The organism is Kitasatospora albolonga (genome assembly GCF_039535905.1).
In the GTDB taxonomy this organism is placed as follows: Bacteria; Actinomycetota; Actinomycetes; order Streptomycetales; family Streptomycetaceae; genus Kitasatospora; species Kitasatospora albolonga.
Genome location: NZ_BAAAYB010000102.1, coordinates 1 through 96,349, shown reverse-complemented (window position 1 = coordinate 96,349; position 96,349 = coordinate 1). Strand labels below are relative to the sequence as shown.

The window sequence follows — 96,349 nt, the reverse complement described above, 5'->3', positions numbered from 1 at the left end:
CCCGGCGGCACCGTGCTCGACCTGCTGCGCGATGCCGCCTCCGAGGGGGCCGGCCGGCCGTGGCCGAACCGCACGCCGGGCCGGCGGCCCGGCTGGACGGCTACTGCTGAAGGCCCGGACGGGAGTTGAGGCGGGCGGCCTGGCGGAAGAGGTGGTCGCGTTCGGCCGGGCTGGCGGCGTGGCGGGCGGCCTCGGCGTAGAGGCGGGCGGCGGTGGCGAGGTCGCCGTCGCGTTCGTGGAGGTGGGCCGAGACGGCGGTGTGACGGGGGACGGAGGGGGCCACCTCCGCGAGGGCCGCCAGGCCGGCGCGCGGGCCGTCGGCCTCGCCGACGGCGACGGCGCGGTTGAGGCGGACCACCGGGCTGTCCGTCAGCCGCGCCAACTCGTCGTACCACTCCACGATCTGGACCCAGTCGGTCTCCGCGGCGGAGGGCGCGTCCGCGTGCAGCGCGGCGATCGCGGCCTGCGCCTGGTACTCACCGAGGCGGTCCCGGGCCAGTGCGGACTGGAGCACCGCCACCCCCTCCGCGATGGCGGCGGTGTCCCAGCGGCCGCGGTCCTGCTCCGCCAGGGGGACCAGGGCGCCGTCCGGATCGGTCCGGGCCGCGCGCCGGGCGTGGTGCAGGAGCATCAGGGCGAGCAGGCCGGCCACCTCGGGGTGGTCGACGGCCGCCGCCAACTGCCGGGTCAGCCGGATGGCTTCGGCCGCCAGGTCGAGGTCGCCGCCGTAGCCCTCGTTGAAGACCAGGTAGAGCACCCGCAGCACGGTGGCCACGTCCCCGGGCCGGTCGAGGCGGACCGTCGAGACGGTGCGCTTGGCCCGGCTGATCCGCTGCGCCATGGTGGCCTCGGGCACCAGGTACGCCTGGGCGATCTGACGCGTGGTCAGCCCGCCGACCGCCCGCAGGGTGAGCGCGACGGCCGAGGAGGGGGTCAACGACGGGTGCGCGCACAGGAAGTAGAGCCGCAGCGTGTCGTCCGCTTCCGGCACCGGACCGGGCTCGGGTTCCTCGTGCACCAGCTCCTCGCGGCGGCGCCGGGCGCTCTCGGCCCGGGCGCCGTCGAGGAACTTCCGCCAGGCGACCGTGACCAGCCACCCCTTGGGGTCACGCGGTGCCCCGGCCTCCGGCCAGGTCCGGAAGGCCTCCACCAGCGCCTCCTGCACCGCGTCCTCGGCGGAGGCGAAGTCGGCACCCCGGCGGACGAGGGCCGCCAGCACGCCCGGGGTCAGGGTGCGCAGCAGCACCTCGTCCACCGGCGGGGTCACCCCGCGACCCGTGGCAGGGCGGCCCGCCTTGGCGTAGGTCTCCTCGACGGTGCGCCGGATCCCGTCCGGGGTGGTGGCGGGGCAGGCACCCGCGACGATCCGGGCGCAGTTCTCGGCGTAGTCGTCGACCGCCTTCCTGAACCCCCGCGCCTGGCTCAGGATCCGCTGCCGCCAGTCGAGGTCGGGGTCGACGGCGCCGTCCAGGACCAAGGCGCGGACCCGGCGCGGGAACTGCTCGGCGTAGAGCGTGCCGAGGTGGGTGCCGTAGGACCAGCCGAGGTAGGTGAGCTTCTCGTCGCCGAGCGCCGCGCGGAGCACGTCCAGGTCCCGGGCGGCGTCCGGGGTGCCGACGTGGGGCAGGATCGCGCCGCTGCGGGCGACGCAGGCGGCGGTGGTGCGCTCGGCGTCGGCGAGCGCGGCCGCGCGTTCGGCGTCGGTGCGCGGGTACAGGGGGACGGCGGTCTCCTCCGTGCCCCGGCCGTCCGGCTCGGTGCAGTCCACGGCGGGCCTGCTGCCGGCCACGCCGCGCGGGTCGAAGCCGACCACGTCGAAGTGCGCCCGGGCCGCCGTGCCGAAGGAGTCCGCGCCGCCCGACCTCATCAGCTGCACGCCGGAGCCGCCGGGGCCGCCCGGGTCCAGGACCAGCGAACCCTTCCGCCGGCCTGGGTCGGTGGCGGCGGCCCGGGCCAGCGGAAGGGTGAAGGTCCGGCCGTCCTGCGGCCGCTCGTAGTCCATCGGGACGGTGAGGGTGGCGCACTGCAGGTCGCCGCAGGCGGTCCAGCCCAACTTCTGCCCGTAGAAGGCCTTCAGGGCCGGCCGCTCGGCCGGTTCGGTACCGGCCCGGCGGACCACCAGCGGCCCGTTCGCCCCGCCGGGCGCCGATCCGTCGCAGCCGGTCAGCGCGGTGGCGGCCGTCGCGGCCAGGGCCAGGGCGGCGGCGCCGAGGCGGACGGCGGTGCGGCGGCGGGCCGCCGCCCGGGGGCGGTGCGGGGGGCGGACGGTGGGGTGCACGGGTCGTTCCGATCGGTCGCGAGGTCCGGGTACGTCACGGAAGCCTGGCCGAGGTGACCTGAGGTTTCGCTGAGGACGGCCAGCGCCGGGCGGTGACGCCCCGTCAGGGCTGTCCGGTCAGGGCTGCCTGCGCACCGGCACGCGCAGGACGAAGCGGGCGCCGCCCCGGGCGCTGGGCACCACGGTGAGCGAGCCGCCGTGGGCGTGCGCGACCCAGGCGGCGATCGACAGCCCGAGTCCGCTCGACCCGGCACCGCTGTGGAAGCGCTCGAACAGCGACCGGGCCCGCTCGGGCGGGATGCCGGGCCCCGCGTCGTCCACGGCCACCGTGCCGTCCGCCCCGACGGTGATCTCGACCTCGGCCGGGCGGCCCGGCGCGTGGCCGTGCAGCAGCGCGTTGCCCAGCAGGTTGGCGACGGCCCGGCGCAGCAGGCCCGCGTCGCCCCGCACCACCACCGGCACGGACCGGACGGTGACCAGGTGCCCGTCCGCCGCCGGGGTGTCGGCGACCACCGCGTCGACCAGCTGGTCGAGCCGCAGCGGCTCCCGCTCCAAGGGGACGGCGCCGGTCGTCAGCCGGGCGCGGACGAGCAGGGCGTCGACCAGCTCGCCCATCCTGGTGGCCTGACGCAGCGTCCGGCGCATCACCTCCGTCCCGTCGGCCTCGCCCCGCAGGCCGGTCTCGGCGAGAAGCCGCACGGAGGCGACCGGGGTGCGCAGGTCGTGGGCGGCGTCCGCGAAGAACGCCTCCTGCTGCTCGATCGCCGTCAGGGCCGGCCGGACGGCCCGCCCCGCCAGCCGGCTCCCGGCCAGGGCCGAGAGGGTCACCAGCACCGCGCAGGCGCCGGCGAGCAGCAGGACCAGGCGGTCCTGGTCGTCCAGCTGGCCGGAGACGTCGACGGCGGCGACCAGCACGCCGTCCAGGTTCTCCTCCTCCGGGCCGACGAACGGCAGGGCACAGAGCCGGAGCCGGTGGCCGTTCGACGCGGTGGCGGTGCCGTGGACCTGCTCCCCCGACCGGCCGGCCTCGGCCGCCACCGCCCGCAGCGCCTCGGCCGGGACGGCCAGGCAGGGCCTGTGCGCGGCGGCCAGCGGCGTCACCTCGCCACCGGTGCCGGTGAACAGCGTCACCGGCGGGCAGTCGTAGGCGCCCTCCTGGGGGTCGGGGTAGGCGAAGGTCCCCTCTTCGACGTAGCGCAGGTCTGCGTAGACCTCGTTGACCCGCAGGGTGAGGTCGGCGTCGACCTGGGCCCGCCAGGAGGAGTCGGCCGCCCGCACCGCGACGACCGCCATGCCGACCAGCCCGAGGGCGCTGACCAGGGCGAAGAGCAGCGCCGTCCGCCGCCGCAGGCGGTGGATCCGGCCGGCCGGGGTCAGGGCGGCCGCGCGGCGGCGTCTCACGCCTCCAGCTCCAGCCGGTAGCCGACCCCGCGCACGGTGTGGATCAGCGGCGGATCGCCGAGCTTGCGGCGCAGCTGGGAGACCAGCACCTCGACCACGTTGGAGTTCGGCTCGGTCAGCTCGTCCCAGCAGCGCTCGATCAGCTCGCTGCGCCGCACCGCCTCGGCCGGGCGGGCGGCGAGGGTCTCCAGGACGGCGAACTCCTTGGTGGTGAGGGAGAGCAGCACGCCGTCGCGGTGCACCGTGCGGCGGGCGGTGTCGATCTCCAGCCCGCCGATCCGCACCACCGGCGGCCGGGGGACGGCGGTGCGGCGGCACAGGTTCCGCACCCGGGCGACCAGTTCGGGCACGGCGAAGGGCTTGACCAGGTAGTCGTCGCCACCGGTCGCGAAGCCCTCGACCCGGTCGGCCACGGTGTCGCGGGCGGTGAGGAAGAGGACGGGGGTGGTCCGGCCGTCCTCCCGCATCCGCCGCACGTACTCCGCCGAGTCGCCCGCGGGCAGCATCCGGTCGAACACCGCGCAGTCGTACGCGGTGACGAAGAGCGCCTGGTCGGCCTCGGGGAGGTCCGCCGCCTCGTCGACGGCCAGGCCGCTGCCGCGCAGCGCGGCGGACACCGCGAACCGCAGGTCCTCGTCGTCCTCGACCACCAGTACGCGCATGCCGGTCACCCTACGGTCTGTCTCCTCGACGGGGTCGGTGGTGGCGCCGCGCGGCGGTGCGCGCGGGCGGGCACCGCCGGAGGCCCCGTCCGGTCCGTCGGGAGGGCGCACCTCGACGGCGTCCGCCAGGTCCCGCCGAGGACGCGCCCCCGATCACCCGGACGGGTGCCCGGGAGGCCGAGGCGGCGCTCTTCCCGGGCAGGGGGGATGCCGGGGAGGCGCCCGCCTCGACGTGGCCGAGGGTGCCAGGGCGAACCTGAGGATTTCGTGAGCCGCCGGGGCGGGAGGCCGCCTGACGCGTGGTCAGGCGGCCTCCGGCCGGGGTGCGGTCACTCGCGGGCCGCCGAGGTGGAGCTCATGTCGGCGTAGCGGTCGCCGGTGACCTGCCCCGAGATCGGCTCCAGCAGGGCGAGTTCGGCCCCGGTCAGCTCCACCGTGGCGGCCGCGGTGTTCTCGGCCAGCCGGGTGCGCTTGCGGGTGCCCGGGATCGGCACCACGGTCAGGCCGTGCACCGCCGCCCGCTGGTGCACCCAGGCCAGCGCGACCTGGGCCGGGGTCAGGCCGCGCTCGGCGGCGATCGCGCGGATCGGCTCCACCAGCGCCGCGTTGGCCGCCGCGTTGGCGCCGCTGAACTGCGGGTGGTAGCGCCGGTAGTCGCCCTCGCTGAGCGTCTCGGCGGCCGCGAAGGAGCCGGTCAGGAAGCCCCGGCCGAGCGGCGAGTACGGCACGAAGGTGACGCCCAGTTCGGCGGCGGCCGGTACGGCGGTGCGCTCCACGTCGCGGGAGAAGACCGACCACTCGGACTGCAGCGCGGCGATCGGGTGGACCGCGTACGCCTCGCGCAGCTCCGCCCCGGTCACCTCGGACAGGCCCAACTCCCGTACCTTGCCCGCCTGGACGAGCTCGGCCATGGCGCCGACCGACTCGGCCAGCGGCACGGCGGGGTCGCGGCGGTGCATGTAGTAGAGGTCGATCTCGTCCACGCCCAGGCGCTTGAGCGAGGCGTCGACGGCGGAGCGGATGTACTCCGGGTCGTTGCGCACGGCCCGGTAGCGCGGGTCCTCGGCGCGGCGCTCGATGGCGAACTTGGTGGCCAGCACGACGCGGTCGCGGTTGGCCCGGACGAAGGGGCCGATCAGCTCCTCGTTGGCGCCGGAGCCGTAGATGTCGGCGGTGTCGAAGAGGGTGACGCCCGCCTCCAGCGCGGCGTCCAGGGTGGCCAGCGCCTCGGCGGTGTCGGTCGGGCCGTAGAACTCGGACATGCCCATGCAGCCGAGGCCCTGGGCGCCGATCAGCCGGCCGCCGCGGCCGAGGGGGACGGTGGGGAGGAGGTGCTGCTGCACTGCTTGCTCCTGGTCTGTTCGTCGTCGAGGGCGCCCGAGTAGAGCTCGATCTTGTGGTCCAGCACCGCCAAGGTGGCATGCAGGTCGCTGAGTTGGCGCCGGATGTCCTCGCGGTGCTCCACCAGCAGCTCCCGGCGGTCGCCGAGGGTGTGGTCGCCCGCGCGGAGCAGCTCCACGTAGCGGAGCATGTCGGCCACCGGCATCCCGGTCAGCCGCAGCCGGTTGAGGAACTCCAGCCGGCGCAGGTCCCGGTCGCTGTACCGGCGCTGCCCGGAGTGCGAGCGGTCGACCCGGTCCAGCAGGCCGATCCGCTCGTACCAGCGCAGCGTGTGCGCGGTCAGGCCGGTGGCCTCGGCGACCTCGCCGATGCCGTGCCGGGGCGTCGGATCCGCCTCGGTGGTCTGCTGCCCGCGGGCCTCGCAGCGCTTCAGGACTGTCTGGATCGTCGTCACGCGGTGCCCCCTGTGGAAGTGACGCTCACGAAGCTACTGACTTGGAGTGCACTCTAGGCAAGCACCGCGCCCCGGCCCGCCGCGGCGAGTCGTTAGAGTTCGGGGCATGGAGAGCTTGCGGATGATCGAGGACTGGCCGGTGCCGAACGCGGCGGCCGCGGTGGTACGGGCCGACGGGACAGTGCTCGGCGCGGCCGGGCCGCAGCAGCACCTCTTCCCGCTGGCCTCCGTCACCAAGCTGCTGACCTCCTACGCGGCGCTGGTCGCGGTCGAGGAGGGCGTCTTCGAGCTGGACGACCCGGCCGGGCCCGAGGGCTCCACCGTCCGCCACCTGCTGGCCCACACCTCCGGCCTGGCCTTCGACGAGCACCGCGTGATGGCCCCGCCCGGGGACCGCCGCCTCTACTCCAACGCGGGCTTCGACGTCCTCGCCGACACCCTGGCCAAGGCCTCCGGCATCGCCTTCGCCGACTACGCCGCCGAGGCCGTCTTCGCCCCGCTCGGCATGACCTCCACCCTGATCAACACCGCCCACCGCGCCCCCGCCGGGGCCGGCGGCCTCTCCACCGCCGCCGACCTCGCCCTCTTCGCCGCCGAGCTCCAGGCCCCCCGCCTGCTCGACCCCTCCACCGTGGCGGCCGCCACCCGCGAGGTCGCCTTCCCCGGCCTGAGCGGCGTCCTCCCCGGCTTCGGCCACCGCCGCCCCAACGACTGGGGCCTCGGCTTCGAGATCCGCTCCGACAAGTCCCCGCACTGGACCGGCACCGCCAACTCCCCCGCCACCTTCGGCCACTTCGGCCAGTCCGGCACCTTCCTCTGGGTCGACCCGACGGCCGGCCTGGCCTGCCTCGCCCTCACCGACCGGGACTTCGGCCCCTGGGCGGCGGAGGTCTGGCCGCAGCTCTCCGACGCGGTCCTGGCCGAGGCCGCGTGAGACGGGTCCGGGCGGCGCTGCTCGCCGCCTGCGGCCTGGCTCTCCTGACCGGCTGCACCCCGGGAGACCTGCCGCTCGTCGGAGTGCAGCTGGACGCCCAGGGTGCCCCCCAGGCCCTGCTGCGCAGCTGCGACGACCACGGCCGGATCCGGTACCCGCAGCTGTTCGCCATGGAGCCGGCCGCGGTCGCGACCGAGCACTACTGGCCGGACGACAGGTGGACGGTGTGGAAGTCCACTGTCGCCCGGCCGAAGGCCGCGGACTTCCCGCTGTTCGCCCCGCCCGCCGACTGGGCCGTCACCACCAGTGGCCCGCAGTCACTGGATCCCGGCCGGGTCTACCGGCTCGGCTTCAGCGACCCGGACAAGTCCTACGACTACAACGCCACGCTCACCTTCGACGCGGCCCGGCTCGCCGCCCTGCAACCCGGGCAGGTGCTGACCGACAAGGGCGTGCTGTCCCGGGAGGACTTCGACAAGGCCGCTCGGAAGGCCTGCTGACGGCACGTCACCCCGGGAGGCCCGGGACGACCAGGCCGGATTCGTAGGCGATCACCACCGCGTGGGTGCGGTTCTGGGCGCCGAGTTTGGTGAGCACGTTGCCGACGTGGGTCTTCACCGTCTCCTGGCTGACCCGGAGGGTCTCGGCGATCTCCGGGTTGGACAGGCCGGTGGCCATCTCCCGGAGCACCTCCTCCTCACGGGCCGTCAGGGCGGCCCGGGGCAGCGCCTCGGCGGAGGAGAGCGGGCGGGGCGCGACCATCCGCCGCAGGGCGGCGGGGAAGAGGATCGCCTCCCCCGCCGCCGCCACCCGGACCGCCTCGGCGATCTCCCGGACCGGGCGCCGCTTGAGCACGAAACCACTGGCCCCGGCGCTGAGCGCGGCGGTCACGTAGCCGTCGTTCTCGAAGGTGGTGATCACCACGACCTTCGGCGGGGCCGGTTCGGCGAGCAGCTCCCTGGTCGCCTCGATGCCGTTGCGGCGCGGCATCCGGACGTCCATCAGGACCACATCCGGCCGCAGCTCCCGGGCCCGTTCGACCGCCTCGACCCCGTCCGCCGCCTCGCCGGCCACGGTGAGGCCGGGCTGCGCGGAGAGCAGGGTGCGCAGCCCGCTCCGGGTCACCGCGTCGTCGTCCGCGATCAGCAGCGAGATCGGCTCGCTCACGCCGGCACCCGCGCGGGCAGACTGACCGTCAGCCGCCAGACCCGCGCCCCGTCCGGACCGGCCGTCAGCCCGCCGTGCAGCAACGCCACCCGCTCGGCCAGGCCGCGCAGGCCGCGCCCGTACGGCGGGAAGGAGGCCGGGCCGGTGCCGGTCGCGTTCACCACGGTCAGCTCCAGCCCCTCCGCCCCGGCCACCACCCGGAGCTCGACCGGGCCGCCCGCGCCGTGCCGCAGCGCGTTGGTCAGCCCCTCCTGGACGATCCGGTAGGCCGCCCGCGAGAGCGCGCCCGGCAGCTGCCCGAAGTCGCCGGACAGCTCCGGCGCCACCTGCACGCCCGCGTGGCGCAGCCGCTCCAGCAGCTCCGGCAGGTCGGCCAGTGTCCGGGTCGGCGTGGTGCCCGCCTCCTCCTCCCGGAGCACCCCGAGCACGTGGTCCAGGTCCTCCAGCGCCGCCCGGGCCGACTCCTCGATGGAGCGCAGCGCGGCCCGCGCCGCCGCCGGGTCGGCATCGAGCACCTCACCCGCCACCGCCGCCTGGATGGTGGCCGCGGTCAGCGTGTGCCCGATCGAGTCGTGCAGCTCCGTCGCCAGCCGGTTCCGTTCGGCCAGCGCCCGCTCCCGCTCGGTCGAGGCCGCCAGCCGCTCCGCAGCCGAGGGGCCCAACAGCCGTGGCGCGGACCACCGCAGAGCGCCCGTCACCAGCGCGCAGAGCGCGGCCGTCAGCAGCAGGCAGAGCACCCCGGCCGGCCAGGTCCACCACCCGTTCACCGGCGGCGTCCAGCCGTAGAGGTCGACCTCCGCCTCCCCGCCGAGCCAGGCCCCGGGCAGCGCCACCCCCATGAGCAGCAGCAGCCCACCGAGCAGGGCCACCACCCAGCCGAGCGCCACGAGCAGCAGCAGCCACAGCGGGGTGCGCCAACGCCCGCTCCCGGCAGCCGACTTGACCGGCACCGGCACCGCCGCCCCCAACACCCGCCGGGCCAGCGAGGCCAGCACCCGCCGCACCCCCGGCAGCAGGCCGCCGACCGCGACCAGCCCCGCCCACAGCACCAGGGTCATCCCCCAGAGCACGGCCTCCGGCGCCGACTTCCAGGCCAGTCCCGGTACCAACGCGAACATCAACGGCAGCACGCTGAACCCGGCCGTGAAGGCCGCCAGCAGAGCACCCGTGTACGTGGAGCCGCGCAGCAGCGGCCCGATTCCCCTGATCATGGACGCCAGTATCCCGAGGCCGTCCGTGGACGACCTCCCCCGATCGGGGGAGCGCCCGGAGCCGGGCCGGAACGGAAACCGCTTGATCCTCGGATCGGAAGCGCTGTAGGAACCGGACCATGACCGGTCCGATCATGCTGAACGAGAACGAGCTCCCCGCCCCCTGGCGCTTCCGGCTCGGGGTGCTGATGACCGTCGCCGGAGTGGCGAGCGGCGCCGTCTGGGGTGCGGTGCTCGAGTTCCTGGTCTACGGGCCGACGTACCCGGTCCTCGGGGCCCTGGCCGGCGCCGTCCTCCTGGTGCCCGTCTTCCTGCTCACCCTCGGGGTGCTCTGCGCGCTGCCGCGGAGGATCGCGCTGGACGGCCGCACCGGGCCGGCGCTGGCCTTCCTGACGACCGTCCTTGGCGAGTACCTGGTGCTCGGTCAACTGCTCCGCGACGCTGGCGCCTTCGAGCATCCGCTGGTGGCCGCGACCGCGCTGTCCGCCGCGGGAGCCGCCGCCGTCGGGGCGCTGATCGCGGTCCGCGGCACCCGCCGCACGCTCGGGACCCTCCCCGGTCAGCCGTAGCGGAGCGGGGAGTGCATCTCCCAGAGCAGCAGCTCCGCGCCGTCCTCCCCCGCCGTGGGGTCGGCGAAGGCGGTGCCGGTGGCGCGGACGCTGTCGCCGGGGGCCATGGTGCGGCCGCCGCCCTGGGGGCCGGGGACGGTGCGGTAGCCGAGGGAACCCTTCGTCAGGTGGGCGTAGCGGTAAGGGGCTTCGGGGAGTTCGGGCAGCGGCTCCCAGGGGCCGGCCGTGACCAGCCAGAGGGCGGCGTCGGAGCGGAGCAGGCGCGGGGCGTCCGTGGCGGCGTCGCGCGCGAGGCCGGAGGCGAGCAGCGTCAACCCTGCGCCGGAGGGGGTCACCCGGGCGAGGCCGTAGGCAGGGGCGGCGTCGAAGGTGTCGGGCTGGAGCCACATCTGGACGAAGCGGACCGGCCCGTCGGCGCCGCCGACGTTGCGTTCGGTGTGGGTGATGCCGGAGCCGGCACTCTGCACCTGGACCATGCCCGGCCGGACCACGCCCGCGTGGCCGTGGCCGTCGCGGTGGGCGAGGGCGCCGTCCAGGACCCAGGTGACGATCTCGGTGTCGCGGTGCTTGTGCTCGGCGTAGCCCGCGCCGGGCGCGATCGACTCCTCGTTGACGGCGAGCAGTGCGCCGAAGGAGGTGTTCTTCGGGTCGTAGTGCCCGGAGAAGGAGAAGGCGTGGAGGGTGGAGATCCCCGGCTCGGGCGCGGAGGCGTAGCGCTCGGCGGCGCGGCGGTGGTCGGCCCGGGGGCGGGAGGAGGCTGCGTCGGTCACCCGGCCCACGGTAGCCGGTGTGACCGGGGCCACCGCGTCGATCCGGCGGGGGCGGGTACGAGCCGCCCCGAAGGTGAGGCAGTCTTGTCCCTGTGCCATCCGCTTCAGCGAATTCCGACAAGAAGTCAGCCCCCACGACCGAACAGCCCGAGCAGCCGAGACCGCGCCGGGGCGGGCGGCTGACCGCTCAGGAGCGCAGGCTCGCCACCGAGCGGGCCGAGCTGCGGGCCGCCACCCTCAAGCGGCTGGAGAAGTCCTCCGGCAAGCTGGCCACCGCCGCCATCGCGCGGATGGACGACCAACTCGGCTGGTACCGGCGGATGCCGCCGGAGCACCGCTCCTGGATCGGCCTGGTGGCCCAGGCCGGCATCGCCGCCTTCACCGAGTGGTACCGGCACCCGGACGCCCCGCAGGCGATCTCCACCGACGTGTTCGGCACCGCCCCGCGCGAGCTGACCAGAGCCATCACGCTCCGTCAGACCGTGGAGCTGATCCGCACCACCATCGAGGTGATGGAGGAGGCGATCGAGGAGGTGGCCGCCCCGGGCGACGAGGCCGGGATGCGCGAGTCGGTGCTGGTCTACGCCCGCGAGATCGCCTTCGCCACCGCCCAGGTGTACGCCCAGGCGGCCGAGGCGCGCGGCGCCTGGGACGCCCGGCTGGAGGCCCTGGTGGTGAACTCGCTGCTCTCCGGCGACGCCGACGAGGGCGTGCTGTCCCGGGCGGCGGCGCTCGGCTGGGGCCAGCCGAGCCAGGTGCGGGTGGTGATGGGCTCCGCCCCGGACGGGGACAGCGAGTTGGTGGTGGAGGCGATCCGACGGGCCGCCAGGTACGCCAAACTCCAGGTGCTGACGGGTGTGTTGGGCAAGCGGCTGGTGGTGGTGGTCGGCGGCGACAAGGAGCCGGTGCACGCCGCCCGGGCGCTGATCGGCCAGTTCGCCCCCGGCCCGGTGGTGGTCGGTCCGACCGTCGGCGACCTGCTCTCGGCGACCCGCTCCGCGCACGCCGCCGCCGCCGGCCTGAAGGCCTGCGCGGCCTGGCCGGACGCTCCGCGCCCGGTGCTGGCCGACGACCTGCTGCCCGAGCGCGCGCTCGCGGGGGACCAGGCGGCCCGGCGCCAACTGGTGGAGGAGATCTACACACCGCTCGACGAGGCGGGCTCGGCACTGCTGGAGACGCTGAGCGTCTACCTGGAGCAGGCCTCCTCGCTGGAGGGCGCCGCCCGGATGCTCTTCGTCCACCCGAACACCGTGCGCTACCGGCTCCGTCGTGTGACCGACGTCACCGGCTATGCTCCCTCGGACGTGCGATCGGCCTTCACCCTGCGGATCGCGCTTGCCCTGGGCCGACTCGGCTCGGCAGCCGAACAGGATTGACGCCGCTGTAGGGACCCCACAATCCGGCGTCCTTTTATTCGTTACCGTCGCCTACCCGTCCCCGGGTGCCTGGCGAGAGAGGGTTGAACCGTGCTCGTAATCGTCGCCCCTGGGCAGGGTGCCCAGACCCCCGGATTCCTCACCCCCTGGCTCGAACTGGACGGCGCCGCCGACCGGTTGCGGGCCTGGTCCGACGTGGCCGGGCTCGACCTGGTCCGCTACGGGACCGAGGGCTCCGAGGAGGAGATCAAGGACACCGCCGTGGCCCAGCCGCTGCTGGTGGCCGCGGGCCTGCTCACCGCCACCGAGCTGTTCGGCGCCGTCACGGGCGGCCCGTACGCGGCCGTGGCCGGACACAGCGTCGGCGAGATCACCGCGGCCGCGCTGGCCGGGGTGCTGAGCGCCGACGAGGCGCTGGTCTTCGTCCGCGAGCGCAGCCTGGCGATGGCCGAGGCCGCCGCCGCGACCCCGACCGGCATGACCGCGCTGCTCGGCGGCGACGCCGAGGTGGTCGCCGCGAAGCTGGCCGAGCACGGCCTGACCGCGGCCAACAACAACGGCGGCGGCCAGCTGGTCGCGGCCGGCACGCTGGCCCAGCTGGAGGCCCTCAAGGCCGACCCGCCGGCCGGTTCGCGGGTGATCCCGCTGAAGGTGGCCGGTGCCTTCCACACCGAGCACATGGCCCCGGGCGTGGAGCGGCTCGCCAAGCTGGCCCCCACCCTGACCACCGCCGACCCGGCGGTCGCGTACCTGTCCAACAAGGACGGCGAGGTCGTGCAGGACGGCACCGAGGTGCTCGCCCGGCTGGTCTCGCAGGTGTCCAACCCGGTCCGCTGGGACCTCTGCATGGAGACCCTGCAGCAGCTCGGTGCCACCGCCGTCATCGAGCTCTCCCCGGCCGGCACCCTCACCAACCTGGTCAAGCGCAACGTCAAGGGTGTCGCGACGCTTGCCCTCAAGACTCCGGCCGACCTCGACAAGGCGCGCGCGCTGGTCGAGGAACACGGCGGGCAGGAGCTGGACGCATGACGACCCCTCAGATCCGCCCCGCCACCGGTGCGGCGCACTCCCGCATCCACGGCGTCGGCGGCTACCGCCCCGTCCGGGTCATCCCGAACGCCGAGGTGCTCAACTGGATCGAGTCCTCGGACGAGTGGATCCGCAGCCGCAGCGGCATCACCGAGCGCCGCTGGGCCGGCCCGGAGGAGACCGTCGCCGAGATGTCGGTGCAGGCGGCCGGCAAGGCGATCGCCCAGGCCGGGATCGCCCCGGAGCAGATCGGCGGCGTGATCGTGGCCACCGTCTCGCACCTCAAGCAGACCCCGGCCATCGCCACCGAGATCGCCGAGCGGCTCGGCTGCGGCACCGCCCCGGCCTTCGACATCTCGGCCGCCTGCGCCGGCTTCGGCTACGGCCTGAGCCTGGCCGACGGCATGGTGCGCGGCGGCAGCGCCGAGTACGTGCTGGTGATCGGCGTGGAGCGGCTCAGCGACCTCACCGACACCTCCGACCGCTCGACCGCCTTCATCTTCGGCGACGGCGCCGGCGCCGCGATCGTCGGCCCGTCCGACACCCCCGGCATCGGCAAGGTGATCTGGGGCTCGGACGGCTCGCAGAAGGACGTCATCTCGCAGACCCAGGCCTGGGACACCGCCTTCGCCAAGGAGGACGCCGTCAACGGCGCCGGCGAGGAGGTCAAGTGGCCGGCCCTGCGGATGGAGGGCCAGACCGTCTTCCGCTGGGCCGTCTGGGAGATGGCCAAGGTGGCCCAGCAGGCGCTGGACGCCGCCGGGGTCACCGCCGACCAGCTCGGCGCGTTCATCCCGCACCAGGCCAACATGCGGATCACCGACGCGATGATCAAGGCCCTGAAGCTCCCCGAGGGCGTCCCGGTGGCCCGCGACATCGCGGAGACCGGCAACACCTCGGCGGCCTCCATCCCGCTGGCGATGGAGCGGATGCTGGAGAGCGGGGAGGCCCGCAGCGGCGACCTCGCCCTGATCATCGGCTTCGGGGCCGGTCTCGTGTACGCCGCCGCAGTCGTTACCCTCCCCTAGGCGCGGTCTTCCGACCCGCCATCAGAAATCGTGCGACGGCCCGCCGGGCGGTCGTGTTCAACACCGAAGAGGAGCAGCCAGAATGGCTACCAAGGACGAGGTTCTGTCCGGTCTCGCCGAGATCGTCAACGAGATCGCGGGCATCCCGGCCGAGGACGTCGAGCTCGACAAGAGCTTCACCGACGACCTGGACGTCGACTCGCTCTCCATGGTCGAGGTCGTCGTGGCCGCCGAGGAGCGCTTCGACGTCAAGATCCCGGACGACGAGGTCAAGAACCTGAAGACCGTCGGCGACGCGGTGGACTACATCCTCGCCAACGCCGCCTGATCTTCCGTCAGCGCCAGCTGACCGCCCGGGCGGCCGGGGTCCCCACCCCGGCCGCCCGGTCACCCCACCCCCCGGCAACGCCGCCACCTGCCACACGTGAGAGAAGAAGAACCAGTGACCGCTGAAAACCGCACCGTGGTCGTCACGGGTATCGGCGCCTTCACGCCGCTGGGCGGCGACGCCGCCTCGTTCTGGGAGGGCCTCACCTCCGGCCGCTCCGGCGTGGCCGCGCTGACCGAGGAGTGGGCCGCCGAGCTGCCGGTCCGGATCGCCGCTCGCACCGCGATCGAGCCGGGCGAGATCCTCCCCCGGCCGCTGGCCCGCAAGCTGGACCGCTCGGCGCAGTTCGCGCTGATCGCGGCCCGCGAGGCCTGGGCCGACGCCGGCTTCACCGCCTCCGCCACCGCCGAGGGCTCGGAGCTCGCTCCCGAGCGCCTGGGCGCGGTGATCGCCTCCGGCATCGGCGGCGTCACCACCCTGCTCGACCAGTACGACGTGCTCAAGGAGCAGGGCGTCCGCAAGGTCTCCCCGCACACCGTGCCGATGCTGATGCCCAACTCCCCGGCCGCCAACGTCGGCCTGGAGGTCGGCGCCCGCGCGGGCGTGCACACCCCCGTCTCCGCCTGCGCCTCCGGCGCCGAGGCGATCGGCTACGCGATCGAGATGATCCGCTCCGGCCGCGCCGACGTCGTGGTGGCCGGCGGCACCGAGGCGGCGATCCACCCGCTGCCGATCGTCGCCTTCTCCAACATGATGGCGATGTCCAAGAACAACGACGCCCCGCAGCACGCCTCCCGCCCGTACGACAAGGGCCGGGACGGCTTCGTGCTCGGCGAGGGCGCCGGCGTGGTCGTGCTGGAGTCGGCCGAGCACGCGGCCCGCCGCGGCGCCCGGGTCTACTGCGAGGCCGTCGGCCAGGGCCTGTCCTCGGACGCCCACCACATCGCCCAGCCCGAGCCGACCGGTGCCGGCGTGGCCCGTGCCATCGCCGACCTGTTCGAGCACAACGAGCTGGACAAGGCCGAGGTCGTGCACGTCAACGCGCACGCCACCTCGACCCCGCAGGGCGACACCGCCGAGATCAAGGCGCTCCGCAAGGAGCTCGGCGAGCACCTCGACCACGTGGCCATCTCCGCCACCAAGTCGATGACCGGCCACCTGCTCGGCGGCGCCGGCGGCATCGAGACCGTCGCCACCGTGCTGGCCCTGCACCACCGTCTGGCCCCGCCGACCGTCAACGTCGACAACCTCGACGACGACATCGATGCCGACATCGTCCGCGGCGAGCCCCGCACCCTCCCCGAGGGCCGGATCGCCGCGCTGAACAACTCCTTCGGCTTCGGCGGCCACAACGTGGTGCTGGCCTTCCGCACCGTCTGAACCCGAGCCTGACGGCCCGTCGCACGAATCCCCTTCGTGCGGCGGGCCTCCGGCGTTCCAGGGTGCACGAATGATCGAGATTCCCGTCGCCGTACCGTCCTGGCTGCACCCGCTGGAGACCGAGTCGGTGGTGACGGACGCCGGGCTGACGCTGCACGGGCTGCTGCTGGAGCGCCAGGACGCCGACCGGGCCTGGCGGCACTTCCTGGACCGGCACCCGGAGACCGGCTGGTACCCGTTCCTCCGCGGCGGCGGGCCCCGGCTGCTCCGCCGGCACCCCGCGCCCGACCGGGTCCGGCAGCACCTGGAGTACGCCGAGCGGGGCGACGCCGGCGCACTGCTGGAGTCGTACGTGGCGCTGGCCGCGGCCGAGCCGATCGAGCTGCCCTGGCCTCCGGTGGAGCGGCCGCCGCACAGCCGGGTGCCGGACCGGCCGCTCTGGCTGCTGCTGGCCCCGGCGGCGGCCGGGCACGAACTCCCGATCCTGCTCGACCCCTTGGTGACCGGCTTCACGGACTTCGACGACTGGTCGATACCGGCGCACGCCCACGCGGCGGTGCTCCGCGACTGGCACCGGCGGTTCGGCGCCGAGGTCCACTACGCGGCCGGCTCCACCCTGGAGCTCGAGGTCGCCCGGCCCCCGGCCGACCGCACCGCCGCACTGCGCGCGGCCCACGAGCTGCAGGCCTACTGCCCGGACGTGGACCAGGAGTGCGAGGGCACGGTCACCGGGCGGCGCTGGGCCCTGTGGTGGGACTGACCCGTCGTCAGACCACCTGGTGGAGCCAGCGGACCGGGGCGCCCTCGCCGGCGTAGCGGAAGGGCTCCAGCTCGTCGTCCCAGGGCTTGCCGAGCAGGCGGGCGAGCTCGGCCTCCAGGTCGGTGCCCTCGGTCTTGGCCCGCAGCAGCACGGCGCGCAGCCGGTCCTCCGGGATCAGGATGTCGCCGTGGATGCCGGTCACGGCGTGGAAGATGCCGAGCGCCGGGGTGGAGCTGTAGCGCTCGCCCTCGGCGGTGGAGCAGGGCTCGCTGGTGACCTCGTAGCGGAGCAACTGCCAACCGCGCAGGGCGGACGCCAGCTTCGAGGCGACGCCGGGCTCCCCCTGCCAGGAGAGCTCGGCCCGCCAGTGGCCGGGCGCGGCGGGCTGGCGGATCCAGTCGAGGCTGATCCGCACTCCGAGCACGCCCGACACCGCCCATTCGACGTGCGGGCACAGCGCGCGGGGCGCGGAGTGGACGTACAGGACTCCACGTGTCGTCACCGGGACCTCCAGGCTGTGGACGAGGGTCGCCTTCCCCAGCTACCTCGTGCCCGTCGCCGGTCTGCGCTGCTCTGGTCTGATGCGTAACTGTCTCGGTCGTACTGCCCCCGCCGTGCGCAACTTATTCGACATATAGGTAATTAAGTTGAGCAAAACGGACAGCTTTCAACCCAATGCTAGCCCGATCCGCACCGAGGTCTACCCTCGGCCCCGATCTCTCCCCCGAACGGCCCCATCCAAGAAGCCTCCACCGTAGCGCCGCTGACGCCGCCACAGTTGACGGCCCGTCGGATCGACGGTGGTGCGCCGAGCCGGACGCGCCCGTAGCCGAACCGCCCCCGACCCTGGTGCGGGTCGGGGGCGGTCCTCAACTGCCGTGTGCCTGTCGGCGCTTGAGTCGCGTCAGTGCTCCAGGCGGACGACCATCTTGCCGGTGTTGTCGCCGCGCAGCAGACCGAGGAAGGCCTCGGTGGTGTTCTCGACGCCGTCCACCACGGTCTCGTCGTACTTCAGCGTGCCGTCCTTGAGCCAGCCGCCCACCTCGGCCAGGAAGCGGGGCTGGAGCGAGTCGTGGTCGCGCACCAGCATGCCCTGCAGCCGCAGCCGCTTGCCGATCGCCAGCGCCAGGTTGCGCGGCCCGGCCGGGGCCGAGGTGTCGTTGTACTGGGCGATGGCGCCGCACAGGGTGACCCGGCCGTGCAGGTTGAGCGCGCCGATCGCGGCCTCCAGGTGGTCGCCACCGACGTTGTCGAAGTACACGTCGATGCCGTCCGGGGCGGCCGCGGCCAGCTGCTCGCGGACCGGGGCGTCCTTGTAGTTGAAGGCGGCGTCGAAGCCGTAGCCGTCCAGCAGGGTGGCCACCTTGGCGGCCGAACCGGCCGAGCCGATGACCCGCTCGGCACCCTTCAGCTTGGCGATCTGACCGACCAGCGAGCCGACCGCGCCGGCCGCGCCGGAGACGAAGACGGTGTCGCCCGGCTTGAACGAGGCCACCTCCAGCAGGCCCGCGTACGCGGTCATGCCCGGCATGCCGAGCGCGCCCAGGTAGTAGGAGAGCGGCGCGAGCTCCGGGTCCACCTTCACCGCGTGCCGGGCGTCGAGGGTCGCGTACTCGCGCCAGCCCAGCCCGTGCAGCACCGCGTCGCCCACCTCGAAGCCCTCGGCGTTGGAGGCGACCACGTGGCCGACCGCACCGCCGTCCAGGGCCCGGCCGAGCTGGAACGGCGGGACGTAGGACTTCACGTCGTTCATCCGGCCGCGCATGTACGGGTCGACCGAGAGGTAGGCGTTGCGGACCAGGATCTCGCCCTCGCCGGGCTGCCGGACCGGCGCCTCGACCAGCGCGAAGTCGGAGGGCACCGGCCAGCCGTCCGGACGGGACGCCAGGTGCCACTCCCGGCCGGTGGCGGGCGCGGTGGTGGACGCGGCCTGCTCTGCCATGCTGCTGCTCCTCGGAGACTGAAAGGTTGAGTAGGTAAAGCAATCGTGGGCATGAAAGGTTCATGTTGTCAAATGTTCAGCTAGACTCATGGGCATGACCGAGCCCACTCACGGCACTCCGCCGCCCGCCGACGCGATCACCCGCGAGGTCGTGGACCTCATGGCCGGGCTGGTCGCGGTCTTCCACCGCGAGTACGAGGAGGCCGCCGCCGCCCGATCGCTGACCGGCGCCCAGGCCAAGGTGCTCGCGCTGCTGCGGCGCGGGCCGATGCCGATGCGCCACATCGCCCAGACCCTCAGCTGCGAGCCGTCCAACATCACCGGCATCGTGGACCGCCTGGAGGGCCGCGGCTTCGTCACCCGCGAGGCCGACCCGCAGGACCGCCGGGTCAAGCTGGTCGCCGCCACCGAGTCCGGTGACGCCGCCACCGAGGAGCTGCGCGAATCCCTCAACTTCGCCCGGGAGCCGCTGGCCGCCCTGGACGAGGAGGAGCGCACCCAGCTGCGCGACCTGCTCCGGCGGATGCTGGCGCACGCCGACGTCAACCCGAGCTGACCCTGGCCTGGCCCGGCCAGGCCGGGCCGGGCCGGGCCGGGCCAGGCAGACCGGGCTTGACCGGACCTGACCAGGTCGGCCCGGTTTCGAGCGAACGGTTCCCGGTTCCGCCCCCGCCCCGACCCCCGTCCCGACCGGGGGACGGGCCTGACCTGCGCGGACACCCCTCCCCACCAGGGGGGGCGATTGCTCCTGCACGAATCATCCTTGTTAGATTGCGCTCTCCGTGTAACCGACCGCCTCGCCAGACCGTCTATCCGGTGAGAGAACACCGACCATCCCGACGGTTCACCCGCCGAGCGGCCGCAGCAGAGAGCTCCTGACCCACCATGACCGACGCCCAGACCCGGCCCTCCTCTGCCCGCGCGCGCCGCGCACCCCGGGCGCCCCGCTCCCGCCGGGCCCGACTGGCCCGGGTCGCCGGAGTCACCGCCGCCGTCATGGTGCTCGGAGTGGTCGGCACCGGCGCGTGGTTCTACCACCGCCTGGACGACAACATCTCCACCTTCGACGCGGCCGGCATCGCCACCAGCCGGCCCCCGGTCGCCACCCCCGCCGAGGTCGGCGGCGGCGTCCCGGTCAACGTCCTGCTGCTCGGCTCCGACACCCGCAACGACGGCAACGGCGACCTCGGCGGCGGCGACGAGGGCGTCGGCCACTCCGACACCGCGATGCTGCTGCACGTCTACGGCGACCGCCGCCACGCCGTCGCGGTCTCGATACCGCGCGACACCCTGGTCACCGTCCCGCCGTGCCTGCTCCCGGACGGCAGGTGGACCACCAAGCGCACCAACCAGATGTTCAACTCGGCCTTCACCGTGGGCGGTTCGGAGAAGGGCAACCCCGCCTGCAGCCAGAACACCGTCGAGGCGCTCACCGGCCTGCGGGTCGACCACACCATCGTGGTGGACTTCAAGGGCTTCGCCGCGATGACCCAGGCCGTGAACGGGGTCGACGTCTGCGTCCCCAACGCGGTCAACTCCTACGGGATAAAGCTGGCCAAGGGCCGTCAGACCGTCTCCGGCCAGCTCGCCCTCGACTACGTCCGGGCCCGGCACGGCTTCGGCGACGGCTCCGACATCGGCCGCATCAAGCGGCAGCAGGCCTTCCTCTCCTCCCTCATCAAGAAGGTGCAGGAGCAGGGCTTCAACCTCACCACCCTGCTCCCGCTGGCCGACGCCGCCAGCCGCTCCCTCACCGTCGACCCCGGCCTCGGCACCCCGATGAAGCTGGTCGACTTCGCGCAGTCGCTGCGGGACATCAAGCTCTCCGACATAGAGTTCGTCACCGTCCCCTGGGAGTACAAGGGCGACCGGGTCGCCCTGGTCCAGCCCGACACCGGGCGGCTCTTCGACCTGCTCCGCCAGGACCACACCCTCGACGGCCACTCCACCGGCACCGGCACCACCCCCACCGCCTCGCCCTCGGCCTCTGCCTCCCCCTCCGCCTCGGCCGTCGCCACCCCGCTGACGATCATCAACGCCAGCCGCTCCCCCGAGGCCGCCACCAAGGCCGAAGCCGAACTCAAGGCCGCCGGCTGGACCGCCCTCACCACCGGCCCCACCCCCACCACCTCGCGGCGCACCACCGTCATCGGCTACCCCGCCACCCCGGTCAGCCTCGCCGAGGCCGAACGGCTCGCCGCCCTCTACCCCGACGCCGAACTCCGCCCCGACCCCTCGCTCACCACCCTCACCCTCACCCTCGGCCGCGACGAGGCCCCCGACCCCTCCACCGCCGCCCCGTCGGCCACCACCTCCGGATCCCCCTCGGCCACCCCGACCGGCATCCCCTCCGGCATCACCGACAACACCCGCACCGCCGACGCCGACCTCTGCTCCAACCTCACCTACGGCGACGGCGGCTGACGGACCATCAGCGCACCCAGCTCTTCAGCGGCTCGGTGTCCAGCACGATCCCGACCGGCGCCGGCAGCTCCACCTCGGTGCCGAACGGGACCACGCTGAGCTGGATGTAACGGCTGCCGACGGGGCGGCTGTGCACGGTGACCTGGCAGGCGTCGCGGTCGATCAGCAGGTAGACCGGGATGCCGGTCTCGGCGTACGCCCGGGGCTTCTCCACCCGGTCGCGCTGGTCGGTGTCCGAGTCGTAGGACGTCACCTCGACGGTCGTCAACACGCCGTCGGCGTCGGCCCACTCACCCTGACCGGCGAACGCGTCCGCTGCGGCGAGCGCGCCGTCGGGCCTGGCACGGCCTGCCCGATAGCCCTGGACCTTCAGGCCTTGGTCGTGCAGCCAGAGCTCCGGCCTGCTCTGCAGGCAGATCCGCATGAGCCACTGGATGATGCGGCCGTGGTCCCCGTCAGGCGCCGGCTTGGCCCTCAGCTTTCCGTCGATCAGCTCCAGCCGCACGCCCTCCGCCGCCCGGGCGACCACGCGGGCCACCTCCTCGAACTCCTCGGGGAGCAGCTGCGGGCGGTCCGAGATCGCGGTCATGCCCTGCCTCCTCCGGGTGGGGCGGGTGGTGCTCTCTCCGACGATAGCCGAGCGTCCACCCCAGGATCCGGTGGACACAGGATGAACAGTGACGTCCGTTCCACGGACGAGGCGGACGGCGTCCCAACTGCCGTGATCTTCCTGGGAGGGTGAAGATCCCACCCAACCGAGACGATTCCGGGGGACGCCTCAGATGAACTCCACAGCCACCGCCCTCACCCTGGCCTCCGGCGCAGCCGTGCTGCACGCGCTCTGGAGCCTGGTCAGCAAGCGGCTGGCCGAGTACGACGCGGTGGCCTTCGTCTGGCTGGCCTCGCTGGGGTCGTTCGTGGCGTACGCGCCGGTCGTGCTCCTGCTGACGGGCGGGGACGGCGGCTGGCGGCTGACGCCCGTTCAACTCGCGGAGTGCCGGCTGCTCGTCCTGGGGGCGGCCACCCTGATACCGCTGCCCTACCTGCTCTTCCTGTTCGCCCTGCGGCTGGCCCCGGCCGCCCTGGTCTCCCCGGTCCGCGAGGCCAGTGTGCTGCTGGTGGTGCTGCTCGGCGGCACCCTGCTGGCCGAGGGCCGCCTGCGCGCCCGCCTGTTGGCGGCCGGGGTGATCGTGACCGGTCTGAGCCTGATCGCGTTCGGCTGACGCTACGCGGGGTCCGGCAGGCCGGTGACGACCATCGTCACCCGGGTACCCGCCACCAACTCGCCCGCCATCAGACGCTGGTGGACGGCACGGAGGGTCTTGGCGACGTAGCGGAGCTCTGGCCTCAGGCCGTGCCGCTGCTCGAACTCGGCGGCGAAGGCGGTGAGTTGTGGTGAGACGCGGCCGTAGCCGCCGCCGTGGTGGGCGTGGTCGATCGACCAGGTGGTGAACTGGCGCCCGTAGGCGGCCTGGTGGAGGCTGCGGACCTCATCCTCCAGGTAGCCCTCGCCGCGCAGGACGGCGACGCCGAGGGCACGGGCGCCACCGGTGAGGCCCGCCGCGACGCCCGCGAGCGTCCCCCCGGTGCCGACCGGGCAGACCAGCAGGTCATTCGGGCCCAGGTCGGGGAGCTCGGCCGGGATCGCGGCGGCGCCGCGTACCGCGAGCGCGTTGGAGCCCCCTTCGGGCAGCACCAACCAGCCCTCCCCCGGGGCCCGACGTTCGGTCAGCAGGCGGCGGTAGTCGGAGCGGGAGACGAAGCGCAGCTCCATCCCGTCCGCCTCCGCCGCCCGCAACGACCAGTTCCGCGGCGCCCGTTCCAGCTCCTCGCCCCGCACCACCCCGATGCTCGCCAGCCCCAGCGCCCCCGCCGCCGCGGCCACCGCCCGCAGATGGGTGGAGTACGCCCCGCCGTACGTCAGCAGTCCGACCGCTCCGGTCTCCACCGCGTGGGCGAGGTTCGGGGCGAGCTTGCGCCACTTGTTGCCGGGCACGGTCGGGTGCGCCAGGTCGTCGCGCTTGAGCCGCAGCTCGACCCCGGCCGCCGCGAAGTCCGGGTCGTCCAGCACCTGGAGCGGAGTCGGCAGATCGGCGGGCAGCAGCATCCGCCCAGCGTACGCGGGCCCCGCCGGGCTCAGCGCCGGAGCAACCAGTGCGGCCCGGCCGACCAGCCGAGGAACCGCCGGGCCCGGCCGCGTTCGGCCGTGCCGTCCTCGGCGAAGCGGCCGCCGGCGGCGGTCAGGACGAGGCCGGCCACGGCCGGGGCGAGGCGGGGCGGGTGGTCGACGGTGATCCGGTCGATCACCGCGTCGCGGGCCTGCGGAGTGCAGAGGGAGAGGTGGAAGACCAGCTGGCGCCAGGCGAAGGCGGCGTTCTTCACGGTGGCCAGCGGGCGCGGCTGGCGCTCGGCCAGGGCGACCAGCTGCCGGGCGGTGTCGTACGCGCGCCAGGCCAGCACGTCCGCAGCCTCGCCGAAGGCCACGCCGAGCGGGCCGGCCAGGGTGGCGAGGTTGTGGGTGGTGAGGATCTGGGCCTGCTCGATCACCGTGCCGTTGGCGGCGACCGAGCCCGTGCCGCGCCAGGCCTGGCCGGCCCGGGCGGTGCAGAGCCGGGAGAAGCCGGAGGAGGCGACGGCGCGGCGGTGTCCGTCCTCCTGCTCGGGCAGGGCGCGCACGGCGGCGTAGTCGATGCCGAAGTACCGCTCGTAGAAGGTGCCTTGCAGCAACTCACCGGCGATCTTGGCGGCCGCCAGGAACTTCGGGGAGAACTTGCCCATGAAGATGTCGGCCGCCAGCTCCTCCACGAGCGGGGTGCCCGGCGCGGCCCGCCGGGCCAGCGCGGCCAGCTCGCTCACCAACGGGTTCGGCAGGATGGTGCCGGGGAAGGTCGTGACCGCCAGGGCGGACAGACGCCGCAGCGTGGCGAGTTCGGCCGCGCCCTCCCCCGCCGTGCGGTACGGCTGGACCGCCCGGACCCAGGGGAGTTCACCGGCCCGCACCTGGTGCTGGAGGTCGAGCAGCAGCAGCGAGCGCCGCCCGGCGAAGGCCCGGTGGTGGGCGGCGGCCAGCGCGCCGAGCGCCTGGTCCGGGTAGGCGGTGGCCTCGGCCGCGGCGGCCAACTGCGGTGCCAGCTCGGCCAGTACCTCCGCCGAGGGCACCAGGCCGCGTTCGACAAGGGTCTCCACGGGGGCACTGAGGGCGGCCAGCACCACCTTGCGCAGCACCTGCGGCACGGCGGTGCCGGCCGGGATCCCGTCCGCCTCGCCGTCCGAGGCCGCGACCAGCAGCGCCTCCGGGTCGGTCAGGCCGTCCTGCTGCGGCAGTGCGAAGAGCCGGCTCACCAACAGCCGGGCGAGCTGGTGGTGGGAGGGCAGCGCGGCCTGGCCGACCTGGATCCGGCGCAGCTCGGTGTGCCGCTCGGAGCCCGGCAGGCCGCGGCGCTCCACCATGGAGCGGACGGCGACCCGCAGAAGCCCGGCCTGACGGGGCGGCAACTCCTCACCGGCGACGGCCAGTTCGAGGGAGATGCGGAGGATGCCGAGGTTCCCGCCCGGCTTGCGGTGCTTGCCGCAGAGCTGGTGGACGGCGGCCAAGGTCCGGTAGCGGAACAGGAGTTCGGCGCCGCGCGCGAGCCACTCCGGTCCCGGGGCGGCATGCAGGACGCCGTCCGGGCCGGTGGCCTCCAGCCAGTGCGAGAGCAGTTCGTCGGAGTACGGCAGCCAGACCGTCAGCGCCTCGCGCTGGGTCTCCACCGCACGGTTGGGGCCGCGGCGCTCCAGTGCCTCGACGGCGTCGGCCACCGTCTGCCGGTGGACGCAGTCCGGCCCGGCGCCCGGGGCGTCGCCGGACGGCGGGGTGAAGCGCAGCCGGCCCGCGAACGGGGCCAGCAGGGCGGTCAGTTCGAGTGCCGTCCGCTGCTCTCCGGCCCGGACCAGCCAGGCCACCGTGAGCAGCGCGGCCTCCTCCGGCACGGTCACCCGGTAGCGGCCGCTGTCGAGCAGCTCCCAGAGCCGGGCCAGCCCGGTCTCGGTGAGCGCGTGCGCGAAGAGTTCGGCGCGGTCCTGCGGGATGCCGGCCGCCCGGCAGGCCTCGGCCTCGTACGGCTGGAGCGGCCCCTCGGCGGCGGCCCGGCCGGTGGCGAAGCCGCCGCGCAGCACCTCGGGCGTGACCCAGGCGGGCAACCCGGCCACCGGGGTGCGGCTGCCGATCCGCAGGCTGCCGTCCTTCATCCCGGCCAGCGTGGCGCGCCAGCGGTCGAGACGGCCCTCGGCCCGTTCGCGGGTCGCGGCGTCCGGGTGCGAGAGCGCGGTGACGAAGGCCCGGGCCAGCTGCCCGTGCGCGTAGCCGGAGTTGACCGTGACGGTGGTGCGCTGCTGATCAGCGTTGTTGTCCATGGCCGACGTGGCGGGTCCCGCCCCCGCCCCCTCCGGATCCCGAGTCCGGTGCTCTGTCTCGCTGAGCTACACGCCGCTGGCCCGCAACGGTACGCAGCGGCTCCGGCACCGACAACGCGTTTTCGGCCCGGCCGGGCTGACGGCCGTTCATGCGGGCCGGGCCGCTACCAATCGGGTGAACTTCGGCCCGGGTGGGGCTCGGAGGCCGTGCGCTGGCCCTAGAGTTCTCGGAGGCTGCCTCGCGCGAGGGTTCCGGTGTGGTCACGGGCCTCGGAGTGCGGAGGAGTGAGAGTGGGGCGGGTGGGACTCGAACCCACGACCAAGGGATTATGAGTCCCCTGCTCTAACCGGCTGAGCTACCGCCCCGGTTCGCCGTGCCGTCGGCCGAGGTGGCGGGGCAGCAGCAGACGGCCCGTCAGGGCCGTCATCCGCAGCATAGCCGGTCATTCCGGCGTGGTGCTCGCCGGGGGTGCATCCGGGTGGGCGGGTGCGCGAGACCCCGTCCGGGTGATCCGGCCTGGCAGGGGGTGCGGTGCCCGCGAAGACTGGAGGCCGGTGGTCGACGGGGCCGAGGTCCGAGGACGGTGGTGGCGGGTGCGCGGCGCACGGGTGGCCGGGTTGGTGGCGCTGGGGCTGGTGGCGGTCGGCTGCGGGAGCGGTTCGGGCGGCGGCGGAGGGCCGAGCCCGACGGGCGGTGGCACCACCGCGAGCGCGAGTGCGAGTCGGAGCCCGCTGACGGGGGCTCAGGCCAGTTCGGCGGCGGCCGGGCACGGCTGGTCCAAGGACCGGATCAAGGCCGCGATCGCCAAGCACGCCGGCACCACCAGGACCGCCAAGGCCACCCCGCTCAACGCCCTGGTCGGCGCGGTCTTCACGCACAACTCCGACGGCGACCACTTCTGCACTGCCAGCGTGGTGGACAGCGCCGGGCTGAACCTGATCGCGACCGCCGCGCACTGCGTCTACGACCCCAAGGTCGGCCAGCGCGGCGACCTGGTCTTCGTGCCGGGCTACCGGGACGGCGACACCCCGAGCGGGGTCTGGCAACTGGCCTCGATCACGGTGGACCAGGCCTGGGCGGACAGTGCCGACCCGGACGTGGACGTGGCCTTCGCCGTGGTGCTGCCGCAGAACGGGCAGCAGGTCCAACAGGTGCTCGGCGCCAACAAGTTGGGGGTCAACCGGGGCTACACCCTGCCGGTCAAGGTGACCGGCTACCCGAGCAGCGGCGAGGTGCCGATCACCTGCGCCAACCAGACCTCCCAGCAGAGCCCCACCCAGCTGCGGATCGACTGCCCGGACTACACCGGCGGCACCAGCGGCAGCCCGTGGGTCACCGACTTCGACCCGCAGACCAGGACGGGCACCGTGGTCGGCGTGATCGGCGGCTACCAGGAGGGCGGGGACACCCCGGACACCTCCTACAGCAGCTACTTCGGCGACCGGGTCCAGGCGCTGTACGCCCGCGCGACCGGCTGACCGCCCCGGAGGCGGCGGCACCGGGGACGGCGGCACCGGGCGGGGCTGGCGCGACGGCGGGCCGGGCTGGTAGACCTGGCTGCAGTCGATCTTCACGACCCGCGTGGATCACCCCGCAGCCGAGGACGGACCCCATGGCGCGCGCATGGCGACCCGCTCCGTCGTCCGCTCCGGCCTCCGCCCCGACGCCCACCACCGGACGCGTGACGCTCCTCACCTCCACGGCCGCCACCGCCCTGCTCCTCGCGCTGGCCACCGCCTGCGTCCCGGACGTCCCCGCCCCGGCCCCCGACGACGGCACCCCGTCCGCCCATGCCGCCCCGGCGGGCGGGCCCGCGGACCGGATCGGCACGCTGTTCGCCGGCGGCCCGGACGGCGCCCGGGGCTGCACCGCCAGCGTGGTGAGCAGCCCGGGCCGGAGCCTGCTGGTCACGGCCGCGCACTGCGTGGCCAGTCCGCTGTTCGGCCGCCAGGACGACCTGGCGTTCGCCCCCGGCTACCGCAACGGGAACCTCCCGCACGGCAGTTGGCCGGTCGAGCGGGTGACGCTGGCCCCGGCCTGGTCGGAGCGGGCCGACCCGGAGTACGACGTGGCGTTCCTCACGGTCGGCGAGGTCGGCGGACGGCGGATCGAGGACGTGCTCGGCGGCTTCCGGCTCGGCACCGACCGCGGCTTCGGGCTCGCGGTCACCGTCACCGGCTACCCGGTGGACGCCGAGGAGCCGATCACCTGCAGCAACCGGACCGGCGAACAGAGCCCTACCCAGGAGAGCTTCGACTGCCACGGCTACACCGACGGCACCAGCGGCAGCCCCTGGCTGACCGAGGGCGGGGAGGTGGTCGGCGTGGTCGGCGGCTACCAGGAGGGCGGCGCCACCGAGCGGACCTCGTACAGCATCACCTTCGACCACCGGGTGACGGAGCTGTACCGGCAGGCCACCGGCACGGCCTGAGCAGACTCCGAGCGGACCCCGAGCAGAGGCTGCGCCCCGGGAAAACACGAAGGCCCCTCGGATGTCCGAAGGGCCCTCGCTCTGCGCATCTCACCTGAACTACCGGTGAAGCTCCCCCAATTGGACTCGAACCAATAACCTGCCGATTAACAGTCGGCTGCTCTGCCAATTGAGCTATGGGGGACTGCTGTTGGGTGCGGAAAGGTCTGACGACCCTTCCGGGCTCCCCCAATTGGACTCGAACCAATAACCTGCCGATTAACAGTCGGCTGCTCTGCCAATTGAGCTATGGGGGACCGAGCTCCCGCCCCGCTCCGGAAGGATCTTCCGGTCCGCGGCGTCGGCTGCGGGTCATACATTAGCGCACTCAGGGGGGTGGTCCGCCAATCGCTTTCCCCGGGGAGGCCCCGGGGCCTCCCCGGGTGCCCGGATCGCCCTCCGTTCGGCGTGCCCGGTGGGCGGCGGCGGGGGCCTGCGGGGATGCTGGTCCCACGGTTCGCCGCGGGGCGGGGCGGGTAGGGCAACGCGGCAGGGTCCGCAAGGAAGGGTGGAGACCGGTCATGTGGAAGCTGACGTTCGTGGTGGGAGTCGGGGTCGGATACGTCCTCGGTTCGAAGGCCGGCCGGGAGCGCTACGAGCAGCTCGCCGGAGCGGCCCGTCAGGTCGCGCAGAACCCCAAGGTGCAGGACGTGGCGGGCAAGGCCCGGCAGCAGGCCGGAGCGGTGGCCGGGAAGGCCGCGGGCGCCGTGGCCGGCCGGGTCGGTGACCACCTGCCGAACGCCATCACCGACCGGGTGCCGTACCTGAGCGGCAGCCGGGCTGCCGGACAGGACGACAGCTGGGGCACCTACCGCCCCTGAGGCACCGGTGCCGGACGCACCGCACGCGTCGCACACGCCGCCTGCACCGCACGCAGCGCGCGCAGCGCAGGTACGGCCGGCCCCGCACGCACCAGGGGCCCCACGCGCACCGCGAGCGGTCGCGGACGCGTCCGCTCCGGGTGCCGAACGGGCAACACTTCGGGCGGGCGGCGGTGCAAGGCAGCCGGGCTGAGGCATGATCTCGACATGGCCATCGTCGCGGGCATCGACAGCTCCACCACTCGCACCCGGATCGTCGCGTGCGACGCCGAGACCGGCGCCGTGCTGCGCGACGGCAAGGCGCCGCACCCGACCCCCGAGGGCACCGATCCCCGAGCCACCGAGGTCGACCCGCAGCTCTGGCTGCACTCGCTCGGCGAGGCGGCCACCGGGGGCCTGCTGGAGGGCGTCCGGGCGATCGGCGTCTCGGCCCAGCAGCACGGCCTGATCGGCCTGGACGCGGGCGGTGTGCTGGTGCGGCCCGCCCTGCTCTGGAACGACCCCCGGTCCGCCGGGGCCGCCGCGCAGCTGATCGACGCGCTCGGCGGCCCCGAGGCCTGGGTGCGGGCGATCGGCTCCGTCCCGGCGCCGACCTACACGGTGGCCAAGCTGCGCTGGCTGGTCGAGCACGAGCCGGCCTCGGCCAAGCGGATCGCCGAGGTGCTGCTCCCGCACGACTGGCTGGTCTGGCAGCTGCTCGGCCACCCCAAGCGCCGCACCACCGACCGGGGTGACGCCTCCGGCACCGGGTACTGGTCCCCCGTCACCGGCGAGTACCGGCAGGACCTGATCGAGCTGGCGCTCGGTCACCAGCTGCGCGTACCGGACGTGTTGGGCCCGGCCGAGCCCGCCGGGCACACCCCCGAGGGCCTGCTGATCTCGGCCGGCACCGGGGACAACATGGCCGCCGCGCTCGGCCTCGGCCTGCAGCCCGGCGACGCGGTGGTCTCGCTCGGCGGCAACGGGACCGTCTTCGCGGTGCACGACCACGCCGTGGTGGACGTCACGGGAGCGGTCTCCTCCTTCGCCGACGCCACCGGCCGCCACCTGCCGATGGTCGGCACCCTGAACGCGGCCCAGGTGCTCCGCTCCACCGCCGGCCTGCTCGGCACCGACCTCACCGGCCTCAGCGAGCTGGCGCTGCGCTCCACGGCCGGCTCCTACGGGCTGGTGCTGCTCCCCTACCTGGACGGCGAGCGCACCCCGAAGCTGCCCGCCGCGGCCGGCACCCTGACCGGCCTGCGGGCCGAGTCGATGGCCCCGCAGCACCTGGCCCGGGCCGCCGTCGAGGGCATGCTCTGCAACGTCGCCGACGCCCTGGACGTGCTGCGCGGGCACGGGGTGGAGCTGCGCCGGATCTTCCTGCTCGGCGCGGTCGGCCGCCTGCCCGCCGTGAAGGAGATCGCGCCCCTGCTCTTCGGCCTGCCCGTGGTGATACCGGCCGCCGGCGACCACGCCGCCCGGGGCGCGGCCCGCCAGGCCGCCTGGGCCCTGGCCGGCACCCCCGAGCCCCCGGAGTGGGAGCTCCCCGACGCCGTCACCCTGGTCGCCGACCACGAACACGACCAGGCCATCGGCAACGCCGTCCGCCAGCAGTACCGCACCGTCCGCGACCAGATCCACCCGGAGCTGGCCGAGGACTGAGCGGCCGTCAGGGCCGCACCGCCCGTCGACCCGCCGTCAGACCTCCACCGGGGCGGAGACCTCGCCGGTGCGCCGGAGCTTCTGCCAGCGCAGGCGGCCGCCGGTCACCGCGGTGATCGCCGACTGCAGCAGGACGATGTACATCAGCTGCCGGTACACCAGCTGCTGGGTCGGCAGGCTGATCAGGTGCCAGGGCTTCTCGCGGTCGAGCTTGAAGGCGTACCAGGAGAGCACGGCCTGGATGCCCAGGAAGCCGGCGAAGCTGGTGATGGTCGTCGCCGCGTCCGCGAACAGCACGCCGTAGATCAGGAAGATGTCGACCAGCGGTGCCAGCAGCGGGGCGACCACGCCGAACAGCACGACCAGCGGCAGGCCCCGGCGGCCGAACCGCCCGCGCGGCCCCTTGGCGGTGACGGCCCGGCGGTGCTTCCACATCGCCTGCATCGAGCCGTAGCTCCAGCGGTACCGCTGGGACCAGAGCTGCTGGAGGCTCGCGGGGGCCTCGGTCCAGGCGCGGGCGCGCTCGGCGTAGACCACCCGCCAGCCCTCGCACAGCACCGCCATGGTGATGTCGGTGTCCTCGGCGAGGGTGTCCTCGCTCATCCCGCCGACCGCGTCCAGGGCCTCCTTGCGGAAGGCGCCGACCGCGCCGGGGATGGTCGGGATGATGCCGAGCATGTCGTACATCCGGCGGTCCAGGTTGTGGCCGAGGACGTACTCGATGTGCTGCCAGGAGCCGATCAGGGTGTCCCGGTTGCCGACCTTGGCGTTGCCCGAGACCGCGCCGATCGAGGGGTCCGCGAAGGGCTGGACCAGCTCGCGCACCGTGGAGGGCTCGAAGACGGTGTCGCCGTCCATCATCACGACGATGTCGTGCGAGGCGGCCGCGATGCCGGCGTTCAGCGCGCTGGGCTTGCCGCCGTTGACCTTGCGGATCAGGCGGACGAACGGCATCGCCATCTCCTCCACGATGTCCGCGGTGCCGTCCGAGGAACCGTCGTCGATGACGATGACCTCGATCGGGTAGTCGCTCGCGGCCAGCGAGTTGAGGGTGTGGGCGATGCACTCGCGCTCGTTGTACGCGGGCACCAGGACGGTGACCGGGCGGGTGACGGGCTCGCCCCAGAGGTCCTGCCGCTTGGAGCGGCGGGCGTGGATCGGGGCCAGCACCAGCATCAGGGCGAACCGGCCGAAGTTCAGGAAGCCGACCACGGCGAGCAGCCCGATCAGCGTCGGCAGGGTGTGCACGGCCAGCTGGGTGGCCCAGACGTAGCCCTTGCCCGCCCACAGCCGGAAGCCGGTCACCGGCGTGGTGGCGCTGGAGGCGCCGAGCGCCTCGGAGATGGTGGTGAAGCGGTAGCCGTCGGCCTTCAGCTTGTCGATCAGGATGCCGAGCGCCTCGACGGTCTGGGAGCGGTCACCGCCGGAGTCGTGCAGCAGGATCAGCTCGCCGGCGCCGGGCGTCGTGGGCATCGCCTCCTTGACGATGGCGTCCACCCCCGGCCGCTTCCAGTCGTCGGTGTCGTGGTCGATGAAGGCGGTGACGTAGCCCCGGGCGCCCAGGTACTTGATCACCGGGTAGGTCCAGTCGTCCAGCGCCGCCGAGTTGGACGAGTACGGCGGGCGGAACAGCGAGCTGTGCACCCCCGCCGCCCCGGCCAGGGCCAGCTGGGTCTGGGCCATCTCCCAGGTGATCCGGGCGTGCGACTGGAAGGCGAAGTCCGGGTGGGTGAAGCTGTGCAGCCCGATCTCGTGCCCCTCGTCCACGATCCGGCGGATCAGCTCCGGATGACGGGCCGTCATGCCGCCGGTCACGAAGAAGTCCGCGCGCACGCCGCGGGACTCCAGCACGTCCAGGACCTTCGGGGTCCACTCCTCGTCCGGGCCGTCGTCGAAGCTCAGCACCACGGTGCGGTCCGGGATGCGGTAGCTCACCGGGTCGTCGTTGTGCTCACCGCGCGCGTCGATGACCGGGCCGCCCTTGAGCAGCGACTCCGGAACGGTCTCCTTGTCGGCCGAGTCGGCGACCCGGGCGTCGTGGAACACCTCGTTGGTGGCCAGGCCGCGCAGCACGAGCAGCGCGAGCAGACATGCCAGCAGGGAGAGCGGCATGAAGAAGCGCAGGGGTGGCGCGGCCAGTCGGCGCGGCCTGCGCGAAGACTGCCGGCGGCGCTGGTGGCGGGACAATGGTGCTCCTGGAGATGGGCGGTGCTGCGGTTCAGGGGTGCTTCGTGGACCGGGCGGACGGTGTGGCGCCGTGCGGTGCACCGGTGGTGCCGGTCATGGTGGTGGTGCCGGTGGTGCCGGTCGTCTTCGCCGTCGGCTTGCCCGCAGGGGTCGCGGAGCGCGAGGGCGCCTTGGAGGTCGACGTCGACGGCTTCGGCGACGGGGTGGGTGACGGCGCGGGGGTGGGCGTCGTCACGGGTTCGGCCGGCCGGGCCGTCGGCTGAGGGGGTATGCCCATCGCCGGGGCGTCGGCCTGGACGCCGACCATGGTCCCGGCCATGACGACCGCGAGGATCGCGCCGACCACCGAGACGGGCCAGCCGAGACCGCGCAGCAGCCGGCCGCGCCGACCCGACTGGGAGACGAACACCGGTGCGGGGTCGACCTCTTCGAGATTCGACGCGGGTACGTCGGACTGTGACGGCCGGACTGATCCGCCTTCGACGGGGGTGACGACTGGGCGCACCTTGCCACGCCTTTCAGTGCAGGGTACGTAGACCACCGGAGCCTAAGGCGAACGCTAGTGCAACCCTCAGAGCGAATTGGCCGCGATGGGTGGATTTGGCCCGTTCCGAGAGAGGGCTGTGACCGGATCGCAATGCCCGCCGACGTGTTCGAGCGGGCCCTTCGTGCCCCGTTAGGATGTGCCTCCCACCCGATCGGCACGCATGTGCGACCGGTACCCCGAGGAGCCCGCGTGAGTCAGCCCCGCCGCCCCCGCCGTCACCGCGGGTGGAGCCTCCTGGCCCTCCCGGTCCTGCTGGGCACGCTCGCCGCCTGCTCCGGCGGCCCGGTCTCCGGCGCCTCCGGCGGCGGCCCCGCCGGGACGGCGAAGGGCGGCTCCCCGGCCGCCGCCACGCCGACGCCGACCGGCCCTCCGGGGACCCTCTTCGACAGCTTCCGCTACACCGGCCCCACCGATCCCGCGCTCACCGCGCACGGCTGGGAGGTCCGCACCGGCGAGGGCGGCCCCGGGATCAAGGACACCTGGTCCGACGCCGGCGCGAGCTTCCCCGCCGACACCACCGCCCAGGGCGGCCGGACCCTCCAGCTGCGGGCCACCACCGACGGCACCGCGAAGGGCACCAAGCAGGTCGAGATCCAGACCACCGGCACCAAGCTCCTCAACGGCACCTTCGCCGCCAGGATCCACCTCAGCGACAAGCCGGTCAGCGGAAAGAACGGCGACCACGTCGTCCAGTCCTACTTCCCGATCTCCACCTCCGACGACTCGCCGAACTACAGCGAGCTCGACTTCGAGTACATGCCGAACGGCGGCTGGGGCAACCCCGGCCCCCAACTGGACACCACCAGCTGGTTCAAGGCGGACCCGGCGGACCGCGTCACCAAGCCGCACAAGCAGCGCCTCGAGGGCTGGCACGTCATGATGGTCACCGCCGTCGACGGGAAGGCCACCTACTCGATGGACGGCAAGGAGCTGTTCACCAGCACCGGGAACTACGTGCCGCGCGAGAAGATGAACGTCCACTTCAGCAACTGGTTCGTCGACCTGCTGCCCTCGCTCGGCGGGCAGCGCGCCTGGGACCTGAAGGTCAACTGGTTCTACTACAAGGACGCCACGGCCGTCTCCTACGCGGACGTCCAGAAGACGGTGGACGGCTTCTACGCCGCCGGCACCGACTTCGTGGACACCCTGCCCAAGTCCTGAGGCCGCCGGGGCAGTCGGAGCGTCATCCCTCGAAGGCGGCGGCCACCGCGAGGCTGTCCTCGTAGACGTGGTGACGGACGATCAGGCCCGCCTCCACGGTGAGGTGGAGGGCGAAACGGGCCCGGTACGGGCGGCCGGTGGGGCGGGCGGTCTGGCGGATCTCGCCGAGGACCACGGCCTCCGGGCCGTCGACCAGGATCCGCTCGACGGTGGTGGCCGCGGCCTCCGGGACGTGGTGGGCGGCCAACTCCCGGAAGTGGTCGGCCGCTTCGGCCCGGGTGGCACGGCTCCGGATCCACGGGGTGGCGGGGCGGCCGTGCTCCGCGGCGGGCCAGGAGAGCTTCCAGTCGCCGTGCTCGGCGTAGAGCTCCGCGATCCGCTCGGGGTCACCCGCGCCGATCCGGCGCAGCAGTTCCTCGACCACGACTCGGGTTCCGGTGAAGGAAGTTGACGACATGGCGGGCCTCCCCTGCCTCGGTGCCGCGACCGGGGGCGGTGCGGCGTTGCCGTCATCATCGCCAACGGCGGACGCCCGGCGCGATTACCTCCGGGGTAAGGCTCAGTCCAGGTAGGCGCGGAGCTGGGCGGTGAAGGCGTGGGCGCGCAGGCGGGAGAGCGTCTTGGCCTCGATCTGGCGGATCCGCTCGCGGGTGACGCCGAAGAGGTGGCCGATCTCCTCCAGGGTGCGGGGGTGCCCGTCGTCCAGGCCGTAGCGGAGCTGGACGACCTGGCGCTCGCGCTCCCCGAGGGTGTCCAGGACGGCGCCGAGGTGCTGGCGCAGCAGCAGGAAGGCGGCGGTCTCGACGGGCGAGGCGGCGTCGGCGTCCTCGATCAGGTCGCCGAGGGCGACCTCGTCCTCGTCACCCACGGGGGTGTGCAGCGAGACCGGCTCCTGGGCCAGCCGCAGGATCTCCAGCACCCGGGCCTCGGTCAGCTCCAGCGCCTCGCCGACCTCGGCCGCGCTGGGCACGGTGCCGCGCTCCTGGAGCATGGTGCGCTGGACCCGGATCACCCGGTTGATCAGCTCGACCACGTGCACCGGCACCCGGATGGTGCGGGCCTGGTCGGCCAGCGCCCGGCTCATCGCCTGCCGGATCCACCAGGTCGCGTAGGTGGAGAACTTGTAGCCGCGCGCGTAGTCGAACTTCTCCACCGCGCGGATCAGCCCGAGGTTCCCCTCCTGGACCAGGTCGAGCAGGGTGAGGCCGCGGCCGACGTAGCGCTTGGCGACGGAGACCACCAGGCGGAGGTTGGCCTCGATCAGGCGGCGCTTGGCCCGGTGGCCGAGCCGGACCAGGACGGCCAGCTCGACCGTCAGCCGTTCGTCCAACCCGCCCTGCTGGAGGGCCTGTTCGGCGAAGAGACCGGCCTCGATCTGCCGGGCCAGCTCGACCTCCTCGACGGCGGTGAGCAACCGGATCCGGCCGATCTCGCGCAGGTACTGACGCAGCAGGTCGGCGGCCGGGCCGGCCGTCTCGTCCGGCGCCGGGGCCTCGTCCGGCTCGCCCGGCGCGACGGCCTCGACCGCCTCGACCACCTCGGCGGGGCCGGTCGCGTCCGGCTCGGACTCCGCCGGTTCGACGGCGGTTTGCACGGCGGAGAGCTCCACGGGCATCCTCCCTCGGCGGTGCACGGCCGTGGGGGAGGCCGCGCCACAAGGGTTGGGATACCCAGCTCGGCGCCCGGGGATTCGGGCGACTGTGACTCAGGTCACTCCGGGGCCCGCGCAGTGCCGTCAGAGCCCGGCGGCGCCCCTGCTGCGGAGGTTCTGGGCGTACTGCTGGAGGGCCCACAGCTCGCCCTGGACGGCGTTCAGCTCCTCGGGGGTGCCGCGCCGGTCGAGCCGCTGCAGGTGGCCGCGGACCTCGGCGATCCGGCGGTCCACCGCCTGGAGGCGGAGCTTGACCAGGAACTCCCCCGCGTAGATGGTGTCGGCGGCCCGCCGGGTGCGGATCGGCTCCACCGTCAACTCGGTGACCAGGGAGCGCACTTGGTCGTCCGGGCAGGCCTCCCGGACGACTGCGGTGAAGTCCGGCAGGGTCGCGCCGTAGGCCGCGCCGCCGGCCGCCCGGATCGCCTGGCGGACGGCGGTGTAGGGCGGGGTGGGGAACTCGTCGTCGCCGTAGTTGTCGAAGGCCGGGCTGACCAGGTCCGGGTGCTGGAGGGCCAGCTTGAGCAGCTCGCGCTCCACGAACTGGGCCGGGTCCCGCGGGTCCAGGCGGTAGGCGGGACGGACGGGCTGGGCGGGAACGGCGGCCGCGGGGCCGCCGGGGCGGCGGAGCTGACGGTTCCCGTTCTGCTGGTTCTCCCGCTGCCAGCGGGCGAGTTGGGAGATCCGCCGGACCACGAACTGCTCGTCCAGGATGCCCAGCATGCCGGCCAGCCGGACGGCGTACTCGTGCTGGATCGAGCGGTCCTTGATCTTGACGATGATCGCCGAGGCCTCCTCCAGCGCCGCGGCCCGCCCCTCGGGGGTGTCCACCCGGTGGCGGTCCACGGCGGAGCGCAGCGCGAACTCGAAGAGCGGCACCGGGTTGTCGATCAGCTCGCGGACCGCCTCGTCGCCCTTGGCCAGCCGGAGCTCGCACGGGTCCATGCCGCCCGGGGTGATGGCGATCGAGGTGCGGGCGGCGAACTTCTGGTCGTCCTCGAACGCGCGCAGTGCGGCCTTCTGCCCGGCGGCGTCGCCGTCGAAGGTGAAGACCGTCTCGCCGCGGTAGGTGGAGGTGTCCATCAGCAGCCGACGGATGATCTTGATGTGGTCCTCGGCGAAGGCGGTGCCGCAGGTGGCCACCGCCGAGGTGACGCCGGCCAGGTGACAGGCCATCACGTCGGTGTAGCCCTCGACCACCACCGCCCGGCCGGACTTGGCGATCTCCTTCTTCGCCAGGTCCAGGCCGTAGAGCACGTGGGACTTCTTGTAGATCGGCGTCTCGGGGGTGTTCAGGTACTTCGGCCCGTTGTCGTCCTCGCGCAGCCGCCGGGCACCGAAGCCGATCACCTCGCCGCCGCTGTCCCGGATCGGCCAGACCAGCCGGCCCCGGAAGCGGTCGATCAGGCCGCCGCGCTGCCCCTGCGAGGCCAGGCCGCCGAGCAGGATCTCCTTGTCGGAGAAGCCCTTGCCGCGCAGGTAGCGGACCAGGTGCTCCCAGCCCGCCGGGGCGTAGCCGACCCCGAAGTGCTTGGCCGCCTCGGCGTCGAAGCCGCGCTCGGCCAGGAAGCGGCGGCCGATCTCGGCCTCCGCGGACTCCAGCTGCTCCTGGTAGAAGGCCGCGGCCACCTTGTGCGCCTCGACCAGCCGGGTGCGCTCGCCCTGCTGCTGGCGGGGCGAGTAGCCGCCCTCCTCGTACCGCAGGGTGATCCCGGCCTGGGCGGCCATCCGCTCGACGGCCTCGGCGAACGAGAAGTGCTCGATCTTCATCAGGAAGGTGATCGTGTCGCCGCTCTCGCCGCAGCCGAAGCAGTGGAACACGCCCTTGCCGGGATGGACGTAGAAGGAGGCGGACTTCTCGTCGTGGAACGGGCAGACGCCCTTGAGCTGGCTGCCGCCCCCGTTGGTCAGCTGGACGTAGTCGTTGACGACCGCGTCGATGGGCAGCGCGTCGCGCACCCGCTGTACGTCTTCATCCTTGATCCGGCCTGCCACCCCGGAAGTCTACGTCGCCTTCGACTCGACCAAGCGGGAATGCAGGGCGAGGGCGGAGGCATCGGTGAGGGTGGCGATCTGGTCGATCACCGCGCGCAGGGCGGCCCGGTCGTCCTCGGCCTCCTCGTACAGGGCGGCGAAGACCGGGTCCAGCCCGTACGGGGCGGTGCGGGCCAGCACGTCGGCCAGCTCGGCGATCACGATCCGCTGGCGGGCGCGGAGCTGTGCCTGCTCGTCGCGCTGCATCACGTACCGGACGGCGACGGCCTTGAGCACCGCGACCTCGACCCGGACCTCCTGCGGCACCACCAGCTCGGCGGCGTAGCGGGTCAGCCGGCCCGGGCCGTAGCGGGCCCGGGTGGCCTGCTCGGCGGCCAGGCAGAAGCGGCCGATCAGCTGGCTGGTCAGGTCCTTGAGCCCGGCCCGGGCTCGGGCCGAACCGTCGTAGCCGCGCGGCCACCACTCCTCGCCCTGCAGCCTGTCCAGCGCGGCGCCGAACTCCTCGGGCTCCGCCGCGGCGTACCGGTCCGCGATCTTGAACAGCTCGGACCGCTCCTCGGCCGAGCGCAGCGCCGCCGGGTCGACGTGCCCGGCCTGGATGCCGTCCTCCACGTCGTGGGTGGAGTACGCCACGTCGTCGGACCAGTCCATCACGGTGGCCTCGAAGCACTTGCGCAGCTCCGGCGCACCGGTGCGCAGCCAGCGGAAGACCGGAAGGTCGTCGGCGTAGACGCCGAACTTGGTGGAGGCCGGGTCGGTGGGGTGGGCGCCGTGCGGCCAGGGGTACTTGGTGGCGGCGTCCAGCGCGGCGCGGGTGAGGTTGAGGCCGACGCCGTGGCCCGGACGCGGGGCCAGCGCGGCGGCGGGCTCGCCGGGCGGCGCGAAGCGCTTGGGCTCCAGGCGGGTCAGGATGCGGAGCGACTGCGCGTTCCCCTCGAAGCCGCCGCAGCTGCGGGCGGCCTGGTCGAGCGCCTCCTCGCCGGTGTGGCCGAACGGCGGGTGGCCGATGTCGTGGGCCAGGCAGCCCGTCTCCACCAGATCCGGGTCGCAGCCCAGGGCCGCTCCCAACTCCCGCCCCACCTGCGCGCATTCGAGCGAGTGCGTGAGCCTGGTCCGCGGGAAGTCACTGCGCATCGGGGCCACCACCTGGGTGGTGCCGGCCAGGCGGCGCAGGGCTGCCGAGTGCAGCACCCGCGCGCGGTCACGCTGGAACGCCGTCCGGCCCGGCCGCTTGTCCGGCTCGGGCACCCATCGGGCTTCGGCTGCGGGGTCGTACGCGGTGTCGTCCATATGGAAGTACCGTACGCCGGACAGCCGACATTCCATCAGCACCACACACGAACGCGCACCGTACGACGGACGAACGCCACCGGAGCCACCCCGGCCGGCCGGCTCCCGCTACGCCGCCACCACCGCCGGGCGGACCGCCGACTGGTACCGCGACAGCACCAGCTCGGCCATGCCCGGATGGGCCCCCAGCGGGGCCGCGGTGATCCACGGCGCCGCGGCGGCCGCCAGCCGGGCGAAGTCCCCCGGGGCGGTGAAGTACGAGGCGACCGCGATCCGGCGGTGGCCTTCCGCCGTGAGGCCGGCGACCGCCTCCGTCACGCTCGGCCCGCCCGCCGCGACGGTGCCGACCCGGACCGGGACGCCGAGGCGCGCGGCCAGCAGGGCCGCCTGGGCCTCGGTGTCGGTGGCGGCGTCCGGATCGCGGGAACCGGCCGAGGCGAGCACCACCGCGTCGCCCTCCGGACCCCAACCCGCCTCCACCAGACGTTCGGTGAGCAGCTCGGCGAGCAGCCGGTCGGGCCCGAGCGGGGCCGTCACCACCCCGGTCACCTGCGGCGCGGCCGCCACCAGCGCGGGCAGGTCCACCTTGACGTGGTACCCCCGGCTGAGCAGCAGCGGCACCAGGACGGCCGGGCCGCGCAGCTCGTCCAGCACCTCGGGCAGCAGCGGTGCGTTCAGCCCCAAGTGGGCGATCCGGACGTCGAGTTCGGGCCGTCGGACGCGCAGCAGCGCGGCCAGCCGGCCGATCTCGACCGCCGTCTCCGGATCCCGAGAGCCGTGCGCCACCAGCACCAGGGCCGGACGGCGGGCCGCGTGCAGCACCCGGACGGGCGGGAGCACCCGGCGCACCGGGCCGGCGGTGGTGGTGGAGGTCGTCGTCATGCCCCCAGCATGCCCGGCCCCTGTTTCACCCCGGGCCCGTCCAGATCAACCCCCCGTTAACCGGAGCTCACAGCGGGACGTGCGCGCCGAACATCGGCTCGTCCTCGTCGACCACCAGGGACTCGCGGTGGTGCTCCACCATCCGGCGGGTCTCCTCGTCGGTCTCGGTCAGCCAGGCCCGTTCGAGGGCCGCCGCGTGGTGCGGCGCTCCGCAGTCGATGGCGTAGAGCAACTCCCAGCCCGCCCGCCGCACCGCCGGCTCGGGGCGCTCCAGCATCGCGTAGTAGACCGGACGCCCCGTCAGCAGCAGGCCCCGGACGCGCTCCAGCATCCCGGTGTTCCCCGCCGCCTCCTCCGAGTCGTCGGGCTCGGCGAAGGCCAGGTCGTAGAGCACGCCGGCGGCCTCGACGGCCGCCTCGGCGGTGGGAGAGGCGCAGAGCGCCGTGAGGAACGGCACCAGGTGCTCGGCCGCCTCGGAGTAGCGGTTGGAGGCGATGTCGTAGCACTCGTGCGCGGCGTCCGCTGCGGCCCCCCAGATGTCGGTGGTGCCCTCCTCCCCCGTCTCCATCGCCCGGAGGGCGACCGGGATGTTCCCGGCGTCGCGGCCGGGCCCCGGCACCCGCATGCCCGCCCACGGGAGGTCGTCCAGTCCGTCCAGCAGTGTCGTCATACCGCGAAGGCTAGGACCGGGGTCCGACGGAGAGCACGATCTTGCCGGAGGTGCGGCCGGTCTGGCTGAGCTCGTGGGCCTCGGCGACGCGCTCCAGCGGGAGTTCGGCGCTCACCTCGGGCCGCAGCAGCCCCTGCTCGGCAAGGGCGGCCAGCTCCCGCAGGCCCGCCTGGTCGGCCTCGACGGCCATGAAGCCGGCCCGCAGGCCGAGCGCGGCGGCCTGCTCGGCGAGGTACTGCTCGGCCGGGGAGGCCAGCGAGACCAGGACGCCGCCCGGCCGCAGCACCCGGAGCGAGCGCGGGCCGTACTCACCGCCGACCGGGTCGACCACCACGTCCACCGGCTCCACCGCCTCCTCGAAATCCACGGCCGTGTAGTCCACCACCTCGTCCGCGCCGAGGGCGCGCAGGAAGTCGTGCTTCGCGGACCGGGCGGTGCCGATCACGTACGCGCCGCGGGCCTTGGCGATCTGCACCGCGAGGTGGCCGACACCTCCTGCCGCCGCGTGCACCAGCACCCGCTGACCGGGCCGCACGTCGGCGGTGTCCACCAGGGCCTGCCAGGCCGTCATGCCGACCAGCGGCACGGCAGCCGCCTGAACGTGCGTCAGCGCGTCCGGCTTGCGCACCAGGTGGCGGGCCGGGACGGTGACGTACTCGGCGTAGGTCCCGGCCGGGGCGGGGTGGCGCGGCATGCCGAAGACCTCGTCGCCGACGGCCAGGGTGGTGACGCCGATGCCGACCGCCTCGACCACGCCGGAGACGTCCCAGCCCAGCGGCACGATCCGGCCGGCCAGACCGCCGCTGCTCCGGTGCCAGACGTCGGTCGGGTTGACCGAGGTGGCCAGGACCCGCACCAGCACCTCCGCCACGCCGGGCTCCGGCCGCTCCACCTCCACGACCTCCAGGACCTCGGGGCCGCCGAACTCGTTCTGGCTGATCGCACGCATCTTCATCTCTCCTGCTCGGAAGGGGTTTCCGGCGGACCGTCCGGCCGCCTGACACCAAGATCCCGCAGCGGGCCGCCCCGAACGAGTGGCAAGATTGCCGATATCTGAAAGGATCTCGCCATGCACCGTGTGGTCACCCTCGCCCTGGACGGCGTCTACCCCTTCGAACTCTCCATCCCCAACCGCATCTTCGGCGTGGCCGCCGCCGCCGACGGCACCCCGCTGTACGAGGTGGTGACCTGCTCGCTGGACGGCGGCCCGGTCCGCACCGAGGCCGACTTCACGGTGCAGGTGCCGCACGGATCCGAGGTGATCGCGACCGCCGACACCCTGGTGATCCCGCCGTTCACCTGCGACTCGGCGGACCAACAGGACTGGCTCCCGGCCGAGTTGGCGAGGGCCCTGAAGCTGCTGCGCCCCGGGGCGCGGATCGTCTCGATCTGCACCGCCTCCTACGTGCTGGCCGCCGCCGGCCTGCTGGACGGCCGGCCGGCCACCACCCACTGGACCGACGCCGGCGACTTCCAGCGGGCCTACCCCCTGGTGCGGGTGGACGCGGACGTGCTCTTCGTCGACAACGGCGAGGTCCTCACCGCCGCCGGCTCGGCGGCCGGGATCGACCTCTGCCTGCACCTGATCCGGCGCGACCACGGCTCCGAGGTGGCCAACCGGGTGGCCCGGCTCTGCGTGGTGCCGCCGTGGCGGGAGGGCGGACAGGCCCAGTACATCGAGCGGCCGGTGCCCGAACCGGAGGAGGCGAGCACGGCGGCCACCCGGGCCTGGGCCCTGGCCAACCTCCACCAGCCGCTCCCGCTGGCCGAGTTGGCAGCGCACGCCCGGATGAGCGTGCGCACCTTCTGCCGCCGCTTCAAGGACGAGACCGGCCTGCCGCCGGGCCAGTGGCTGACCCACCGGCGGGTGGACCACGCCCGCCGGCTGCTGGAGACCACCGACCTCCCGGTGGACGAGGTCGCCCACCGCTCCGGCTTCGGCACGGCCGTCTCGCTGCGCCAGCACCTCTCCGGCACCATCGGCGTCGCCCCGCTCGCCTACCGCCAGTCCTTCCGCACCCCGGCCTGACCCGGGCTGCCCGCCCCGGACCGCCCCGCCTACCGCTCGCCCGCCGCCAGGGAGTCCAGCGCGCGTCCGAGCCGCTCCAGCACCTCCGCCACGGCCGCGAACTCCGCCTCTCCGCCCAGCCGTTCGGCCAGTGCCGCGGCGGTCACGGCGTGCCCCGGGGTGATCCGGGCGACGGCCGCGTAGCCCTCCTCGGTGGGCGCGAGCAGCTTGGCCCGGCGGTGCGCCGGGTTGGGCCGGTACTCGGCCAGCCCCTTCTCCACCAGCAGGTCGGCGATCCGCTGGACGCTCTGCCGGGTGATGCCCATCGCGCGGGCGATGCCGGCCACCGGCAGCGGCTCGGACAGCACCGCGCCGAGCACCTGCCACCAGGCCGCCGTCAGCCCGGCCGGAGCGGCCAACTCCTCGGCCACGCCGAGGAACTGGCCGTTGAGCCGGAAGACCGCCAGCGCCGAGCGGCTCAACGAGGAGGCGGCCGTGGGGAGTTGGCTCACCGCTGGGCCGCCGCTTCCAGCACCGGGTAGGCGCTCGCGTCGGAGTGGCGGAACAGCCGGTACCAGGCGTCCAGCACCGCCGGCTCCATCACGTCCAGGCGGCCCAGCACCTCCCGGGCGAAGGCCACCGGCTCGGTCGGCCCGGCGGTGACCAGCAGCCCGTCCGCGGAGGTGACGGCCTCCGTCTCCCGGTAGTCCGCGGCCCCCTGGTAGCCCGACTGGAAGCCCAGGTACTCCGCCGCCGCCGAGGTGTGCGCCCGCCCGTCCAGCAGTCCCTCGCGGGCCAGCCCGGCCGTCGCCCCGCAGATCGCCGCCACCGGCACCCCGGCCGCCACGAACTCCGCCGCCTTCTTCGCGAACGGCGCCAACTCCTCGCCCGCGTCCCAGAGCCCGGCTCCCGGCAGGATCAGCATCGCGCTCTCCTCCGGCGCCAGCGCGTCCAGCGGGAGGTCGGGCAGCACCCGCAGCCCGCCCATGGTGGTGACCGCGCCCGAGGCGCCCCCGAGCCCGACGGTGCGGATCTCGAAGGCCGGGCCGGACGCCCGGTGGGCCATCCCGTTGCGCAGGTGGGCGACGGCGTGGCCGTACTCCCAGTCGGCGAGCGTGTCGTAGACGGCAAGGTGAACGGTGCGCTGCTGCATGGCTCCTCCTCGAATCCCTCTGTCGACAGCATCCTGTCACATTGACAGCATGCTGTCCATTGCGGTCTCACATCGGCGCCCCGCCCCCGCTGAGGCCGAAGTTCCGGCCGCGAAACAGCCCTGCTCCCACCGGTTAACACCCACGAATCAAGCTCGGACCGAGAGCTCGCAGGGCACGAACCACGGAGGGACCCACCGATGACCACCACCAAGCCGACCGTCGTCCTGGTCGGATACGGCATGGTCGGCCACCGCTTCCTGGAAGCCCTGGCCGACACCGGCGCCGCCGACCGCTTCCGGGTGGTCGTGCTCGCCGAGGAGCCCCGCCCCGCCTACGACCGGGTCGCCCTGACCTCGTACTTCGCCGGGAAGACCCCGGAGGACCTGCTGCTCGGCGAGCCCGGCTTCGTCGACGCCCACGGCTTCGAGGTCCACCTGGACTCCCCCGTCACCTCGGTCGACCGCGCCGGACGGACCGTCACCACCGCCGCCGGGCACACCGTCGCCTACGACACCCTGGTGCTGGCCACCGGCTCCTACCCCTTCGTCCCGCCGGTCGAGGGCAAGGACGCCGACGGCTGCTTCGTCTACCGCACCATCGAGGACCTGCACGCCATCGAGGCCTACGCGGCCGGCTCCAGGGTCGGTGCGGTGGTCGGCGGCGGGCTGCTCGGCCTGGAGGCGGCCGGGGCGCTCAAGGGCCTGGGCCTGGAGACCCACGTGGTCGAGTTCGCCCCGCGCCTGATGCCCGTCCAGGTGGACGAGGGCGGCGGCGAGGCGCTGCGCCGCACCATCGAGGAGATGGGCGTGGTGGTGCACACCGGCGTCGGCACCAGCGCCATCCTGGCCACCGACGGCGCCGCCAGCGGCATGACCTTCACCGACGGCTCGTCCATCGCCACCGACCTGGTGGTCTTCTCGGCCGGCATCCGCCCCCGCGACCAGCTGGCGCGGGACTGCGGCCTCGACGTCGGCGAGCGCGGCGGCATCGCGGTGGACGCCCTCTGCCGCACCTCCGACGAGCACGTCTACGCGATCGGCGAGTGCGCCCTCGCGGTGGACGGCCGGGTCTACGGCCTGGTCGCCCCCGGCTACGAGATGGCCGCCAGCGTGGCGCACCAGCTGGCCGGGCAGGCCGCCAAGGAGTTCACCGGCGCCGACCTCTCCACCAAGCTCAAGCTGCTCGGGGTGGACGTGGCCAGCTTCGGCGACGCCTTCGGCACCACCCCCGGCGCACTGGACGTGGTCTACTCCGACTCCCGCTCCGGCATCTACAAGAAGCTGGTGGTCACCCCCGAGGGCGCCCTGCTCGGCGGCATCCTGGTCGGCGACGCCGAGGCGTACTCCTCGCTCCGCCCGCTGGCCGGCACCGGCAACCCGCTGCCCGTCCCGGCCGAGTCGCTGGTCCTCCCGGCCGGCCTCGGCGCCCCGGTCTCGCTCGGCAGTTCGGCACTGCCGGACGACGCGGTGGTCTGCAGCTGCCACAACGTCACCAAGGGCACCGTCCGGGGCGCGGTGACGGACCACCAGTGCACCACCGTCCCCGAGGTGAAGAAGTGCACCAAGGCGGGCACCGGCTGCGGGTCCTGCATCAAGCTGCTCGGCACCATCGTCAACGAGGAGCTGGAGGCCTCGGGCGTGGTGGTCGACAAGGGCCTGTGCCCCTGCTTCGCCCACACCCGCGCCGAGCTGTACGAGATCGTCCGGGTCAAGCGCATCCCGACCCACCGTCAGCTGCTCGCCGAGCACGGCCGCCTGACGGACGCCGAGGGCTGTGAGGTCTGCAAGCCCACGGTGGCCTCGATCATCGCCACCCTGGCCCCCGAGCTGGCCGCCTCCGGCTACGTGCTGGACGGCGAGCAGGCGGCCCTCCAGGACACCAACGACCACTTCCTGGCCAACCTCCAGAAGAACGGCTCCTACTCGATCGTCCCGCGCATCCCCGGCGGCGAGATCACCCCCGAGAAGCTGATCGTGATCGGCGAGGTGGCCCGGGACTTCGGGCTCTACACCAAGATCACCGGAGGCCAGCGGATCGACATGTTCGGCGCCCGGGTGGACCAGCTGCCGGAGATCTGGCACCGGCTGGTGGCGGCCGGCTTCGAGTCCGGCCACGCGTACGGGAAGTCCCTGCGCACCGTGAAGTCCTGCGTGGGCTCCACCTGGTGCCGCTACGGCGTGCAGGACTCGGTGGGCATGGCGATCCAGCTGGAGCTGCGCTACCGGGGGCTCCGCTCCCCGCACAAGTTCAAGTCCGGCGTCTCCGGCTGCGCCCGCGAGTGCGCCGAGGCCCAGGCCAAGGACTTCGGCGTGATCGCCACCGCCAACGGCTGGAACCTCTACGTCGGCGGCAACGGCGGCGCGATCCCCCGGCACGCCGACCTGCTGGCCCAGGACCTCGACGACGAGACCCTGATCCGCTACGTCGACCGCTTCCTGATGTTCTACATCCGCACCGCCGACCGGCTGGAGCGCACCTCCACCTGGCTGGACCGGATCGAGGGCGGCCTCGACCACGTCCGCGACGTGGTGGTGCACGACTCGCTCGGCATCGCGGCCGACCTGGAGGCGCTGATGGCCCATCACGTCGCCGACTACCAGGACGAGTGGGCCGCCACCCTGGCCGATCCGGAGCGGCTCTCCCGCTTCGTCTCCTTCGTCAACGCCCCCGGCGTGCCCGACCCGAGCGTCCGGTTCACCGCCGAGCGCGACCAGGTCAAGCCCGACCTGGAGATCCTCGCCACCCCGGAGCAGCTGCTCGCCAAGCTCTCCGCCGACCTGCTGGAGGTCCGATGACCACCGCCCTCGCCACCGCGACCGCCACCGACCTCGCCAGGGTCGAACTGCGCACCTCCGACGGCTGGGTCCCGGTCTGCGACCGCGACCGCCTCGTCCCCGGCCGCGGCGTCGCCGTCCTGCTCCCCGACGGCAGCCAGGCCGCCGTCTTCACGGACCGTCAGGGCCGGGTCTACGCCATCGCCAACCGCGACCCGTTCACCGGCGCCTACGTCCTCTCCCGGGGCCTGCTGGGCTCCACCCCGGACGGCCGGGTGTACGTCGCCTCGCCGCTCCTCAAGCAGCGCTTCGACCTCGCCACCGGCGAGTGCCTGGACGACGAGGCCGTCACCGTCGCCGCCCACCCCGCCCGGGTCGTCTGACCCGCCCTCAGGACCCCGGTGGCCGCAGTCAAAAGCCCTGATCTGCGGCCACCGGCCCCCGCCCGTCCGGACCCGCGCGCGTCCGAGCCCGCGCCTCCTCCGAGCCCGTGCCCCGTCCGACGGAGCGCGGGCTCAGCGCACGGCAGCCAGCACGGCGTCGGCCATGCCCCGCTCGCCCGCCGCGTTCGGGTGCAGCGGGGAGAGCCCGCCGGCCGCGTCCAGCGGCTCGACCCAGCGGGCCGCCGGCCCCGCGCACATGTCGCGGCCCGGCACCGAGGTGGGAACGTAGGCGGCCCCGGCGGCCTCGGTGCGGCGGCGCAGCTCGGCCGCCAGCTCCCGCTGCTTCTCCGTGAGGTACGCCACGTCGGCGGCCGCCACGCCCGGGAGGGCCTGCGCGCAGCCGGCCGGATCGGCCGGGAACAGCTCGGGGTAGCCGACCACCAGCACCCGGGCCTGCGGCGCCCGCCGCTTCAGCTCGGCCAGCGCCGCGCCGACCTTCTCCCCGGCCGCCGCGATCCGCCCGGACACCTCGTCCGCACCGCCCTCGGCGGCGAACTCGGCCCGGCAGCCCCGGCCGCCGAGGGCGGCCATGCCGCAGCGGGTGAGCACCTCCATGAAGCCGGCGTCGTTGGCCCCGATCCCCAGGGTGACCAGCCGGGTGGCGGGCGAGAGCGCGTCGAACTGCGCCGGATTGACCCCGCCCCTCACCTTCTGGGGTGCCGTCAGGTCCGGTGTCCGGGCCGAGCTGCAGCTGACGTCGGCGAACTCGGCCGCCTTCAGCCCCTCCGCCACCAGCGCCGGGTAGTTCACCCCGGAGCGGAAGCACCCGGCCGGGTCACCGCCCTGCGGCGGCACGCCCAGGCCGGAGGTGTACGAGTCCCCCATCGCCACGTACCGCCCCACCGGGGCCGCCGCCGGGGGCGGGGCCGTGCTCCCCTCCGCGGAGGGGGCGCCGCCACCCGCGGCCGTGCAGCCGGCCAGCAGCACCGGCGCGATCAGCAGCCCCGACCACCTGCCCCGCAAGCCCTACTCCCCGCCGCGCTCGTGCTCGGCGAGGAACTCCTCGAACCGGCGGCCGAGTTCGTCCGCCGACGGCAGGTCGGCCGGCTCGGCGAGCAGGCTGTCCCGGCCCTCCGCCCCGGCCACCGCGTCGTACTGGCTCTCCATCCCCCGGATGGCCGCGGCGAGCTCGCCGTCCCCCTGGGAGAGCTGCTCCTCGATGTCGGCGTAGACCTCGCCCACCCTGTCCCGCAGCTCGGTGCCGGGCAGCACCAGGCCGGTGGCGGACTGCACCGCCTCCAGGATCAGCACGGCCGCCGCCGGGTAGGGCGAGCGGGCCACGTAGTGCGGCACGTGCACGGCGAAGCCGAGCACCTCCTGCCCGGACTCGGCCAGCCGGTACTCCACCAGGGCCTGGGCGCTGCCCGGGACCTGGGCCTGGTCGAACCACTTGGGGTACCCGGCGGCCAGGTCCAGCCTGTTCCCGTGCGGGGTGAGGCCGACCGGGCGGGTGTGCGGCACGCCCATCGGGATGCCGTGGAAGTCGACCGCCAGGCGCACCTCGAAGCGGGCCGCCAACTCCCGGACGGCGGCCGCGAAGAGCTCCCACTCGGTGTCCGGCTCCGGGCCGGTGAGCAGCAGGAAGGGGGTGCCGACCGAGTCGTGGACCAGCTGGAGCAGCAGCTCCGGCGGGTCGTAGTCGGTCCACTTCTCGCGGTCGAAGGTCATCGCGGGGCGGCGCGCCCGGTAGTCGACCAGGCGGTCGTGGTCGAAGCGGGCGACCACCTGCGGGGAGCCCTGCTCCAGCAGGTGGGTGACCACCTGGCCGCCGGCCTCGCCGGCGTCCATGAAGCCCTCGAAGTGGTACAGCAGCACCAGCCCGACGCCGTCCGGGCCGGCGGCGGCACCGGCGGCGGCCAGCGCGTCCACGCCCTGCTGCTCCAGCGTGTACAGCTCCTTGGGATCCCGCACCGCGCACCCAACCCCGATCGTGTCGTCTGCCTACGTCTACTCGCTCAGTCCAGCACACCCGGCGGCCCCGGCATTCCCACTCTGCCGACCCCCCGGCCGCCGTGCGGGGCGAACGCGCCAGAATCATCGCATCCGGGTACGAAAGCGCAGGTGGGGGGCGTGCCGGAGCGCTCGCCGGATGGAGTACGGCGGGCGACCTGACAGCACGCGCCACGGATGACGCGCCGTGAAGTGACGCATTGGCTCCGGGCGGGTATCGTCCTCTCGCTGCCTCGCATCGCCGCGTCGTCGCCACGGTCGTCTGTCACGCCGTCGGTCCGGCCCGGATACGCTGCGGGCAGACACCCCCACTGCACCTTGCCTTCACTTGGCCGCCTGTTTCTCTTCGCGCACTCTCAACCCTCTCGGCCACCTCGCGGACGCACACTGTCCCCTCGCTCATCCCCGCCGGACCGGTCCGTTGATCCGAGTCCGTTCCGGCACCGCGCTGCCCGGATGCGGGCCGTCGCCACCCCTGCACGCACCACCGCCGGCGTTCCCGGCTACGCAGATGTGGCCGACGGGCCCGGAGTTCCGGGGCGAAACGTCCCGCCCGAGTGCCGTACCACGGCGTTCGGGCCCCTCCGACAGCCGAAGGACCGAAGGTTCCGTGCCCGTACCCGTCACCCTCATCGGCCGCACCGTGCGGCTGGAGCCCCTCGCCATGCACCACGCCGAGGCACTCGCCGAAGCCGGCGCTGAGGACCGTACGACCTACGCCTTCACTCCTGTCCCGCACGGCCTCGAAGCCGCCCGGGAGTACATCGCGCGCGCCCTGGCCGACCAGGCGGCCGGCCGCTCGGTGCCGTTCGCCACGGTCGCGGTGGCGGACAACCGGGTGGTGGGCTCGACCCGGTTCCAGGAGCTCGACTACTGGCAGGGTCCGGTGGTCTGGCCGCCCACCCCGGGCGTGCCGGTCGGCGATCCGCTGCACGCCGTGCCGGACGCCGCCGAGATCGGCGCCACCTGGCTCTCCGCCAAGGCCCAGGGCACCGGGATCAACACCGAGGCCAAGCTGCTGATGCTCCGTCACGCCTTCGAGCACTGGGGCGTCCAGCGGATCTCGCTCCGGGCCGACGCCCGGAACCTGCGCTCGCGCGCGGCGATCGAACGCCTCGGCGCCACCTGCGAGGGCGTGCGGCGCGCGCACTCGCGCGGGCTGGACGGCGTGGTCCGCTCGACCGCCTTCTACTCGATCCTGGACGAGGAGTGGCCCGCCGTGCGGGACATCATCGAACTGCGGATCGCCGCCGCCACCTCCCCGAGCGCGCCGGACCGGACGCTCCCGCAGGAGTGCCTCGGCGCCGGCACGACGCTGCTCTCGGCCTGACGGCCCGTCGGCCCGGCCCGCGCGGGGATCAGCCCTTCGCGAGCCGGGCGCGGACGCGTTCGCGGGTCTCGGCGGGGAGCTCCTCGACGTCCACCAGCCGGGGCAGCAGGGCAGGTTCGGTGGTCAGGGCGCGGAAGGTCTCGGCCACGGTCAGGTCGTGCGCCGGGCGGTGCTCCACCGTGACGGCGTCCCCGGCCCGGATCTCGCCGGGCTCCAGCACCCGCAGGTAGGCCCCGGGCAGCGCGCGCTGGGTGAAGCGCTTCACCCAGCGCTGCTCCTCCAGCCAGTCGGCGAAGGTGGAGCACGGCACCCGGGGCACCGTCACCTCCAGCAGCAGCCGCTCGCCGACCCGCCAGCGCTCGCCGATCAGGGCGCCGTCGACGTCCAGTCCACTGGTCGTCAGGTTCTCGCCGAAGGAGCCGTCGGAGAGCTCCCGCCCGAGCTCGGCGGCCCAGGCGTCCAGCGTCTCCCCGGCATAGGCGTAGACGGCCTGGACGGCGCCGCCGTGGTGGGCGGTGTCGAAGATCACGTCCCCGGCCAGGCCGGAGCCGCCCTCACCGGGGGCGGTGACCAGGACGGGGAGGTCGGTGGGGCGCTTGTCGATGCCGGTCCCCGCAGTCTCCGGCTTGGCCGGATTGGGGCGCGGGCGGGCGAGGTTGACGGAGCGTAGATGAGCCATGTGGCGCAGCGTACGACTCCCCCGCGCGCACCCGCACCCAGGTTTCAGAGCGCCCGGAGCAGCCCCGCCAGCTCCCCCGCCGGATCGGCCGGGACCGCCCGGCCCGGGTCCGTCTCCACCACCGCCGCCGCCGGCCGGAAGCGGCCGCGCACCGCCCGCACCAGGACCGCGAAGACCTCGTCCCCGTCCCGCCCCAGGTGCAGCACGCCCTCGCGGGTGTAGCGGTACCACGCACCCGGCTCCCGGTCGCGGGTCCTGACGCGCTGCCAGTCCTCGGACGTCCACTCCACCTCGGGGAACGCGACCGGCTCCGGCCGCAGGACCGCCCGCCCGCGCGGGCCCGCCACGCCGCCCGGCTCGGGGAAGGCCCAGTCCGGCAGCGGTTCGGCGGCGGCCAGCCAGGCGTCCGGGATGCCCGCCGCCCCGGTGTGCGCGGCCACCACGCCGCCGACGATCGCGGCGGTGGTGTCGACGTCGCCGCCGGCCGAGACGGTCTCCCAGAGGGCTGACGGGTAGTCACCGAGGTTGCGGGCGGCGGCCCAGAGGGCGAACGGGACGGTGTCCGCCGCGCTCACCAGCCTGCCGTTGCCGAGCAGCTGAGCCGCCGTCCGGTGATCGGCCACCCCGAGCAGCGTCACGGCCTCGGCGATCCCGCGCCGCACCGCACCGTCCGGGGTGAGCGCCAGCACCGCGCCCAGGAAACCCTCCGGCGTGGTCGGCTCGGTCCTGGCCCGGACGGCGTACGCGGCCGCCACCGCGACGGCCACCGCCCCGGCCACCGCCTGCGGGTGGGTGTGGGTGATCACGGCGGTCGCGGTGGCGGGCCCCACCGCCCGCGCCGGGTCGTCCGCGTACGCGGCGCCCAGCGGCGCGACCCGCATCGCGGCGCCGTTGCCGTAGGAGCCCTGGCCGTCGAAGAGGGCGGCGGCCAGGGCCGGGGCGTCACCGCCCTCGCGGACGAGGCGGAGCAGGCGGTTGGCGGCGGGGCCGTAGCCGCGGTCGAAGTCGTGGTGGTTCGCGAAGGCGTGGGTGAGGTCGAAGACGTCGACCTCACCCCGCTCGGTCAGCGCCGCGTGCACCGAGCAGGCCATCTCGGTGTCGTCCGTCCACGGCCAGGGGCCGGGCGGGAGTTGACGGGCGGTCAGGTGCTCGCGGTTGTCGGGGACGAAGAACTGGGCGCCGAAGGAGTCACCCGTGCTGAGGCCCAGCAGGGCGTCGTAGGAGGGGGTCATTGCCCCCGATTCTGCCGCTCCCCGGGCTCAGCGGTCCAGGAATTCGCGGACGGCGGCCACGAACGGGGCCGGCTCGCCGATCCACGGGAAGTGGCCGACGCCGGGCAGCACGACGTGCTCTCCCTTCGGGAAGGCGGCGGCGATCTCGGCCGCCCGGGCCGGCGTCGGCCCGCCGTCGAACTCGCCCGCCACCACCAGCACCGGCGCCTCCAGCCGCGCCAGGGCGGCCCGGGTGGCGGCCGGCTCGAAGGCCTCCTCCTGGTAGTAGTACTGCGCCGCCTCCGGGTGGACCTGGTCGGCCCGCTCCACGACGTGCTGCTGCTCGGCCGCGCCCCACCGGCCGTAGATCAGCGGAGCGAAGCCGTCGAAGTCGAAGACGCCGCGCTTGGTGGCCTCCAGCGCGGCGGCCGCCTTCGGGTACCAGGGCTCGTCCGCCAGCTGCGCGGCCGCCTTGGTGCGGTCCTCCACCGTGAACGGCACGTCGATCGCGGCGGCGGCCGGGGTGACCAGCACCAGCCGGGCGATCCGCTCCGGGTGCGCGGCGGCGTAGAGCACGGCCAGGTCGGAGCCGGCCGAGTGGGCCAGCAGGTCCACCCGCTCCAGCCCGAGCGCGGCCCGGAAGGCCTCGACGTCCTCGACCTGGCGGTCGACCCGGTAGGTCTCCGGGTCGGCCGGAACGGCGGAGTCGCCGGTGCCGCGCAGGTCGAGGCGGTGCAGGGTCCGGTGGGCGGCCAGGCCGCCGAGGTCACCGAGGCAGGCGGAGTCGCGCATCGGCCCGCCGGGCAGGCAGAGCAGCGGCTCGCCGGAGCCTTCGCGGTGGTGGGTCAGCAGGGTGCCGTCAGGGGCGGAGAAGGTAGCCATGGGCCGATCCTCCCCGCCCCGGACGGCCGGGGCAAAGCACGGACTGACCGAGTGTCAGACCCGGCACGTGGTGGTGTCGGCCTTCATCGCCTCGAAGTTGGCGACGAAGGCGTCGTGCACCATCGCGTTGCGGACCTTGAGCAGGGTCTCGTCGTTCGCCCGCAGGTTCGGGATCGTGTAGTTGTGGCTGCCGGTGAAGACGATCTTCTGGTTCGGGGCGTCGAGGTAGCGGCCCTCGATCAGCATGTACTTGGAGTGGATGCCGATCGGCCGCACCGCGCCCTTGGCGTCGGTCGCGGTGCCCGCGCACGCCGAGAAGCGGTCCAGGTGACCGTTCTTCAGCACCTCGCGGACGTCGGTGTCCAGGGTCCGCTTGCCCGTCTTGGCGTCCACCTCGTCGGTGGCCAGCACCTCGACCTTGCAGCCCTCCTGCTGCTTCTTCACCAGCGCCCCGGCGACCGCGTCCCGGGTGAAGGCGAACATCGCCACCCGGATCCTGCCCGCGTTGTCGGAGCAGTCCAGGTTGGAGATCAGCGAGATGACGGTGTCGGTGTCCGGGTCGTTGACCGGCTGCCCCGTCCGCTCCTTGCGCGGGAAGAAGTAGGTCTTGTACGGGCCGGTGGTGCTGTCGGCGGTCCGGTAGTAGTGGTCGAGCCCGTCACTGGTGGTGCCGCCGTGGAACTTCAGGTCCTCGAAGTACTCGGCGTAGTTCCTGTGGAGTCCGACGTCCGGGACGGTGACGGCGTTGTTGTAGTAGTTGACCCGCTGCGTGGTGGTCAGGTTGGCCGAGCTCTGGAACACCACGTTCGGCGTGAGGCCGACCCGGGAGAACAGGAAGAACTTGTTGTGGTTGATGGCGTGGCCGGCTCCGGTGCCGTCCAGGTCACGGCTCCCGACGCAGCCCCGGCCCTTCGGGCAGGTCATCACCCAGGAGTCGGCGGTGAAGACGTCCGAGCCGAGACCGGCCTTGACCACGTTCCCCGCAGCGTCCTTGATGCCGTCCCGCAGGTGCTCGAACTCCCCGCCGTCGGCGGTGTTGTCGGACTCCTCGTCGAGGATCAGCTTGACCTTCACACCGCGCGCCTTGGCGTCCAGCAGCGCGTTGCGCACCACGTCGTCGGTGAACAGGAAGACGCTGCCCTTGATCTCCTCCCCGGCCGGGGTGCGCTGGATCAGCGAGACCAGGTGGTCCCGGATGGCGTTCTGCGCGGCGGCGGAGCCGTTCGGGGTGTTGAAGGTGGCGGTGATCCCCACCTCGTCGTTGGCCGGCGGCACGGCGGCGCCGGCCAGGGTGCCCGGTGCTCCGAGCAGCGAGACGCCCAAGGCCAGGGCGGCGGTAGTGGTCATGGTGCGACGCAGTCGCATGTTTCCCCCTCGTTCATGCAAACGATCTTGCAAGGGGGACTTTAACCTGCCGCTCCGGCGGCCTCGGCGGCGGCCGCCAACTGCTGGAGGGCCGTCAGGTGGGCGGCCAGTGCGGCCCGTCCGTCCTTGGTGGCGGCCAGCCAGGTGCGCGGGCGCTTGCCGACGTAGCCCTTCTTGACCCGCACGTAGCCGGCCTCCTCCAGTGCGGAGGCGGTCTTGCTGAGCACCGAGTCGGAGACCTGTGCGTAGTCCCGGACGGCGCCGAACTCGGCCTCCTGGCAGCCGCTCAGGAAGGCCAGCACGGTCAGCCTGGTCGGGTTGTTCAGCTGGGGGTCGAGCCCGGTCACCGGGCGTCCTCCGGACCCGCACCGCGCATCTGACGGGTGACCCGGCGCATGGTGCGCCAGAACACCGCACCGGCGGCCGCACCGGCGACCGCACCCACCAGCAGCATCGGCAGCCCGGCCCACCAGCCCAGCCCGCCGAGCCCGAGCTCGACCGCGGCGATGGTCAGCGCGGTGAGCACGGCCACCTTCGCGGCGGCCGGCGAGGGCCGGTTGACCACTCCCTGGAGGCGGGTGACGGCCCCGGCCATCCCGCCGACCACCGGGCCGACCATGGCGCAGCCGACGATCATCAGCCACTCCAGGTCGAACTGCATCGCGGCGCCGACCACCAGCCCCTGCACCAGGAAGACCGAGCCGATCGCGGGCCCGTACCAGTCGGGCGGCGGCACCGGCCGGGCGGCCGCGGCGGTGGCGCGGCCGGCGAGTTCGAGCGCTTCGGCGGGCGTGAGCGAGTTGTCCATGGTGTTCCCCCTACGGATCGGCAACTGCTTCCATGGTGGCATCTACTTTCCTGATTGGAAAGTACTTTCGCTCAGCAGCGGGAGTCGATCTCGGAGAAGGTGTCGTAGTGGTCCGGCGTCCAGTACTGCTGCCCCGCCGAACCGGTGACGATCCGTCGGGCCCCACGGGTCGGCGCACCCGGGGTGACCACGGTGTACTCGTGGTAGTAGTCGCCCTTCTCCCTGGGCAGCCGCCCCTCCCGGTTCTCGAACACGATGCCGTCGCTCCGGTACGGGTACGGCCCGCCCCTGGCGATCAGCCCGAGCGTGTCGCGGGCCTGCTGCGGCAGCGCGGAGCGGCAGACGTCCGGGTACGCGGCGCTGGTCGGCACCCAACCGGTCGGACTCGCGGCGGCCGGGGCGCTCGCGGCCTCCGGCTTGCTACCGCCGCCGCAGGCGGTGAGGGCGAGCAGCAGGGCGACGGCCAGCAGGTGGTGACGGTGCTTCATGGCCCCAGCTTGCCGGGGCACCCCACCCGGCACGCCGCAAAACGCCGCTGGGCCCGGTACGGACGCCATTGTCCGCACCGGGCCCAGCTGTTACACACGGCGGCTCTCCTGCGCCGAGCTCCGCCGTGCGCCCCTCCATAACTTGGTCGGAGTGGAGGGGTTGCGGTCAGCGATGGGACCGCGCTGCTTCGTGTCAGCGCGAATCGCTGCCCGCCGTCTCGAGGGCGGCGCGGCCTGCCTCCAGGCGCGCCACCGGGATCCGGAAGGGGCTGCAGGACACGTAGTCCAGGCCCACCTCGTGGAAGAAGTGCACCGACTCCGGGTCGCCGCCGTGCTCGCCGCAGACGCCGAGCTTGAGGTCGGGGCGGGTGGCCCGGCCGGCCTCGACGGCGCTCTTGACCAGCGAGCCGACGCCGTCGCGGTCGATGGTCTCGAACGGGCTGACGCCGAAGATGCCCTTCTCCAGGTACGCGGTGAAGAACGAGGCCTCCACGTCGTCCCGGGAGAAGCCCCAGACGGTCTGGGTCAGGTCGTTGGTGCCGAAGGAGAAGAACTCCGCGGCCTCGGCGATCTGACCGGCCGTCAGGGCGGCACGGGGCAGCTCGATCATGGTGCCCAGCTTGATGTCCAGCGACACACCGGTGGAGGAGGAGACCTCGGCCAGCACCCGCTCGCACTCGTCGCGCACCAGCTCCAGCTCCTGGACGGTGCCCACCAGCGGGATCATCACCTCGGGACGCGGGTCCCCGCCGGCCAGCTTGCGCTCGGCGGCGGCCTCGGCGATCGCCCGGACCTGCATGCCGAACAGGCCGGGGATGACCAGGCCGAGGCGGACGCCGCGCAGACCCAGCATCGGGTTCTGCTCGTGCAGCTTGTGCACGGCCTGGAGCAGGCGCAGGTCGTTCTCGTTCGGGTCCTTGCGGGCCTCGGCGAGGGCGACGCGCACCGAGAGCTCGGTGATGTTCGGGAGGAACTCGTGCAGCGGCGGGTCCAGCAGACGGACCGTCACCGGGAGCCCGTCCATCGACTGGAAGAGCTCCAGGAAGTCGCCCTTCTGCAGCGGCAGCAGGGTGGAGAGCGCCTGCTCGCGGTCCTTGTCGTTGTCCGCCAGGATCAGGTGCTCGACCTCCTTGCGGCGCTCCTCGCCGAGGAACATGTGCTCGGTGCGGCACAGGCCGATGCCCTGGGCGCCGTAGCGGCGGGCGCGGTTCGCGTCCTCGGCGTTGTCGGCGTTGGCGCGCACGGCCAGCCGGCGGCGGACGTCGGCGTGCGACATCAGGCGGTGCACGGCCTGGACCAGACCGCCCTGGACGTCGGCGCCGGCGTGCAGGGTGCCCTCGAAGTACTCCACCACCGGGGAGGGGAGCACCGGGACCTCACCGAGGTAGACCCGGCCGTTGGCGCCGTCGATCGAGACCAGGTCGCCCTCCTCGATCACCAGACCGTCGGAGGTGACCATCCGGCGGCTCTTGGTGTCGACCTCGAGCTCCTCGGCGCCGCAGACGCAGGTCTTGCCCATGCCGCGGGCCACCACGGCCGCGTGCGAGGTCTTGCCGCCGCGCGAGGTGAGGATGCCCTCGGCCGCGATCATGCCCTCGAGGTCGTCCGGGTTGGTCTCCCGGCGGACCAGGATGACCTTCTCGCCGGAGCGGGACCACTTGACGGCGGTGTAGGAGTCGAAGACCACCTTGCCGACCGCGGCGCCGGGCGAGGCGGCGATGCCCCAGGCGACCTGCTTGGACTCGGCGTTGGGGGCGAAGCGCGGGAACATCAGCTGGGAGAGCTGGGCGCCGTTCACCCGGTGCAGCGCCTCGTCCAGGTCGATCAGGCCCTGGTCGACCAGCTGGACGGCGATCCGGAAGGCGGCGGCGGCGGTGCGCTTTCCGACCCGGGTCTGGAGCATCCAGAGCTTGCCGCGCTCGATGGTGAACTCGATGTCGCAGAGGTCGCGGTAGTGGTTCTCGAGCTTCTGCATGATCGCCATGAGCTCGTCGTACGACTTCTTGTCGAGCCCCTCCAGGTCGGAGAGCGGGAGGGTGTTGCGGATGCCCGCCACCACGTCCTCGCCCTGCGCGTTGGAGAGGTAGTCGCCGTAGACGCCGACCGCACCGGTGGAGGGGTCGCGGGTGAAGGCGACGCCGGTGCCGGAGTCCTCGCCGAGGTTGCCGAAGACCATCGAGCAGACGTTGACCGCGGTGCCCAGGTCGTTCGGGATGCGCTCCTGCCGGCGGTACAGGCGGGCGCGGTCGCCGTTCCAGGAGTGGAAGACGGCGTGGATCGCCAGGTCCATCTGCTCGCGCGGGTCCTGCGGGAAGGCGCGGCCGGTCTCCCGGAGCACGATGCCCTTGAAGGTCTCGACCAGGGCCTTGAGGTCCTCGGCGGTGAGGTCCAGGTCGTTCTGGGTGCCCTTGGCCTCCTTGACCTCGTCCAGGGCCTCCTCGAACAGCTCGCCCTCGACGCCCAGCACGGTCTTGCCGAACATCTGGACCAGGCGGCGGTAGGAGTCCCAGGCGAAGCGCTCGTTGCCGGACTGCGCGGCCAGGCCGAGTACGGAGACGTCGGAGAGGCCGATGTTCAGGACCGTGTCCATCATGCCGGGCATGGAGAACTTGGCACCGGAGCGGACCGAGACCAGGAGGGGGTGGTCGACGGCGCCCAGCTTCTTGCCCATCTCGGCCTCGAGGGCCTCCAGGTGGGCGCTGATCTCCTCGTGCAGCGAGGTGGGCTCGCTGCCGGTCTCCAGGAAGACCTTGCAGGCCTCGGTGGTGATGGTGAAGCCGGGAGGTACGGGGAGGCCCAGGTTGGTCATCTCGGCGAGGTTTGCACCCTTGCCCCCGAGAAGGTCCTTGAGGTCCCGGTTTCCTTCGGTGAAGGAGTAAACGAACTTCTGCTGCGACGGCACGGGTCGGTCTCCTCGCACACGGTTGCCCTGACGCCGGAGAACATACCCATTTCGAAGGCGGTTTCGCGCCGTCGATAGGCCCTCTGATCCTGCCGAAGCCTGACGACCCGACAGATCGAATGCCCGGTCGGGCGTTCACCTCTGTTGCTGAAATCGTCCGGCTGACGCTAGCTTGCGTTCAAGTATTGAAGGCAACGAAACGCGAAGATCACCTGAACCGGACGGAGCGTAGCGGCGGATCGCCCACGATGTTGCCCCGGTTTGATTTCCTGTGGCCAGTCGGGCGGTTCCGGCGCCCGGGCCCTTCGGGAAGCGATCCACCCCCTCGGAGCCGGTCCGGCGGCCTGACTGACCGTCAGTGGCCACCGTATGTGGCCAGCGTCACGAGCGCATCTCAGCCAACGGGCGTACTCCGATCGGATACTCCGTCACCTTGCGTCCACCACTCCGTGCGCACCGTCACGGAAATCGGCCGCAAAGGAGCCCTCTTGGCCAGGATGTCCAAGAGGGCTCGGCCGGGTCGGCCTGTGCACCAGGGTGGCCAATTTGGCCACCCTGTAGTGCTCAGCCGCCCGAGGTGTCCGATTCGGCGTCCGCAGACGGCAGGGCGCAGTCGTACGGATCGTCCAACCAGCCCTCGGGCAGCACCACGCGGTTGTTGCCGCTGGTCCGTCCGCGCGGCCCGTCCGCGCTCTCCGGCCAGAGCTGGCTCTGCTCCACCTGGGCGAGGGTCTCGGTGAGTTCGGCCAGTGAACTCGACATCGCGAGCTTCACCCGCAGCTCCGAACCGACCGAGAAGCCCTTGGTGTACCAGGCGACGTGCTTGCGGAAGTCGACCACGCCGCGCGCCTCGTCGCCCATCCACTCGCCCAGCAGCTCCGCGTGCCGGACCATCGCCCTCGCCACGTCGGCGAAGGCCGGACGGGCCCGGTCCACCTCGCCCTCGAAGATCGAGACCAGCTCCTTGAACAGCCACGGCCGGCCCAGGCAGCCGCGGCCGACCACCACGCCGTCGCAGCCGGTCTCGCGCATCATCCGCACGGCGTCCTCGGCCGACCAGATGTCGCCGTTCCCCAGCACCGGGACCTCGTCCGGGACGGACTCGCGCAGCCGGGCGATCGCCGACCAGTCGGCGGTGCCGCCGTAGTGCTGCGCGGCCGTGCGGCCGTGCAGCGCGATCGCCGCGACGCCCTCCTCCGCACCGATCCGGCCGGCGTCCAGGAAGGTGAGGTGGTCGTCGTCGATGCCCTTGCGCATCTTCATGGTGACCGGCAGGTCGCCCGCGTTGGCCACCGCCTGCTTGAGGATCTCGCGCAGCAGGTTCCGCTTGTACGGCAGCGCCGAGCCGCCGCCCTTGCGGGTCACCTTGGGCACCGGGCAGCCGAAGTTGAGGTCGATGTGGTCGGCCAGGCCCTCGGCCGAGATCATCTTGGCCGCCCGGCCCACCGTCTCCGGGTCCACCCCGTAGAGCTGGATCGACCGCGGCTTCTCGCTCGGATCGAAGTGGATCAGCTGCATGGTCTTGGCGTTGCGCTCGACCAGCGCCCGGGTGGTGATCATCTCGCTGACGTACAGGCCCTTGCCGCCGCTCTGCTCCCGGCACAGGGTGCGGAACGGGGCGTTGGTGATCCCCGCCATCGGCGCCAGCACCACGGGCGGCCAGACCTGCATCGGCCCGATGTCCAGGGGCTTGAACTCGGGAGCGGGAGTGGTGGTCATGGCGCGACGTTTCCTCGGGGCTCGGCGGACGGGACTTCCCATTGTCCCCCACTCGGCGCAGCCCCCGGCCGGACGGACGGGATCGCGTCCCTACCCCGCCGCCATCCGCCCCAGCTCCGCGGCCGTCTCCTCGTCCATCCCCTCCCGCTCCCACCGCACAGCGGCCGGAGCCCACACCCCTACCCCACTCCCCCGGCCACCCCCGCCAACCGCCCCAGCTTCGCGGCCGTCTCCTCGTCCAGCGGGGTGTAGGTGACCATCCGGGTGCTCGGGCGCGGGCCCAGCCAGAGGCTGGTGTAGGTGAAGGAGAGCAGACCGTCCTCGGGGAGCAGGAAGCGCTTCTCCCCGTTGCCCGGCGCAGAGACCTCATGCCGCTGCCAGAGCTCCTCGAACTCCGGCGAAGCCGTGCGCAGCCGGTGCAGCAGCGCCTTCCAGGCCGGCTCGGCGGTGTGGTCGGCCATCGCCGCGCGGAACCGGGCGACCATCGAGCGGGCGTCGGTGCGGCGGTCCACCAGCCGCGAGCCGAACACGCTGTCGGTGAAGGCCAGCCACATCAGGTTCCGCTCCTCGAAGGGCAGCGCCTCCAGGTCACCCGCCAGCCAGGTGTACGCGCGGTTGTACGCCAGCACGTCGTAGCGGCTGTTCACCACGGCCGCCGGGTACGGGTCCACCCGGTCCAGCAGCAACTGCACGGCCGGCGTCACCATGTGGCAGACCGGCTGCGCCACCGGGTCCTCACCACCGGCCAGCGCGAACAGGTGGGCCCGCTCGCTGCGGTCCAGCATCAGCGCCCGGGCCACCGCGTCCAGCACCTGCCCGGAGACCTGGATGTCCCGCCCCTGCTCCAACCACGTGTACCAGGTGACCCCCACCGCGGAGAGCTGGGCGACCTCCTCCCGGCGCAGGCCCGGCGTGCGGCGGCGGCCGACGGCCGGGAGGCCGACCTGCTCGGGGGCGATCCGCTCCCGGCGGCTGCGCAGGAAGGCGGCCAGCTCGGTGCGGGCGGTTGCGGTGGTCGTGGTCATGGGTACCAGGATGGCGGCTCGGCGCTCCTGTTGCCAGGTAGTACCGGTACCAGGATAAGGAGCATCTGGTACCAGGTTGCGGCACCCGGCAACCTGATGGACGTGACCCAGCAACTGACCCACCCTCAGCAGCTCACCGCCGCCCGGCCCACCGGCCGCACCGGCCTCTCCACCGCCGGGCTGGCCACCGTCCTGCTCGGCGCCTTCCTCCCGATGCTCGACTTCTTCATCGTCAACGTCGCGCTCCCCACCATCGAGCACGACCTCTCGGCCGGCCCGGCCGTGCTGGAACTCATCGCCGCCGGGTACGGCATCGCCTTCGCCGTCCTGCTGGTGCTCGGCGGGCGGCTCGGCGACGCGCTCGGCCGGCGGCGGCTGTTCGTCGGCGGCTCGCTCGGCTTCGCGCTGGCCTCGCTGCTGTGCGGCATCGCCCCGTCGGCCTGGGCGCTGGTGGCGGGCCGGGTGCTCCAGGGCGCGGCGGCAGCCGTGCTGCTCCCCCAGGTGCTGGCCACCATCACCGCCGCCACCGACGGCGCCCGGCGGGCCAAGGCGCTCTCCGTCTACGGCGCGGTCGGCGGGATCTCGGTGGTGATCGGCCAGGTGCTCGGCGGCTTCCTGGTCTCGGCCGACGTGCTGGGCACCGGCTGGCGCTCGGTCTTCCTGCTGAACGTCCCGTTCGCCGTGGCCACCGCCTTCCTGGCGCTCCGTCACGTCCCGGAGAACCGCGCCGAGCGGGCCTCCCGGATCGACCTGCCCGGCACCGCCCTCCTCTCCCTCTCGCTGCTCGCCCTCTTCGTCCCGCTGATGGAGGGCCGCGCGCTCGGCTGGCCGCTCTGGTCCTGGCTGGCCCTCGCGGCCTTCCCCTTCCTGCTGCTGGCCTTCCTGCTCACCGAGCACCGGCTGGAGGCGCGGGGCGGCGATCCGCTGCTCCCGCTCTCCCTGCTGCGGATCCCCGAGATGCGGCGCGGGCTCGGCATCGCGCTCCCCTACTTCACCGGCTTCGGCGGCTTCATGTTCGTGGTCGCCGTCCTGCTCCAGCAATCCCTCCACCTCGACCCGGTGGCGGCGGGCTGGGCCCTGGTCCCGATGGCGGTCGGCTACTTCACCGCCTCGCTCGCCTCGCCCCGCCTGATCGGCCGGTACGGCTCCCGGGTCATCACCACCGGCGCCGCCCTCCAGGCCCTGGGCCTGAGCACCCTCCTCCTGACCGCCCTCACCCTCGGCCTCTCCCCCCTGCGCATGCTCCCCGGCGTCGCCCTCGCCGGCATCGGCCAGGGCCTGATCGGCACCCCCCTCTTCCGCGTCGTCCTCACCAAGGTCCCCGCCGCCCGGGCCGGCACCGGCAGCGGCGTCCTCGCCACCGCCCAGCAGTCCAGCCTCGCCCTCGGCGTCGCCACCCTCGGCACCCTCTACCTCTCCCTCGCCCCCACCCTCGGCGCCCTCCCCGCCCTCGCCGTCGTCCTGGCGATCCAGACCGCCGGCTCCGCCGCCATCCTGCTGCTCAGCCTGGGCCTCCCCCGCTCGATCGGGTGATCGTGCCGCACGAACCTCGCGGACGACGCACGCAGCGTCCTACCGTGAGTCGTATGACAGCCAGAGTTCCGATCCGTCAGCTGCAGCAGCACGCCAGTGAACTGATGGACAGGGTCGCGGCCGGTGAGCGGATCGAGATCACCCGACGGACGGCTGATCGCGGTGCTCTCCCCACCCGATCCGGAGCAGCGGGTCCTGGAGGACCTGGTCCGTGACGGGACCGTCGATCCGGAGAACGCGGCCACCGCCACCGGCCTGGCCCACTGGGAACCCCCGGTGGCGCCGGAGGGTCTGGCCTCCCCCGGCTCCGCACTCGCCGCGATGCGGGAGGAGGAAGAGAGAGGTGATCTATCTCGACTCGTGCGCACTGCTCAAACTGATCGTGCCGGAGGCCGAGTCCCCCGCCCTGCGGACCTTCCTGTCCGCCCGGGGCGCCGAGGGCCACGCCACCAGCACCCTGGCCCAGGTCGAGGTGCCGAGGGCGCTCCGGCGGGTGGATGCTCCCCCGTACCTCTTCGACGCGGCGGAGGACGCGCTCGACCGCCTGCTCCGGATCCGGCTCTCCGACCCCGTCCTCCGCGCGGCCCGCCTGCTCCCGGGGCAGCACCTGCGAAGCCTGGACGCGATCCACCTGGCCAGCGCCGAGCACCTGGAGCACGCGCTCACCGCCTTCGTCACCTACGACAAGCGCCTGGCCGCCGCTGCGGCCGACCGCGGACTTCCCGTGGTGAGTCCGGGCTGATGCCGGCAAAACCGCTGGTCGGGCGTGCCGGGTCGGTGCGAGGATCTGGTGCATGACGACGCCTCAGCTGCCCATCGACACCCGTGACCGCGAGGAGCTGGCCGCGTTGGTGGCCGCCGGGGCGCGGCCGAAGTACCTGTTCTTCTGGGGGCACCGGCCGGAGCGGGACGGGCGGATCGGGGCCGGGGCGCTGAGCCAGTGGTGGCCGGGGGCGTTCGAGGTGGACGGGGTCCGGTACGGGTCGGCGGAGCACTGGATGATGGCGGGGAAGGCGCGGCTGTTCGGGGACGAGGAGATGCTCGCCCGGGTGCTGGCGGCCAACTCGGCGGCGGAGGCGAAGAAGTTCGGCCGGATGGTCCGCGGCTTCGACGGCGACCGCTGGGACGCCGAGTGCTTCGAGCTCGTGGTCCGGGGCAACGTCGCCAAGTTCGGCCAGGACGAGGCCCTGCGCGACTACCTCCTCGGCACCTCCGGCCGCGTCCTGGTCGAGGCCAGCCCGCTCGACCGGATCTGGGGCATCGGACTCCCCGCCGACGACGACCGCGCCACCCGCCCCGCCGACTGGCGCGGCCTCAACCTCCTCGGCTTCGCCCTGATGGAGGCCCGCGCCCGCCTCGCGGCCGGCTAGGGGGCGAGGATCAGCGCCACCGCCTCGTCCAGGGCGGCGATCTCCGCCGCGGAGAGCGTCGGGTTGGCCGCCCGGCGGGCCTTCGCGGCGTCCAGCAGCATGCCGTCGGTGCCGCCCAGCCCCCGGACCAGTGCGGTCAGGACGGCGCGGGCGACCGGGGCGACGGCGGGGATGGTGAGGGCGGCCTGAGCCAGGATCAGGGCGGACATCGCGGTGTCCAGGCCGGGCGGGCCCTCGGCCGCGGTGTCCCAGTCGATCACCACCGGGCCGTCGGGGGTGAGGAAGACGTTGTCGGGGTGCAGGTCGAGGTGGAGGACGCGGCCGGCGCCGGTCCGGGACGGGACGGCGTGCAGCCGCCGCAGCAGGTCGGCGAGGACCGTGCCGGCCTCCTCCGGACCGACCGTGCCCGCCCCGAGGGCCTGCAGCATGGTCGGCCCGTCCAGCCGCTGGAGCACCAGCTCCGTCGCGTCCGGGCCCGGCCACACCCGGGGCACGGGGTAGCCGTGCCCCGCCAGGTACGTCATCAGGGCGGCCCCGCCGCCGGCGTCCGCGCCGTCGCGGTAGCGCCGCAGCACCCGCCCCTCGTCCAGGGCGAACACGTCCGCCGTCCGCCCGCTGCCGATGAGTTCCCCCGTGATCATGCGGAAGAAGCTACCCGACGGAGCCTCAGGCCGGGTGTCTCTCCCGGAAGGAGGCGGCCTTGGCGCGGTTGCCGCAGCGGGTCATGTCGCACCAGCGCCGCGCCCCCTTGCGGGAGAGGTCGACGTAGAGGCGGGTGCAGGTCTCGGCGGCGCACTCCTTGACCGGAGCGGCCAGCGGGAGGGCGAGCAGGCGCTGGGCGGAGCGGGCCAGGGTGGCGAGCAGGGCCTCGGCGGTGCCGGTGCGGTGGAGGGTGCCGTCGGGGCGGAGTTCCTGACGGAGTCCCGGTCCGTCTGCCTGACGGTTGAGCAGCCGGCGGTCGGCGGCGGCGTACGGTGCGGAGGCGGCGGCGGCGCCCGCCAGCCGGAAGATCGTCTCGCGGAGCCGGACGGCGTGGGCGAGGTCCTCGGCGTCGGCGGCCATCGGCTGGTCGACCAACCCGGCCGCGACGGCCCAGGCGCCCAGGTCGGCGGGGGTGACCAGCTGGTCGAGGGCCAGGCCGCGGCGGCGCTGCACGGTGCCGACCAGGTCGAGGGCCGGGTCACCACTGACAAAGACGAACTCCATTTCGCCAGCATAGTGCGCAACCGGCCGCCATAACCGGTATGACTGGTTATTGCGAGGTCCGTGGGTTACTCTCGTAGCACCCTCAGAAATAACCCCACAGAGTGGTTACCAGCCGACGACGCCTGGCAGCGCTCCGTCAACTGACGTACGTAGCACGGGAATACGAGGAGTCGAGATGGCAGTCAAGGTAGCGGTCAACGGTTTCGGTCGGATCGGCCGCGGCTTCGTCCGGGCGGCGCTGGAGCGTGGCGCCGACCTTCAGGTGGTGGCCGTCAACGACCTCACCGACGCGAAGACCCTGGCCCACCTGCTCACCTACGACAGCTCCCTCGGCAAGCTGGCCGAGGACGTCCGCGCCGAGGGCGACACCATCGTCGTCGGCGGCCAGACCATCAAGGTCTTCGCCGAGCGGGACCCGGGCAAGCTGCCCTGGGGCGAGCTGGGCGTGGACGTGGTGATCGAGTCCACCGGTGTCTTCACCGACGCCGCCAAGGCCCGCGCGCACATCGAGGCCGGCGCCCGCAAGGTGATCATCTCCGCCCCGGCCAACGGCGAGGACCTCACCCTCGCGATCGGCGTGAACGACGACAAGTACGACCCCGAGGTCCACCACATCGTCTCCAACGCCTCCTGCACCACCAACTGCCTGGCCCCGCTGGCCAAGGTGCTGAACGAGGCGCTGGGCATCGAGCACGGCCTGATGACCACCGTGCACGCCTACACCCAGGACCAGAACCTCCAGGACGGCCCGCACAAGGACGCCCGCCGCGCCCGCGCCGCCGCCACCAACATCGTCCCGACCTCCACCGGTGCGGCCAAGGCCATCGGCCTGGTCCTGCCGGAGCTCCAGGGCAAGCTGGGCGGCACCTCGCTGCGCGTCCCGATCCCGGTCGGCTCGATCACCGACCTGACCGCCCGGGTGGAGCGCCCGACCACGGTCGAGGAGATCAACGCCGCCTTCGCCAAGGCCGCCACCGAGGGCTCGCTGGCCGGCATCCTCCGCTACAGCGAGGCGCCGCTGGTCTCCAGCGACATCGTGGGCGACCCGGCCTCCGTCGTCTTCGACGCCGGCCTGACCACCGTCAGCGAGGACGGCCGCCAGGTGAAGATCTTCGGCTGGTACGACAACGAGACGGGCTTCTCCCACCGCGTGGTCGACGCCGCCCTGCTGCTCGGCGCCTGACCCTCCGTCACCCGCCAGGAGCCACCCCGCACCACCCACGCCGCCCCCGCCGAGCCGTCCGTCCCACGGCCCGGCGGGGGCGGCGCGTTCCCCCGGCCAGGCCCTCCCGCAGCTCTGCCGCGAGGTACTGCCGGGCGTCGGCACCGTTCGTCCGGCCTTCAGCCCGGCAGTAGCGTCCGATCCGCCGGGGGCGTCCACCCGTTCACCCTCGGCCGGTCAGGCACCGGAAAACGAGCGGACTCACCGCCGTAACACAACTGCCGCCTGCGCCAGGGAGGATGACGGTTCACGGACGAGCCGAGGGGACCGAACAGTGAGCGGAGCGCAGGCGGCACGGCGGCGGCCGACCGGGGCACGGTTCGGCGGGGTCTACCAGGAGGAAGAGGCCCCGGCAGCCCCGGCCCCCGCCGCCGCCGCGCCCCGCGGTGCCCGGTTCGCGGGCGCCCCCGTCCAGCCGGAGCCCCAACCGGAGGCCGCCGCACCGCCGTTGGCCCCTCCGCAGCGCACCGGCCCCGAGCTGGTCTCGCTGGCGGGCCGGATCACCGCCCTGCACCAGGGCGGAGCCGCCCACGAGTCCGCCGCCCTGACCGCCCAGGCTGCCGTCCTGCTGGCTCCGGAGGACGTGGCCAGGCTGGCCGTGCTGCTGCACGCCCAGGGCCCGGCGGGCGCCGCCGGCTACCTGGCCAGGGCCACCGTGCACGGCAGCCCCGAGCAGGCCGCCGCCACCCTGGCCGGGCTGCGCCGGGCCGGGCTGGCCGAGGAGGCGGCCGGACTGTTCCACGCCCTCTGGGGCCACCCCAGCTCCCAACTCCCGCCGCTGCTCGCCGCCTTGGAGCGCCACGGGCTGGCCGGCGACGGACTCACCCTGCTCTGGGAGCGGGCCTCTGCGGCCCCCGCCGAGCTGGCCGCCCTGGCCACCGCTCTGCGGGCGGCCGGACGGGCCGAGGACGCGCACCGCCTGCTGCACCAGGCGACCGGCCGCCGCTCCGGCGAACTCGCCGCGACCGCGCTGGAGTTGGACGAGACACTGGCCGCCGAGCTCTCCGCCCAGGCGGCCCGGCTGCGCTCCCCCGCCGACCTGGCCGAGTACGCCGCCGCGCTGACCGCCTCCCCGCCGCGCTACCGGGCCCTGCTCGCGGCCGTCGCCGCCCTCGACGAACCCCGCCGGCGCTCCGCCGTGGCCGCCCTGCGCGCCCTCGGGCTCCCGCTGCGCTGAGAACGCGGACGGCCCCGCCGCCCTCGAAGGGGCAGCGGGGCCGCATGCGGTCGACGGTGCGTCAGCAGCCGATCAGGCGGGCGCCCAGGTAGGACTTCACCTGGTCGAGCGAGACGCGCTCCTGCGCCATGGTGTCACGCTCGCGGATGGTCACCGCGTTGTCCTCGAGGGTGTCGAAGTCGACGGTGACGCAGAACGGCGTGCCGATCTCGTCCTGACGGCGGTAGCGCTTGCCGATCGCGCCGGCGTCGTCGAACTCGACGTTCCACGCGGTGCGCAGGTCGGCGGCCAGGCCGCGGGCCTTCGGCGAGAGGTCGGCGTTGCGGGAGAGCGGGAGCACCGCGACCTTGACCGGGGCCAGCCGCGGGTCCAGCCGCATGCCGACGCGCTTCTCCATGCCGCCCTTGGCGTTCGGCGCCTCGTCCTCGAAGTAGGCGTCGATCAGGAAGGCCAGCATGGCGCGGTTCAGACCGGCTGCCGGCTCGATGACGTACGGGAAGTAGCGCTCGTTGGCTTCCTGGTCGTTGTAGCGCAGGTCCTTGCCGGAGGCCTCGCTGTGCACGGTGAGGTCGTAGTCCGTGCGGTTGGCCACGCCCTCCAGCTCGGAGAACTCGTTGCCGCCGAAGTTGAAGCGGTACTCGATGTCCACCGTGCGCTTGGCGTAGTGGGAGAGCTTCTCCTTCGGGTGCTCGAAGAAGCGCATGTTCTCGGTGCGCAGGCCGAGGCCGACGTACCAGTCCCAGCGCTGCTGCAGCCAGTACTCGTGCCAGGTCTCGTCCTCGCCCGGCTTGACGAAGAACTCCATCTCCATCTGCTCGAACTCGCGGGTCCGGAAGATGAAGTTGCCCGGGGTGATCTCGTTCCGGAAGCTCTTGCCGACCTGGGCGATGCCGAACGGCGGCTTCTTGCGCGAAGTGGTCTGCACCTGGCTGAAGTTGGTGAAGATGCCCTGCGCGGTCTCCGGGCGCAGGTAGGCCAGGCCGGACGCGTCCTCGGTGACGCCGAGGTGCGTCTTCAGCATGCCCGAGAACTCCTTGGGCGCGGTGAAGCCGCCCTTGTTGCCGCAGTTCGGACAGTTGACGTCGGCCAGGCCGTTGGCCGGGAGCTTGCCGTGCTTGGCCTCGTACGCCTCCTCCAGGTGGTCCGCGCGGAACCGCTTGTGGCAGGAGAGGCACTCGGTCAGCGGGTCGTTGAAGGTGGCGACGTGGCCCGAGGCCTCCCAGACCTCGCGGGCCAGGATCACCGACGAGTCGAGACCGACGACGTCCTCGCGAGCGGTGACCATCGAACGCCACCACTGGCGCTTGATGTTCTCCTTGAGCTCCACGCCCAGCGGCCCGTAGTCCCAGGCGGCGCGGGTGCCGCCGTAGATCTCGCTGCAGGGGTAGACGAAGCCTCGGCGCTTGCTCAGGCTGACGATCGTGTCGATCTTGTCGGCGGCCACAGTGCTCTCTTCAGTACGACGTCACGCGAGTGACGGCACGGTCAGGGCACGGCTGGTTGCACGTACCCGAATACCAGCAGAGGTTACCGGGCGGCCCCGTGGGGGGTTCAAATCGGTATTCGCCCGCACACCGTGTGTCGAACGGACCATCGGACCGTCGGACAGTTGAGTGAGTTGACAATCATTTCCAGTTAAGTTGAGAATGGTTGTCATGAAGTCGCGCCGCCTCCCCACCTCGATAGCCCTGACCGCCACCGCCGTTGCCGGCGCCCTCCTGCTCTCCGCCTGCGGCGGGGCCAGCAGCGCCGAGGACGGCAAGGGGAAGCTCGACGTGGTCGCGTCGTTCTACCCCATGGAGTTCCTCGCCGAGCAGATCGGCGGGCAGCACGTGAAGGTGACCGACCTCACCGCCGCCGGCGTCGAGCCGCACGACCTGGAGCTGACGGCCAAGCAGGTCGCCAAGGTCAAGGGCGCCGACGCCGTCCTCTACCTCAAGGGCCTGCAGCCCACCGTGGACAAGGCCGTGGCGCAGAGCGACTCCAAGCACGTGGTCGACGCCACCGCCGCCTCCCCGCTGGTCGACCACCACCTCCCCGAGGGCCACGCCGAGGACGACGGCCACGACCACTCCGGCGCCGCCGGCGACCCGCACATCTGGCTGGACCCGAACCGCTACGCCGCCGTGGCCAAGAACGTCGGCGCCGAGCTGGCCAAGGCCGACCCGGCGCACGCCGCCGACTACCAGACGAACACCGACCGGGTGGTGGCCGAACTCGCCGCCCTGGACAAGGAGTTCAAGGACGGCCTGAAGGACGCCAAGGGGAAGTCCTTCGTCACCAGCCACGCCGCCTTCGGCTACCTCGCGGACGCCTACGGGATCGACCAGCTGGCCATCAACGGCGTGGACCCGGAGTCCGAGCCGACCCCGGCCAAGCTGGCCGAGATCCAGAAGGAGGCCAAGGAGCACGGCGTCTCCACCATCTTCTTCGAGACCCTGGTCAGCCCCAAGCTGGCCGAGACGGTCGCCAAGGACCTCGGCCTGAAGACCGCCGTCCTCGACCCGCTGGAGGGCGTCAAGGACCCCTCCAAGGAGAACTACTTCTCCGTCATGAAGCAGAACCTGCACAACCTCCAGGCCGCCTTCGGCATCCAGAGCTGACGGGACACCGCATCACCATGAGTTCAGTCATTCCCGAGGCCCCGGCGGCCGAGGGGACGGACACCGCCGAGGCGCGGCACCCCCAGCGGGGTGCCGCGCCCGCGGTCGTCTGCCTCTGCGACGCCGTCGCCTCCCTCGGCGGCCGTCCCGTCCTGCGCGGGGTCGACCTCAGGGTCCGGCCCGGCGAGGTGGTCGCGCTGCTCGGGGCCAACGGCTCCGGCAAGTCCACCACCGTCAAGTCGGTGATCGGCGCCGTCCCGCTGGAGCGCGGCGGCCTGGAGCTGTTCGGCACCCCCTTCGCCAAGTTCCGCGACTGGCACCGGATCGGCTACGTGCCGCAGCGCACCACCGCTGCCAGCGGCGTGCCCGCCACCGTCCGCGAGGTGGTCTCCACCGGGCGGCTGCCCAAGCACGGGCTGCTGCCGTTCCGCCGCAGGGACCGGGCGGCCGTCGACCGCGCGCTGGCCGCCGTCGGAATGCTGGACCGGGCCGGGGACGGCGTGGCCGGGCTCTCCGGCGGCCAGCACCAGCGGGTGCTGATCGCCCGCGCCCTGGTCGGCACCCCCGAACTCCTCATCATGGACGAGCCGATGGCCGGGGTGGACCTGGAGAGCCAGCAGGTGCTCGCCGACACCCTGCGCACCGAGGTCGAGCGCGGCGCCGCCGTCCTGCTGGTGCTGCACGAACTCGGCCCGCTGGAGCCGCTGATCGACCGCACGGTCGTCCTTCGCGACGGCTGCGTCTCCTACGACGGCCCCCCGATCCCCAGCACCGGCCAGCACGCCCTGCCGGGCCACGACCACGTCCACCCGCACGGGGACGAGCACCTGACGACCCCCGGACTGCTCGCATGAGCGCCGACCACCCGCGCACCGCCCACCCGCGCACCACCCGCCCGACCTCAGGACTGCCGCGATGACCGAGATGCTCAGCTACGACTTCATGCAGCGCGCGCTGATCGCCGCCGTGCTGGTCGGCATCACCGCCCCCGCCGTCGGCATCTACCTGGTGCAGCGGCGGCAGGCGCTGATGGGCGACGGCATGGGCCACGTCGCGCTCACCGGCGTCGGCCTCGGCTTCTTCTTCCAGACCAGTCCGGTCTGGATGGCGGTGCTGGTCTGCGTGCTCGGCGCCGTGGTCATGGAGGTGGTCCGCTCGCGCGGCAACCAGCGCGGCGACATCGCGCTGGCGATGCTCTTCTACGGCGGCATGGCCTGCGGCAAGCTGCTGGTCAGCATGAGCTCGCAGTCCGGGAACGGCAGCCTGGAGAGCTACCTCTGGGGCTCCATCCTCACCGTCTCCCCCACCGACCTGCTCACCATCACGGTGCTGGCCGCCGTGGTGATCGCGGTCACCATCGGCCTGCGCCGCCAGCTCTTCGCGATCTGCCAGGACGAGGAGTTCGCCCGGGTCACCGGCCTGCCGGTGCGGGCGCTCAACCTGCTGCTCGCGGTGATGGCCGCCGTCACCGTCACGGTGGCGATGCGGGTGGTCGGCCTGCTGCTGGTCTCCGCGCTGATGGTCGTCCCGGTGGTCGCCGCGCAGCAGCTGACCCGCTCGTTCGCGATGACCCAGGCCGCCTCGATCGGCGTCGGCGTGGCCGTCGCGGTGGCCGGCGTGGCCGGCTCCTACGAGGCCGACCTGCCCTCCGGCCCGGCCATCGTGCTGCTGGCCATCGTGGTCTTCGCGGTCTTCAGCGCACTGGCCGCACCGCTGGCCCGCCGCCGCCACCGCGCCGCCCCGGACGCCGGGCCCGAGGTCTGCGAGGTCGGGCTGCCCCGCCAGGCCGGGCCGTCCGACCCCCACCGGCCCCAGGAGGCCCGGGAGTCCGAGGAGTCCCGCACCGAGGATTCGGTCACCAGTCGGGGACTGGCACAATGAGGTGCCAGACGCCCACTCTCCCTGGAGGACCCACGGTGACCACCGCAGGCCCGTCGCGTGCCCGATCGACCCGGCAGCGAGCCGCCGTCTGGGCGGCCCTGGACGAGGTCGAGGACTTCCGCAGCGCCCAGGAGCTGCACGACCTCCTCAAGCACCGCGGCGACTCGGTCGGGCTCACCACCGTCTACCGCACCCTCCAGTCACTGGCCGACGCCGGCGAGGTGGACGTGCTGCGCACCGCCGACGGCGAGGCGGTCTACCGCCGCTGCAGCAGCGGACACCACCACCACCTGGTCTGCCGCTCCTGCGGCTCCACCGTCGAGGTGGAGGGCCCCGCCGTCGAGCGCTGGGCCAACTCGATCGCGGCCGAGCACGGCTACAGCGACATCGCGCACACCCTGGAGATCTTCGGCACCTGCGCCAGCTGCGCCGCCAAGGCCACCGCCTGACGGACCGTCGGACGCACGGCAGAGGGCCCGTACGGATTCACCTCCGTACGGGCCCTCTCGTCGTGCTGTCTCAGCGCTGGGTCGGGACCTCGGCGGCCACCTCGTTGGGCAGCGCGCCGCCGAAGCGGCGGTCGCGCATCGCGTACTGCTCGCAGGCGCGCCACAGGTCGCGGCGGTCGAAGTCCGGCCAGAGCACGTCCTGGAACACCAGCTCGGCGTAGGCGCTCTGCCAGAGCAGGAAGTTGGAGGTGCGCTGCTCGCCGCTGGGGCGCAGGAAGAGGTCCACGTCCGGCATGTCCGGGTGGTACATGTACTTGGCGAGGGTCTTCTCGTTGATCTTCGACGGGTCGAGCTTCCCGGCCGCGACGTCCCGGCCGATCGCGGCGGCCGCGTCGGCCACCTCGGCCCGGCCGCCGTAGTTGACGCACATGTAGAGGGTGACCGCGTCGTTCTCCTTGGTCATCTCCTCGGCGACCTGGAGCTCCTGGACCACGCTCTTCCACAGCTTCGGCATCCGGCCGGCCCAGCGGATCCGGACGCCCATCTCGCTCATCTCGTCCCGGCGGCGGCGGATCACGTCCCGGTTGAAGTTCATCAGGAACTTCACCTCGTCGGGGGACCGCTTCCAGTTCTCGGTGGAGAAGGCGTACAGCGAGACGTTCTTCACGCCCAGCTCGATCGCGCCCTTGAGCACGTCCAGCACCACCGACTCGCCGACCTTGTGGCCCTCGGTCCGCGGCAGCCCGCGCTCCTTGGCCCAACGGCCGTTCCCGTCCATCACGATCGCGACGTGGCCCGGCACCAGCTCGCCCGGGATCTTCGGCGGCACGGCGCCGCTCGGGTGCGGGGTCGGCGGGAGGTACTCCCGCTGCTTGCTGCCGAAGAGCCGTCGCGCTGCCATGCTCACTTCTCCACGTATCTCATCGAGCGGATTCCCCGCTCCAGGTGCCACTGGAGGTACGCGGCGACCAGACCGCTGCCCTCCCGCCAGTACCTCGGCTCGCTGTTGTCCGCCGTCTGCCAGTCCCCTGACAGCAGTGCGCCGAGCAGTACCAGTGTCTCAGGGGAGGGTACGGCACTTCCCGGTACGCGGCAGTCACCGCAGAGCACACCGCCCGCCTGGAGCGAGAAGAACCGGTTGGGGCCCGGGAGTCCGCACTTGGCGCAGTCGGTGAAGCTGGCGCCGTAGCCGTTGACGGCGAGGGAGCGGAGCAGGAACGCGTCCAGCACCAGATGGGGCTCGTGCTCCCCGGCCGCGAGCGTCCGCAGCCCGCCGACCAGCAGCAGGTACTGCTGCACGGCGGGCTGGCCCTCGTTCTCCGCGAAGCGCTCGGCGGTCTCCAGCATCGCGGTGCCGGCGGTGTAGCGGGAGTAGTCGGTGACGATCCGTCCGCCGTACGGGGCGATGGTCTCCACCTGCGTGCAGAGCGGCAGCCCGCGGCCGATCAGGTCCGCTCCGCGGCTGAAGAACTGCACGTCCACGTGCGAGAACGGCTCCAGCCGCGCCCCGAACTTCGACTTCGTCTTGCGGATCCCCCGGGCCACCGCCCGGACCTTGCCGTGCTGACGCGTCAACAACGTGATGATCCGGTCGGCCTCGCCCAGCTTCTGGGTACGGAGGACGATGCCGTCGTCCCGGAACAGACTCATGCCGCCCATTCTCCCGCACCCCACCGACACCCCCGCCCGGGGAGGGGAAGCGCCTGCGGCAGGCTTCGGAGGCAGGAGAGGGGAACGCCTACGACGAGCCTCGGGCGCGGGCGAGGCAAACGCCTGCGGCAGGCTTCGGAGGCAGGAGAGGGGAACGCCTACGACGAGCCTCGGGCGCGGGCGAGGCAAACGCCTGCGGCGAGCTTCGGAGGCGGGAGAGAGGAACGCCTACGGCGAGCCTCGGGCGCGGGCGAGGGGAGCGCCTGCGGCGAGCTGCGGTGGTCCGGTCGGGCACGCGCGGGCCGGGTCGCAGACGTCCGCGCACGGTGACGCCCGACGGGCCCGGGCGTCACGGCTCGCGCGCGTGCCGATGCCCCCGACGCCCCGTCAGCTCGCCGCAGGCGGCTCCCGCACGGCGCGGCCTCGCACCCCGGCCGAGCCGGCCGCAGGCGAGGCATCCCAACGGTGACAGCGCTCGCCCCACGAGCCCTCCGCAGACAAGGCCCCGGACCCATAGGCGCCGTCAGCTCGCCGCAGGCGGCTGACGCGCCGCGTCGGCGTACGCCTCGACGAGCCCGCCGCAGGCGAGGCCCCGAGCCCGTGACGCCTGCTCGCCTCGGCGAGCCCGCCGCAGGCGGGGCCGCGCAGCCGCGAGCCCGCACCCTGGGTCCGTGGGGGAACCGTCCTGCGGGTGCGGGTCGTGGCGGGCCCGGAGGGGGGAGTCGGGCCCGGCTCAGTGGGAGGTGCGGGTGGCGGCCTCGAGGAGTTCGGCGGTGCGGGTGGCCGGGAGGCCGAGGCAGCGGCCGACGGCGGTGAGGGCGGTGCGCTCGTGGGGGAGGTAGCGGCCGTCGGCGAGGGCGATCCAGGCGCCCTGCAGGACGAGGCGTTCGCGGCCGGGCTGGGCCAGGTGCGGGGCCAACGGTTCGAGCGCGGCGTGGAGTTCGACGGTGAGGGCACTGCCGGTGGCGTCCAGGTCGACGGGGGTGTCCCCGCCCGTCCCGGAGAGGGCGGCGAGCGCGGCCAGCACCTGGGCCTCGCCGCAGTCCTCGAAGCCGGCCTCTCGGATCGCCTCGCAGGCGGCGTCCCGCGCGGCCCGGCTGCCGGTGCCACCGGCCGCGAGCACCGCCAGTGCGACGGTGTACTGCGCGTCCCGCAGCATCGCGCCCAGCCGGACGCAGGTGAGCTGGTCCAGCGCCTCCAGCCCGAAGCGCCGGTGGCAGGTGGTGCACTGCACGCAGCCGGTGACCGGGCCGACCGGCAGCACCGGGGTGCCGAACAACCGCAGCCACCGCCGGCCGTGCTGCCGGCGGTAGTTGCGGTCCCCGCCGCAGCCCGGACAGTAGAAATCACCGAGGACGTCAGTCCGCCACCGAGGACGGACACCCCACAACCCTGTCACGGCGCCAACTCCCCAGACATGGCAGGCGGCCTGCACAACAATGGGCAGGTCACGCGACCGGACGCCGCGGTCGTCCCACCGACCCCGGTTCCGGTGGGTAGATGCTGCCATGGTTAAGCGCGGGTGTCAGCACCCCGAACGGGTAAAAATGTGTCGCAGAACACACCCCGCGCCCCCGCCCGCCGACACCCCCGCCGACGCCCGCGCCGGCACCCCCAAGGGACCCCGGAAACGCCGAAGGGGCCGCCGCAGCGGCCCCCCTGACGCACCGTCAGCCGCGCTGGGCCCGGTTCACCGCACTGACCACGGCCTTCAGCGAGGCCAGCACCGTGTTGCCGTCGATCCCGACGCCCCACAGCACCTTGCCGTCCACCGCGCACTCGACGTACGCGGCGGCCTGGGCGTCGCCGCCCTCGCTCAGCGCGTGCTCGGCGTAGTCCAGCACCCGTACGTCGACGCCGATCCCGGCCAGCGCGTTGACGAAGGCGGAGACGGGGCCGTTGCCGGTGCCGCTCAGGGTGACGGGGCGACCGTCGACCACGGCCTCGGCGCGCAGCACGTCGCGGCCGTCCTCGGTCTCCAGGCTGCGCGAGCCGCTCAGCGCGATCCGGCCCCACGGGTTCTCCGGGGTGGGCAGGTACTCGTCCTGGAAGACGCTCCAGATCTCGGCCGGGGTGACCTCGCCGCCCTCGGCGTCGGTCTTGGCCTGGATGATCCGGGAGAACTCGATCTGCTGACGGCGCGGCAGGTCCAGCTTGTGGTCGTTCTTCAGCACGTAGGCGATGCCGCCCTTGCCGGACTGGCTGTTGACCCGGATGACCGCCTCGTAGGAGCGGCCGACGTCCTTCGGGTCGATCGGCAGGTACGGGACGCCCCAGGTGTACTCGCCGACCGGCACGCCGGCCGCCTTGGCGTCGGCCTCCAGGGCGTCGAAGCCCTTCTTGATGGCGTCCTGGTGGGAGCCGGAGAAGGAGGTGTACACCAGGTCGCCGGCGTAGGGGTGGCGCTCGGCCACCGGCATCTGGAAGCAGTACTCGGCGGTGCGGCGGATCTCGTCGATGTCGGAGAAGTCGATCATCGGGTCCACGCCCTGGGAGAACAGGTTCATCCCGACGTTGACCAGGTCCAGGTTGCCGGTCCGCTCGCCCTGGCCGAACAGGCAGCCCTCGACGCGGTCGGCGCCGGCCATGATGGCCAGCTCGGCGGAGGCCACGCCGGTGCCGCGGTCGTTGTGCGGGTGGGTGGACAGCGCGACGAACTCGCGGCGGCTCAGGTTCCGCGACATCCACTCGATCTTGTCGGCGTAGACGTTCGGGGTGGAGCGCTCGACGGTGGTCGGCAGGTTCAGGATGATCTCGCGGCCCTCGCCGGGCTGCCAGACGTCCATCACCGCCTCGCAGACCTCCAGGGCGAAGTCCAGCTCGGTGTCGATGAAGATCTCCGGCGAGTACTCGTAGCCGAAGACGGTGTCGTCCCGCAGGATCTTCTCGGCGTACTCCATCACCAGGCGGGTGCCGTCCACGGCGATCGCCTTGATGTCGTCCTTGCTGCCCTTGAAGACCACCCGGCGGAACAGCGGCGAGGTGGCGTTGTACAGGTGCACGGTGGCGCGCGGGGCGCCGACCAGGGACTCCACGGTGCGCTCGATCAGGTCCTCGCGGGCCTGGGTCAGCACCGAGATGGTGACGTCCTCGGGGATCGCGTCCTGCTCGATCAGGGAGCGGACGAAGTCGAAGTCGGTGGCGCCGGAGGACGGGAAGCCGACCTCGATCTCCTTGTAGCCCAGCTTGACCAGCAGGTCGAACATCTTGCGCTTGCGGGCCGGGGACATCGGGTCGATCAGCGCCTGGTTGCCGTCCCGCAGGTCGGTGGAGAGCCAGCGCGGAGCCTGGGTGATCACCTTGGACGGCCAGGTGCGGTCCGGCAGGTCGATGGTGCCGAACGGTACGTACCGCTGGAACGGCATCCCGGACGGCTTCTGCTGGACGGTGCCGGCCGTGATCGGGGTGGGGCGGTCGTTGAACGCACGAGCGATGGCGGACTGCTCAGTCATGAAGGGACTCTCGGCTTCCGAACTCGATATGCGGGCTGGTCGGGGTGGAGGACACCCGACTCGGCCGACCACTGCCCCGCATCCGTACGGGGACAGCACAGCATCCCGCGGCGAGGGAGCCGGCCTTCGTGGTCTACAGGCCCTCGCCGCGGCAGCTAAGAAGAAGCAGCCGGTAGCGCATGATGTCGCCCAGCGTAACCCAGGCGCCCTGCCCGCCGAAGTGAGGCAGGCCACTGTCCCACCCAGCGAGACGGCTCGAACTGACGTGCCGTCAGCCGGGCGGCCCGCGCGCACCTGCCCGTCCGCCCGCCCGCCTCCTTGATCCACCCGCCGATCCGACGCCGAATTTTCACCGAAACGGGCAGCGCGGCCGTGCCCCTGAGTAGCACACTGGCAACCATGCGCATCCAGGTGACCCGGACCGGCGGCCTGGCCGGACACCCCCTCCGAGCCGAGCTGGACACCGCCGCGCGCACCGACGCGCCGCACGTCCACGCGCTGGCCAGGGAGGCGGTGGCCGGCGGACTCCGCAACCCCTCCTACGGAGTGCCGGACGGGTTCCACTACGCGATCACGGTCGACGGACGGACGGTGCACTGCGCCGACCCGAAGCTGACCGACTCCCAGCACGAGCTGGTCTCCCTGGTGCTGCGCGAGGGCCTGGCCCTCCCGGTGGAGTAGTCCACTTCCGGATAATCCCGCTGGAGCCGCAGTTTGTAGACTGCGGGGATGACCGAACCCTCGCGCACCATGCCGGACCTGTCGGCCCTGCTGACCCACACCAGCCACGTGCTCTCCACCCGGATGTCGGCCGCCTTCGCCGGGAGCGGGCTCGGCATCACCCCGCGCGGCTTCTGCGTGCTGCTGCACGCCCTGGAGCAGGAGCGGACCCAGATCCAGCTGGCCGAGATCGCCGACCTGGACAAGACCACCATGGTGGTCACCGTGGACGAGCTGGAACGGCTCGGACTGGCCGAGCGCCGCCCCTCCTCCACCGACCGCCGGGCCCGGATCATCTCCGTCACCCCGGCCGGCGCCGAGGCGGTGGCGGCCGGGGTGAAGGTCGCCGACGGCGTCCACCGGGAGGCCCTGGAGGCGGTGCCCGAGGAGGACCGCGCCGTACTGCTGCGCGCGCTCACCACCCTCCACGAGGGCCACCTATCGACCCCCGTGGAGAGCGAGCGCCCGGTGCGCCGGGCCCGCCGCCCGCGCGGCTGAGGCCGTCCCGGACAATTCAATACCGAGAAAGATAGTCTTGTACGGGACTATCTGATAGCTTCCTTCCTGTCGCCACCACCGAGGGGGAGGAACTCCATGACCACGCGAGGAACCGCACCGGGGACCGCGCATTCGCGCTGGACGGCCCTGGCCGTGCTCTGCGCCGGGATGCTGATGATCATCCTGGACGGCACCATCGTCACCGTGGCGCTGCCCGCCATCCAGGCCGACCTGGGCTTCACCGCCGAGGGCCTGACCTGGACGGTGAACGCCTACCTGATCGCCTTCGGCGGCCTGCTCCTGCTGGCCGGGCGGCTCGGCGACCTGCTCGGCGGCCGCCGGATCTTCGTGGCCGGGCTGGTGCTCTTCACCGCCGCCTCGCTGCTGGCCGGGCTGGCGGGCGGTCAGGAGCTGCTGATCGCGGCCCGGTTCGCCCAGGGGATCGGCGGGGCGATGGCCTCGGCGGTCAGCCTGGGGATGATCGTCACGCTCTTCCCCGAACCGGGCGAGCGCGGGAAGGCGATCGGCGCGTTCAGCTTCGTCGGCGCCGCCGGGGCCTCGATCGGGCAGGTGCTCGGCGGGGTGCTGACCGAGGCGGTCGGCTGGCACTGGATCTTCTTCGTCAACCTGCCGATCGGCCTGGCCGCCGTCCTGCTGTCGCTGCGGGTGCTGGCCGCCGACGGCCCGGCCCGCTCGCTGCGCGGCCTGGACCTGCCGGGCGCCGCACTGGTCACCGCCGGTCTGATGCTCGGGGTCTACGCGATCGTCTCGATCGAGCGCTCCACCACCGGCGCCCTGCTGCTCGGCGCCGTCTCCGCCCTGCTGCTGGCCGGCTTCCTGCTGCGCCAGCGGTACGCGGCCGAGCCGCTGCTGCCGCTGCGCCTGCTGCGCTCGCGCCGGGTGGCGGCGGCCAATCTGGTGCAGGTGCTGATGGTCTCGGCGCTGTTCGGCTTCCAGGTGCTGATAGCGCTCTACCTGCAGAACGTGCTCGGCTACGGCGCCGCCGCGACCGGCTTCGCCATGCTCCCGGCCGCAGTGGTGATCGGTGGCGTCTCGCTGCTGCTCTCCGCCCCGCTGGTCGCCCGCTTCGGTGAACGGACCGTGCTGCTGGGCGGGTTGGGCCTGCTGGTGGTGGCGATCGGCCTGCTCACCCGGCTCCCCGCGGACGCCTCCTACGTCCTCCACCTGCTGCCGACCATGCTGCTCGCGGGCGGCTTCGGCCTGGCCGTCGCCGCGCTCACCTCGCTGGCCATGGCCGACGCCGCCCCGGCCGACGCGGGCGTCAGCTCGGGGCTGTTCAACACCACCCAGCAGGTCGGCGGCGCGCTCGGGGTGGCCGTGCTGGTCACCCTGGCCGGCAGCCGGGGCCAGGCGCTGGCCGAGGCCGGCCGCAGCCAGGCCGAGGCGATGACGGCCGGCTTCCGGGCCGCCTTCCTGCTCGGCACCCTGCTCCTGCTGGCCGCCACCGCGCTGGCCGCCGTCGCCCTGCGGCCGGCCGCCGGCCGGGTCGTGGCGACCAGCCGGCGGGAGGAGAAGTCGCTTATCCGAAGCGGCCGTTGACGTAGTCCGAGGTGCGCTGGTCCACCGGGGCGGAGAACATCGCCTCGGTGGGCCCGTGCTCCACGATGCCGCCGGGGGTGCCCTGTTCGGCGAGGAAGAAGGCGCACTGGTCGGAGACCCGGTGCGCCTGCTGCATGTTGTGGGTGACGATCACGATGGTGACCTCCTCCACCAGCTCGCGGATGGTCTGCTCGATCCGGCGGGTCGAGGTCGGGTCGAGGGCCGAGCAGGGCTCGTCCATCAGCAGGACCTTGGGGCGCACGGCGAGCGAGCGGGCGATGCACAGGCGCTGCTGCTGGCCGCCGGAGAGGGCGCCGCCGGGCTGGCGCAGCCGGTCCTGCACCTCCTTCCACAGGCCCGCCTTGGTCAGGCACTCCTCGACCAGGTGGTCCTTCTCGGCCCGGGTGGCGCGCAGGCCGGTGAGCTTCAGCCCGGCCACCACGTTGTCGTAGATGGACATCGCAGGGAAGGGGTTGGGCTTCTGGAACACCATGCCGATGTCCCGGCGGGCCGAGGTGAGCCGGCGCTCGGGGGCGTAGACGTCGGAGCCGTCCAGCAGCACCTCCCCCGCCAACTGGGCGCCGGGGATGAGCTCGTGCATCCGGTTGAGGATGCGCAGGAAGGTGGACTTGCCGCAGCCGGACGGGCCGATCAGCGCGGTGACCTGGCCGGCCGGCATCAGCAGCGAGACCCGTTCCAGCACCTTGCGCTCGCCGAACCAGGCCGAGATGCCGTGGGCGTCGAGCGTCCCGGCGTTGCTCGCGGCGGTGGGGACGACGGGCAGGACGGCCGTGGTGTCGAGACTCACGGGGCGGCCCCTTTCTTGACTGGAACGGCGGTGCGGAGCGGGGGAACTGAGGTCAGATCAGGTTGGGCAGCAGGCGGGCGACCTGGTCGGCGACGGCCAGGCCGAGGGCGGACAGCACCGGCACCCCGACCGTCCAGGCCTGCCAGCGGCCCCAGCGGGTCCAGGCCAGGGCCAGGGCGACGGCGGCCAGCAGCAGTGCCTCGCCCCAGAGCACCAGCGGCACCCAGGCACCCTCCTCGGTGCCCATCGCCTTCTCGGCCGCGGGCAGCGCGGCGAAGGTGAGCGGGCGGGCGTTGTTCGGCTGGACCTCGCTCTCGAGGTCGGCGTCCACGTAGAGCAGGTCGTCGGGCGCGTACAGCGGGCCGTCGCCGGTGACCAGCACCACCCGTCCGGCGCCGGTCTTGAGGGCGGGCGGCATCGGGTCGCCGGCCCGGCGGACCGTCACCACCCGGAAGGTGTGGCTGCCCTGACCGGTGGTCACGGTGAAGGTCTCGCCCTGGCGCAGCTGGCCGATGGCGCCGAACGGGCCGCCGAAGCCCGCCTGGCGGCCGAACAGCACGCTGGTGCCGGCCTGGCCGGGCATCGCGGTGTCCCGGCGGTGGCCGGGGCCGGAGGAGAGCACCTCGCCGGTGGTGCCCTCGCGGACCACCTCGCGCAGTCCGAGGTGCTTGATCTCCAGCAGTGCGACGGGCGTGCCGGGCAGCACCGGCTTGCCGTCCTTGTCCAACTGGCCGACGGGGGCGGTGCCCTGGGCCAGGCTCAGGCGGAGCTCGGCCATCCCGGTCTCGTGGTCGCGCAGGTGGCGCAGGCCGCCGAGCGGGCCGAGGTCGAGCAGCAGGCCGAGCATCAGGCCGGCCACGATGGCCAGCGCCGCGCCGATCAGCTGCGGTCCGTCCGGGGTCAGCCGGCGCACGACCGAGGGCCGGGCGGGCGGCCGAACGGGCGGGGGCGCGGACGGCGGGACGGACGGCGGGGCGGGCGCGGCGGGCGGCTCGGTGGACGGCGGCGTCCAGTCCCGCGGGCCGGGGCCGGCCTTGATCGGCACGGGGACGGTGACGGTCATTCGGCTGCCTCCTCGGCGGTGCGCCGGGCCCGGCGCCGCAGGCGCGGCACGGCGATCCAGCCGAGCAGCAGCAGCCCGGCGGCGACCGAGACCCAGGTGTAGAGCGGGACCCCGTCGTCGGCGGTGGCGGCGGCCGCGGTGGAGCCGCCCCTGGCGCCGGCCACCGGCCCGGTGGCGACGCCGGGGTCGGGCGCCGGGGCGTGCACGGCTCCGGCGGGGGCCACGTCGGTGGCGGTCCAGGTGTTCGGCCCGGTGAAGGTGAGCGTGCCGGTGAACTCCTTGAGCGCGGCCGGGCGGACCTTGTTCCGGCAGGTCGCGGTGATGGTGTAGGCGCCCTTGAGCTGACCGGCTCCGGCCTGGGAGGCCACCACCCGCAGGGTGTTGGCCAGCGGCAGCACGAACCCGCCGCCGTTCGAGGGGCGGTAGACCGAGGCGGCCACCAGGCCGGTCAGCGGGTACCCCTCGGCGGGGAAGCCGGGGCCGGCGATCCGGACCGCCACGTAGTTGCTCGCCGGGTCCGGGCAGGGCGCCGAGCTGAGCAGGTCGATCGGGTCGTCGTCCTTGCCGGAGGCGTAGTCGAAGGCCAGCGTGCCGGGTGCCTCGGCGGCCGAGGCCGTCGGTGCGGACCAGAGGTGGCCGAAGGCCAGCAGGGCGAGCAGGGTGGCCACCGCGACGGCGGCCGGAGCGGCGGACGCGCCGCCTCCCCCGGCGGCGGCCGGTGCAGTGGGCGGGACGGCCGGACGGCGGCGGCGCCGGTACCAGCGCAGGCCGAGGGCGCCGGCCACCAGCAGGATCGCCAGCGTGGTCCACGGGATCCAGGCGAAGGCGTACTTGGTGACGGAGCTGATCAGCTTCGGGTCCTTGTCGCCGCCGACCGGCAGCGGGTCCACGGTGATCCCGGCGGTGCCCCACAGGGTCGGGTAGACGCCGGAGACGTCGAAGCGGTAGGTCACCGAGTTGCCGGGCAACAGCTCCTGGAGGTCGGGCGGGGTGTGACCGGTGGCGATCGAGCCGAACAGGTTGGTCACCCGGACCGCCTGCTTGCCGCCGAGCCGGACGTTGCCGGTGTTGCGGACGGTGTAACTCACCGTCGTGCGGCCGGAGTCGAGCGGGTTGGCGCTCGGGTGGTAGACCGCCTTGGCGTCCTCCACCTTGAGCTCGGCCCGCAGGTCGCCGGCCACCCGGATGTTGACCCGGGCGCCGACCCGCTGGTCGACGGTGATGGCGTTGCCCTGGGCGTCCTTGCTCTCCGCCCGCAGCGCGGCGACGATCCCGGCCGGGTGGTCCCCGGGGGTGGCGTCGGCGGGCACCACGAGGGTGAAGGGGACGATCTGGCGGCTGCGCGGAGCGAGCGTCACCGAGTCCGCCGCGGTGCGCAGCCAGCTTCCGGCCTGGGTGGACTTGCGGCCGTCCGGCAGCACGTCGTAGCCGCCGCTGTCGGTGTTGAAGGCGTCCGCGGGGTAGAGCCGCACGGTGAGCGGCTGGTCGCTGTAGTTCCAGAGCGCGACGTGGTCCTTGACCAGCGCGCCGGGGGTGGCGGCGTAGCCGAAGGTGCCCCGGGTGTCGGGGGCGTCGGCGGACGAGGGCTGGATGCCGAAGGTCTGCGCGACGGGCGGCGCGCCCTGGGCCGGGGCCTGCGCGGGTGCGCTCTGACCGGGGGACGGCTGCGCCGGGGGGTCCTCCGCGTGCGCGGTCCCCTGGAGCACGGTCAGGGCGAGCAGGGCCGGGGTGGCGAGTGCCAGGAGCCATCGGCGCATCGGCGGCGTCATCCTCGCTTGTCGGTACGGGAGTTGGGCACCGGCGGCCCGGCGGTCCAGAGCTGACACAGTGTCGCCTGGACCGCCCGGCCGCCGGGTTACGAACGCACGCTGACCCGGTGAACTACCGGCGTCAGATCGCGGTCAGGGTGAGCAGGCCCTGGTAGGTGCCGGCCTGGGTGGAGGTCGGCGCCAGCAGGGTGAGGTCGGCGCCGAGCTTGGCGGTGCCGAGGCCGGTCGCGGTGGCCAGGGTGCGGGACGACTTCAGGCCGTACGGGCCGCTGTCGTTGGCCTCGACCGCGTTGGCCGGGTTGACCGTGCCGCCCAGGGTGACCTTGAGGCCGTCGCCCTTGGAGACCAGGCTCGGGGCCCAGCCCAGGTTCTGCGCGTTGATCACGTTGGCGCCCGAGTTGAACTGGGCGACCTGGCCGCTGACCGACCAGCCCGGGGCACCGGCACGGGTGTCCGTGACGGTGACGGTCTGGATGGCGCCACCGGTGGAGTACAGGGTGCTGGTGCTGTTCAGCGCCAGTGGGGGCAGCGTGACGTTGGTGCCGGCCACGCTGATCACCAGGGCGCCGGGGGCGACCGAGGTGGTGATGGTCTCGAAGACCGGGGACGGCGGGGTCGGGCCGCCCGGGTTCGGCGGGGTCACCACGGGGGTGACGGTGAAGGCCACCGTGCTGGAGGTGGAGGACGCGAAGTCGGCCGGGGCGGCCGGGGTGAACTCGGCGGTGAAGGCGTGGTCGCCCTCGGCCAGGGTCGCGGTGGTGAACTCGCAGGCGCCGGCCACCACGGTCTGGGTGCCGAGCACGGTGCCGTTGTCCTTGAACGCGACGGTGCCCGCGGCGCCCGGGGTGACGTTGGCGCTGAGCTTGACCGGGGTGTTCTTGGCGGCCGAGCCGGCGGGCGAGACGGCCAGCGCGGTGGTGGTCGCCGCGGCGCCCTTCGGGCTGATGGTGTAGGCCACCGCCGCGGCGGTGGAGCCGAGGAAGCCGGTGCTGGAGGAGGTGAAGACCGCCGACAGCTGGTGGGCGCCCTCGGTCAGCGCGTTGGTGGTCAGGGTGGCCTGGCCGGCGTTGACCGCGACCGGGGAGCCGACCGGGTTGGCGCCGTCCAGGAACTGCACGGTGCCGGGGGCGGCCGGGGAGACGGCGGCGGTCAGCGTGACGTCGCTGCCCACGGTGGCCGAGCCGTTCGGGGTGGCCGACACGGTGGTCGTGGTGGCCACCGCGACCGGGGCGTTCGGGTCGGTCGAGGTGAAGTTGGTGGCGCTGGACATCCAGATCGCGCCGACGAAGTCACCGTAGTAGGTGGCGCCGACCTTGTTGCGGCAGCGCAGGCGGAACTCGTACTTGCCGGAGAGCTCGGCGATGCCGTTGGCCTGGGCGTAGCCGCGCAGGGTGTTGGAGAGCGGGACGGTCACCTTGCCCTGGGCGTCGGCCGGGAAGCCGTCCTTGGACTGGTTCGAGGTGGCGCCGTAGCCGTCGGCCGGGAAGCCCTGGCCGAGCACCAGGACCTGGAGGTTGGTGCCCGAGGTGCAGGCGCCCGAGGCGGTCACGGTCAGACCCTCGTCGACGGTGCCGGCGTTCGGGTTGACGACCAGGCTGCCGATGGTCGGGCTGTCGGCCGCGTGGGCGGCGACGGAGCCGAGCATGGTGATGGAGCCGGCGGCCAGCAGGGTGGCCGCGCTGACCGCGATGGTGCGGGTGATCCGGATGCTCACGGTGGAGTTCGCCTTTCAGGCGTCAGTGGAGCGTTTCTGAGGGTGTTTCGGGCCCGTGGTGCGGGCCGGGTGTTGCTCAGACCGGTGGAGCTGTGGCCAGGTCAGCCGGTGACGCGCGAGATGTCGCCGCAGTTGGCGTTCACGCCGAAGCCGTACTGCTTGACGATGGCGGCGCGCTTGCAGATCTCGGAGTTCGAGCCGACGAAGACGTCCTTCCAGGGGCTGTTCGCCACCTGGGAGGTCGGGATGACGTTGTAGACGTCACGGGTGGCGGCCGCGCTGGAGTTCAGCAGCACCGACGGCACGCCGTTGATGTTGCCGAGCTGGGCGGAGCCGCGGATGTCGGCGATGGTGGAGGAGGCCTGCGCGATGTACTGGGCGATCGAGAACGGCACCAGCGACTTGGTGTCGAGGACGCGGCCGTCGTGCTCCTCGATCTTCTTGCCGCCCTTGGTGTCGGTCACGCAGGGGTACTTGTTGGCGCTGATGTCCGACTCGGTGATGCCGACCACGGTGAGCCAGAAGGCACGGGTGCCCGAACCCGCCTGCGGGAGCAGCGGCTTGATGTCCCAGTTCGGGCCGGTGCCGACGTAGCCCGGGTCGCAGCTGTAGATCGAGTGCAGGTCGGCGGTGGAGAGGTCGAGGGCGACCTCGGAGCCGGAGGAGACGGCGTAGGTGACGCCGTCCACCGCGAACGGGACGTAGGTCAGGCCCGGGGTGACGGCGGCCAGGTTCAGGCTGGAGGAGCGGGCGAAGTCCAGGCAGCCGTTGCCCAGGTTGAGCTGGTTGACCAGCGCGGTGCGGCCGGCGCCGGAGCCGTTCGGGCGGGCGACCGACTGGCACGCGGCTGCCGCCTTGGTGGCGACGGTGGCGGTGCCCAGCGCGTTGTAGGAGGCCACCACCTTCTGGCCGCCGAGGGTGATGTCGTTGGCCATGGCGTTCATGACGCCCTGGGTGGTGTCGGAGCCGACACCCGCCAGCTGGCGGTAGACCGGGGCGCCCGACGGGTCGGCCTGCGCGGTGCCGGTGCTACCCAGCACCAGGCCCAGACCGGCGGCGACGGTCACACACTTGGCGAGGTTGCTCTTGGTGGGAGAGTTCACGGTTCCTTCTTCCTACGGGCAGCTCTCGGGCACGGCCGGAGGGTCTCCGGCCGTGTGGCGCACCTGCGTTGACGGTGGATCGATGGTTCGGTGGTCTGTGGGCCCGCGCCCGGGTCAGTGCCGCCGCCTGCGCAGCAGGTGCGGCACGGCCACGCCGCCGACGGCTGCGAGCACTCCGGCGATCAAGGTGCCGAGCAGGACGTAGCGGGCGGAGCCGACCTTGGTCCCGGCGGTCTTGCCGACCGGGGCGGCGGACGGGGTGGCGGAGAGCAGGACCGGGCTGCGGGAGGGCTCGGGGCTCGGCGGCGGCGGACTCAGCGGAGCCGTGTCCACCGGGGCGCCGCCGGAGCCGCCGCCCGTACCGGCACCGCTGCCGGAGCCGGTCCCGGCACCGGAGGCGGGCGTCACCCCGACCGGGGCGGTGGGGAGTTGGACGACCGTGCTCCCGCTCGCCGAGGCGGAGGGCCGGGCGGTCGCCGAGGCGGACCCGGAGGCCGTGGGCGAGGCGGAGGTGCTCGGCTTGGGGCTCGGCTCCGCCTTGCCCGCCGCGAGCTCGATCGCGTCGGCGACCAGTCTGGCCTGGCTGCGCATCCGCTCGGGCAACGGGACGTAGCCAACGGGCAACTGGCCGGCGGCGACACCCGGCTCCTGGCCGGGGCCGGCCGCGTAGCGCAGCAGGTCGGCGTAGGACTTGCCCGCCTCGGGGGTGATCTGCGAGGGCACGGTGGCGGCGAAGGTGGTCAGGGTCAGCGGGTAGCCGCCGGCCACCTCGGCCCACGGCGGGATCACCGAGATGGTGGTCGCCGACTCGGGCATCGTGCCGTTGGCCATGGCCAGCATGGAGGCGTCCGTCGGGGTGACGAACTCGCCCTTGGCGTTGCGGATCTGAGCGGTGCTCAGACCGAACCGGGCCGCCTGGGCGGTGGTGGTCAGGGCCATCAGGGCGCGCAGGCCCTGCGGCTGCGGCGAGCCCTTCTTGAGCTGGCCGGGGATCACGGTGGCGTCCCAGACCGACTTGCCCAGGCCGTCCCCGCGGGCGATGCCCCGGGCGCCCTCGCGCATGCTGGGGGCGTAGGCGTGCGAGTCCAGGTTGCACCAGGCAGGGCGGCCGTCCGGGTCGTCCGGGAACTCCAGGCAGTAGACGTCCTGCTTGGGGTAGTTGGAGCGCGGGTAGGTGGTGCCGACCTTGATCCAGGCCTTGTTGATGGTGTCCTTCCAGACCGCGTGCTTCTCGCCGCGCAGGAAGGCGGCCGCCTCCGGGTCCTTCAGCAGCCACATCCAGACCAGCTGGGCGGCGTCGCTGTCGCCGTTGGGCAGCAGCAGGTCGGCGACCCGGGTCGGGAAGTACAGGTCCTTGAAGTACGGGTTGAGCGCCAGGAACTCGGGGTCGGTCAGCAGGTCGACCGGGTTCTCGGCCGGCACGTCCGGGTCGAAGGGGTTGACCGACTGCTGGTAGCTCTGGGTCATCAGCTTGGCGATGAGCCGGGGCGTCAGCTTGAGGTCGTGGATGCGCTGGCCGTCCTTCTTCTTCTTGTCCTCCGGCGTGCGGACGCCGGACTGGCTCTCGATGTCGAAGGCGAAGGTCAGCCCGGAGAGGGCGACCGGCGCGTAGTACGGCGTCCGGCCGGGCCGGTCCTCCTCGCGGGCCTGCGGGATGCCGAGGTAGGACAGGCCGGGGTCGTCCTGGTTGAGCTGGTTGCGGGCCAGGTGGTCGGCGATCTGGGTGTAGCTGAAGATCCCGCCCGCCTGGCGGCAGAGCACCGGCTGCCAGCGCCACATCGCCTCGGCGGCCATCTCGGTTCCGTTGGTGGGCCGTTCGGAGCTTCCGATCGGGCAGGACAGGCCGACCCGCTCGAAGCTCAGCGGCACCACCAGCCGCTTCTCCCAGTTGGTGAAGGAGAGCGGGCTGGTCTGGAGCTTGCCGGAGGAGCCCGTCGGCACCTCCTTGTTCACCTCGATCTCGCCGCGCGGCACGATCACCAGCCAGCAGCGGCGCGGGGTCGCGTCGGCCGGGGCGCCGGCCGGGGTCTGGCCGCAGCCCAGGCCCGGTGCCTCCATGCCGGTCTGCATCTCGAAGTCGATCTGGCCGGAGCCATCGGCCCTGGTCGGCCCGAACGGCACCTCGTTGGTGGTCTGCGCGTCGTAGTACTGGCTCGCGCCGCCGCTCTCGGCCGGGCCGCCGTTGGAGGGGCGGAACGGCACGTAGATGTTCTTGGTCGGGTGCTCCTGGTAGAGCGGGTCGGCCTTGTCCTCGAGTGCGCCCGCGTTGAGCTGACGGGTGCTCACGAAGTCACCGGCGGAGATCCGCGGGTCCCCCTTGGTGGCACCGTACTGGCACTGCTCGCGGCTCGGGCCGCTGTCCTCGTCGCCCCAGCACTGCATGAACTGGAGGTAGTGACGGGCCAGGATCATCGGGCTCGGCCAGGTCGGCCTGCCGCCGGTCCAGGTCACCTGGACCGACTCGTTCACCAGGTGCGCGGTCTGGTGGACCGTCACCTCCAGGCCGGCGAACTCGCCGGAGCCGGCCACCGTGACCGGCCGCTGGCCGCTCTCCGACCCGGCTCCGGCCTCGGCCAGCCGGGCCGCGCCGGGGGCCGCCGCCGACAGGGCCGGCGCAGCGGCCGCCGAGCCCGCGCCGGAGCCGGCCGCCGGGGTGGCGGCCCTGCCGGTGGGCGGGGCGTCGGCCGCGATGGTGGGCTCGCCGGACGGGCGCTGCCCGTCGATCGGGACCGGGGCCCCGGTGATCGGGTCCACCGGGATCTCGGGGGTGGCCGAACCGCCGGCCGCCACCCGCACCGGCGCCGAGCCGGGCCCGGCCGACAGCGCGACACCACCGGCGACGGCCAGCACCAGGGCGAACGCCCCGGCCGTGCGGACCACCCGCCGGAGCGGACGCGCGCCCCGGGCCGTGCCACCGGCCCCGCTCCCGGCCTCGTCCCGGCCCGGCCGCCCCGCCACGGCGAGGTCGTCCTGCGGCGGGCGCCCGTGCGTCCGACGGAGCCTCATCGGCCCTCCCCCCGGCGACGGGCGGCCCGGCCGGCCACCAGCGGCGGCAGCACGATGACCGCACCGAGCAGCAGACCGGCCACCAGCATCAGCGAGTGCCGCAGGCCGCTGCTGGCGGAAGCGGCGATCTCGACCTGGGTCGCGGACACCTGCTGGCCGCCGTCGCCGCCACCGGCCGCGCCGCCACCACCCCCGCCCCCGAGCGCCGGGTCCCCGCCGCCGAGCGCGGGATCACCCGAACCGCCGCCCGCCGCACCGCCGTTGGCGCCACCGGAGGCACCCCCCGCGGCTCCACCGGCCGCGCCGCCGCTGCTCCCGCCCGCCGCCGCGCCACCGGTGCCGCCCGCTCCCCCGGTGCTGCCCGCAGCACCGGCGGCCGTCCCCCGGGCACCGCCGGAGCCGGCCGTGCCACCGCCCGCCGTGCTGCCCGAACCACCGCTTCCGCCAGAGGAGTTGGAGCCGCCCGAGGCACCGGCGCCGCCGGTGGCGGTGCCGCACATCTGGGCGCCCTTCTTGTCGCACTCCTGGGGCATCGGCGCCCCGGCCGCGAACGGGTTGGTCCCGTTGGGCCCGAAGGTCGGGTTGGTGCAGGCGTTGGCGTCGAAGGCCCTGCCCTCGGAGCCCGGCACCTTGGCCAGCTGCTCGAACCCGGACTTCACCAGCTGCTGGGTGAGCGGCGAGTAGCCGAGCTTGTCGGCCTGCCGCTGGCCCTCGCAGAGGAAGTAGTAGCCGAAGGCGCTGAGCGTCTTGCCCTTCTCGTCCGGGAAGCTCTGGGTGGCGCTGGTGTGCACGGCCATGTAGCTGTAGCTGGAGAGCGGGTAGGCGTTCTTCTCCGGCGAGCTGTACACGTCGTCGAGCCGCTGGGTGAGGTCCTGGTTGATCCCGGCGTGCCCGAGCGCGACCGAGACGTTGCGGGCGGTCGGCTCCACGTAGTAGCCCGCGTCGTTGAGCACCTTCACCACCGGGAAGCGGGCGTTGAGCGCGTAGGAGTACTCGACGTAGGTGATCGCGCCGTTGTTGGAGTCGGTGGCCACCGCGTTGGCCACCGCGATCGAGGTGCCGAGCGACTGCCAGGTGGAGCCGGGCAGCAGCGGGTAGAACGAGGTGACCCCGCAGGGCGCGTGCCGGCTGGTCTTGGCGCAGTACGCGTCCCAGGTGCCCTGGTGACGCTTGCTCATCCAGGTGGTGAGCTGCGCCGTGGTGCCGGAGCCGTCGGAGCGGACCACCGGGCGGACGGCCACGTTGGGGAGCGCCAGGCCGGGGTTGTCGGCCGCCACCAGCGGGTCGTTCCACTTGGTGATCACGCCGGTGAAGAGCTTGGTGAGGGTGTCCCCGGAGAGCCGCAGGTTGTCGACCCGCTTGCCGTTGATCTTCAGGTTGTACATGAACGAGGTGCCACCGGCCACGATCGGCAGGTAGGCCATCGGGAACGGCGGCGGCGCGTCGAACTGCCCGCCGTCGGTGAGGCCGTACGGGATCTCGGTGACCGCGAAGTCGGTGGCCTGGTTCTTGAACTGGTTGCGGCCGTAGCTGGAGCCCTGCGCGTCGAAGTCGATGGTCATGCCGTACTGGCGGACGTTGGTGACCCAGGCGTCCACCGCGTTGCTGCTCCAGGTGGAGCCGGCGCCGCTGATCCGGCGGTAGTCGGCGGCCTCGGCCCGGGGCGCCGCGCCGAGCAGCAGCGAACCGGCCACGACCGCGAGCGCGGTGAGGAGGGTGAGGGTACGGGTGAGCACGGGTGCCTTCCGGACGGCGGGGAACGTGGCGGGGCCGGTCATCCGGGCCAGGTCGGCGGCGGACTGCCGGGCCCGGCGCTCGCGCTGACGGGAGGTCAGGTCGCCGGGGCCGCGGCCGCCGAGCGTGCGGGCCACCACGAAGAGCAGCAGCACCAGGCCGAGCAGCACCGCGGCGGCGCCGAAGGCCCTGGTGATGTGGAGCTGGGACGGGAACTTGATCAGGGTGAACGCCATCAGCGGCAGCGAGGCCTGCGGGTCGCTGGTCGGGTCCGGGTTGAGGTTCTTGGTGTAGCCGGAGCAGAGCAGCACCGGGGAGGTCTCGCCGATGCCGCGGGCCGCGCCGAGGATGACGGCGGTGGCCAGGCCGGAGCGGGCGCTCGGCAGGGTCACCGTCCAGACGGTGCGCCAACGGCCGGCGCCGAGCGCGTAGGAGGCCTCCTTGAGGGAGGCCGGCACCAGGCAGCAGCACCACGTCGGTGGCCCGGATCAGGATCGGCAGCATCATCACCGAGAGGGCCCACCCCGGCCGCCAGGCCCGAGCGCGGGAAGCCCAGCGCGAGCACCAGCACGGCGTAGATGAACAGGCCCGCCAGGATCGAGGGCAGCGCGGTCATCGCCTCGACCAGGGTGCGCACCAGCCGGCTGAACCGGCCGGGCACCTCGCTCATGAAGACCGCGCAGCTGATCCCGACCGGGATGGTGATGGCCAGCGAGATGGTGATCTGGATCAGCGTGCCGACGATGGCGTGCAGCGCGCCGCCCTTGTCGAGCGGGTCGGTGGGCGCCGGCCTGGGACAGGTCCTGGGTGTAGAAGTTGGTGTGGCTGAGCGCGTCCCAGCCCTTGAGGAAGACGTAGCCGACCACCCAGACCAGCACGCCGAGCAGCAGGGCGGCGATGGAGTGCACCACCACCGAGGCCAGCCGGAAATTCCGCCACCCGAGATCACTCGCGAGATAACCCCGTTATCTCGTCCCGGGTCAGAGGCACCAACAGTCAGGGCGTGGAGTCGACGGCCGAGCGCGCCGAGGACCAAGCTACGCCGCGAGCTATGAGCTCGAGCCGAACAAGTTCCTCCGAACTATCACGCCGCCATTGAAAACGGCGCTGACATAGCTCGCTGGAATCAAGCACGGGGACGCCGTCATCACTGACCTGACCACCCCGAGGCCGCGCTCCAGGGCCTCTGAACCACCCAGAAATCGTCAAGTGGTCTCGCGGAAGCGAGGCTCGCCACCGGCGCTGTGGCGAACACACTGCCGTGACTATCAAGCTTGGCTTGCGCGGGCTAGCGTACACGACGGGGCAGGGCGCGCCAGGACGGCGTACGGAGGGGAGTCGCCCCAACACCAACCGGTGGCTTCGACGCGGCTCCCTTCAACTGCGTTCAAGCGCACCAGCAAGACAGCCACTATCACGGGAACCAGCCGAGGTTCACACATCGGGGTCCACCAATCGCCTCGAGTGCAGCCTGCGGAGACTCGGCAGTTCACACACGAGGAACGGGTGGTATGGTGTCACACACGACAATGGCCCCACCGATACGGCTGAGGTCGATCCAGGCACGGCAACATCGCCGCGGAGACAGCACAAGGTTGCAACCAGCAGGGTATGAGCGAAAGAACTGCAGCACGGCAGACCGGGACCGGCCACGTCCATTACACAGCCGCGAGATGGAGAACGGAGGAGTGTGAGGTGTCGGACCCCGTAGCGCAAGGGACGATCATCGGGGGGGGCCTAAGCCGCGCTGCGAACGAACCGACGTATTCTGCAGGACGTGCGGCTGGGATATTACGAAGCCCATACGAGAATGGATCAGGTAGTCCGTGAGGATGCGCCCTTCGCCAGAACCGCGAGGCCGGCCCTAGGACCACAGCCAATACGGTGCCGCCGATGATCACCGCCGTCGGCCGCGCTAAAACCGCGGGTCGAGAGAGCACCCACCAGAGCGGAATGTACCCAATCCCCAGCGGGGGATTGGACGCCCTCACAAGAGGACGTTAAAACGGCACCTCGGCCACGCTACAAGGCCGTTGGGCCTGGTCGGAAGTACCTACTGCGCAAGGGTAGGGACGCACATGAATCGGGCGTAAGGGGATCACATGTGGAAAGCGGAGACGACCGGTGCCAGGCCATCAGAGACAAATCCAGTTGAACCTGCCGTTGACGATTAAAAGACCAAGCGCGCGGCACGTCAGGTGCATAGCTGAGAGCAGCGGAGTTCAGTGGATCCGGGTCCACACTGAGCCCTCGCTTTTCAAAACACCTTGAAAGAGTGCGGGATTCCAGCCAGCCCCAGGGGAGCCGCGGGACACCCCGGGCCGCATGGATAGGGAGCAGTAGCAAGATTGTCGCCCAGACGACCGTAGCTAGACTCCAGCAGCACGTGGCAGACGACTGGCGATGCCCAATGCATGGTTCCGGACACCAGTGATTATTGCGCTCCAGGTTGGAATCCCCGTCCCCGGGACCTGGCAGCTTCCCGGGGCGCGTACTTCGCACTTGATGTAGACGAGGGGCACCAGACTGCCTGCACGAGGCGCACGCACGACGGGGCACCGCACAGCAGCTTACGCACCCGCCGATCCCCCACGCCGGATCAAGCAAGGGTGACCGCAAAGCCCAGTACGGCCGCCGATGGCCGAACTGGCCTTGCCCCGCCGTCGCGGGTTTTCCAAGACTATCTCGGGGTGATAGAATAGGGTCAAAGGAGAGGCCACGGCGAGTGGGACATAGGCGCCTCGGAGTGCCGCGCACAACACGCCGAGGTAGCGCCCGCACCGTCACGAGATCATGCCCACGACCAGAATCGGAAGGCGCCGCATGACCCTTGGGCCCAGGCACAGATAGAATTCTACGGTCCGGTCAGACTCTCGGGGTTGGCGGTAGGATTCCTGGCATCGCCATCACGGGAACAGCGGTTTCCTTCTCTAGCGGCGCCAGTCCATCGAATAACTCTGGATGTCACGGCCCACGGTGGGTCGACGCACCTGCACTCTATTCCAACGGCTTTCAGTAGGACCGTCGCCGCCGCGGCCACCCCCTCGGGTCCGCGTCACGGGCTGGCGCGCCCCCGCCATGTAAGAGGCACTGACAGCCAAGGGTTGTAACTAGCGGCAACTTTCAACCCCCGCGGCTGGCGGTAATGCCAGACCGGGACCGATTGCCAGGTCACCAGCGGCCCCGTCAGCCCAAACTCAAGCGACCAAGCAGCCCATAGAGTTGGGCCCCAGGGCCAGGCGAGTGAACTGGTGAACGCACTCGGGCCCTCCTGGATCACCGCCGTAGGACTGGATAGTCCTACGCCATCGCGGCTTCCCCTTGGCGCGCGCACCCGCTTCCGGAAGGCTGTCTTGACTGCTGGCCCAGGAGGCCACGGTGTGTGGCGCCCGAGCGCACCGATTCATCCAACACCCGTTCCAGCGTGCCGAACCGAGGTCGGCAGGGTCGGGACTGGTCTGTCTACAGATGTAAAGGACCATATCTGGGGATTTCGCACCCAGACCAATATCGCTGGGGTGCCCGCAACCTATACCCGCCGCTGGCTTGGCCCGGAACGAGGGACCGGTCCTCAAGGCTCAGACGGCCACGTTACCTCGATTTCAGATGATTCTGCGGCCGCACTATAGAAACATCGGCCGGAACAACGGACGGCCTGCTGATACGAACCGGTCGCATGGACAAAAAACCCAGCCACAACGGTCATACACACCGAAAGATGTCCGTCGTGCACGAAGTGCTAAGGGCGCTGGTCGGGAGGACCGGGTTCCGTTGACCTACAGGGGCCAATAGGTCAAGGAAACCCCGCCACACGATCCGCCGCGGAGAGCCGGCCAGAACACAATATCCACCCGAGTTACAGTCCGCCGGGGCGAGCGCCCACCCCGGGCGGGGCCCAAGTGACTGGCACGGCCTTATACCTCGGGGGCCACCGCGTCAACTCCTAGGCGGTAGTGGCACGACTCCCCCCGTCTGACGGCCAGTCGCCCACCACCACGAACCGGCCAGCAGGCGGGGAGGTGCCGGGCTGGCGGTCCACGCCGTCGGTGGCCAGGTAGGACCTGCACCACCTCGCGCCCCGGCGGGTCGGTTGCGCAACCGGACAGGCTTCCTGGACTCGCTGACGGACAGCGGACGACGCACTCGGACTCGGCACACGAAAGGAGCGGGGGGGCCGCCATCGCCCGTGGTTACGTCCCAAGTGGTGTACCACCTGGCCGGGCGCCGAAACCACACGGTAGCCGGCCTCACGGCCGCGGCACGGGCGCTGGCACACAGTGACAACGGTAGCCCCGAGTGCAAACGGCCTCCTCGTCACGGCAGTC

At 73.0% G+C, this 96,349-nt stretch carries 85 protein-coding genes, 4 tRNA genes and 1 pseudogene; 34 read left to right on the top strand and 56 right to left on the bottom strand.

All coding sequences use genetic code 11. The features are described from left to right. Window positions 1-100: 100 nt before the first annotated feature. From ABD946_RS26670 to ABD946_RS26645, 6 genes and pseudogenes are all read right to left on the bottom strand, one after another. Entirely contained in the window at window positions 101-1,255 is a 1,155-nt protein-coding gene (locus ABD946_RS26670; RefSeq protein ID WP_345282833.1) for an RNA polymerase sigma factor, read from the bottom strand. Between the two features lie 108 nt (window positions 1,256-1,363). Further along, a pseudogene (locus tag ABD946_RS26665) lies at window positions 1,364-2,002 on the bottom strand (alpha/beta fold hydrolase); the annotation flags it as partial. 393 nt (window positions 2,003-2,395) lie between these two features. Then, window positions 2,396-3,679, bottom strand: a complete 1,284-nt coding sequence (locus ABD946_RS26660; RefSeq protein ID WP_345287779.1) for a sensor histidine kinase — start codon at window positions 3,677-3,679, stop codon at window positions 2,396-2,398. Continuing rightward, window positions 3,676-4,341 (bottom strand): response regulator transcription factor, encoded by a 666-nt coding sequence (locus ABD946_RS26655; protein ID WP_345287777.1) that lies wholly within the window; start codon window positions 4,339-4,341, stop codon window positions 3,676-3,678. Before ABD946_RS26655 ends, ABD946_RS26660 begins: the two co-directional genes overlap by 4 nt. 329 nt (window positions 4,342-4,670) lie before the next feature. Beyond that, on the bottom strand, window positions 4,671-5,684 hold the full coding sequence (locus ABD946_RS26650; RefSeq protein ID WP_345287775.1) for an aldo/keto reductase: 1,014 nt from the start codon (window positions 5,682-5,684) through the stop codon (window positions 4,671-4,673). Beyond that, window positions 5,633-6,136: a MerR family transcriptional regulator gene (locus tag ABD946_RS26645; RefSeq protein WP_380149986.1), complete on the bottom strand. Its 504-nt coding sequence runs from the start codon at window positions 6,134-6,136 to the stop codon at window positions 5,633-5,635. The genes ABD946_RS26650 and ABD946_RS26645 overlap by 52 nt, the downstream gene beginning before the upstream one ends. A gap of 106 nt (window positions 6,137-6,242) precedes the next feature. On the opposite strand from ABD946_RS26645, the gene ABD946_RS26640 reads away from it, so the two are divergent. Together ABD946_RS26640 and ABD946_RS26635 are read left to right on the top strand one after the other, a co-directional pair. After that, complete coding sequence (locus ABD946_RS26640) at window positions 6,243-7,070, top strand: serine hydrolase domain-containing protein (protein WP_345287774.1); 828 nt, start codon at window positions 6,243-6,245, stop codon at window positions 7,068-7,070. Next, window positions 7,067-7,570 carry a hypothetical protein gene (locus ABD946_RS26635; protein ID WP_345287772.1) on the top strand — a complete coding sequence of 168 codons (504 nt, stop codon included), beginning with the start codon at window positions 7,067-7,069 and terminating at the stop codon, window positions 7,568-7,570. The genes ABD946_RS26640 and ABD946_RS26635 overlap by 4 nt, the downstream gene beginning before the upstream one ends. 7 nt (window positions 7,571-7,577) lie before the next feature. On the opposite strand, the gene ABD946_RS26630 is transcribed toward ABD946_RS26635, so the two are convergent. Beyond that, window positions 7,578-8,237 (bottom strand): response regulator transcription factor, encoded by a 660-nt coding sequence (locus ABD946_RS26630; RefSeq protein ID WP_345287770.1) that lies wholly within the window; start codon window positions 8,235-8,237, stop codon window positions 7,578-7,580. Beyond that, window positions 8,234-9,448, bottom strand: a complete 1,215-nt coding sequence (locus ABD946_RS26625; protein ID WP_345287768.1) for a sensor histidine kinase — start codon at window positions 9,446-9,448, stop codon at window positions 8,234-8,236. Before ABD946_RS26625 ends, ABD946_RS26630 begins: the two co-directional genes overlap by 4 nt. 119 nt (window positions 9,449-9,567) lie before the next feature. Here ABD946_RS26625 and ABD946_RS26620 point away from each other — a divergent pair, with 119 nt between their 5' ends. Beyond that, window positions 9,568-10,017 carry a hypothetical protein gene (locus ABD946_RS26620; protein ID WP_345287766.1) on the top strand — a complete coding sequence of 150 codons (450 nt, stop codon included), beginning with the start codon at window positions 9,568-9,570 and terminating at the stop codon, window positions 10,015-10,017. On the opposite strand, the gene ABD946_RS26615 is transcribed toward ABD946_RS26620, so the two are convergent. Further along, complete coding sequence (locus ABD946_RS26615; RefSeq protein ID WP_345287764.1) at window positions 10,008-10,787, bottom strand: pirin family protein; 780 nt, start codon at window positions 10,785-10,787, stop codon at window positions 10,008-10,010. The two genes, ABD946_RS26620 and ABD946_RS26615, sit on opposite strands and share 10 nt — an antisense overlap. A 179-nt stretch (window positions 10,788-10,966) precedes the next feature. Between ABD946_RS26615 and ABD946_RS26610 the strand changes: the two genes are divergently transcribed. The 6 genes from ABD946_RS26610 (at window position 10,967) to ABD946_RS26585 (ending at window position 16,688) form a co-directional block, all read left to right on the top strand. Further along, window positions 10,967-12,163, top strand: coding sequence for a PucR family transcriptional regulator (locus tag ABD946_RS26610; RefSeq protein WP_345287785.1), 1,197 nt, complete (start codon window positions 10,967-10,969; stop codon window positions 12,161-12,163). A 90-nt stretch (window positions 12,164-12,253) separates the two neighbouring features. Beyond that, the gene (locus ABD946_RS26605) at window positions 12,254-13,192 is read left to right on the top strand and encodes an ACP S-malonyltransferase (RefSeq protein WP_345287762.1); all 939 of its coding nucleotides are present in this window, start codon (window positions 12,254-12,256) and stop codon (window positions 13,190-13,192) included. Next, on the top strand, window positions 13,189-14,220 hold the full coding sequence (locus ABD946_RS26600; RefSeq protein WP_345287760.1) for a beta-ketoacyl-ACP synthase III: 1,032 nt from the start codon (window positions 13,189-13,191) through the stop codon (window positions 14,218-14,220). Before ABD946_RS26605 ends, ABD946_RS26600 begins: the two co-directional genes overlap by 4 nt. A gap of 82 nt (window positions 14,221-14,302) precedes the next feature. After that, a complete protein-coding gene (locus ABD946_RS26595; protein WP_345287758.1) occupies window positions 14,303-14,548 on the top strand; it encodes an acyl carrier protein in 246 nt (81 codons plus the stop codon). 114 nt (window positions 14,549-14,662) lie between these two features. Next, window positions 14,663-15,928 (top strand): beta-ketoacyl-[acyl-carrier-protein] synthase family protein, encoded by a 1,266-nt coding sequence (locus ABD946_RS26590; RefSeq protein WP_345287756.1) that lies wholly within the window; start codon window positions 14,663-14,665, stop codon window positions 15,926-15,928. 70 nt (window positions 15,929-15,998) lie between these two features. Further along, window positions 15,999-16,688 (top strand): DUF4253 domain-containing protein, encoded by a 690-nt coding sequence (locus ABD946_RS26585; protein ID WP_345287754.1) that lies wholly within the window; start codon window positions 15,999-16,001, stop codon window positions 16,686-16,688. A gap of 7 nt (window positions 16,689-16,695) precedes the next feature. Here the strand turns inward: ABD946_RS26585 and ABD946_RS26580 are convergent, their stop codons facing one another. Both ABD946_RS26580 and ABD946_RS26575 read right to left on the bottom strand, forming a co-directional pair. Next, the gene (locus ABD946_RS26580) at window positions 16,696-17,190 is read right to left on the bottom strand and encodes a DUF3145 domain-containing protein (protein ID WP_345287752.1); all 495 of its coding nucleotides are present in this window, start codon (window positions 17,188-17,190) and stop codon (window positions 16,696-16,698) included. 402 nt (window positions 17,191-17,592) lie between these two features. Beyond that, window positions 17,593-18,630, bottom strand: a complete 1,038-nt coding sequence (locus tag ABD946_RS26575; protein ID WP_345287750.1) for an NADP-dependent oxidoreductase — start codon at window positions 18,628-18,630, stop codon at window positions 17,593-17,595. Window positions 18,631-18,718: 88 nt separating this feature from the next. Here ABD946_RS26575 and ABD946_RS26570 point away from each other — a divergent pair, with 88 nt between their 5' ends. Together ABD946_RS26570 and ABD946_RS26565 are read left to right on the top strand one after the other, a co-directional pair. Further along, the gene (locus tag ABD946_RS26570) at window positions 18,719-19,186 is read left to right on the top strand and encodes a MarR family winged helix-turn-helix transcriptional regulator (protein WP_380149985.1); all 468 of its coding nucleotides are present in this window, start codon (window positions 18,719-18,721) and stop codon (window positions 19,184-19,186) included. Window positions 19,187-19,515: 329 nt separating this feature from the next. Next, on the top strand, window positions 19,516-21,054 hold the full coding sequence (locus tag ABD946_RS26565) for an LCP family protein (RefSeq protein WP_345287747.1): 1,539 nt from the start codon (window positions 19,516-19,518) through the stop codon (window positions 21,052-21,054). Window positions 21,055-21,061: 7 nt separating this feature from the next. Here ABD946_RS26565 and ABD946_RS26560 read toward each other — a convergent pair whose 3' ends face one another. After that, window positions 21,062-21,643, bottom strand: coding sequence for a Uma2 family endonuclease (locus tag ABD946_RS26560; protein WP_345287746.1), 582 nt, complete (start codon window positions 21,641-21,643; stop codon window positions 21,062-21,064). A 193-nt stretch (window positions 21,644-21,836) separates the two neighbouring features. On the opposite strand from ABD946_RS26560, the gene ABD946_RS26555 reads away from it, so the two are divergent. Then, the gene (locus ABD946_RS26555) at window positions 21,837-22,277 is read left to right on the top strand and encodes an EamA family transporter (RefSeq protein ID WP_345287744.1); all 441 of its coding nucleotides are present in this window, start codon (window positions 21,837-21,839) and stop codon (window positions 22,275-22,277) included. Between the two features lie 2 nt (window positions 22,278-22,279). Here the strand turns inward: ABD946_RS26555 and ABD946_RS26550 are convergent, their stop codons facing one another. The 4 genes from ABD946_RS26550 to ABD946_RS26535 all read right to left on the bottom strand — a co-directional run bounded on the left by ABD946_RS26550 (window position 22,280) and on the right by ABD946_RS26535 (window position 25,815). Then, entirely contained in the window at window positions 22,280-23,161 is an 882-nt protein-coding gene (locus tag ABD946_RS26550) for a 1-aminocyclopropane-1-carboxylate deaminase/D-cysteine desulfhydrase (RefSeq protein WP_345287742.1), read from the bottom strand. A gap of 29 nt (window positions 23,162-23,190) precedes the next feature. Further along, window positions 23,191-25,449 (bottom strand): hypothetical protein, encoded by a 2,259-nt coding sequence (locus tag ABD946_RS26545; protein WP_345287741.1) that lies wholly within the window; start codon window positions 25,447-25,449, stop codon window positions 23,191-23,193. Then, window positions 25,449-25,525 (bottom strand) — tRNA-Pro (locus tag ABD946_RS26540). Before ABD946_RS26540 ends, ABD946_RS26545 begins: the two co-directional genes overlap by 1 nt. A 216-nt stretch (window positions 25,526-25,741) precedes the next feature. Beyond that, window positions 25,742-25,815: transfer RNA gene (locus tag ABD946_RS26535), tRNA-Ile, on the bottom strand. A 228-nt stretch (window positions 25,816-26,043) separates the two neighbouring features. Between ABD946_RS26535 and ABD946_RS26530 the strand changes: the two genes are divergently transcribed. Next, on the top strand, window positions 26,044-26,928 hold the full coding sequence (locus ABD946_RS26530) for a trypsin-like serine peptidase (protein ID WP_345287739.1): 885 nt from the start codon (window positions 26,044-26,046) through the stop codon (window positions 26,926-26,928). Window positions 26,929-27,131: 203 nt separating this feature from the next. Further along, window positions 27,132-27,881 carry a trypsin-like serine peptidase gene (locus ABD946_RS26525; protein ID WP_345287737.1) on the top strand — a complete coding sequence of 250 codons (750 nt, stop codon included), beginning with the start codon at window positions 27,132-27,134 and terminating at the stop codon, window positions 27,879-27,881. Between the two features lie 111 nt (window positions 27,882-27,992). Here the strand turns inward: ABD946_RS26525 and ABD946_RS26520 are convergent. Then, a tRNA-Asn gene (locus tag ABD946_RS26520) sits at window positions 27,993-28,065 on the bottom strand. Window positions 28,066-28,104: 39 nt separating this feature from the next. Continuing rightward, window positions 28,105-28,177 (bottom strand) — tRNA-Asn (locus tag ABD946_RS26515). 264 nt (window positions 28,178-28,441) lie between these two features. On the opposite strand from ABD946_RS26515, the gene ABD946_RS26510 reads away from it, so the two are divergent. Together ABD946_RS26510 and ABD946_RS26505 are read left to right on the top strand one after the other, a co-directional pair. Further along, a complete protein-coding gene (locus tag ABD946_RS26510; RefSeq protein WP_345287736.1) occupies window positions 28,442-28,741 on the top strand; it encodes a hypothetical protein in 300 nt (99 codons plus the stop codon). 207 nt (window positions 28,742-28,948) lie between these two features. Next, window positions 28,949-30,385 (top strand): FGGY family carbohydrate kinase, encoded by a 1,437-nt coding sequence (locus ABD946_RS26505; RefSeq protein ID WP_345287735.1) that lies wholly within the window; start codon window positions 28,949-28,951, stop codon window positions 30,383-30,385. A 36-nt stretch (window positions 30,386-30,421) separates the two neighbouring features. Here ABD946_RS26505 and ABD946_RS26500 read toward each other — a convergent pair whose 3' ends face one another. Together ABD946_RS26500 and ABD946_RS26495 are read right to left on the bottom strand one after the other, a co-directional pair. Beyond that, window positions 30,422-32,572, bottom strand: a complete 2,151-nt coding sequence (locus tag ABD946_RS26500; protein WP_380149984.1) for a bifunctional polysaccharide deacetylase/glycosyltransferase family 2 protein — start codon at window positions 32,570-32,572, stop codon at window positions 30,422-30,424. A 31-nt stretch (window positions 32,573-32,603) separates the two neighbouring features. Beyond that, complete coding sequence (locus ABD946_RS26495; RefSeq protein WP_345287734.1) at window positions 32,604-32,981, bottom strand: hypothetical protein; 378 nt, start codon at window positions 32,979-32,981, stop codon at window positions 32,604-32,606. A gap of 327 nt (window positions 32,982-33,308) precedes the next feature. Here ABD946_RS26495 and ABD946_RS26490 point away from each other — a divergent pair, with 327 nt between their 5' ends. Then, on the top strand, window positions 33,309-34,280 hold the full coding sequence (locus ABD946_RS26490) for a glycoside hydrolase family 16 protein (RefSeq protein WP_345287732.1): 972 nt from the start codon (window positions 33,309-33,311) through the stop codon (window positions 34,278-34,280). Window positions 34,281-34,302: 22 nt separating this feature from the next. Here the strand turns inward: ABD946_RS26490 and ABD946_RS26485 are convergent, their stop codons facing one another. The 7 genes from ABD946_RS26485 to ABD946_RS26455 all read right to left on the bottom strand — a co-directional run bounded on the left by ABD946_RS26485 (window position 34,303) and on the right by ABD946_RS26455 (window position 41,717). Next, window positions 34,303-34,737 carry a nuclear transport factor 2 family protein gene (locus tag ABD946_RS26485; RefSeq protein ID WP_345287730.1) on the bottom strand — a complete coding sequence of 145 codons (435 nt, stop codon included), beginning with the start codon at window positions 34,735-34,737 and terminating at the stop codon, window positions 34,303-34,305. Window positions 34,738-34,839: 102 nt separating this feature from the next. After that, window positions 34,840-35,895: an RNA polymerase sigma factor gene (locus ABD946_RS26480; RefSeq protein ID WP_345287728.1), complete on the bottom strand. Its 1,056-nt coding sequence runs from the start codon at window positions 35,893-35,895 to the stop codon at window positions 34,840-34,842. Between the two features lie 120 nt (window positions 35,896-36,015). After that, on the bottom strand, window positions 36,016-37,926 hold the full coding sequence (gene dnaG / locus ABD946_RS26475; protein ID WP_345287726.1) for a DNA primase: 1,911 nt from the start codon (window positions 37,924-37,926) through the stop codon (window positions 36,016-36,018). A 9-nt stretch (window positions 37,927-37,935) separates the two neighbouring features. After that, window positions 37,936-39,216, bottom strand: coding sequence for a deoxyguanosinetriphosphate triphosphohydrolase (locus ABD946_RS26470; protein ID WP_345287724.1), 1,281 nt, complete (start codon window positions 39,214-39,216; stop codon window positions 37,936-37,938). A 108-nt stretch (window positions 39,217-39,324) separates the two neighbouring features. Then, window positions 39,325-40,098 carry a sirohydrochlorin chelatase gene (locus ABD946_RS26465; RefSeq protein WP_345287723.1) on the bottom strand — a complete coding sequence of 258 codons (774 nt, stop codon included), beginning with the start codon at window positions 40,096-40,098 and terminating at the stop codon, window positions 39,325-39,327. 67 nt (window positions 40,099-40,165) lie between these two features. Continuing rightward, window positions 40,166-40,768, bottom strand: coding sequence for a hypothetical protein (locus ABD946_RS26460; RefSeq protein ID WP_345287721.1), 603 nt, complete (start codon window positions 40,766-40,768; stop codon window positions 40,166-40,168). Window positions 40,769-40,778: 10 nt separating this feature from the next. Further along, window positions 40,779-41,717, bottom strand: a complete 939-nt coding sequence (locus ABD946_RS26455; RefSeq protein WP_345287720.1) for an NADP-dependent oxidoreductase — start codon at window positions 41,715-41,717, stop codon at window positions 40,779-40,781. Between the two features lie 120 nt (window positions 41,718-41,837). Here ABD946_RS26455 and ABD946_RS26450 point away from each other — a divergent pair, with 120 nt between their 5' ends. Further along, window positions 41,838-42,797: a GlxA family transcriptional regulator gene (locus ABD946_RS26450; RefSeq protein ID WP_345287718.1), complete on the top strand. Its 960-nt coding sequence runs from the start codon at window positions 41,838-41,840 to the stop codon at window positions 42,795-42,797. A 29-nt stretch (window positions 42,798-42,826) separates the two neighbouring features. Here the strand turns inward: ABD946_RS26450 and ABD946_RS26445 are convergent, their stop codons facing one another. Continuing rightward, complete coding sequence (locus tag ABD946_RS26445; RefSeq protein WP_345287716.1) at window positions 42,827-43,288, bottom strand: MarR family winged helix-turn-helix transcriptional regulator; 462 nt, start codon at window positions 43,286-43,288, stop codon at window positions 42,827-42,829. Beyond that, a complete protein-coding gene (locus ABD946_RS26440; RefSeq protein ID WP_345287714.1) occupies window positions 43,285-43,929 on the bottom strand; it encodes a DJ-1/PfpI family protein in 645 nt (214 codons plus the stop codon). Before ABD946_RS26440 ends, ABD946_RS26445 begins: the two co-directional genes overlap by 4 nt. A 198-nt stretch (window positions 43,930-44,127) precedes the next feature. Here ABD946_RS26440 and nirB point away from each other — a divergent pair, with 198 nt between their 5' ends. Together nirB and nirD are read left to right on the top strand one after the other, a co-directional pair. Then, window positions 44,128-46,725, top strand: a complete 2,598-nt coding sequence (nirB, locus tag ABD946_RS26435; RefSeq protein ID WP_345287713.1) for a nitrite reductase large subunit NirB — start codon at window positions 44,128-44,130, stop codon at window positions 46,723-46,725. Next, entirely contained in the window at window positions 46,722-47,087 is a 366-nt protein-coding gene (gene nirD, locus ABD946_RS26430) for a nitrite reductase small subunit NirD (protein WP_345287711.1), read from the top strand. The genes nirB and nirD overlap by 4 nt, the downstream gene beginning before the upstream one ends. A 132-nt stretch (window positions 47,088-47,219) precedes the next feature. Here nirD and ABD946_RS26425 read toward each other — a convergent pair whose 3' ends face one another. Both ABD946_RS26425 and ABD946_RS26420 read right to left on the bottom strand, forming a co-directional pair. Further along, window positions 47,220-48,110, bottom strand: coding sequence for an SGNH/GDSL hydrolase family protein (locus tag ABD946_RS26425; protein WP_345287709.1), 891 nt, complete (start codon window positions 48,108-48,110; stop codon window positions 47,220-47,222). Between the two features lie 3 nt (window positions 48,111-48,113). Next, window positions 48,114-49,058, bottom strand: coding sequence for a PAC2 family protein (locus ABD946_RS26420; RefSeq protein ID WP_345287707.1), 945 nt, complete (start codon window positions 49,056-49,058; stop codon window positions 48,114-48,116). Between the two features lie 649 nt (window positions 49,059-49,707). Between ABD946_RS26420 and ABD946_RS26415 the strand changes: the two genes are divergently transcribed. Further along, window positions 49,708-50,427 (top strand): GNAT family N-acetyltransferase, encoded by a 720-nt coding sequence (locus tag ABD946_RS26415; RefSeq protein WP_345287705.1) that lies wholly within the window; start codon window positions 49,708-49,710, stop codon window positions 50,425-50,427. A 28-nt stretch (window positions 50,428-50,455) separates the two neighbouring features. Here the strand turns inward: ABD946_RS26415 and ABD946_RS26410 are convergent, their stop codons facing one another. The 10 genes from ABD946_RS26410 to ABD946_RS26365 form a co-directional block, all read right to left on the bottom strand. Then, entirely contained in the window at window positions 50,456-51,106 is a 651-nt protein-coding gene (locus ABD946_RS26410) for an MOSC domain-containing protein (RefSeq protein WP_345287704.1), read from the bottom strand. A 44-nt stretch (window positions 51,107-51,150) separates the two neighbouring features. Then, a complete protein-coding gene (locus ABD946_RS26405; RefSeq protein ID WP_345287702.1) occupies window positions 51,151-52,338 on the bottom strand; it encodes an ADP-ribosylglycohydrolase family protein in 1,188 nt (395 codons plus the stop codon). Between the two features lie 27 nt (window positions 52,339-52,365). Continuing rightward, window positions 52,366-53,199 (bottom strand): alpha/beta fold hydrolase, encoded by an 834-nt coding sequence (locus tag ABD946_RS26400; protein ID WP_345287700.1) that lies wholly within the window; start codon window positions 53,197-53,199, stop codon window positions 52,366-52,368. A gap of 54 nt (window positions 53,200-53,253) precedes the next feature. Further along, on the bottom strand, window positions 53,254-54,564 hold the full coding sequence (locus ABD946_RS26395; RefSeq protein WP_345287698.1) for a phospholipase D-like domain-containing protein: 1,311 nt from the start codon (window positions 54,562-54,564) through the stop codon (window positions 53,254-53,256). A gap of 41 nt (window positions 54,565-54,605) precedes the next feature. Beyond that, window positions 54,606-54,911 carry a transcriptional regulator gene (locus ABD946_RS26390; RefSeq protein ID WP_345287696.1) on the bottom strand — a complete coding sequence of 102 codons (306 nt, stop codon included), beginning with the start codon at window positions 54,909-54,911 and terminating at the stop codon, window positions 54,606-54,608. Then, window positions 54,908-55,372 carry a hypothetical protein gene (locus tag ABD946_RS26385; RefSeq protein ID WP_345287694.1) on the bottom strand — a complete coding sequence of 155 codons (465 nt, stop codon included), beginning with the start codon at window positions 55,370-55,372 and terminating at the stop codon, window positions 54,908-54,910. The genes ABD946_RS26390 and ABD946_RS26385 overlap by 4 nt, the downstream gene beginning before the upstream one ends. 71 nt (window positions 55,373-55,443) lie before the next feature. Continuing rightward, complete coding sequence (locus tag ABD946_RS26380; protein WP_345287692.1) at window positions 55,444-55,860, bottom strand: guanyl-specific ribonuclease; 417 nt, start codon at window positions 55,858-55,860, stop codon at window positions 55,444-55,446. A gap of 193 nt (window positions 55,861-56,053) precedes the next feature. After that, window positions 56,054-58,762 carry a pyruvate, phosphate dikinase gene (ppdK, locus tag ABD946_RS26375; RefSeq protein ID WP_345287690.1) on the bottom strand — a complete coding sequence of 903 codons (2,709 nt, stop codon included), beginning with the start codon at window positions 58,760-58,762 and terminating at the stop codon, window positions 56,054-56,056. A gap of 564 nt (window positions 58,763-59,326) precedes the next feature. Continuing rightward, on the bottom strand, window positions 59,327-60,481 hold the full coding sequence (gene dusB, locus ABD946_RS26370; protein ID WP_345287688.1) for a tRNA dihydrouridine synthase DusB: 1,155 nt from the start codon (window positions 60,479-60,481) through the stop codon (window positions 59,327-59,329). A gap of 179 nt (window positions 60,482-60,660) precedes the next feature. Continuing rightward, entirely contained in the window at window positions 60,661-61,506 is an 846-nt protein-coding gene (locus ABD946_RS26365) for a helix-turn-helix transcriptional regulator (RefSeq protein WP_345287686.1), read from the bottom strand. Window positions 61,507-61,602: 96 nt separating this feature from the next. Between ABD946_RS26365 and ABD946_RS26360 the strand changes: the two genes are divergently transcribed. The 4 genes from ABD946_RS26360 (at window position 61,603) to ybiA (ending at window position 64,409) form a co-directional block, all read left to right on the top strand. Further along, complete coding sequence (locus tag ABD946_RS26360; protein ID WP_345287684.1) at window positions 61,603-63,039, top strand: MFS transporter; 1,437 nt, start codon at window positions 61,603-61,605, stop codon at window positions 63,037-63,039. 53 nt (window positions 63,040-63,092) lie between these two features. After that, entirely contained in the window at window positions 63,093-63,254 is a 162-nt protein-coding gene (locus ABD946_RS42935) for a type II toxin-antitoxin system Phd/YefM family antitoxin (protein WP_425558703.1), read from the top strand. Between the two features lie 128 nt (window positions 63,255-63,382). Further along, window positions 63,383-63,781: a type II toxin-antitoxin system VapC family toxin gene (locus ABD946_RS26355; protein ID WP_345287682.1), complete on the top strand. Its 399-nt coding sequence runs from the start codon at window positions 63,383-63,385 to the stop codon at window positions 63,779-63,781. Between the two features lie 52 nt (window positions 63,782-63,833). Beyond that, window positions 63,834-64,409, top strand: a complete 576-nt coding sequence (gene ybiA / locus ABD946_RS26350; protein WP_345287680.1) for a riboflavin biosynthesis intermediates N-glycosidase — start codon at window positions 63,834-63,836, stop codon at window positions 64,407-64,409. On the opposite strand, the gene ABD946_RS26345 is transcribed toward ybiA, so the two are convergent. Further along, a complete protein-coding gene (locus ABD946_RS26345; RefSeq protein ID WP_345287678.1) occupies window positions 64,406-65,050 on the bottom strand; it encodes a phosphotransferase in 645 nt (214 codons plus the stop codon). The two genes, ybiA and ABD946_RS26345, sit on opposite strands and share 4 nt — an antisense overlap. Window positions 65,051-65,075: 25 nt before the next feature. After that, on the bottom strand, window positions 65,076-65,615 hold the full coding sequence (locus ABD946_RS26340) for a CGNR zinc finger domain-containing protein (RefSeq protein WP_345287677.1): 540 nt from the start codon (window positions 65,613-65,615) through the stop codon (window positions 65,076-65,078). Between the two features lie 175 nt (window positions 65,616-65,790). Between ABD946_RS26340 and gap the strand changes: the two genes are divergently transcribed. Together gap and ABD946_RS26330 are read left to right on the top strand one after the other, a co-directional pair. Further along, window positions 65,791-66,798 carry a type I glyceraldehyde-3-phosphate dehydrogenase gene (gene gap / locus ABD946_RS26335; protein ID WP_345287675.1) on the top strand — a complete coding sequence of 336 codons (1,008 nt, stop codon included), beginning with the start codon at window positions 65,791-65,793 and terminating at the stop codon, window positions 66,796-66,798. Between the two features lie 313 nt (window positions 66,799-67,111). Further along, window positions 67,112-68,014, top strand: a complete 903-nt coding sequence (locus ABD946_RS26330; protein WP_345287673.1) for a hypothetical protein — start codon at window positions 67,112-67,114, stop codon at window positions 68,012-68,014. 61 nt (window positions 68,015-68,075) lie between these two features. Here ABD946_RS26330 and ABD946_RS26325 read toward each other — a convergent pair whose 3' ends face one another. Further along, window positions 68,076-69,458 carry a glycine--tRNA ligase gene (locus ABD946_RS26325; RefSeq protein WP_345287671.1) on the bottom strand — a complete coding sequence of 461 codons (1,383 nt, stop codon included), beginning with the start codon at window positions 69,456-69,458 and terminating at the stop codon, window positions 68,076-68,078. A 211-nt stretch (window positions 69,459-69,669) separates the two neighbouring features. Between ABD946_RS26325 and ABD946_RS26320 the strand changes: the two genes are divergently transcribed. The 4 genes from ABD946_RS26320 (at window position 69,670) to ABD946_RS26305 (ending at window position 72,947) form a co-directional block, all read left to right on the top strand. Further along, window positions 69,670-70,617, top strand: coding sequence for a metal ABC transporter substrate-binding protein (locus tag ABD946_RS26320; protein WP_345287669.1), 948 nt, complete (start codon window positions 69,670-69,672; stop codon window positions 70,615-70,617). Window positions 70,618-70,634: 17 nt separating this feature from the next. Next, a complete protein-coding gene (locus ABD946_RS26315; protein WP_345287667.1) occupies window positions 70,635-71,471 on the top strand; it encodes a metal ABC transporter ATP-binding protein in 837 nt (278 codons plus the stop codon). Between the two features lie 61 nt (window positions 71,472-71,532). Next, on the top strand, window positions 71,533-72,498 hold the full coding sequence (locus ABD946_RS26310) for a metal ABC transporter permease (protein ID WP_345287665.1): 966 nt from the start codon (window positions 71,533-71,535) through the stop codon (window positions 72,496-72,498). A gap of 35 nt (window positions 72,499-72,533) precedes the next feature. Continuing rightward, window positions 72,534-72,947 (top strand): Fur family transcriptional regulator, encoded by a 414-nt coding sequence (locus ABD946_RS26305; RefSeq protein ID WP_345287663.1) that lies wholly within the window; start codon window positions 72,534-72,536, stop codon window positions 72,945-72,947. 70 nt (window positions 72,948-73,017) lie between these two features. On the opposite strand, the gene ABD946_RS26300 is transcribed toward ABD946_RS26305, so the two are convergent. The 4 genes from ABD946_RS26300 to leuA form a co-directional block, all read right to left on the bottom strand. Beyond that, window positions 73,018-73,848: an isoprenyl transferase gene (locus tag ABD946_RS26300; protein ID WP_345287662.1), complete on the bottom strand. Its 831-nt coding sequence runs from the start codon at window positions 73,846-73,848 to the stop codon at window positions 73,018-73,020. Between the two features lie 2 nt (window positions 73,849-73,850). Further along, the gene (gene recO, locus ABD946_RS26295; protein ID WP_345287660.1) at window positions 73,851-74,597 is read right to left on the bottom strand and encodes a DNA repair protein RecO; all 747 of its coding nucleotides are present in this window, start codon (window positions 74,595-74,597) and stop codon (window positions 73,851-73,853) included. A gap of 733 nt (window positions 74,598-75,330) precedes the next feature. Next, a complete protein-coding gene (locus ABD946_RS26290; RefSeq protein WP_345287658.1) occupies window positions 75,331-75,876 on the bottom strand; it encodes a TerB family tellurite resistance protein in 546 nt (181 codons plus the stop codon). A 391-nt stretch (window positions 75,877-76,267) separates the two neighbouring features. Continuing rightward, window positions 76,268-78,049 (bottom strand): 2-isopropylmalate synthase, encoded by a 1,782-nt coding sequence (leuA, locus tag ABD946_RS26285; protein ID WP_345287656.1) that lies wholly within the window; start codon window positions 78,047-78,049, stop codon window positions 76,268-76,270. Window positions 78,050-78,448: 399 nt separating this feature from the next. Between leuA and ABD946_RS26280 the strand changes: the two genes are divergently transcribed. From ABD946_RS26280 to ABD946_RS26270, 3 genes are all read left to right on the top strand, one after another. Further along, window positions 78,449-78,730, top strand: a complete 282-nt coding sequence (locus ABD946_RS26280) for a protealysin inhibitor emfourin (RefSeq protein ID WP_345287654.1) — start codon at window positions 78,449-78,451, stop codon at window positions 78,728-78,730. Between the two features lie 48 nt (window positions 78,731-78,778). Then, window positions 78,779-79,267 carry a MarR family winged helix-turn-helix transcriptional regulator gene (locus tag ABD946_RS26275; protein ID WP_345287652.1) on the top strand — a complete coding sequence of 163 codons (489 nt, stop codon included), beginning with the start codon at window positions 78,779-78,781 and terminating at the stop codon, window positions 79,265-79,267. A gap of 96 nt (window positions 79,268-79,363) precedes the next feature. Next, window positions 79,364-80,827 carry an MFS transporter gene (locus ABD946_RS26270; RefSeq protein ID WP_345287650.1) on the top strand — a complete coding sequence of 488 codons (1,464 nt, stop codon included), beginning with the start codon at window positions 79,364-79,366 and terminating at the stop codon, window positions 80,825-80,827. Here the strand turns inward: ABD946_RS26270 and ABD946_RS26265 are convergent. From ABD946_RS26265 to ABD946_RS26230, 8 genes are all read right to left on the bottom strand, one after another. Continuing rightward, on the bottom strand, window positions 80,808-81,611 hold the full coding sequence (locus ABD946_RS26265; protein ID WP_380149995.1) for a phosphate ABC transporter ATP-binding protein: 804 nt from the start codon (window positions 81,609-81,611) through the stop codon (window positions 80,808-80,810). The genes ABD946_RS26270 and ABD946_RS26265 overlap by 20 nt on opposite strands. Before the next feature lie 76 nt (window positions 81,612-81,687). After that, window positions 81,688-82,698, bottom strand: coding sequence for a sortase (locus tag ABD946_RS26260; RefSeq protein WP_345287648.1), 1,011 nt, complete (start codon window positions 82,696-82,698; stop codon window positions 81,688-81,690). Further along, complete coding sequence (locus ABD946_RS26255; protein WP_345287646.1) at window positions 82,695-84,455, bottom strand: hypothetical protein; 1,761 nt, start codon at window positions 84,453-84,455, stop codon at window positions 82,695-82,697. Before ABD946_RS26255 ends, ABD946_RS26260 begins: the two co-directional genes overlap by 4 nt. Before the next feature lie 133 nt (window positions 84,456-84,588). Beyond that, on the bottom strand, window positions 84,589-86,181 hold the full coding sequence (locus tag ABD946_RS26250) for an Ig-like domain repeat protein (RefSeq protein WP_345287645.1): 1,593 nt from the start codon (window positions 86,179-86,181) through the stop codon (window positions 84,589-84,591). A gap of 101 nt (window positions 86,182-86,282) precedes the next feature. Next, entirely contained in the window at window positions 86,283-87,284 is a 1,002-nt protein-coding gene (locus ABD946_RS26245) for a substrate-binding domain-containing protein (protein ID WP_345287643.1), read from the bottom strand. A 114-nt stretch (window positions 87,285-87,398) separates the two neighbouring features. After that, window positions 87,399-90,290, bottom strand: a complete 2,892-nt coding sequence (locus ABD946_RS26240; RefSeq protein ID WP_345287641.1) for a hypothetical protein — start codon at window positions 90,288-90,290, stop codon at window positions 87,399-87,401. Further along, a complete protein-coding gene (locus ABD946_RS26235; RefSeq protein ID WP_345287639.1) occupies window positions 90,287-92,482 on the bottom strand; it encodes a substrate-binding domain-containing protein in 2,196 nt (731 codons plus the stop codon). The genes ABD946_RS26240 and ABD946_RS26235 overlap by 4 nt, the downstream gene beginning before the upstream one ends. Then, window positions 92,413-92,694, bottom strand: a complete 282-nt coding sequence (locus tag ABD946_RS26230; RefSeq protein ID WP_345287637.1) for a hypothetical protein — start codon at window positions 92,692-92,694, stop codon at window positions 92,413-92,415. Before ABD946_RS26230 ends, ABD946_RS26235 begins: the two co-directional genes overlap by 70 nt. Between the last annotated feature and the right edge of the window lie 3,655 nt (window positions 92,695-96,349).

Bases quoted from the DNA above. Each gene is read 5' to 3' on its own strand.
- ABD946_RS26655 (WP_345287777.1), bottom strand. From the start codon at position 4,341: ATGCGCGTACTGGTGGTCGAGGACGACGAGGACCTGCGGTTCGCGGTG.
- ABD946_RS26640 (WP_345287774.1), top strand. From the start codon at position 6,243: ATGGAGAGCTTGCGGATGATCGAGGACTGGCCGGTGCCGAACGCGGCG.
- ABD946_RS26625 (WP_345287768.1), bottom strand. From the start codon at position 9,448: ATGATCAGGGGAATCGGGCCGCTGCTGCGCGGCTCCACGTACACGGGT.
- ABD946_RS26620 (WP_345287766.1), top strand. From the start codon at position 9,568: ATGACCGGTCCGATCATGCTGAACGAGAACGAGCTCCCCGCCCCCTGG.
- ABD946_RS26600 (WP_345287760.1), top strand. From the start codon at position 13,189: ATGACGACCCCTCAGATCCGCCCCGCCACCGGTGCGGCGCACTCCCGC.
- ABD946_RS26595 (WP_345287758.1), top strand. From the start codon at position 14,303: ATGGCTACCAAGGACGAGGTTCTGTCCGGTCTCGCCGAGATCGTCAAC.
- ABD946_RS26585 (WP_345287754.1), top strand. From the start codon at position 15,999: ATGATCGAGATTCCCGTCGCCGTACCGTCCTGGCTGCACCCGCTGGAG.
- ABD946_RS26575 (WP_345287750.1), bottom strand. From the start codon at position 18,630: ATGGCAGAGCAGGCCGCGTCCACCACCGCGCCCGCCACCGGCCGGGAG.
- ABD946_RS26570 (WP_380149985.1), top strand. From the start codon at position 18,719: ATGGGCATGACCGAGCCCACTCACGGCACTCCGCCGCCCGCCGACGCG.
- ABD946_RS26565 (WP_345287747.1), top strand. From the start codon at position 19,516: ATGACCGACGCCCAGACCCGGCCCTCCTCTGCCCGCGCGCGCCGCGCA.
- ABD946_RS26560 (WP_345287746.1), bottom strand. From the start codon at position 21,643: ATGACCGCGATCTCGGACCGCCCGCAGCTGCTCCCCGAGGAGTTCGAG.
- ABD946_RS26555 (WP_345287744.1), top strand. From the start codon at position 21,837: ATGAACTCCACAGCCACCGCCCTCACCCTGGCCTCCGGCGCAGCCGTG.
- ABD946_RS26550 (WP_345287742.1), bottom strand. From the start codon at position 23,161: ATGCTGCTGCCCGCCGATCTGCCGACTCCGCTCCAGGTGCTGGACGAC.
- ABD946_RS26545 (WP_345287741.1), bottom strand. From the start codon at position 25,449: ATGGACAACAACGCTGATCAGCAGCGCACCACCGTCACGGTCAACTCC.
- ABD946_RS26510 (WP_345287736.1), top strand. From the start codon at position 28,442: ATGTGGAAGCTGACGTTCGTGGTGGGAGTCGGGGTCGGATACGTCCTC.
- ABD946_RS26505 (WP_345287735.1), top strand. From the start codon at position 28,949: ATGGCCATCGTCGCGGGCATCGACAGCTCCACCACTCGCACCCGGATC.
- ABD946_RS26485 (WP_345287730.1), bottom strand. From the start codon at position 34,737: ATGTCGTCAACTTCCTTCACCGGAACCCGAGTCGTGGTCGAGGAACTG.
- ABD946_RS26480 (WP_345287728.1), bottom strand. From the start codon at position 35,895: ATGCCCGTGGAGCTCTCCGCCGTGCAAACCGCCGTCGAACCGGCGGAG.
- ABD946_RS26470 (WP_345287724.1), bottom strand. From the start codon at position 39,216: ATGGACGACACCGCGTACGACCCCGCAGCCGAAGCCCGATGGGTGCCC.
- ABD946_RS26465 (WP_345287723.1), bottom strand. From the start codon at position 40,098: ATGACGACGACCTCCACCACCACCGCCGGCCCGGTGCGCCGGGTGCTC.
- ABD946_RS26460 (WP_345287721.1), bottom strand. From the start codon at position 40,768: ATGACGACACTGCTGGACGGACTGGACGACCTCCCGTGGGCGGGCATG.
- ABD946_RS26455 (WP_345287720.1), bottom strand. From the start codon at position 41,717: ATGCGTGCGATCAGCCAGAACGAGTTCGGCGGCCCCGAGGTCCTGGAG.
- ABD946_RS26450 (WP_345287718.1), top strand. From the start codon at position 41,838: ATGCACCGTGTGGTCACCCTCGCCCTGGACGGCGTCTACCCCTTCGAA.
- ABD946_RS26440 (WP_345287714.1), bottom strand. From the start codon at position 43,929: ATGCAGCAGCGCACCGTTCACCTTGCCGTCTACGACACGCTCGCCGAC.
- nirB (WP_345287713.1), top strand. From the start codon at position 44,128: ATGACCACCACCAAGCCGACCGTCGTCCTGGTCGGATACGGCATGGTC.
- nirD (WP_345287711.1), top strand. From the start codon at position 46,722: ATGACCACCGCCCTCGCCACCGCGACCGCCACCGACCTCGCCAGGGTC.
- ABD946_RS26410 (WP_345287704.1), bottom strand. From the start codon at position 51,106: ATGGCTCATCTACGCTCCGTCAACCTCGCCCGCCCGCGCCCCAATCCG.
- ABD946_RS26405 (WP_345287702.1), bottom strand. From the start codon at position 52,338: ATGACCCCCTCCTACGACGCCCTGCTGGGCCTCAGCACGGGTGACTCC.
- ABD946_RS26400 (WP_345287700.1), bottom strand. From the start codon at position 53,199: ATGGCTACCTTCTCCGCCCCTGACGGCACCCTGCTGACCCACCACCGC.
- ABD946_RS26395 (WP_345287698.1), bottom strand. From the start codon at position 54,564: ATGCGACTGCGTCGCACCATGACCACTACCGCCGCCCTGGCCTTGGGC.
- ABD946_RS26385 (WP_345287694.1), bottom strand. From the start codon at position 55,372: ATGGACAACTCGCTCACGCCCGCCGAAGCGCTCGAACTCGCCGGCCGC.
- ABD946_RS26380 (WP_345287692.1), bottom strand. From the start codon at position 55,860: ATGAAGCACCGTCACCACCTGCTGGCCGTCGCCCTGCTGCTCGCCCTC.
- dusB (WP_345287688.1), bottom strand. From the start codon at position 60,481: ATGACCACCACTCCCGCTCCCGAGTTCAAGCCCCTGGACATCGGGCCG.
- ABD946_RS26365 (WP_345287686.1), bottom strand. From the start codon at position 61,506: ATGACCACGACCACCGCAACCGCCCGCACCGAGCTGGCCGCCTTCCTG.
- ABD946_RS26360 (WP_345287684.1), top strand. From the start codon at position 61,603: ATGGACGTGACCCAGCAACTGACCCACCCTCAGCAGCTCACCGCCGCC.
- ABD946_RS42935 (WP_425558703.1), top strand. From the start codon at position 63,093: ATGACAGCCAGAGTTCCGATCCGTCAGCTGCAGCAGCACGCCAGTGAA.
- ybiA (WP_345287680.1), top strand. From the start codon at position 63,834: ATGACGACGCCTCAGCTGCCCATCGACACCCGTGACCGCGAGGAGCTG.
- ABD946_RS26345 (WP_345287678.1), bottom strand. From the start codon at position 65,050: ATGATCACGGGGGAACTCATCGGCAGCGGGCGGACGGCGGACGTGTTC.
- ABD946_RS26340 (WP_345287677.1), bottom strand. From the start codon at position 65,615: ATGGAGTTCGTCTTTGTCAGTGGTGACCCGGCCCTCGACCTGGTCGGC.
- gap (WP_345287675.1), top strand. From the start codon at position 65,791: ATGGCAGTCAAGGTAGCGGTCAACGGTTTCGGTCGGATCGGCCGCGGC.
- ABD946_RS26320 (WP_345287669.1), top strand. From the start codon at position 69,670: ATGAAGTCGCGCCGCCTCCCCACCTCGATAGCCCTGACCGCCACCGCC.
- ABD946_RS26315 (WP_345287667.1), top strand. From the start codon at position 70,635: ATGAGTTCAGTCATTCCCGAGGCCCCGGCGGCCGAGGGGACGGACACC.
- ABD946_RS26310 (WP_345287665.1), top strand. From the start codon at position 71,533: ATGACCGAGATGCTCAGCTACGACTTCATGCAGCGCGCGCTGATCGCC.
- ABD946_RS26300 (WP_345287662.1), bottom strand. From the start codon at position 73,848: ATGGCAGCGCGACGGCTCTTCGGCAGCAAGCAGCGGGAGTACCTCCCG.
- recO (WP_345287660.1), bottom strand. From the start codon at position 74,597: ATGAGTCTGTTCCGGGACGACGGCATCGTCCTCCGTACCCAGAAGCTG.
- leuA (WP_345287656.1), bottom strand. From the start codon at position 78,049: ATGACTGAGCAGTCCGCCATCGCTCGTGCGTTCAACGACCGCCCCACC.
- ABD946_RS26280 (WP_345287654.1), top strand. From the start codon at position 78,449: ATGCGCATCCAGGTGACCCGGACCGGCGGCCTGGCCGGACACCCCCTC.
- ABD946_RS26275 (WP_345287652.1), top strand. From the start codon at position 78,779: ATGACCGAACCCTCGCGCACCATGCCGGACCTGTCGGCCCTGCTGACC.
- ABD946_RS26270 (WP_345287650.1), top strand. From the start codon at position 79,364: ATGACCACGCGAGGAACCGCACCGGGGACCGCGCATTCGCGCTGGACG.
- ABD946_RS26260 (WP_345287648.1), bottom strand. From the start codon at position 82,698: ATGACCGTCACCGTCCCCGTGCCGATCAAGGCCGGCCCCGGCCCGCGG.
- ABD946_RS26255 (WP_345287646.1), bottom strand. From the start codon at position 84,455: ATGCGCCGATGGCTCCTGGCACTCGCCACCCCGGCCCTGCTCGCCCTG.
- ABD946_RS26240 (WP_345287641.1), bottom strand. From the start codon at position 90,290: ATGAGGCTCCGTCGGACGCACGGGCGCCCGCCGCAGGACGACCTCGCC.
- ABD946_RS26230 (WP_345287637.1), bottom strand. From the start codon at position 92,694: ATGAGCGAGGTGCCCGGCCGGTTCAGCCGGCTGGTGCGCACCCTGGTC.